Origin of the sequence: Pedobacter cryoconitis (assembly GCF_014200605.1) — a bacterium.
GTDB lineage: Bacteria > Bacteroidota > Bacteroidia > Sphingobacteriales > Sphingobacteriaceae > Pedobacter > Pedobacter cryoconitis_B.
Map to the genome: position 1 here is coordinate 257290 of NZ_JACHCE010000004.1, position 115343 is coordinate 372632.

Sequence of the window (115343 nt, forward strand, 5' to 3'; positions counted from 1 at the left end):
GCCTTTAACAAGTCGTCATTAGTCGTTGAAACCAGAACATGGCTTAAACAGCGCCTTATAGCTTTAGTCTTAACCTTTGTATTAGCGTTGTCATTGATATTTACTATTGGTGCGATGACCATGGGAGAAATTGCTTTAAACTACATCAATAAAGGATTGCATATCAAAGGTCACTTTATTGCTTACATCATTGATGTTTCCCGTTGGGCGTTGTTAGGCGTACTTTACTTTGTTACTATATCCATTCTTTACCGCTACGGACCTGCCAATACTAAGAAATGGCAATTCTTTAGTCCGGGATCATGGCTGGCAACCATCCTTGCCTTTTTAACCATATGGGGATTCTCTTTTTACATCAATCACTTCGGCTCTTACAATAAAGTATATGGTTCTATAGGTACATTAATTGTAATTATGATCTGGTTATACCTGAATTCTCTCATACTTTTGATCGGTTTTGAGCTAAATGCGAGTATGGATGTGACTAAACGCAGTGTCAAAATCATCAAGCAGCCCTTTAATTTGTTCAAAAAAGGGTCTTAAAAGGCCATTTAAATCAATTAGAATAATTTTTTCTAGCTCTGTTTTAACTAGTTATAAATTTCCTGTTAAAAAATTAACATCATTGTTTGCAGAATCAAGAGGTATTTGTACTTTTGTCGCGGAGAGTTGGCAGAGTGGTCGATTGCGGCAGTCTTGAAAACTGTTGACTTGTCAAAGGGTCCGCGGGTTCGAATCCCCCACTCTCCGCAACTATGGTATCAAAACCAAGAAAAAGCCTGCAAATCGTAAGATAGCAGGCTTTTTCATTTTAGTAGTAACCCAAAACTCTCATTAATTCCCATAAAATTGGTGAGTGATTCGGTGAGTAAATTTTGAACAGGTAAAAACTCACCAGAACATCAATATCAATTTGATATTGAACAGGTTACAAGACTAAACATCTTGATTTCTAATTACTGCAAGGCTAAATTTGTTTACTTTTTAATGTTTAACATTATGAAAACCAATTTCAGCTTGCTCTTCTACATGAAGAAGCCAAAAAATTATCAAAAAGGCGTTGCCCCTATCTATCTTCGCATTACAGTGAATGGTAACAGATCAGAAGTTACCACTGGACGTAGCTGTGAGCCCTCCCGCTGGAATACTGGCGTAGGCAGGGCAAATGGTAGTAAAGAAGAAATAAAGGCGCTAAACACCTTCTTGGACCACCTCCAAATCAAAGTTTATGAAGCCCACAGTCAACTAATGGAAGCAGACGAAGTAATTACTGCTGAAAGTTTACGTAATAAATTCCAGGGCAAAACAGAAAAACGCATTACCTTAATTGACGTTTTTAAAGATCATAACCAAAAATTGGAATCACTGGTAGGTAGTGAATTTAAGAAAGGAACAGCAGAACGTTACCGTACTTCATTAAAGCACACCATAGGTTTCTTAGCATGGAAATATGACCTCGTAGATATTGAAATCAAAAAGATAGATTACACTTTCATTTCAGAGTATGATTATTATTTGCGTTCTGTTCGTAAATGCGCTAACAATTCCGCTGTAAAATATTTAAAGAACTTTGGCAAGATCATTCGTATTTGCCTTTCTAATGGATGGTTAAATATAGATCCATTCTTAAATTACAAACCTAAGATCAAAAAAGTAGATCGGGTTTATCTCAATACTGAAGAGATTCAATTAATGACCAATAAAAAGATGGCAACTGAAAGACTTACCCACGTAAGGGATATCTTTTTGTTTTGTTGTTATACAGGACTGGCATATATAGATGTTAAAAATTTGAGAAGGAGAGACATTGTAAATGGCATAGATGGCGAAAAATGGATTTCCATAAAAAGGCAAAAGACTAACACTCCTTCCCGAATTCCGCTATTACCAACAGCCTCTGCCCTACTGAATCAATATCAGAATAATCGGATCTGCTTAAATACCGGAATGCTGTTTCCTGTCTTAAGTAATCAGAAGATGAATAGCTACCTAAAAGAAATAGCCGACTTCTGTGGCATAAATAAACCAATAACCTTTCACATTGCCCGGCATACATTTGCAACCACGGTAACCTTGTTAAATGGTATTCCTATAGAAAGTGTTTCAAAAATGCTAGGGCACACCAACATTCAGACTACACAGCATTATGCAAAAATCTTAGATGTTAAAGTTGGTACTGATATGGCGCTCTTGAAAAAGAAATATGCGGTAATTTAATTACCTATACAATATTTAGCCATGTTTAACGTCTTTGTATATGAGAGCGTTAATTTAGATTAAGCGGGAATGGTCGGAGATCATTCCCGCTTTCCTATTTAATATACTCTATTTTTTATTCGTCAATTGGCTTAGGCATATCATCATAAGGATACTCATAACCATTTTCGTCTTCAAACTCGTTTTTTACTATATCGCCATAAATTACTTGACGAACTTCATAGTCTTTGGTATCCATTGTTCCAACAAAAATTCTTTGATGCTCAGGAACGGATTCATATGCTTCTTTTAGCTCCAACCTTATTTTTTGAGTTGGTTGAAGCTTATACTCTTCAAAAATCCTTGAACATTTTGCAATGCTATTTTCTTCACCATTTAGTTCATTGTATTTGTCTATAATTTCATTATGCTTATGGGTTATATCAACTCCTTCTCCTGACTTAACAACAAATGAACCTAATCCTAAAATTGTAATAGCCTCGCCAAGTTTCAAGTTCGTAGTAATTTGTCCGTCAGATATTAAGCCTTTCAAATCATCAACTTTGAACGTTCTCTTTTTGGGAATATTCGTTATATCAATACGTCCATTTTTATAAATTGAAAGTTCTGCCAAATATGTCCTATTATCATCATTTCTAAAGAAAACATGAAACTTCTCTCCATTTATCTTTTTGGGTAAGAAAGAGTTCGGATCTTCATAATGGTATGGCTTGGGACTAGGGATAAAATGCTTAGCGACATTGGCCTTCCCAATCATCTTCGAGTTGTTACCATTATAATTATGAAGGTTTTCAGTAGTAGGATTAAGTCTTTTTATCAAGGAATAAACGTAGTCATATAAGGTTTCCTTTGTATGTATCCAATCACCTTTGTCAATATACCAACGTCCTAAACTGAAAATTGAAATTGCTTGTCCATCTGGCACAGAGGTCGTAATCCAATTCTTGTTCAATTTATCTTTGAACATTTGGAGGTCAACCATATCCCAACAAGAAATAAGTCCGTCACTATACACCTGAACATCAGTATAGTAATAATGCATATTTAATATGATCCCTGGAATTGAAAAACCTTCAATAATTTCTGTTCGTGTAATTGTTGTTAGGTCTACTGGTTCGGTAATTTTACTGGTTTTAAATATTTTGTCAAATAGTCTCATTACCTATAAGTTCTTTAATCATATGGAGTATCCAAGCTGTTATTTGTTTACATTGTCATAGTCTTCATTAAAAAACTCACTTAGACTTACACCAAAACAGTTCAAAATATTAATTAATGTGCCTATGGTGATATTGGCACTCCCTGCTTCATATTTACCATATTGCGAACGGTTTAGATTGTTATCATATGAAAACTTATCTGGACTGGTATATCCCGCGGACTTCCGGAGACTTTTAAGCCTTAAGCCTATTTTCTTTAGCTCTTTTTCACTTGTTAAAAGATTCCTATTTGCCATAAAATAAAGTAAAGCAAATACTCCATTTTTACACACTCCATAAAAAGAGTATTTTTATTTGGAGTATTCCAATTATCTGATTATCTTAGGGTATTAAATAATCGAATATGTAAGAACAAACAAGTAATAAAATATTAATGGTCTTGCGGTTGCATTTCTGAAGCCGTAACGCAAGACAGCAGAATGCCCAGCCTATTTTCTAATATGCTATATTTGCATATTCCTAAAATAGGTGCGGGACTGCTGTACACTCGTGTTACGTAAGGCTTCAGAAACTTCTATGCAACCACGAGATGCAGTTCCGCACCTATTTCTGCATCTCCAAGACTCATTTAAAATATAAATTAAATGAGATCAATATATGGAAATGCAACCTTTATCAGCACTCAAAGAACAATCAAAATCTTTTAATAGATTAATCCGGCTATTAATCTGGAAGTTTGAGCCTTTGCAACTCTTCTGCTTCGCTCAAAGTGGTGTCTATAAAGAAAGCAGTAGCTGTTTTACAGCTAAGAAGGAAAATGTCGGTTGTCATTATTGCTTGTTAATGGTGACAGCATCAGATGTACCAACAGCACATATAGTACAAAAGTTCATCAACGTACGCTTTAAAACTGGTGGGATCACTGTCCTTTGCCATAACCAAAAAACGGTTTCTAATGCAATCAAGGCTAAGAACATGTTCTTTGTAACCATATATAGCCATGCACAATTATTATATAGCCATGATGAATTGGTGCAGTCTGAATACATCAGAAACTTCAGCCCCCTAAATGCTTTAAAAAAGGCTGAAAAGAAATTCTCACATTATATCGCGTTAACGGATGCGTTCTTTGCCGGAGCAACGCACTGTTTAAAAAATGGGGAGCATACAGTATGTGCAATGATGCTCAACCATACCGTGGAACAATGCATAGCGTTGCTGGTAAGTCTACATCTATCTTACCGGGTAGAAACACACTCCCTGCACGATTTACTAGGACTATGCCGTAGTTTTTCAGATCAGCCACAACAGTTATTATTAGCGACAACAGAAGATAAACGACTATTTGAGATTCTGATCAAAGGCTGTTCAGATGTGAATTGTGGTATTCCTTCCCCGGTAGCGGAGAACGATGCAAAGCAATTATTGATTCGTGTATCCACCTTTATAAAATTGACCAGACTGATGTGTAAAGACAAAATTGAGCGTCTACAGGTGGAAACATTGTCCTATGAGCAACCTAATCAGCATGATATCAATTAATGAATCAACATACACTTAAATCAAATGTTATGAAAAACAACACTAAGAAGTATAAAATCGAGGATTACCTGCTCGGTCTTAATGTAAAAGAGTATCGAAAAGCGTTAAAGAAGCTCCCACAGCTTTTAGGAATTTCGGTAAATACCTTTCACAATTACAGAAGAATCCAGTCTGATGATGTTCAGGATATTCCTTATGGTAAAGTGGTTATGATGGAAAAAATCTTTGACCTAAGGCCGGGAACATTAATGAACTATGATCCCGAAGTCAAAAGGCTTAAAGATATCCTTTAAAACAATCAATTATTATGTCATTAATCCATTTGTTATGGAAGAAATATTTAAAAAGCTGAATTATCAGCCCTCCAGCTTATCCGATATTGAGCTGAACAACCCCGAAGAAGTTATAAAGACCTTCTTTGAGAATTACCCGATTCACCAAACAAGAGTAGTTTTGTGGGATTTGTATAAAGGATGGACGTATCACGCCTCTGAATATGCTGATCTGGAACAAATCAGCACCATGATGTCTTTTTATACCCAAATGGTTGATTTTTATAATGCCTCCTTTATTTGTGCCGAAAAAAGAAAAAAGGGATTGTAGTGTACCGGGCTATGGAAAAGAAACATTTTTTTACATCCGGATTTACGTGACTGGTTTTTTCCGTAAACACCAAAGCAAAAACTGCATAAGCCATGTGTGCAAGGGTTTTTGCAGGCCGCAAATGCGGGCGGGGCAACTGCCTTTGTGGAACGCACTGTCCTCACCGACTATGCCCCTGACTTTGCCCCTTCCGTTTTTTTCTTTTTCTTTTTTGCGCCTCCTCAATTGGATTTATTTCTGATCCGGGAATGTAAACGGGTTTCATCAGCACTTCAAGAAACCCTGCGACGGTTTCCCCAACACTTTGCAACATACCACTGGTGGAATGAAAAAGACCTTCTGCAACATCTTTTGCCAATTCGTTAGCGAAAGATTTTGAATGGTAGTTTTGTTCTGCACCAAGTTCTAATGTATTTAACTGCTCTCTTTGTGTTAAACTGCCGTTTTTCTGAATGTTGGCATAAACCAAGGTATCTTTTAGTTTCCGGTCAAATTCAAAGAGATTATCAAAAAGCGTTTCACCGGATTGTTTAAATGCTACCCGGTTAAACTGTCCCAGTTTCTTAGAATGCATCTCATTCTTCCCTTTGGAATTGTTCATGGGGCTAAGTTTAACTTTGTTGCTTATGTCCTTACGGCTTACAATGATCTGAATGTGCATCTGCTCTCCCTCTTTACGTTCCCCTCGCTTTTTAATACCATTTAAGACTTCTTTATCTTTATGGGTATAGTAACGGTAATTCTCCAATTTACCGAACCACATCAAATCTTTAGCACTGTCAATTCCGTTACGCTTAAAATTCTTAGCGTATTCATCCATTACTTTCTCCGCATAGATCTTCAATTGATCCTTGGCACTCTCCGTTCCAAACTGCTCTTTAAGATACCGAAGCTCCTTTTGGCTTGGACTGATATTGATCAGAAAGAACTTAGCGTCAGTTTTACTGAGTTTCGCAATATTATTATCAATGGATCGCCTGACCTCGTATGGTTCTATGTGCTTTCCTCTATGATTAAACCAATATTCAGGATCTTGTTTTTTGTACAACCTGTTTTCTTTTTCCAAATAGTTGGTCAATCCTCCACTGCTCCCTTTATTGTTTGCTGTGGCGCTGTCGGTAATATTGATGTACATCTTATAAAATATTTACTTGTTCTCGTGTACTGGTTGCCAATTCCTCTTTTTCTTTTGATGAGGTCATCAGCCCAAAAGATTCCCTGGTTTTGATATAAGTGTTTAGAATATACATAAACCGGCTTTTCAGTTTTTCCTTGGTGGCCATTTTACCATTAATGCTTTTAACGACTTCATTTAGTGTGGAAATTTCCAATGTTTGTGCTTGTTGGTTCTTAAGAACCTCATTATTCTGCCTTAAAACCTGAGCGTTAAAGCATTCCACAATATTTTTTTGGGATTCAATTGTTCTTGCTACATCCCGTTTAATAGGGATAAGCAATTCGTTTTCCTGGGTTTTAATGAAACCGATGTATTCCTTTTGACCTTTTAAGATGGTGTTTTTCAAAAGATCGTCACTCAGGTCTGTAGGATCTTTCTTGCTCCGGTAGAAATAATCAATCATTTGGGAGAAGACTAGCCGTTTAGGTCTCCCTAGCTTCAAAGCAATACTTTCAAACTTTCCGGCATCTTGTACGGAGTATTTTACTGTTCTTAAAGTTTCCTGCATATCAGTATATCTATATGGCTATATTATTATATAGCTGTGTAACCTGTTACTTTGCACCCTCGTTAGGGTTCTTTTTTCCTTTACGAGTGTCCTTCCTGCACCCCAAAGAACCCCTGGAGGGTTCTTAAAACACCGTTTGCAACGCATACGGCAAGCAAGTAGGGCTACTGCCCAACTTCCGCTTGCTCCTTTTCCCGAAAAAGGAAAAGGACATGACCTGCATGGAGTTTACCCCTCATGGCTTTCATCGTCATTTAACAAAGTGATCTGACTGGCCAAGTGCGGATGATATGACGGCTGATATTCGACATATCCATATATCACCAAATCCTTCATGCATTTATGGTAAGTAGCAAAAGAGTGTATTGCCGAATGTTTCATCAGCTCACGTCTGGATACCCGGAAAGGATTATTGCAATAACTTTTGTTATAGCACATCAGTATGGCGGAATAAAGACTAACATGTGATTGATGAATGTGCTTATTCATACTGGCCAACTGTAAAAAATTGGTCAACTGTTTTCCTGTCTCCATCATAAGTTCCCGATTTCACCTAACAATTGAACAATATCTGCATAGGCATAGTAAAAAATACCACCTATTTTTTCATAAGGCAGGATGCCTTTAATCCGTAAGTTTTGAAGTGTGCCTGATGAAATCTTTAATAGCTTCCTGACCTCTGAGCTTCTAAGCCATTCTTTGGGTTGTACCTCATCTGATTTGATGACAGCTTTGATCTCCTGAATGAGTTCTGATTTGAACTTTAACAGTTCCTCTTTTGTGAGAATTTCAATTAACATAATGCCTCCGTATTTTAAGTTTACAAGGCAAATGTGACGGGTAAAAACGGCCAAACCATGACCATCCGTTCGGCTTGGTCATGTGCAGGTTATGAACCCGTTCTTATTTTTTAGCTTCTTTTACAGGAATGATTTTAAAAATTCGTTGTTCTTGCTTAATGGGAGTTCCTTTTGACGGAATATCGCCTTTCTTTTCAACAAAGTAATTACGGGATGTTTCAATAGGTATGTCTTTCCCGCCGTGCGAGAAATATTTACTGATCATTTTGGAGTAAGGACTTTTGTGGTCGCTTCTTAAAAACTTCCTGCCTGATGGCAATTCCAGTTCACGTATTTGCTGAACCAAATCAATTAAGGTTGGCAGATAATCATCCTCAATCCTGATCTTTTGGGCTACCTCATATTCGTTAAGTTCTGCAAGGCGGGCTTGAAGCTTTTCTATTTCGGCCTTTTGGTTTTGAATGATTTCTTCTTTTTCAGCAATAACGATCTGTGACGGGCGGGCGTTCCATTCATCGATGCTGTTTAAATACTTCTGGAACTGCTGTAGTTTGTGAATATTTTGTAAATGTAATGCGTGACTGCTTGAAAAAGGGTCTTGCTTTTCATAATGCTTTATTCTGTTCTTAACGATTTGCCATACATGACGAAAGAAATCTTCTGCACTGCCAATATTGTTTTCTAGGGTATAAGCCAAATGGTAGTGATAATAATCTGGGTATAGCTTCTCATCAAATTTGTATATTTTCAACAAAAAATGGTTATCGTCCCGATCATGCCAAAAACCAATCGGATTACCAATATCATAAGGATGAGGTGAAAAATCAAGAACCTTGCGGGGTTTAAAATAACTAGACTTCATAATGAATAAGTAGATTTTCTAAAATAATCATTATAGACTTAAAATTCTTTATTCACTAATTTTAAAAACAGCATTAAAAAACCTTAGGAGTGACTGAATCCGGTTTTATTTCGGGTTCGATAATCTTAAGAACAATGGGCATAGGGAAATCTACACCAGTTAGCATCGCCTCCCCTGAGCTTAGGATTGGAAGAAATGCCAATGCAGATTTGTTTGCCTCAGAACAAGCATATTCTATAGCTTCACGATCTTGTTGATTAATCAACCTGTGTACAATAAAAGTACCCATTTGACTCAAAACCCCTTTCGGAATATCTCTAGGCATCTGAGTAGAAAGAACCAAAAATAACCCGTATTTCCTGCATTCCTTTGCAATCCTATCGAAAGCATCAAGTTCCACTTCTATTGAGTATTCATCCTTTATTTTCTTATCAAGGAATAAGTGTGCCTCGTCTAAAAATAGCAATAAACTCTTCTTTTGATCTTTGGTATTAATACTTTTGAAATCTCCTTTGAGTGCCTTTTCCAATAGAAATCTCCCAATAGTGTTCACTAAAATTTCTCTAAGCTTATTTTCAGACGGTATGTTAGCTACTGATATTATTAGTACATCCTTTTCACTTTCTGGCTTTAAAAATTCTTCGACCTTGGAAGTAAATTCATTATCAGCCTTAGATTCTTCAGTAAACCCAAAAGTACTTTTAAAAGATTCGCTACCCAGAGTAACCAATATTCTAGAAATCATTGATTGGCAAAATCCCGCTGCATTCTGATCTGCGCCACCATATTTCCCATCACCATTACCAAAGTCTTTTACACATTCATTAAATATTTGAAAAGGGAGAGCGTTTATATCAAAATCGCAAGAGACGTTAAAAACGGAGATGTTTTCTTTGTAAGCTGTGATAATTCTCTTCCTTTCATTATTAACCTTTAAAAGTAAAGCATACTCCCTAGTCTCATGAGCTGACCAAAATCCGTTAGCAACTGCTTCAATGTGTTTGTCGTTTTCAGTTTTTTCGCCCTTTGATTTGATAATATCGATTAACCGAAGGCTTCTCATGGCCTCTTGGAGTTTAGGGATTTGTGCCTGTCCCGTTGGCCTAAATAGTGCATATATATCAGTTTCTCTAAGATTTCGATAATTAAAATATACTCCATCCGCCTTTACCGCCGAGTTAAACTCTAAAAAATCGACTTTTGAATGTCCCTTATATGATTTATATTCCCCAGTAGCGTCAATTAAAATAGCTTTTCCCTTATTTAATAATACCTCTTGAATCAACTTAGCAACTGTCCAACTTTTACCGCCCCCTGTCGTCCCTACTACAGCGCAATGCCTACCAAACAAAGCCTGTGCAGATACATTAACAACATGGTTCTCATCCTGGGGAAGGTGTGCAAATTGTATTAATTTATTTTTTTTATCGCCTACTTCCTTAGTATTTCCAAATTCGGTTAGTAATGACCCTAAAAAGTCATTTGAACACATATAGACTTTTGCTCCTACTGGCGGTAATTGATCAAGTCCCTTCCTTGCCGCAAGTTCAAAATTATCAAAGCATAATAAAATTTCAACTTTTCCTGTGGGATGAAATGAGTCCCTTTCATAGTTAGAGTCAGTTAAATTTAATCTTTCGTTTTCAGGCAATGCTATTTCCGCAATTTTACCCAGAAACCCATTACCGCTACCTTCAATTATTACATACTTTCCTGTTAATGCATGAAAACCCTCATCAGATCTATAAAACTTTTTAAGTAAGAGTGATGAAGGAAAATGTACATTAGTAATACTAGGTGAAACTAAAGTTACATATCCAATAAATTTAGTATCAGAATAAGGACTACTTTTCTTTATCATGATTTTTGGATATGTGTTTTAGCTGAGTATTTAATTCTTCCAAAATATCGATTCTTCTGTGAGCGATATTTTCAGGAAAATCAGATGTAAAGTCCTTAAACGTTTCTGCTATCATTGTTACCCGACTCTGTAGTTCTGTAATCCTATGCAATTCTTGTTGATATATTTTTTCCTCTCCAACTACTTCAGGAAATGTTAAAACAATTAGATGTAAAGACGGATTTTGTTTCAGTGTTTCAAGAATAACGGATGAGATATGCTTATCAAGAAAGCTAAAGCCTATTGTAATTAACAATGTATTTTCAATCCGCAATGATTGTTGGAATCTAGCCATCATTTCAAAATATGGCTGTTCGTAAGAATGCTCATATTTACTATCTTGCGGAAATATCATCACTCTATCTTCAACATCTATTTCAGCATCACTTTGTTCGATTTCTAATAGATTCCTTTTCCAATTCAATGAACCGTGCATTTTAAACAGATAAAACAGCTTACTGATCGTACTATCTTTTTTATCCTGTCGATTGTGACGGGTTTCGATTATATCATAGTCAAAATACTTTCCATTGAAAGTTCTTGGACTAGAGAATGTAAATCCATCAATAACGGTAAATTTTTCCTTTGCAGCAGCTTGTTCGAATAGAGTATCGTAATTCAGTGTAAATATTTTCACCCTAGAGAATTTCTGGGGTCTTAAAACCACTCTGTTTAAAAAGGTCGAATGAGGGGCATCATCTGGTAAAATCAAATTACAATATTGTGCTATTATTTTTCTGGCTGTAATGATGTCTGTATTTAGTTGAACATTCTCTTCTACAGCATTCTTCATCCCTGCCTTGGTCAACAATGCTTCTAAATCTTTATTTAAAGAAGTATAATCGATTTCATCTTTATCATTTACAGCGGCATATTTTGTTTCTTTAATAAGTCTTTCTAGGCACGGCTTATCAACTTCATCCATTTTATCCCATAAACCAGCCATCGTTAGACCTAAATTATCTTTACCGATGCCAACTGAAGAACCTGCACCAGACAAAACAACTAAATTTTCAATCTCATTATATTTATTCTGGATTAATCCTTTATAAAAACTTCTTTTTAGCTTTTCTAAATAATAAAACAAAAGAATTTTTGGCTCTACGGGATCTGCTTCCTTTGTGTTCTTTGCAAAACCATGTTCATCCGCTTCAAATTCGTCGTATGACCCACTTTCATATATAACTTTGAAAGATTTTAATTCTATTTTCCCCTTATCAACTTCGTCTTGTTGCAAGGTTACGGTAATTGTTTTACTTTGATTTTTGAGAATAGTAGAAACTTGAATCATTAATTTAAATTTACGAGTGTTTACTATAAGTAAATCTAAACAATTAAAGAGACACTAATAAATGGTTATGATAAATTAAAATTATTATAGAAACGAAGATGATTATTAATTCATAACTTATAATAAGATTTATAGCTGTTCTTAGCCATTACTAGACAAGTTTTATGTGTAAAATAACTCTTTGCATGGTATAAAGGGCTTTTGTGTTACGTATACAAATGAAAATCCTGTGATTACTTATACACGTTCAATATATAAACACGATTTGAAACGTATTAATTCGGCCTATTACCTATGCTCTTTTGAGCACCTGTTTGTTTCCTTTAAGATGAGTACGGAATATTTCCCCTGAACCCGCCTACAAAATGATTCCTTTAAGAGAATATATTCTAACTAAATCTAGAGAAGAGTAATAAAGTTCATTTATTTTACTAAAATTGTTAGCTTTGATTTAAAGTTTTTATCTATGGAAATGTCTGTTAAAAGCAAGGTCGATGAAATTAATTTAAGACCTCATGAGTTTTTACTACCGCTATTCGAAGCTGTTGTAAACTCAATCCTAAGTGTTACTGAAAAGTATCCTGACGGTGGAGGTTTGATAGAGATTAAGATAGAAAGAGATGGTCAGAATGAATTATTTGCGCCTAATGATATACAGGACAAACAGGGTAGAATCTTACCAGTTCCTATTAAAAATATCACTATAATAGACAACGGTATAGGTTTTAACGATGAAAATTTTAAATCTTTTAATACTGCATATTCTGAAAAAAATCGGGATCGCGGTTGTAAAGGGGTTGGTAGATTTACGGTTTTGGCCTGTTTTGATAGCATGCATATTAATAGCGTATATAAAGAAAAGAATGAGCAATATAGTAGAGAATTCCACTTCGATGTAAGCAACGAGGTCGTTCCTAAAGATGGTAATCCTAATAAGATAACTAGTGTAGAGAACAACAATACCATAATAAGCTTAAATAGTTGTAAGCCCAAATTCAAGGAAAAGTCTGCTTTGGCTTCACAACAGATAGCAAAAGATATTATCGAACATTGTTTGCCATTTTTCATCAATGACAGTATTCCCACAATCGTCATGTACGACAATCTAGATGACAATAAGATTATTTTGAACGACATCATTAAAACGGTCATCAATTTTGAAGGCAAACCAGTAGTGTTTTATCCAATAAAGGAAACAGAAGAATTCAAATTATTGTTGGTAAGAAGAACAGATGCTAAAACGCATAGATTACGACTTTGCGCTAACAATCGTGTCGTTGGAAGGTCTGAAAATCTTGGTAATCTGATTCCAGGCTTTGAAAGTAGTTTTAAAAACGAACTGGATGAGGACTTCTGTCTTGATGCCTATGTATTATCTTCGTTCTTAGACAGCAGGGTGAACACGGTAAGAAATTCATTTAATATCCCTTCTCAGCCTGAAGATAATATGATCGTCGACGAGGTGACAATTTCTAGCATTCAAAATTCAATTAAGGCAATTTTAGAAAATAAATATTCTTCCACGCTTGAAAAAATACAAGCTATTAATTATGATAGAATTAAGCGCTATATACTTAACCCAAAAAAATTAAGAGTTGGTTATAGATCACTGCTTGCTAGAAAAGACTTACTTCAAAAAATACCAACAAATCTTTCAGATGACAAACTAGAAGAGTTTTTGCATCGGATTAAATTTGTTCTGGAAAAAGATTTAAACATTGCTCTAAAAAAAGCTACAAAAAACGGAAAAATTGAAAATTATGAGGAATATTCATCAACTGTCAAGAAGCTAATCGATCAAGAAGCTCAATTTGCAAAAGATAAATTAGCCGATTTGCTCATCCAACGCAAAGCTATTTTAATGCTACTAAAAAAAATGCTTAAAATTTCGAAAGATGGAGAATATAAACTAGAGGAAGATTTGCATAATTTGATTTTTCCAATGGGACAATCAAATGATACAGTACCATTCGAATATCATAATTTGTGGCTCTTGGATGAAAGGTTAGCCTTTCATTCCTATATTAATTCTGACAAACAAATAAGAAAAAATCCATTGTTGATTTCCAAGAGTCAAAAAGAACCAGATATAGCAATATTTGATTTTCCTTGGGCTTTTTCGGAAAGGCAAAATCAAATGAATTCGATGGTAATATTTGAGTTTAAACGTCCTGGAAGAAATATGGACACAACATTAGACAAAAATTTAGATAGCCAAATTATGAAGTATTTTCAGGATTTGATGGAGAGCAAAGCAAGAGACTATGATGGTGAACTTGTAAACTTAGAGAAAACGACACCTAAATTTGGTTACGTTGTTTGTGATTTACATAAAGATTTAATAGAACATAATGTAAATTTTAACGGGTTTAGATCAACTCCATATAAAACGCTTTATAAATTAAATGATGTAATAAATCTACATATTGAAGTAATGTCCTACCAACAACTCATAGAGATGAGTGAGAAAAAGCATTTAGCCTTTTTTAAGGAATTAGGATTAGATAATTAAATTAAGCTTAAAGGAATATAGACAGTAAATTAACAAAAAAATGGATTGGAAAAAGCTACTCTCAAGTGAAAGACTCAGGAAATCAGGCACAACAGATATTAGAAATGAATTTGAAAGTGACTACGGTAGAATTATCTATAGTCCTGCATTAAGAAGAATGCATGATAAAACGCAAGTATTCCCTTTAACAACTGATGATAATATACACTCTCGTCTTACTCACTCGAATGAAGTAATGTCTCTTGGCTATACTTTTGGTTTAAAACTTAGTAAATCCGAGTTGATACAAAAAAGAACAAATAAAAGCGAATTAGAGCTATTAAGGATTTTGCCTGTATTACTGCAAAACGTATGCCTAGTTCACGATATAGGTAACGCCCCTTTTGGACATTTCGGAGAAACAATAGTTTCAGACTACTTTAAAAACCTCGATAAAGAAAAGCACATACAATTCCATGCATTGGATGCCCATCAAAAACGCGATTTTATCAATTATGATGGTAATGCTCAAGGATTGAGGGTGCTTACGAAACTTCAATATCTAGATAACCCATTTGGCCTCAATCTTACATACGCGACATTAGCTTCATATTTGAAATACCCAAATTTTGAAAAGATTAATTCGGATGAAGCAGCAGAATTAAAAAGCCAAGGAAGAACGCTAGATAAAAAATATATTGAAAAGTCAAAGCATGGAGTCTTCGTGTCTGAAAAAGACTATTTTGAACTTATCATGAGTGAATGTGGTTTAAAAGTTGGAGATAGATTTTTAAGACACCCATTATGTTACCTTATGGAGGCAGCAGATTCAATTGCTTATATATGCATGGATATGGAAGACGGATTCAATAAAAGTCTTTTCGATATCGAATATGTAAAAAACCTATTCGAGGGCAACAATTCATTAACTGCCGTAGCAATTAAAAAGATTTGTGATGACGATCTGTTAAATTCAAACACCAAAATTGTTAATATTAGAATTAAATTAATTGGGTATTTCGTTGATCTTGCCTACAAAAATTTCGAGGAAAATCTGGATAAAATTGAAAATGGTGAATTTAATGAGGAATTAGTCAAATTGGACAAAGATAAAATATATCAAATCATTGAGAAAATCAGTATTAACAAGATATTTAAATCTAGAGAAATAAACTACCTTGAATCAACAGGATACGCTGTTTTTACAGGATTACTAGATTTTTATATAGAGTTCATATTCCATAGCAATCAAAAATATTGTGATAGGGCAAAAAGTCTGATTAGTAAGTCAATCATCGACTGCACAATTGAAGAAAATCTCATAATTTTGTGTAAAAACAAGCTTAATGAGACATTAACTAAATTAAATGATGAGCTTGACTTATTTAAACTTAATCAGCAACAGAGTGAAATTATAAATAAAAAACTGACAGAGTTACAGGGGAAAATAGACGATTTCAACGGACATAAGGATGATTATGACCATCTATTTAAAAAGCAGTTTACAACAATATTGGATTCCGAGGAAAAAAGAAAATTGTCTTCAATTAAACAGGGAATAATGAATACCGTAGAACCATGCTTTGATGATCTGGACAACTATTTTAAATTCAGGATAATTCTTGACTTTATTTCTGGAATGACTGATCAGTATGCATTAAATCATTATCAAAAAATAAGTGGACAAAAAATTAACTAATAAATTCGAAGAGAGGTTTAATCCAGATATTTTTTTAGAATATTTAAATAATAGACTAGGCGAAAAAATTCTCGGATTTCTTACCGAATTATCTCAGTTTTCTGGGGTCTTAGTTTTCAGTGGGGTTATTAGGAATTTTTTTATCAATTATTATGGAGCTGTTCGTGATTTCGATATTGTTATTGACGGAGATGAAGTATTAATCGAGAACTTTTTAAAAAAACACATTTCTACCAGAAATAGTTTTGGAGGATACAAAATCGAAGTTGATTCAGTTAAGATAGATATTTGGCATATTGATAAAACTTGGGCATACTCTAACTCAAAAGTTGAGTTAGAGTTATTTAAAGAATATAATCTGCCTAATACGGCTTTTTTTAATTTCTCCTCTATTGTGTTCGATTTCAATCATTTAAAATTTATTGTTAGTCCGAGTTTCAAGAATTTTTTAGATACAAAAGAAATTGACCTTGTCTTAGAGGACAACCCAATGCCACAATTATGTATTATAAATACTATTTATTATATGCATAAGTTCCATCTAAATGTTTCGCATAAACTAAAAAATTATTGCTTGAAACATTTCGATGAATTTAAGGAGCAAGATTACTACAATATTCAGATTAAACACTTTAGCAAGGTAAAATACGATTATCCATTCCTTAAAACATATATGCAAATATTTCAAAAAGATCTACTAGAAAAATAACTATCATAAAAATTGATGCTAAGAAAAAATAGAATGCAGCCATAACTGGATGTGGCGAAAGATTTTTTAAGATAACTCTAAATAATCGTTATCTTTAGGTCTAGCATTTGCAGCTACAAAAGAAAACAAGACTGGTGAGTGATTCGGTGAGTCGCCAATCACAAACCTCTTCGACACCATATTAAAGCGGGATTTTAAACCGGGGTACAATTCCCCCACTCTCCGCCAAACAAAAATGCTACCCTTTTCGGGTGGCATTTTTTGTTTTAAAGCAAGCTCTGCACTTCTTAGCGCAAGGCTTGATTAAAAACAAAAATTGCCAGGAGCGCAGCGACAAGCATTTTTGGTTGAAGCCTCCCCCATCAGGGGATCAGCGAGAGCAACGAGCTAATCCACATTGGAGGGTATATCTAAGGAGAATGAAAACGGATCAAGTGGCTGTTGCACAACATTGAGTTAATGAATGGTTCTTTTTTATGAGAAGTATAGATTTTGGTTAGCTGAATTCCAGTTTTAGTGATAAATTTTTATACACCCTCGATGTATTGGATATATAGTTTGAATGAGTGATAACAATGTGATCCAGCACTTTTCAAATTCTTTTCAAGCACTTGTACCTGATTTAAGATTTTGCGAGATCGATATTTTAACATTTTTTTGAGGTTATAAGCTGCTGCGGCTACCGCCAGACATTTCTTTACTCCGGCCACCCCCTTACATCCGACCTTTTTTATCCCCATATAAATCACTAATGTTCCGATTACTGGTTCAACCATACTTTGGCGCTTTTTCATCAATATCTTTGCCTTTCGCGTCTGCATCCGCTCGTGCATCCGATCATAATAATATTTACCCACGACCTCATTAATAACTCCTCCATTGACGGTCATGACCGGACATTCGTTCTTCATACTGTGCATTCTCTGCACACCAGCTTGCTTAGTTTATACACATATTTATGTCCTGTTGCAGTAGGATGAGTTCTTCTGTAAGTCAATGATCCGCCTCTGGGGCAGAGATAAAGATTTTCATTGGTTTGATAGATAAAACCCTCTCGCTGATAGGTGAACTTATGGTTATTGGGGATATGGCCAGTCAATCCCTGATCTTCGATCGCCTTTAAAGCTGGCAGACTACTATATCCCGCATCGGCTACGACCTCCTGCACCTGTAATCCGTTTCTCTTTAGAGTTCTACCAGTTTTGGGAGTAGCTCTGGAAGGCACTGCTGATCCCATTTGTCTGCCCTGAAGACTTCTACATGGGTGATTACGTGACTTTCCATGTCCACACCAACCTGCCCCAAATAGTTCATCGCAGCTGCTTTACCAGGTTTGACGGACATCCGAGCATGCAGATCAGAGGTACTATAATGTGTTTTATTACCAGGATTCTTTTTTGGTTTCAACTCATCATAGTCCCCTGGCCGTTCTAGCTTGACCTCATGAGTACAGTCCTCTTCCTGTTGAGATAGCTCTGCGCTGTAAGCCACAGCATCTGATAGAATTTCCCTCTCCACCATACTATCCAGTGAGGCGTTGGCCTTGATGTAAACGCTGTAAACAGCCTGACCCCGACCACTGACCATCCCTTTACCGATACATTGCTTAAGCACTCGTTTGAACAGTTCCCAGACTGCTGCTTTAAAAATGAAATCACCCAGGATTCCCTTTGAAAATTTACCCGTTAAACTTCCCATAATAAATAAATGCCTTTCTACCAATGTAAGCTATTCGCGTTAAAGATTATCCTGATGAGTAAAAAATGTCCGCAATTGTCCGCAGCTGTCTGCAATTGTCCGCTTTGTCCATGTTCGGGCAAAGGATAATTATAATTTCATCAGTCTTCAACGAGTTATACTTTGTTTGTGCCTGAGTGGTGGTCGGTGTAAGAACAGGTTGTAAACAGCCTTTAAGCATAGGAACTCTAAGTCATTTCAACTAGTTGTTTTTACTTGGACTTGCCATGCTCTCACGTTACTTTAACACTGCTCTTACCCTAACGAGTACCCGAACAGTACTCAGGCAGTACCCGGCCGATATAGATTGATTATTTAGCTATTTTGAATTTATTTACTAACAGCACGGCCTTGTTTCGGCTGAGTCATTCACATGCAAATTGAAAGCTTTCAGAGCAACTTCCAGAGCCGTAAGAGCATCCCTGACATCAAAGACTTTCTGTTTAGCGTATCAAAAGTTTATGACTTAATCCGATATCAGTATTGCTGCCTTTGAAAATGGCACAACTTCTACCACCCTTTACAGAAGGATAAAATTTATTCAAAAAACAGGAGGTGAAAAATGGTGATAAAATCTGATAAAAATAGAAATTTCAAATCTACACTAAAATAAAAGATTTCATTCCTTTTAATCTCCCATATACACAGTGATATTGCAAATATATATACTAAATATCATTTTTTTATGAGATTAATTAAGTGTTGATAAAAACAATTTTTAAATTAATAGAACAAAAATAATATAAAATTTTAATCTAAAATTAAAAATTACGAAAATTTTGTTCCTTTCAGGAATCGGAAAGTGAGACAACTTTAATTCCAACAACCATCATCATGCATAATAGAAACTTGGATTAAATAATACATAGACCTGTAATAACTATATCTGTTTATTCAAAATTTTCAAAACCTAAACACTTTCATAAATTACTGAATTTAGTTCTTTTCTATATTGTGAAGCATTTTTACCAGTAAATTCTTTAAATAACTTGTTGAAATGACTAAAATTATTAAACCCACTTTCATAACAAATATTTGCGATGCTACTTGGCTTTTCTGCTAAAAGTTTTGAAGCATGTACAACACGGTACTCATTAACAAAAGCAGTAAACGTTTTTTTGGTCATTTTTTTAAAATATCTGCAGAAAGAAGGTACCGTCATACTTGCCATCGCAGCTACATTTTCTAAACTTATTTGTGTCTTGAAATTATCTTTAACATAATTGAGAACCATATTAATTCTATCGTTATCCTGAACCTGTGTTTCGAGTGAAAACCCGGAAGCATTTAAAATTCTATAATCGGAAGAGTTTTGAAGTTCTTTTAAAATGGCTAATAGTGCTAACAGTCTTTCAAAAGGTAATAAACCCTCCATTTTCTCTATCTGTTTGCCAACAACTTTTTTGATTTCATTTCCAAAAGCAATTCCTCCCCTGGCCTTATCAAAAAGTTCTTGTATACATTTTGTTTCTTGCAAACCTAGAAATCCTGCACCAAGAAAATCTGGTTTCATCTGGATGACCGTTTCATTCTTATTCCCTGTATTGTGATCAGTAAAGCCACAATGTGGGAGATTGCTTCCAATTAATATTAAGTCTCCATCGGTATAGTAAGATATATGGCTCCCAATTTGTCTTTTTCCAGCTCCGCCATTTACAAAAACCATTTCGATTTCTTCGTGGTAATGCCATACATGAGCTTTGTTATTGGAATTCATTGAATATTTAGAATAATAGAAAGAGCTTCCAAATGAAGACTCAACTACCTCGTATCCAGGCTTTATTGCTTTCATGTTTTTTCAATTTACCGAATCAAAAATATACTTTATTGTGTGTTTTAACAAAAAAAACACGTATTGATGTTAATATAGCATAACTATTGGAAAATATGCAGTCAATTATAGTAACTCATTGTCAATAACTTAGACCCATCAAATAATTACTAACTCTTCTAAAATTAATGATATGAAAAATCTACTCAAAATTAGCCTGATAGCTACCATCCTTTTTACCAGTGTAAATACATATGCAAATAATGATGACCTTTCATTAAAAGTCAACAATGCAGAAAGAAAAACCATTAGTCTTTCTATAAATCAGACGCAGGATATGAAAGTAACCTTCTATGGCCTGAATGATGAAGTCTTATATGAGAAAAAAGGTCATGAATTAAGCGGGTCCAGCAAAACTTATGACTTAACTGATTTTCCTGATGGAACTTATATAATGAAATTAGAAACGGGTTTAAAATCAGTTGAATATCAAATTAACATTGAAAATAATAAAGCATCACTTTCTGAAGCCCCAAATAAAGAAGCCTTTAAACCAGTGTTGACAAAGAAAGATGGAGTGGTAACCCTTAATTTAGATTATACAAATAAGGCTCCGGTTGAAATTACAATCTTCGATGAATTCAACAATCAACTTTACACTAATATTTATAACGATTCATCAAAATTGGTTAGAAAATTTAATGTTGGAAAAGCCCTTTCTAACAAATTAACTTTTGTTTTAACATCTAAAGGTGAAGCGTTTAACAGCACGATAGATGTTAGATAAACCGACTGATTTTCTATTGGACTTGTCTGCTTGTAATATATAAACCATTTAATTTAAATCGTCTGCCAGTTCAACTGACGATTTAAATTAAATGGTTTGAAATATTTGTAACCCCTCCCTGAAAGTGCTTAGAATGAATCAAACTAACAGACAATATCAATTTTCAAATTAACAGACCTTAGGAAATAAAAAATAAATATTACCTTGGTTCGGGATTGAAAATAATGTTTGATCAGTTTAAAAATAAATTCCCTGTTAATGAGCAAAAATGGAATGACTATATCAGTTGTTTCAAACGGCTGGAAGTCCCTGCAAAGACAACGCTTTTACAAGAAGGCGAAATTTCAAAAAAACTATTTCTGATTGAAAAAGGATGTATCCGTGTATGGTTTAACAACAACGGAAAAGATGTGACTTTTCAATTCTTTTTTGAAAACAGTACGGTAGCATCTATTGAAAGTTTCAGAAAAGAATTCCCTAGTCCCGTAAGTATCGAAACCATTGAGCCATCTGTGCTGTGGTGGATTCACAAAAAGGACATAGACAGGATAATTGAGGAAATAAAAGATGTCCCCCTACTTCGGGATAAGCTAATCAATGCCCTTTTTGACCGTACCTTTGATTATATGAAGCATTTCTTTTCATTCATAAAGAATACTCCAACTGAGCGTTATCTCAATTTGTTACAAGAAAAACCACAGATCGTTCAACGTATTCCCCAACATTATATCGCTTCTTATTTAGGTGTTTCAACTGTTCACCTTAGCAGGATAAAAAGTAAAATATCCAAACAAAAACAATAGGCTGTATTTGATAACAAATGTTATCGTCCCACACAGTACTATGCTGCTAGTTTTGCATTGTATTTAAAAAATATTCAACAATGAAAGCAGCAGTAATTTACCAAAGAGGGGAACTTCCTCAGTACACAGATTTTCCAGATCCAGTTGTAAAAAATGACGGGGAACTTTTAATTACGATGAAAGCAGCGGCAATTAAACATTTCGACAAAGGTACAGCTAGCGGCAGACATTATTCTGCCGGAAAGGAACAACAAAATGGAACCGTAATCGGTGGCGATGGGGTGGGTTTACTTGATGATGGTACAAAAGTTTTTGCTTTAGGCATTAGTGGAATGATCGCTGAAAAAGCAGTAATAGACAAAAGAAGAATGGTAAGATTACCCGAAGGAATTGACGATATCGCAGCCTGTGCACTGCCAAATGCCGTTGCAGGTTCAGCAATGGCACTTCGTTTCAGGGCGAATATAAAATCAGGTGAAACAGTTTTAATAAACGGAGCCACCGGCTTTACAGGAAAAATTGCTGTTCAGATGGCAAAGTATTATGGGGCTAAAAAAATAATAGTTACAGGCAGGAATGAAGAAACGCTGAAATCTCTTTTGACATTAGGTGCAGACCAAACAATTTCCGTTATGCAAACGAATGAACAATTCATTGAACAGCTGAAGATAATCCACAATGATACACCAATAGATATTATCGTAGATTATTTGTGGGGACATACGGCAGAACTTATCCTTTCATGCCTAAAGGGACATGGTTCATTTACACATAAAACAAGATTTGTTTCTATAGGTTCTATAACAGGCGATACAATTCAATTATCATCGGAGGTTCTAAGAAGTGTAGACCTGCAACTTTCGGGCTCCGGCCTGGGCAGTTGGACAAAAGGTGAAATGGAACAGCTCATTTCTGAAATACTTCCTGAAATGTTTCAACTTCTGGCACATGACAAGCTCAAAGTAGATACAATAAGCGTTAACCTAAAGGACATTGAAAAATTATGGGAAATGGAGGTCTCTGATGGAAAACGTTTGGTAGTTACTATGTAATAAGGCTATTCCGTTCAGTATAGATTATTCCAAACCATCCTTTTTTAAACTATTTAAATAAACGAAATAGTTATCATTAAAATAAGAAATCCCATACTATTAATAATGGTATGGGATTTATAAATGATTAAGTTGGCAAAACTTATCTCAAGAGTGTATAATTAGTTTGGCAATCCTTTACCAGGACTCACCAGGTAGAAGTAATCATTTTCATAGCGGGTGACTACCGATACTTTCTGAAGTTCAGATTTCAGTTCACTAATTGCCTTTTCTAATGATTCCATAGTACAAGTAGATTTCCCTTGTAATAAATCGATTCTTTTATTAAGCGACTCAAAGTTGTCATCTACTTTTTCTCCCAGTAACTGTACTGTTCCACTCAGTTGATCCACTGTTACACTTAACACTCCCACTTTTTCGTCGAGTTGATCCACTGTAACACTTAACACCCCAAATTTTTCGTCGAGTTGATCCACTGCCCCACTTAACAACCCAACTTTTTCGTCGAGTTGATCCACTGCCCCGCTTAACATCCCAACTTTTTCGTCGAGTTGATCCACTGCCCCACTTAACAACCCAACTTTTTCGTCGAGTTGATCCACTGCCCCACTTAACACCACCACTTTTTCTTCAAGTCCTTCTACCTTTCCAGTAAGTACTCCCATCTCCCTGTTGAGAAGCAGAAAGTTCTCATCACTCTTTCGAAAACCAATTGCCATGGTTTCTGCTAACAATGCCATTTTATCTGATGATAATGCCATTTTATCTGATGACAATGCCATGTTCAGAGCTAATAATGCGACCGAATCCTGAAGTTTGTTAATTGCTTGTTCCATAAATATTGAGTTGAAATTTTGGTACATACAAACGTAATCAATATCCTTACATATCTGTTAGTGATAATATTTAATTTATTAATCAATATTTATTTCAATAACGCAAAATTATGCATTAATTAATCTCAACTTCTGGAATAAATAAAAATCTGTCAAGACCTCGTCTGGAGTTTAGTCCATCTGCAATACGCCAATACAACCATAAGTAAATCAGGTATTACCTTGTAATTACTTCTACCCTTCCGCCATTCTTAAACAGGTCATGAGACACAAAATATCCTTCATTTACCTTACCATTAACTTTTATACCAGTAATACCTCTTCCTTCTCCCGGTTTACTTACAGTCAATGTATGGCCAGTACTTGTTGTCCATTTCACTTCATCAAATAAAGGCGCGGTAACCAGATATTCAGGATCAGTGGCAGAAAAAGTATACAGTCCTATTGAGCTTAATACATACCATGCAGACATTTCACCGGCATCATCCATGCCTGCCAATGCCAGCCCCTTATCGCCTATGCCATAGAGGTTATTCATAATATTGTCAAGCACCTTTTGTGTTTTCTCCGGTTTTCCGATAAAAGTATATGCAAATGGCGCCTCGTGGTCGGGCTGATTACCATGACAATACTGACCTATAAAAGTTTCTACATTTCGGGCAATATGTTTAGGGTTCCAGGGTAAAGTGAACAAAGAATCAAGTTTAGATTCAAAACCTGCAGGGCCACCATACAATTCAATCAATCCTTTCATGTCATGCGGTGCAAAGAACGAAACCTGCCAGGCATTGGCTTCCCTGTACATATATTCATAATAAGGATACTGTGGATCGAAGGGTTTGATCCATTCTCCATTTTTTAACCTTCCCCGCATAAACCTTGTAGAGGGATCAAACATGTTTTTGTAATTCTTAGACCTTGCCATCAGGATCTTGTAGTTGCTGGTATCACCGAGTTTCTTAGCCATCCGGGCAAGTGAATAATCATCATATGAATACTCCAGCGTTTTTGAAACACCCGCATTTGCTTTCGTTTCTACTTCAGGGTGCGCAATGTCCGGATCTGAAATATATCCCTTTTCAATATACTCCACAAGGTGTGGCCGCGCGCCTGGCGAAACATTCGCATTCCTGAGTAAAATAGCGTAGGTACCTTTGACATCAAAGTTATCAATCCCCCGTAGATACGCGCCTGCAATAGATGAAGCACCATGATCACCATGAAAAAAGGTAGGTATAAATCCGGTTTTATCGCCCACATCTTTCATAGATTTGATCACATCAAGTGTTACATTTGGTGAGATAAGGCCTAAAAGCACATCTTTATTCCTATAAGTATCCCAGAGAGAGGGTTCGGTATAATAATTAAAATCTGAAGATTGCGAACGCTGCATTTTTACATCTGTATATTCACCGTTCACATCGCTGCGCAAAGCTGGCCAGAGTAATGACCGGTAAAGACAGGAATATAAGAGTTGCTTTTGTTTCTCTGTACCACCTTTAACCCTGATCTTTGAAAGTATCTGCTCCCAGGTTTGTGTAGCCTGCTGATGGATCTCCTCAAAGCTTTTAGTTCCAATCTCTTTCTCCAGGTTCTCTTGAGCATTTGCTGTACTGACAAAAGATAAACCTATTTTAACTTCTACCGGCCCTTTATCGCCATCTGATAACCTGATGCGTGCATAACCTCCGGATTTTGCAGCATTGTTTCTATCAAGCGAAGCTATTTCAGTGTTTAACACCGCATAAAAATAAATACGTTCACCTGTTTGCTGGCTTCCCTGTAATACATTTTTATCCACCTGTGTGATCTCCCAGTCAGATATATTATTATTGGCCCTGCCCAGGTCAAAGATGATCTGTCTGCCGGTAGTACCAGAAAAATCATACCGGTGAAATCCGCAGCGTAAAGTAGAAGTCAGGCTCACATTCACTTTGTAATTTTCCAGATATACCTGGTAGAAACCTGGTGAGGCCTTTTCTTTATCATGAGAAAACAAGGAACCGAAATCTGCCGGATTGCGCCCCTTACCCTCTATTGTATTGTGCGAAGCAGCAATTGCTGCCTTAGCACTACTTATCCCTTTTTCCCAAACAGGCATCAGGGGAATATTGCAAAGATTCCAGTGGCCTTTATTGGTATGGGTAAACCCATAAATAATATTGTCTTCATATTCATAGCCTGCACCCGAACCATACTCTGTCATTGGGCTCAGCTGTACCATGGCATTGGGCATTGAACTGCCCGGAAACGTGAGCCCTGCCCATGAACGCCAGTTTTCAGGTAATTTATATCCCAGTATTTTAGGATTCGTCAGCGGGTAACTGCCTATAAAAGTATTAACGTATTTACCCAAAGTACCTGCCTGCTGCGCCTGGACAAAATAAGAGCTGTTAAAAATTAATGTGATTACCAGCAACAACGTTTTGAGTATGTTTTTCATGGATCAGATTTAATAGATGGTCAGGTAAATATAAAGAATACCCCGGTTCTTATTGATCTTGTATTATAAATCACATTATTTACTCATTATGTTAGCGCAAAAAAACAGACAAACAAATCAACACTAATTTAGTTCTCGTTTAAACTATCTACAAAACACTTAATTTTAATGAGTAATTTGAAATCAAAATGGCACAATTGATGCTTATTGGAGTAAAAAGCTAATGTTTCAATCTATAAATATATGTTAGAAATCAAGATAATGAATAAGTTCCTCCTACTCATTGCAATGCTGGTATTTTCATCGACATTATCGGCGCAATCTCTAATGAATAATTATCAATACGAAATCAACTTAATTAACGAAAAAAACAACAAAATACAGGTTTCCTTTGTCCCACCTAAAAACAATCTGAAAGAGGGGAAATTTGTTATGCCAAAGCTAATTCCCGGCTATTATGACGCACTGAATTTTGGCCGGTATATTTCAGAATTCAAGGCTTTTAACAAGAAGGGAGAGAATATTGCAGTTAAAAGATTAGATACAAATACCTGGATCATACCTAACTTAAAGAATGTAGCTAAGATAACCTATGAGGTATCTGGCGGCTGGGAGCATCTGATGCAAAAGATTTCAAGTGCAAAATCTCCCGAAAGTATGTTTAAAAAAGACAGTGTCTTTGTAATTAACTATAATTCTCTGGCAGGTTATTTCGAGGAGATTAAAAACAGAGGCTATACTGTTACGGTAAAAAAGAACAGAGGATTCTATGCCTCGTCAGCTTTGGATTATATCAGTAAAAATGATACAACAGATATTGTTTCAGCGAAAGATTATCGTCGCCTGGTTGATGCGCCTGTATTGTATTGCGTACCTGATACCACCTGGATAAAAATTGGGAATACAAATGTCCTTGTTTCTTTTTATTCAAAGGAGGATCAATCCTATTCAAAAACCCTGTCTGCCAAAATAGAGAAAATTTTAATTAATCAGCAGGCCTATCTTGGAGGCAAATTACCAGTTAATAAATATGCATTTCTGATCTATCACGAAAAAATCCCCAAAGGGATGATGGGTGATGGTCTTGAGCACAACAATTCGACTGTATGCTTGTATGGCTCGGAAACTTTAGATAAACTTCCTGAAGCCCTGATGGGAATTGCCTCACACGAATTTTTTCACATTTTGACCCCACTCAATGTTCATTCTGAAGAAGTACAGAATTTCAATTTTCTTAATCCTATACTATCCAGACATCTTTGGCTTTATGAAGGTATGACCGAATATGCGACCATACATATGCCCATAAAGCAACATATGATTACCATGCAGCAATTTCTTAAAAATATTGAAGGAAAAATTAAAGGTATGGACGGATTTAATAACAGACTGTCTATGACTGAGATAAGTACTAATGCCATTAAAATGCAGGACCAGTATATGAATTTTTACCAAAAAGGGGCTTTGCTGGGTTTATGTCTTGATATTCGTTTAAGAGAACTTTCCAATGGAAAGACTGGGACACAAGAATTAATGCAGATGCTGATTAAAAAATATGGTCCTGAAAAACCTTTTAGAGATGAAGACTTGTTTAATGTAATTACAGCACTGACATTCCCTGAGATTCGTCAGTTTTTTAAAGATTATGTTGAAACAGGGCTACCAATTCCTTTGAAAGAGAGTTTACAAAAGGCCGGACTTGATTACAGGGAATCAACGAAGACTGTTATTGAAATTAATAACCCTTCGACAGCTCAGCTTTCATTGAGAAAAGCATGGATAAACCAGTAAAAGCTCACCTCCAGGTTGGCTGCTCATTTACCTGCCTACCATTAAACATTCAATATAAAAATGATTAGAGTTCTGTCCAAGAACTTTAATCAGGGACTTACTTGTTCGTATATTCTCAGGAAGTTTAATTCTCACTGTTTCAAACAATAAGGCTCCTGTCAGAAAAGAAAGATCAGGTCCCGTCAGTCTTTTTACATCAAAGAGCCCCATTGATGAAACGAAATGTAAGAATAAAATAGAATGAACCCGGTTAAGATCTAGTCAATAGCCAGCGCATTAATTAGTTCATTGGCCGTTAATATTGCATGGGCGTATGTCGGGCCATTGAGTACATGGGCGGCATGCATCATTTATTGACTAAAAGCCGCTGTAGCATCCTTGATAAGAGTAACATGATACCCCAGCTCCATGGCAAAACGAGCTGAACTTTCAACGCAGGTATTCGCTAACAATCCGATAGCAATGACATGAGTAATTTCCTTTTGTTTGAGTAACATGTCCAGATCAGTATTCGCAAATCCACTTTGAGCCCAATGCTCCTTAACAATGATATCTCCTTCTTGTGGGGCAAAATCAGGGTGCCATTCCCCTCCCCATGTACCTTTAGCAAAGGTATGACGTTCCATGATACCAAGTTGTGTGGGATTAGGATGCTTCCAATATTTATAGTCTGTTGCTTCCCATCGTTTATGCGGAACAATAAATACCTGAATCCCGATTTTTCTTACTGCACTTACAATTGCCCGTAGATTATCTAATAAATGATTAGCCTCTGCAACTTCCTTTACCCGCGGCCATATTTTTCCTCCCTCTGACAGAAAGTCGTTGTAGGGATCGATAAAAAGTAACGCTGTTTTTTCGCGCTGATAAGATTGTACTTTCATTTTCTCAGTCTTATTGATTTCAAATTCCGTTTATTTTTTTCCTAAGGCATGACGCTCGATGCTTTTTGCAAACAAAGGTGTTTCAGTCTGATTGTGATAGATAGAGGCCGGCTGACGCTGAGCTTTGAACTGCTCAAAAGGAATCCCCTGTTCATCAATAAACTTTGTAAAGGCTTCCGTTGCCCGTGATTGAACCCTGTTGGTAAATTCGCTGGTATTATCATCAATTTTTTTGACACTAAGTTCCCAGTGAACATGTATAGCGCTACGACCAGCTGGGGTAAATACATCTGAAACTGATTCCAGGATCAGATTTGCAGGTTCACCCAGATGCTCTATGTAGTGCTGAACCATTAGGCTTCCACCAATTACCTCCACATTGATAGACATGCGTTTGCCTTCTGGCGAAGTGGTAAACCCTGCTGTGATATGGGCTGGCGAGCAGGATTGGTACTCTTGCTCCGAAAGTGTAAAACACCATTCTGGAATATTAATTTTTTCAATTGGGGCGTTGATTATAGCTGAAAAGCTGGAATCAACAATAATTTTTTCATTTTCCATGATACTTATATTTTAGTGTGATACCGGGTTGAGTTGGTCAATGACCTTAAACACGGTTAAATTATTTTAAGATTTTAGATGGTCAAAGTATACAGTCGTTTCTTCCAGGATTGATCTCATCAGCTCAGCCGCTTTAGTATGCTTCAGGATAGGTGCAATATGACCACCCCAAAACAATATCATATCTAATTTCTCCTGTTCAATAGCTGCTTTCCTTAGATATGACATAAATTGAGTCTGCAGTGGGAAAGGAAGAAATCCATTTTCCTGATGGATCAAATCCTGTGCAATACGACTGCTGATTCCCCTGCCGGACCGACCGGTAAATACCCTTGACAGTGTTGTATATTTCGCTGCATCCGAGAATAACATTTGTTTATGAATGGCCGTAGCATTAGATTCTCCGGTTGCCAGAAAAGCAGTTCCAATTTGCGCGGCATCTGCCCCCAGGGCAAGTGCTGCGGCAACACCTTTGCCATTAGCGATTCCACCTGCAGCAATAACAGGCGTCTTTACTTTCTCTTTAATCAATTGCAATAATACAAATGTTCCTATTGTAGAGTTTTCTGCCGAAGCAAGAAAAGATGGGCGATGCCCTCCGGCTTCAAACCCCGAGGCGATGATAATATCTACACCTGCGGATTCCAAAACAATTGCCTCATCCAACGTAGTCGCGGTGCCAATAGTCACTATTCCAAGTCTATGGCACTGTTCCAGAATATCGCCTTTTGGAACGCCAAACATAAAACTGAACACGGGCGGCCGCTGATGCAAAATTACTTCGACCTGGTTTTCGAACCTGCTTTTGAATGGTGCAGGTTTTTCTGGAAGTGCTATACCCAATTCTTCGAAATAAGGCTTAAATAACTGCTGAGCCAGCTTAAACTGCTCATCTGAAACCGAACCATCCACCGCATCGGTATCTGAAACCCATAAGTTGATATTGTAAGGCTTATTTGTAGCCAACTTAATCTGCTTATCCACTGCGATAAGTTCTTCTGGATTCAAATTATAACCACCATAGCCACCAAGCCCCCCTAGATTTGACACTGTTGCTACCAATTCAACAGATGATAAGTTACCACCAAACGGACCTTGAAGAATAGGATACTGAATATTCAATATTTTGGCTGCTTTTGTTTGATACCACATAATTTTTCAATTTATTTGACTACATAGCTGACCATTTTATTAACAATCACCCATTGTTTTTTGATTTTGTCCTATGACAGAAATTCATCTTAGTTTAAATCATACATCTTAATATGATGACTCAGCTTTAGCGGTTATACTTATATTTAACTCAAAATCATTATAGATCAGGGTATCTCCCAGATTTAAGAAAAAGTTTCCAGATCTGAACTTCATACCGTATTTAGTGCGATCTACCAAAAGTTTAGCCGTAGCTGAAACCGTATTATCCTTCAATTGCAGTTCAGCATCAAAATTTATTGGATGTGTTATGCCCTTAATGGTAAGGTCAGCGTCAATACGATTTCCGGTAACGGTGTTGATCACCAAATTTGCTTCCTGAAACTGTTCTGCACCAAAGAAATCGTCAGAGATCAGGTGTCCCAGGAATTGAGCATTTGTATCCGGGTCAGTAATGTCAAGTATATTAATAGAGGTAGTGTCTATGATAAAATCACCGCCTATAATTTTATCATCATTAAAAATGATGTTACCCGCTTTAATGGCTATCGTTCCGTTATGTGCTCCGGTTACCTTTTTACCTACCCAATCAATATTGCTCTGTGCAGTATCGATGATGAATTTTTGATTTTCCATGTGATTTGTTTTTTTTAATTGCAGGACAAAGTACGGGAGGAAAAACGAGCAGTTCAGGTGACCTGGATCACATTCGAAAAAGGTTTATTATTAAGTGACCTACATCACACCTTAGGTATGATAAAGTCTGCTTAATGTTTCCCGGGATACGCCAAGGTAAGCCGCGATCAGGTTTTTGGGTACCAAATTTGAAATTCTGAAGCTCAAAATGAGAAAAAAAATCATCAAACTGCTCCTCAGTAAGTGCAGCATTTTTTGAAACATACTCCTTAAAAACTTCTTTAGCTTTCATCTTGATGAGCATTATCTTTCAATGGTAACCCTTTTCAGGAATTGCTGCATTAACCTTAAAATTTCAGGTTCGGCTTCATCTAATGCAAAGTGCCCTCCATCCACTATATGTACTTCCGCTTTGGGAACATCATCCTTATATTTCCAAGCTCCGGCGACAGTAAATGAGGGATCATATTTACCCCAAATAACAAGCATCTCAGGCTGATGTTTTTTTAACCATTCCTGCCATTTAGGATATGATTTAACATTACTCTGGTAGTCGTAAAAAAGATTTAACTGAATATCTGCCATTCCCGGTTTATTTAGGAATAAATATTCGTCTATATATGTATCAGGGTTAATTCTTTCAGGTGCTGGCGTGCTGCCTATGTGTCTTTGTCTGGTCGCTTCTAAGCTTATGAAATTCTTTTTTACGGCTTCATAATATTTTTCTTTATCAGCCCAAAACGCCTTTCTTGTTTCCCACAAAGGCGAAAGGCCTTCTTTATGGCTAACAGCATTCTGAATAATTATTGCCTGTACTTTTTCAGGATATTTTTCGGCAATCCGCATTCCAATGGGCCCACCATAATCCTGTTGTACCAATATGAATTTCTCCAGCGATAATTGAGTAATAAACTTACCTATGTATTCTGCTAAATTATCAAAAGTATAAGTAAAGCTTTCCGGGCCTGGCTGGCTGCTATGTCCAAATCCGATATAATCCGGCGCTATTACATGATAATCCATAGCTAATTTTTCTAATAAGGGTTGCCACATGCGTGATGATGATGGAAATCCATGTAGAAAAAGGATTACTGGTTTGTCCAGGCGCCCAGCTTCTCTATAAAAGATAACCTGCCCCTTTATTTCAATCGTCTTGTAAAAAATTGAAGGGTTATCTTGTTTTTCAATTAAAGTTTCAGTTTTGCTCTGTGCCATAACTTGATTTTTTGATGTAGCAATCATTAAGATAGTACTTAGTATTTTAACGTATATTAATTTTCTCATAACATGATTATTATATTTCTTCTACTGCAAACAGCCGTTTTTTCCTGAACCATTCCATGAAATCGGTTTCAATTTCAGGATTCACTTCTATTACTATATTATAAAGAACCATTTCTGACCGTTATATTTCAACAGATTTTGAACTCAGATAATCGGTTAAACTTCCAATAATCAATGATATTGCGCCGATGGTAAAAAGCATATAGTAAGATCCATAAACAGAGAAAAGATAAGTGAGTATATAAGCTGTAAAAGCATGTGCAATGGAATAAGTTACTGTCATATAACCCCATACTTTTTTCTGAAGATTAGGTGAAACCAATTCAGCCGTTCTACCTGCCGCAAGTGAACTTATTCCTAATGCCAGACTACCAACAAAAATACTGGATATAGCAAGGCTCCAAATGGATGTGGAAATTAATGGTAAAACAACGCCAATTGCTTTAATCAGCAAACTTATCCTGATGCTTTTTGCAAAACCTATCTTATCAGCAATAAAACCTGTTAACAGCGGGCCGATTGCAGCAGACAATCCTAAAAGTACCCACAACTGCGTTCCTGTCCCAATCCCTAAATTTAGTCCCCTACTGACAAAATCTACCCAAAAAACCGTATGTGGCACGAACCCAATGGCATTGGATGCATAAGAAACCACAAGCAAGACAACAGTTTTATTCCAAAACCTGACACCAGAACCCTGAGTTATGGGAGTAATATTATGCCTTTCATTACTTCCCTTAGGCCAACCGTTCCACGCAACTAATATCAAAACAATGGCTGTTACAGCATAAGCGAACCAAGTTAATGACAAACCCTTATTGACCAGTAAAGGAATAATTGTTCCTGACAAGGCTATACCAATTCCAACGCCAGAAAAAATAAATCCTCCAATTAATCCTTTTTTTTCTTTTGATGTGTATTTAAATAGCGTGGGTGCTGTAAGAACCATTAAAACACCACCAGTAATACCTGCGAGAACCCTTAATGTAAAGTATAACGGAAACGAAAGATTAAAGGCACAACCAAGAAATGTTAATGCTGTAAGAATTAGCATCATTCTTATCAATGTTACGGATTTCACATACTTATTTAATAAAGTTGCAATGACAGATCCTATTATATAACCTGTTAAGTTAGCAGCTCCCAGATAATCTGCCTGCTCAACTGTGAACCATTTTTGATTCACGATTGCAGGTATAAGTGGTGGATAACCAAACCTTCCAATACCAATACCAACTAATAGCGTAACTAATCCTGTAAAAGCATAAGCAAGGGAATTGGGCCTTTTCAATTTTTCATCCATAGTGATTCATTATTAACAGTACAAATTTATTTGTATTTTTACATCATTAAAAACAATAAATTGTGATATATATTCATCATTAAAAACGATTAATATCTTCTGCAAAATGAACATTAATGATTTAAACATATTTATAGGTGTTGCCGAATATGAGAGCATCACAAAGTCAGCTGCCATTAACAACACTGTTCAATCCAATGTCTCAGCGAGGATAAAATATTTGGAAGAGCAATTGGGTGTGAAACTTCTAACCAGGACAACGCGGAAACTTGAATTAACCGGTGAAGGAACTCAATTTCTTAAAGTCGCTAAAGAGATTGTTAATACGCTAAATGATTTTAAGAATACGGTGAACAAAAACGGGTCTCTTACAGGGCAACTAAAAATCGGTTCTTTACCATCAGTTGCTTCACTTAGGGCACCAGACATCCTGCAAAGATTTGTATCCGAATATCCAGATATGGAGTTTGTTCTTAAAACAGGTACAACCGGTGAGCTGATAAAAAATGTACTTTCATTTAAACTTGACGGGGCATTTGTGGCAGGAAAGGTAACGCACCCCGATTTGATTGTAAAGCCTGTTATTATAGAAAAACTCTGTCTTGTATCGTCATCTCTATATTCCAGTATCGAGCATTTAAACAAAAGCACAAAACCTATCAAATTAATTGTTTTCAGTAAAGGATGTTCATATCGTAACATTCTGGAAGAATTGCTTTCAGAAACAGAACTTAAAAAGCTAAAGTTTGTAGAAATGGATTCGCTTGACAGCATTATTCAGTCGGTAGAAAATGGCTTGGGAATTACCTTACTTCCCGAAGAATTAATCAAAAAACATTATACATACAGGAGTTTGACTACAATAAAGATTCCGGAAAAATATGCCCGGTGCCCTACTGTTTTTATTAGAATGAAGAATTCACCATCTCACAAGGCCTTGCAATTGTTTGAGGATTCGATTGCGAATAATTAGCTAAACTCCTGCAATCATTAATTTAAATTTTATTACTGAAAGCTCTTTGTATTACCAATGAGAGTAAAGAAATAAATTATCAACTTCATAAATGTGATGTAGGTCACGCTATAGATTAAGATACACTGCCGTACTTTGTCCTTCCATCCTTGCAGGAGGTAAATTTCCAACTGATTAATTTAACCGTCCGAGAAGCTAGAAAAGGTATGAGAAAATTAATATTTAAATTATTATGAAAAAGACAAATTATTTCAGATTTCTATTTTGTAGTCTGCTATCTCTAGGAGTTCAGTATACTAACGCGCAGAGTTTACCGAATAACAAACTGGGTGATATTTATGCAGAAGACATCAAATGGTCAGCATTTCCTGCATTTCCCCCAGAAGCCCGCCTTGCTGTTTTAATAGGCGACCCGAAGACGGAAGGCCCTTACGTAGTGCGGGTAAGACTTCCTTCCAATGTGGTACTAATGCCTCATAAACATCCAGAAACCAGGGTATATACGGTAATTAGTGGTGTATTTTATATAGGCATTGGAGAAAAATACGATCCTGCAAAATTAAAAGCATATCCTCCAGGAAGCGTGGTTGTACTCCCTGCTAATACACCTCATTTTCATTGGGCTAAATCTGGAGGTTATGAAACACAAGTTAGCGCCTATGGCCCACTGGGAATTAGTTACATAAATCCTTCAGATGACCCCCGCAATGCGAAAACAAAATAGTTATATAAAATGGGATATAATCCCATTTTAAAAACAATAAAGTAATGAAACAAGTAGAAAAAACAATCGAACAACTAGTAGGAACACCAGTTATAATGGTGGGTATTGGAAGGTGAGTATAGATTCACCACCGTTAAATCTATTCGATCCCGAATTACTTAATGGCCTGGAAGAGGTTGTACGCCGTATGAAAGCTTCGCCTAACCTTCGCGTGATAGTATTTGATAGCGCTGTAAGGGATTTTTTCCTGCCCGGATAATCACCATAGCCGGGGTTAAAGATTACCCACCATTAATGCTAAAACCTTCTTACATGAACTTATCCAAATTCTATCTATCAACTACAATAAGCTTTTGTATTTTGACAGTGATCTCCTGTAAAAAATCCGAAGCACAATCTCCTCCCGCCGATTTAATCACATCAACAGTTCCATCGCTTTCCACTGTTGCATTAGTCCCGGCCAAAGGGGCTTTGCTAGGCCATTATTACGGCACAGGTACAATCAGTGAAACGGACGCAATTATAGGGAGTCGTCCTCAAATTCACCTTTCTTATTTTGGCTGGTCAGACCATTGGGCCAAAGACGGATCAACAAAACAGGATCTTCTTGAAGGACGTATACCATTGATCAATTGGGAGCCATTTGATGTTAAATTCACAGCTATAGTAAATGGTAAATATGATGGCCAGATCAGTTTACAGGCAGATGAGGCCAGGGAATTGGGTAAACTTTTTTTCCTTGATTTTGCAGCTGAAATGAATGAAGAAGAAGGTTGGGGAGGTCACAATCCAGAACTTTACATTAAAGCTTACCGGCATATTCATGACATCTTTGTGCGGCAAGGTGCTACAAATGTCGTTTGGGTGTGGTGCCCGAATAATGTCGATTCTCCCGGTGGGCCTACAGCTATGCAATATTATCCAGGGGATGTGTATGTAGACTGGGTAGGTGTCGATGGTTATAATTGGGGAACCTCAAATTCAGACCATGAATGGGAAACTTTTTATCAGGTTTTTAAAGAAATATACGCAAAGATTGCCGCGACCGGCAAACCTGTGATCATCGGTGAAATGGCTTCGGACGAAGTTGGTGGTGATAAAGCAAAATGGATTTCTGAAATCATACCAACTTTAAAAAGCCAATTCCCTGCAATTAAAGCGGTAGTATGGTTCGATGTCGACAAAGAGCGGCACTGGCAAATCAATAGTAAACAAAACTCATTAGATGCTTATCGGCTGATGGCAAAAGATCCATATTTCAATACACATTAATTCAATCACGATTTCAAATCTTTAACCAAATAAAGATTATTTGAAGTTTATAATTTGCGGTGATATCTTCATTTAAATGGCCTGTATAAGATCAATCGATTCTATATAGGCAAACTTTTGAGCCAAATTGCCAAATGATTGGGCTAATCTGCAAACCTATCCTGACTTCAATGCTGCAATTTTGTCCTATCAATTAAAGACATTTAAATTTTAAGAAATGGGACTATCAAATTTAGGCATTTTCCATACGGCTATTGGAATTATTGCTATTGTTGCTGCGGCAGTAGATTTTATAAGAAACGGTAAAATTGACTTGAGTCAGGTTACAGGGAAAATCTATTTTTATCTTACGTTAATTACCTCATTAACCGCCTTAGGGTTATCTAAACATGGCGGGTTTAATCCAGGGCATGTTTTTGCCCTTTTTATTGTGATCTTAATACTGGTGGCTTACTTCCTTCATAGCAAACAGCAAGGAAATAACAAAGCCCGTTTTTTTGAGAACATTCTTCTTTCTTTTAGCTTTTTCTTATCACTGGTTCCTACTGTTAACGAAACTTTTACCCGTATTCCCATTGGACATCCTTTAGCTAAAGCACCTACAGATCCGATTATTGGACAAACCCTTCTCTTGCTTTTCATTTTGTTTGTTATAGGTTCTGTTTTTCAATTCAGGGGGCAAAAAAAATTGATAAATCAGTATAATATTGTTGAACCGGATGATAAATAATATTTAACTGATTTATAGCTTAGCATTTTGCCTATATTAGGCTTAATGCTGGGTGATCATTATACAAACTGATTAAGTCACTGCTATTAATACACTAATAATCAGATATTAATTACAGAAAAAAAACAAGAATCGGCTATAATCAAAAATATTTTAAAATGGTTACAAACTATAAAAAAATTGATTTGTTTGGGAAAACATTCATTCAAAAAGTGAATTTAAAATCACCTTTTCAATTTGCTTTTCCTGTTGCAGAACAAGCTTGCTTTTTGTATATGCTGAAGGGCGAAACGCAATTTCAATTTAACGATAACCATATTAATATTCCTGCCAATCATGCACTATTACTGAATTGCATCAATCCGGGTAAACAGTTAAACACTTTAAATAATAGCAATGGAGAAATAGTAATCGTTACTTTCCATCCAGATATACTAAAGAAAATTTATGCAAGAGAACTTCCGCTGATATTTCAGAAAAATGACAACATCACTAATCAGTCAGGCAAAAAAGTCAACAATGATTTTTTAATTCAAAAATATATTGAAGGTCTGCTTTTTTATTTTGAAAACCCATCTTTAGTGAATGATGAAATTTTGATTTTGAAACTAAAGGAAATTATCCTTTTGTTATCGCAAGCACAAGATGCTGAAACCATACGCGTAATACTGTCACAACTTTTTTCACCAACAACATATACTTTTAAACAAATTATAGAATCCAATCTATTCTCGCAGGTGAATATCGAAGAATTGGCAAATAAAGTCAACTTGAGCATTTCTTCATTCAAAAGGGACTTCAAAAAACTATATAATGACTCGCCTGCCAGCTATATTAAAAACAAAAGGTTGGAGAGAGCTGCAGAATTGCTTTTAGCTTCTGATGAACGTATTACAGACATAGCCTTTGACTGTGGTTTCAATGACCTGGCAAATTTTACAAAAAGTTTTCATGATAAGTACGATACTACACCTACAAATTATCGTTTGAAACCAGATAATAAGTAATAGGCATTGATAAACAACTTACTATTACAGTATTTATAACTTGCTAGTCTATGATATAAACCGGCATACGAAATATAAAGCTCGTTCCAGTAGTGTTTGAAGTTACTGCTAGATTTCCACCATGCGCATTTGCAATTTGAGCGGCGATATACAATCCTAAACCCAGTCCTTGCTGACTTGGACTACTAGCTTCTCTGGTGAAAGGTTCAAATAATGTTTCGAGTGCATCTTCAGGAATCGGCTTACCTCCATTTGAAACAATAAGCTCGAAATAATTTAGCGCTATTCTGGCAATGACTTTTACAGGTTCATTCGGTGATCCATGGGTAAGCGCATTGGCTACCAGGTTTGATAATAATTGTGAAATGCGGTCTGCATCACAATTAATAGTTTTTTTAACTTCAAAATCTACGGTTACTATTCTTTCAGGAAAAGTTATACGCAACTCCTCTATAACATGCAAAATAATTGGTTCGATGAATACATCTTTTAAATCCAGGGATAGGCCCCCTCCCAAACGCACCCTGGCAAAATCCATAACATTAGCTATCAGCTCTTCCATACGAAGGCTGCTTTTTTTAATCATGCCTACAATTGATTTATCGCGGTCAGATGAAGCAGAACGGGTTAAAAGTGACGCACCTGATTTTATTGCGCCTAAAGGATTTCTTAAATCATGGCCTAAAACAGCAATAAATTGCTCTCTTAATGTCGCCATTTCACGTTCTTTTAATAAAGTCTTTTCTGCGTCAATAACCGCATGCCGTAAATTTTCTTCATAAACTTTTCTCTCAGTAGCCTTATAAACATTTAAACGTATAAATAATGGTTTGTTGTTCTCATCGTTTCTAATATATCCATTTAGAAGAATATGAAGCTTGCTGCCATCTTTTAATAATAATTCGGCAGCGACCTCTTCAAAAGATCCATGTAATTTTAATAATGGAGATAAATGGGTTTCATAAAAAATTCTGCTGCCCATAGCCAGCAAACCGGTCATACGTTTACCAATCAGATCTTCTTTATTATAACCCAGCCATTCCAGTAATTTGGAGTTTATTCTGATAATTTCGCCACGTGGATTTGTAGAGATATAACCAGATAATGAATGTTCAAGAAAGTCCTCAAAGTTATTCTCAAGGCCTGAATTGTTAGGTTCTTTTGGATCTGACGACATATTATAAATAAGCTTTTATAGCTGATATTGTTTCCTCAGGGGCACTCAAATGAGGACAATGACCAGTTGCTTCTAAAATTACCAGCTTACTCTGATCCATTTTTTCATGAATGTACTCACCAACTTCTATAGGCGCAATAATGTCATCCGAACATTGAAGTATCAATGCGGGTATAGTACAAGTACTCAATACACTCCGGCTGTCAGTGAGAAAAGTTACACGTGCAAATTGCTGAGCGATAGCAGGATCAGTACGGCAAAAACTATCCGTTAATTCTTCCCCCAACTCACTCCTGCCAGGATTGGCCATTATTAATGGGGCCATTGTCATTGACCATCCCATATGATTTGTATTTAACGACTCTAAAAGTTCATCAATCTCACTCTTGCTAAATCCTCCCGTATAATCTCCGTCATTGATATAAGAAGCAGATGGAGATACTAAAATTAATGTTTTAAATAAGTGAGGTGCCTTTTCTGCTGAAAGTATCCCCATCATGGCGCTAACGGAGTGCCCAATAAAAATAATATCTTCTAAGTTCAGCTTCTCTGCAATCTCAATTATATCCTGAGTGTAACCATCCAGGTCTTTATATTTTGCCGGGTGATATGCTTTCAGGTCAGATTTCCCCGCTCCAACATGATCAAATAAAATGATTTGATAAGAATCCTCAAAGGCAGGTGTAATAAAGCGCCACATATTTTGATCGCAACCAAAACCATGTGCAAACATCATAGGTGATGTACCACTCCCCTTTATTACGACATTGTTCCTGCTAATTACATCCATTGAATTCTTTATTATAATCCGGATAAATAGTCAATTACTATAAAGGCATTTTGTGAAATCGAATTTTCAAACGATTTGTTCAAAAATACAAATATTTCTTTAAACAAATGAATGTACCAGATCATCTGGCAATTGAAATACTGCTCTATACACAGAAACTATGCTCCTGCCTTTCTCTTCCTCCAGAATTCAGCATCAGGCCATCTCTTTTCTTCCTTGTAATACTGAGATTTAGTACTGATATAATCGTCGTATATTCTTTTCAAACCTTCATTATAATTATTGATACTATTCGCATCCTCATCCTGACTTATAATAGCCAGTGCCCCATTACAAGCTGAACTCATTGCAAAGCCGATTCCCATAGAAGAAATAGGATCAAATGAACAGGCAGCATCACCAATTGCAATAAAATTTTTAATTTTTGTGCTATCCGTAAAGTGAGAATATGCATTTTTTACCCAGGGCTTTTCAAAAGCCACTGTTCCTGAAACCTTATGTTTCACATGAACCGTATCTAATAATAATGCTGTCCAGTTTTCAATTTTATTAATCTGCTTCTTTTTTGCATTACCAGCATCCGTAAATAATGATAAAACTATCTTTTTTTCAGGTAAAACGGCATAATACCACCAGCCATCCTCAACTGTTTCCAGGAAAAAATCCTGCGCTAAATCTTGCTCTTCCTGAAATTCAAGAAAAGCCCCAACGGCTACTAATTCATCATCTTTTGTAATATTTGCTTCCAGGTGCCTTGCTAAATGTGACTGTCTGCCTGTAGCATCAATTAAATATCTGGCATTAACAATAAATCTGCCTTCTGTTTCGTGATTGATATTTACCTGCCATCCTTCGCCCTGAGCCTGATACTCCGTACAACGGGTGTCGGCCATAATAACAGCGCCCATATCACTGGCTTTAGCTAACAAAGTCAAATCAAAAGTAGAACGGTTAAGCTGGTAACTATCAATATGTGTACTGCTTATTGAATGACGCTCAGTGATTTGTGAACTACCCCAGGCTGCATTACTACTATAGCCGGGCAGAAAGCAATCATCTCCGAAATCAGACTTATCTAACCCCAAATAATCAAGAAGATCAAAAATACTTGAACTCACCTGCTCTCCTATTCTTTGAATATTCAAATCACTCTGCTCTACAACTGTAACATTTAAATCTGAAAATTTTAAAATACTTAAAGCGGCAGAGGCCCCTGCAGGGCCTCCACCAACTATAAGTACATCTGTATCAAATGCATTTATCATAAGCGCTATCTTCTAAATTTAAATCTCACTTTTGATAATTCTTCACTGATTTTTATTTTTTTGAAAGGATGATAGGTAATGGCATTGATACGACCAACACCTGAAGCCAGTAACGATACATTTTCTGTAGTTGCGAATTGTTCCTTTCTTCTACGCCTGGCTTTAGCTACATCAAGATAAAATATGGGCGTTTCAATTTCTATAGCCTGACCATCCACATTCAGACCATTATTATCATATTTCAATTTCACCATGATTTCACTTATAAGTGGCTTCTGGCTGGTATAGAACTCGTGACCACGCTCAGTCTCTAACAAATAAGGAAAACCGGCATTATTAGCATTCATATCTTTAACAAACCCTAATGTATCCCAAAATTCAACCATTTGAACATAACTATTGAGGCCTCTTTGATAATTCATTTGACGTCCGGATTCCCATTTGCCATTTGCATGAAATCCTTCTTTAGTTAATTCACCAATTAATACATCCCATGGACTTTGCGGAGGCCACCAATAACTGTAATAAACAGGCGGCGTTGGAATTCTGTCGATAATTTTTCCGGTATTATCTACGATATAATCTTTAACCTGAGTTGGATTGGTAAAGTTTATGTTTTGTACTGTACAATTGAAGAAATCAGCCTGCCATGGACAAGCCATTCTTTTGGTCAAATCACCTGGCTCACATCCGCCGCCTAAACATTCGTCCCTGGTCACAGTTAAAAATCCCGTTTCCTTCCCTACATTGAAAACTTTGTCATATTTAACAAGGCTGTTTTTTACTTTTAGGGTAAATGGTATGTTTAAATTGTAAATAATCTGATTATGAACATTCCAGGTCACTTCAATTCCGGGAGACATGGGTAAGCCAATGCAATTTCCTACACTAATCGTATCTGAAGCTGGTACTACACCTTCCCAATGCTGATCTGGCGTCAAATTAAATTTGCCGTCTGCCCATTGTTTGAGTAAAAACAACTGCGTTTCAGTAAGCGCTAAAAACTTTAAAGGATTCTCATTTCTTACCGAATTAGTGCCTGAATTTAACGGCATTAAGGGAAATAAATCTCCTTCTTTAACAATTTCTTTTCCGCCTTCAACCGTCAGGTATTTGTTTTGATCTTTAAATAAATACTCCTGAGGATATTTATCCTGAGGGTATTTAGCTCTATATTTTTCTTCTTTCAGGATAATTTTATTCTGATCCAGATGATCAAATTCCTTTTGAGTATAGGTTAAAGGATTTGGATTTTCAATAGGCGTTCTCGTATAGGGATCAATACCTCTAAAGTAATTGAACACCTTTTGGCGCGTTGCATTGGCAGTGCTGTTATTTTTATTGATTTCATAAAAATCCAGACTAGCTAAATTAGCCATTGGCTGAACATTCGCTACCCATTGATAACCTTTCATTCTATCAAAAATAGGCTTAATGTCTCTCTGGAAATTTGCTTCAAATTCTGGCTTAAACTTACCTTTATCAAATAATTTTGGAGTAAATCCAGGACTATTTCTAACATAAACATCAAAAATACTGTCGCTTAGCGTACTTATATTAACTACTTCAGGAGCAAAGTCCGGAGATCCGACAATACACCATGCATCTACCGATTCTACCTTATTATCAGTATAGGTCACTTTGCAGTACACAGGGCCATCAGAGATATCATCATGCCATTGATCACCACCTCCAAAACCAGTTAAATCGGTATTACCACCTGTTCTTCCAAAACCACCAAATACAATTAACCGGCCTTCGGCATCTGTAATGATACCTCCCAGTGAGTCAACCGGCTGGCCATATTTTACTTTAGCCGGGGGGAACTGCGCTTCAGTATAGTTTGCCGGAACCGATTTTTTATCAAATTTAAAGTTAGAATCAATAGGTTTTGTTCCTTTTAAAACGGTAATTCTTCTGGGACCATAATCAATGAATAATGATTGCCTGTTTTTGATAATATCACTATTTCTTAACGGAACTTTCCATGATGCATAATTATTCTTATCGCCAAATAATAAATTCCCTTTAAGTTCGTCAAATTCATACCACTCAGCTTTCTTATTTGCCAGGTGCACAGTCCATTCTATGGATTTAACATCCTTCCTGTTGATGGTTATTTCACCAGTTTGGTCATAGACTCTGAAAGGTTGCCCTTGTTTTTTAATAAGCCCCTTGCTATCCTTAAACTTCTGGATTTTTTTAGTGGTGATTTTTCCGCCTTCAAATTCTAAAGGTATACCTCCGATTTTGTCAGGAACAATACAAAACTCGTTTGGACTATTTCCTAAACGGGCAACTCCAATTGTTGGATGAATTTTAATACTCATGAGCGTTAGTTAAGATGATTTCCTACTCATCTGGCTTTTCGGAATGCGCCCCGTTTTTGAAATGGCATCTGGACTCCATTCGCTATAAGAAACTTATAGACAGCACAATATAAGTCAATTATCAACACACAAAAACACCCATATGCTAAATATGTAAGAATTTTCGTTATTGAACAAATTGAATAAATCGCTATGGCTAAAAAGGGTAAACTATGCACAAAAGGAACAAAGAATTGAATGCGTTGGCCGTTCAAAATTATCTTATGCTCAAATCCTTTCTTTTGCTTTTGATACCGGTACTCTTGTTTTCCTGCAATTACCCGGGCGAAGGAAGTTTAGGAGGTTTGGCTTCAATTACTATTCCTGTTCAGCAATAAAAGCACTACATCATATGACTTATTTATCTCTGTATAGAAATATTAAATAGCAATGATAAAATGAACAGCTATATTCCAGAAAAACACTATGTAGCAATAAAAAGCGTAGGTTTTGCAAACTAAAATTCTAATTTTGAAGGCTATTGTAGCTTAAATTCCTTCATGCCAAAATTCGACTTCAGTACTCTTAATTATCATTATTCACAAAAAAAAGCTTTCTGGGTTGAACTAATAGGGAGTCCATCAATGTTCTCTTTAGAAAGCAGAATATTTCATTCTATCTGTATTGGCATGATCGTTTTGGCCAGTTTATATGTGCCATATGATATATCTGCAGGTCTTTATATTGCAGCAATATCCACTTTTCTAATTGGTTTGTTCTTTTTACACCAGTACTATTATTCCAGATTTCGTGGCAAAACACATAGCTGTACATTATTCGGTTTGATAGGTCTTTTACTTTTAAGCGTTAATTACTTTGCTAATTCAGGAATCGTTGGATCTACTGACCTGATATGGCCGGCTTATCTCTTATTGGTATTTACAATTTCTCCCTATCAACAGCATCTCAAGTGGCTAGTTATCTATTTATTATGCTTTCTTGTATTGCATTTTCTTGAATATTATTACCCTTTTTTGGTGAAATATCCATTCACTGCTGGTCGGGGACAGTTTATTGACCGGATTACTGCATTTCCTATACCTGTAATCATCATTTACATCGTTATTAAATTCATGAGGCGGAGTTATGATAAAGAGCGAAAAGCTACGGAAGAAAAGACAATTGCAGTCCAGACACTGATGTCTATCATTTCACACGACATGAGGACTCCACTAATGAACATACAAGGCTATCTGGAGTTATTAAATACAAGTGAAATAGATCAGCAAGACCGGCTGGTATTAGAAAAAGCATTGCTTAAATCTACTAACAATACGGTGGAAATGCTTTCTAATTTGTTACAGTGGTCTAAGTCGCAGATGGAAGGCCCAAATGTAAACCTGGTTGTTGTAAATTTGATGACAACATTACAGGCTACCATAGAGATGGAAAGTATGCATGCCCTGAAGAAAAATATATCCCTGAATTATCATATCCCTCCTGCAATGGAAGTGGTTGCTGATATTAATATGCTTCAGCTGGTAGTACGCAACCTAATCAGCAATGCGTTAAAATTTACTCCTGGTGGAGGACAGATTTCAATCAAAGCTGAGGTGATATCCGATAAATGTAAAATAAGTATTAGCGATAATGGAAGAGGGATTCCGCTGGATAAACAGAAAAATATTTTTTCAATTAAGTCCGAATCAGAATTTGGTACGGATAACGAAAAAGGAATTGGCTTAGGCCTGGTACTTTGCAAGGAGTTTATAGAAAGGCAAGGCGGGAAGATAGGATTTGAGAGTGTTCCGGGAATTGGTTCCGACTTTTTTATTGTTATAAAACTGACACCCAAAACACACTGATCAGATCAGGCAAAACACCTTTAAATAAATAAGTTTTAGTTGAACCCGATAAATGGAGTGAAAATTGTAAGTACTTAATTTTTTAAGAAAAATGGTAACCGAATATGAAAAACAAAGCTAGCTATTGGATAGATCGCCTGGATCTTCAACCACATCCTGAAGGTGGTTATTATAGAGAAATTTTCAGATCTCATGCCGTAGTTCGTCGTCATAACGAAAGTGAATTAAGAAATGCCTGCACATCCATTTATTACTTGCTGGAAGGTCAGGATTTCTCCGGCTTTCATCGCTTAAAGTCTGATGAGCTTTGGTACTTCCACAGTGGCCAGCCAATAAACATTCACGTTTTAGATAAGGATGGGGGTTATAAGTGTATAGAACTTAGTGATTCAGAAACTGGTAATCTACAAGTTTTCATCGAATCCAATTGTTGGTTCGCTGCAGAGATTTCATCAAAACTGGGCTTTGCACTGGTAAGCTGCGCAGTTGCACCTGGTTTCGATTTCTCAGAGTTCGAGATGGCAACTAAAAGTTCGTTGAGCAGCGTTTACCCATCTCAGAAAAGTCTGATCGATAGGTTATGCAGATGATCATGTGGGTGAGTGTTACCGTTATTGAAATTCATTTCCACAATCATAACAATGGAAACACTTATTCACTTTGAATGGGTAAACTAAGAGCATAATTGAAATTACCGTTACCCACCAGCTGAATCTGCCTTTTGTAGCCTGCCCGAATGCTACATTTTCTGAACCGCATTTTTCGCATTTTTTTTTAACATCGTTTACAGGTTTATCAGTAAAAAACTGATCTTCATTATCTACTAAATCATTGTTTTCAGCTAACAATGAATCAATTTTTAATGTATCTTTCTCAAACACCATTAACTTCACTCCTCCTACAGCCTGGTTATAAAGTGGCTGGATGGTCGAAATATTCTCATCCACCAAGAAACACGGGATTCCACTATCTTCCAATCTGGCCCGAATTATATTAGCCTCAATTGGATTATAAAAGCTCTTGTATAAAATGATTTTATCAGTCATGATTATTATAAAATAAGTTCAGCCACAAATAACGCCATATAGTATTCAGCATGATAAAAAGATAGCTTATAACGGAGCACAATATACTAAATAAATTGCCCCCCCTGGGCTTCGGCATTCTCAGTGCAATCATTTTGGAGCGGCAGACAAATAAACTTTTATTTTAACTAATTGCTATAGAAGCATTCCAAACTGGTTATTTTTAATGGGTAATTTGCATCTGTGTCCAGGTTATTATTATTAATTTTAACCGGATAAGCTTATCAAAATGACTACAGAAATAAAAAATAAACAGCTCGTCCAATCCGTAACATGAGGAAAACAACTGCACTATTGTTATTTTTTTTGATTACACATACGCTGTCTGCACAGCATAAGAATGGTATAAAAGTCATTAATTCCTTAAAAGTCTATCAGAATTCCTTTGCTCAGAATCCAAACCAGGAACTGATAGAACTAAAAAAAATGATCCCCGACCTTGTTCTGGATATCCGGTATGCCACGACAAACAATTTCATGAAACAAATTATGTACCCCCAGGCACGGGCTTTTGCCAGAAAACCAGTTGCGGAACAGCTGAAAAAAATCCAGGCAGAGCTCCGCAAAAAAGGATATGGGTTAAAAATTTATGATGCTTACCGTCCTTACGCCATCACAGTTTCCTTTTATAAAAAAGCTTCTGATCAAAGTTTCGTAGCCAACCCGGCAAAGGGCTCCAAACACAATCGTGGCTGTGCGGTCGATCTTACGCTGATCGATTTCAAAACAAAAAAAGAGATCCCAATGCCTACCCCTTACGATAGTTTTGCTCCGGAGGCTGCTGCAAATTACCAAAAATTACCATATGCCGTGCTCCGCAACCGGGATTTCCTGATCCGCACGATGCAGGCACATGGTTTCAGGGTAATCAAAAACGAATGGTGGCACTATGATTTTATAGGGTGGCAGAATTATGCCCTGATGGATATTCCATTCAAAAGTCTTTAAGCCCAGTACATTGATAATATTTCATAAGGACAGTACAATTTTACCAAATAAAGGTCTGTCCCGTTTCGCATCTTCTATTCTTTGATGGGCATTTTTAACGTCTTCAATTGGATAAATACTATCTATAACCGGTTTTACCTGTCCGGATTCTATTAACCTGGTAACGTGATGGAGTTCATCTCTGCTCTGCCGGGTAAAAACGAAATGATACGTAGCATTTTTTTCCCAGGCGTATATCAGGTTTTGCGGCTTTGCAATATCGACCAGTGTTACAATTGTACCATAGTTAGCTAAGGCACGCGGGCTATCTGAGAGCGTGCTTCCCCCTATAGTATCAATGATTACATCCACTCCTTTTCCATTCGTATGAGCCTGTATCTCTTCAATGTAGTTTTGATGATGATGATCAATGACTACATCTGCTCCAAGGTGCTGAAGTTTTTCATGCAAAATACGCTGCCCGGTTGTGTACACAAAAGCACCCAGCGATTTAGCTATCTGTATAGCGAATGTTCCCACTCCACCCGCGCCCCCAAGGATCAGAATCGTATCCCCCTTTTTTAGTTTAGCCCGTACCACAAGCATTTCCCATACCGTACCTCCGGCAAGGGGAACAGCAGCAGCTTCCTCATAACTAAGATTCTCCGGCATCCTGGACAAAGTGGACTCGTCTGTAAGGTGATATGCTGCATAACTGCCGGGACCGCCAAAACGAGGGGAATAATATACTTTATCACCAGGCATCCAATTTTTCACGGCTTTACCTACTGCAATAACTTCGCCCGAAATATCGTGACCAGTTATAATTGGTAAATCAAACAGTGACAGGTAATCCCCTCGCCTTACCTGGTAATCAAGCGGATTGATAGCGGTAGCTCTGACCTTCACCAGCACCTGGGAATCATTTGTTATGGAAGGCGTAGCCACTTCCGCTAACTGGAGGACTTCTGGTCCTCCATAATTTTTAATTACAATTGCTTTCATAATTAGAAGTTTCGCTTATTTTCGAAATGTTTGTCCTAAAAAAAAATCATACTGATTTTTATCATAATGATTTTTGAATTAATTTGCTCAGTGTATCAATCGCCCTTTCATTACGTCTGTAGTACGTCCATTGACCGGAGCGGGTAGCTTCGATAAGTCCGCATTTTTGTAATATACTCAGGTAGTCTGATGTTGTAGAAGGAGATAAACCGGCCTTTTTGGTAATATCACTTACACAAACACCAAGATTTGCATCATAGTCTTCCAGTTCTTCAGCAGGAAAGTGTTGACGAGGCTCCTTAAGCCAGATAAGTATGTTTATTCTAGTTTCATTACTAAGCGCCTTAAAGACCATAATTAATTCCATCGCACAAACGTATCGATATTTTCAGAAATCCAGAAATTAAAATAAAGGAGAGTTAGAACTAAAATTAGAACTAACTCCGGTTTAGTGCAATACCAGTAATTCCTGTACAATTTTACTCTTAAAATCAGAAAAAACATCAATTTGACTAATCGCTCAACAGGATCAGCTTCTCTTCCAGGTCACTTAAGGACATTTTACCAAAGGCAAAATCAATTTCTAACAATGTACGCTGCTCATTTTTTGTTAAAGGCCTCTCCTCAATGATCCCAATTAACTCATTCTCGCCAGGAATCGGTGCCAGAATATTTTTCTTTTCGAGTAAGGATTCGAAATACCGGATTCCAAATCTGCGCTGCGATACTGCGTCAAAATGAAGTCCATCCGCATTAGCGGTTAATTCATTTGCCGTTACAAAATAACAGTTCGGCTTTGTTTCAGCAAGTTTCTGAAGGGCATCATTAACCTGGTTATATTCAGTAAAATATTTACCGTACCTGCCACCGCTTAAAAAATCGCCAAGGCCGCCTGCAATAAAAGGAATATCTGGTGCATCAAGCTCAAGACGAAATGCGTCAACAATAACACTCAGTTTATCATAATAAAGGGCGGAAAGACCGCCAAAACTATCATTTTCTCCCTGATGCCATAAGATCCCACTCAACTTGCTGATCTTTTGAGCAAGCTTTGCCTGGAACACCGCATTTTCAAAGAGTGTGCCACCAACAGCCCAATCATCCAGACTGGTACCCCCATCAGCACAAGGTATTAAACCGATTTCTTTCTGGTCATTTTTTAATCTCCAGGCACCCGCAAATGATGCAGCAAGTCCTATACCGGATGTCGGTCTATCAAAATTAATTGGTTCTATCATCGTTTGCCAGCGGCCATTCACCAGCATTTTGATCTTTTCATCATAGATCTGTTTAACATCATTCAAATATCCCCGTCCCGCCATATTTGACTGGCCTATCATTAAAAAGGAATTTATCATATTTTTATACTATTTGTTATTAACGGTTATTTTTTCAAAGCCTTCAGTGCAAGCTTAAACGTGGTCCAGATCAACTCTTCACTAATCTGAAACGAAGCACCTGTTATACCGCGCCCTTGTTGGTGAAAGCGCATTAAAGTATATAATGGACCAAATGCAACAGACCAGTAAACATCAATAGGCAAGTCATCGATTTCTCCCCGTATTACAGTATTACTAATGAAACGCCCCAGATTTTCTTTGAACTTACTTAAGAAAGCACCTGTACTGCTTGTGAACATTTCAAGGAATTGCTGATGATAGGATGAACTGCTGATCTGATCGAAGAACTGCCCCAGCAAAGGATTTTCCACCATATAGTCGAACCGGTTGCGCCACTGGATCCGCAAGCCGTCTTCCAATGAAGCCTCCGGATCGAAATTTTTATTTATCGCATCTTCCATTCTTGCCCCCTCTTCCAATACGATCTTTAGAATAAGATCGTCCTTATCTTTGTAATAAACGTAAGGTGTACCTACCGAAACCCCACAGGCTTTAGCAAGTTTATTAATCGTAAAACCTTCCAAACCGTGTTTTACAATGGTTTCTATAGCTTTTTCTTTGACTAATTGTTCTTTATTAATATCTCTGGTCCGCATAATCTAATTATCGCACAAAACTAAATGATTATTCATTTAATTAGAAATTATTTTGATTTTATTTGAACATTGAACGAATTGTCAACTAATACTTCAATCCTAATTCAGGAGAATAACCTTTTCAATTGCTCTTTTGTAAAATATAAACACACAAAAACCTATACAAATAATGAAATAAATGCAAGAATAAAATAATTTATAAATAACTTGTAGTAAATATTTTAAACCTAAAAACAACCAAACATGAAAACACATTTCTATTTTTGCCTTATAGTACTGGCAGGACTATTAACAAGTGCAACTCCGAAAAGAGAAAAAATTCACAATTTTTCAAAAATGCCCGTTCAAGGTCAAACAAGGGTAAGTATATACACTACACTTACAAGAAAACTCGCATCTTCAGGAAGAGTTGTACCAGTTAACAGGGCAACGATTAAAAATTTGACAACGGGACAAAGTACTGTTACGAATGATGGCGGTCAGTCAGCATTAGATTTTAGTATTGGCGATCAGGTAAGAATTACGCTTCCTAAAAATGCTGCATTAGATCTTGGAGGACAAAGTAGTGTGTTAATAACCTGGACAGTTGGACAACCCCTTAACAAAACAATTGAAACTTATCTTACAGATATCGAAAGTACTCAGGCATGGTCTGGCACAGTCCTTTTAAATTAATCAAAAAAACTGCCGTCCTAATTATAATTAATCTCTGTCAAATAAAAATGCTACCTATAGGTGGCATTTTTAGCTTCCCCCTGTTTCCTTACCTAATCAATTGTCTGGTAAATCTATTCGCTTTTCAATAAATTCCAGGATATGAATTTCCCTGCAAATACGGATGATCAGGCACACCTTTAAGATAGCTGACCTTATCCCTCAACGATTAAAAATTGCATTTTTTTCAGCAAAAAAAGATATCAGCTATACTCAAATAAGATACTTCAATGTGATACCTGACAATTTTATTTATTTTTTTTAAAATCTGTAAGGTTTTCTATTTCTCTACGACCAAGCCTCAAACAAAACACAATCATCAAACATGAACAACACAAAAAACCAAAACACAAAACGTGAAGGTGAAATTGACCTGTTAAAGGGCAGAACGAAAGGAATACGAAAAGCTATTTCCTACAAATTAGCTCAGGCAACGGCTAAAGTCACCGCAACCTGTTGTCTTTTTGCCAGCCTGCTATTTGGAGTATCAAGTGCCCACGCCGATGTTCCAATAAATCGCATTGTCTACATTGACTTTAACATGAATTCACCAGGTGATCACTCTGGGTCAAGTATGCAATCCCGGTATGCACAAATGATCAATGAAATAAGGAATGCTACTGGTCATACCTTCCGCCAAACAGTACTTGCCACGCAAGGCAATAGCAATCCGGGCATAATCCGTATAAGATTTATCAGTGGTGCAACACAAACATTGCTTTGGATATCACCACAGGATCTTTACGTACGGGGTTTTACAAATGTCCACGGACAAACGTTTCAGTTTAATGATCCTGAATATGACTTAGCAAATCAGCTAAGAGATTTAGAGTATCAGGCAGGGACAATCAGAACACTATCTTACGGAAGCAATTATAACGAACTGTCGGGTAGAGATGCTGCGAACCGGGGAAGGGGTGCTACTCCGCTAAACTACAATTCATTCTGGAATACCTTTTTCAACCTGGCATTTATGACTGACCCGACAGGGCCCCGCACCAGGGAATCTGCTCAATCGTTGATGACAATGATTCAAATCACTTCCGAAGCAGTACGTTTTCCTGACGTATATAATGTGATATATAATGCTATGGGTGCCGGGACTTATACAGGACTACCAGCCTATCAGCAAGTGCTGGAGAACAGATGGGGCGCTATATCGGAATGGGCTTTTACGCTGAACAACAATCCAGGAGTAGGGCCGCTTGTGGTTAGGGGAGCCAATCCTAATAATGGAGACAGCCCGACATCAGCGCCTAACGATTTGACCTTGCGTTCATGGGCAGATGTTCAGCGTTATCTAAGAGTGTTGCTGAATGCACCAAATGGTTTGGGTAATGGTGGCAGTGCCGGTAATTGGGGCCGCACAGAGCTATAACAAGCAGCTATTTGTCATCAGCACATATTTTTCTATAAAACATTAAAAAAGAAACAATTAAAATCGGTGATGAAGCTATCATTATAGCTTCATCAATAAACATATACAGATGAAAATTAACTTCCTAAAATCAAGTATTATCCTTGGCCTTGCATTCGTAACCGGTCTTGCATCCTGTTCAAAAGATAACAAGAACTTGTCTTCCAATTTACAGCCTCAGAATTTGAAATCAGATATAACCGTACAGTTAGCTAACCATGCAAAGTTTGGAAACATTTTAACCGACAAGGCAGGACGTACTCTATACAGCTCTGCTGCAGATTCCACTACCGCTGCCCAGTCCAATTGTTATGGTGACTGCGCAGTAAAATGGCCTCCTTTTTATGACGCGAATCCATCCATAGGAACAGGACTTGATAGTGCAGACTTTGGTACCATTACCCGCACAGATAATACCAAACAAACTACTTATAAAGGATGGCCCCTACATTACTATTCTGGTGATAACCAACCAGGCGACACCAATGGCGATGGTATACTTAAAACATGGTTTGTAGCCACACCAGTTTATAACTTAACGTTTGCGATGTAACGATCAATAAACGTTTTGTGGCTTATAATAATAACCCCGTAAAAAAAACGCGCTGATCAGCGCGTTTTTTTTGTATCTCATCAGAAAAAAACAAATTGCTGTTAACCCTGACTAATCTTTTCTTTTACTGTAAAAAATCAGAACCTTTTTCCGATACCAAAACTAAATAACCACGGATCTATTTTTGTATTCGCCATTACAGTTGCACCACCAGCAACTTCCGGTATAGTAGTTATTGTTGCCTCTGTTCTTAGCCAGATTTTCTTCACATCTAGATTCAGGAATAAGTTCTTACCAATATCAAAATCACTACCAATCTGTGCAGCAAAGGCAAACTTATTTTTATAATCAGTACTCGCTATAGCAGGGCCATTTTTAGCGCCATAAAAAACCGTATAGTTTACACCCGCACCTAAATAAGGTAAAATACCTTTTGCAACTGGTAAATGGTATAAAAATGTTAATGTGGGTGGCAATAACCATACTTTACCCACATTTATATTTCCCAAAGCAGTTTCTGTTGCTGTTATTTTATGACGTGTTGTACCCAGGATTAAATTTGCTGAGAAGTTTTTAGTTAAAAAATAAGTAAAATCCAGTTCAGGGATTACTGTTGTACTTATATCTGCCGATCCGCCTATTGTACTGATCGTTGCACTCGCATCAGGAGCAACTACTGTTCCACGTAATCTTACGCGCCACTCCCCTTTTTGTTGCGCTAAACCTGTCAGTGTCACGCTTACTAAAAGCGCTAGTATCCATACCTTTTTCATAATGAATCATTTAAAATTATGTATCAAAAGTATTCATGACTACACGACCTTCACATGAGTTTAAACAGTTTTCTCCATGATCTTAATCATAAAAAACATTGGTTATATACAGTTTTAGCTGTCATTTTAAGAATATTTCTACAGTGTGATTCCATCAAATTAAATGTAACTTTTATATTACAATAACTAAAACGAATTTCCGTTTATCATGTTGAAACTTTATAAAACACACAATGAATTATCAAAAGCCAATTTTATTATTATTTGCATCTATAGCCCTATCTGTGGCATGCAAAAAAGACAACAGTGCTGATGCACAGCCGATTGACACTTCACAACCTTCCGGAAACAAAACCTCCTGGTGGAAACCCGCTGCAGGTGTTAGTTTTGACTGGCAGCTTGATGATATTAACAGTGCAACAAATTTTTCGGCTGATGTAGTCGATGTAGATGCCTTCACGACCACTGCAGAAACAGTTGCAGCTTTACATGCCAAAGGAAAAAAAGTAATTGCCTATCTCTCCGTTGGAACTATTGAAAATGATCGCGATGATGCTTCCTTAATCCCTGCTGAGCTTATTGGAAAACAGTACCCTGAATGGCCAAAAGAAAAATGGCTGGATATCCGGCAGATAGACAAGCTTAAACCATGGCTAAATTCCAGATTAAATATGATATTAAAAAAAGGATTTGACGGTATTGAACCAGACAATATGGACTCTTATGATAATGACCCTGGTTTTAACATTCAGTTAGCTGATACAAAAAAGTATGCAGACTACCTTATTAACCTGGCGCATAGCAACGGCTTATCTATAGGACAAAAAAATGTCAAAGAATTAACAGCGGACTATGCCTCCAAATTTGACTGGGCCTTAACAGAAGATGCTTTCGCTCAAGGCTGGCAAGCTCAGGTGTCTGGCTACATCCAATTAAACAAACCTGTTTTTGCCGTTGAATATACCGACAAAATGTCCCAATCCAACTTTCAGACCAATGTCTGCCCTTCAGCTAAACAACTGAAGTACACCGCAATATTAAAAAAACGGGATTTATCGCAATGGGTAGACCGCTGCAATTAATTGTTTAAAATAAAGCTTATTCATCAATACCAGGCAGGACAGGTAAACATTTTGCTTATTACCTGTCCCCTCACTACTTTGAGATTTTTTAACAAAAAAATAGCTGTTATTTTAAACTCCCTGTTTAATTATATCTTCGTTTTCCTCTAACTCCTTCCACACTCTTTCTTTTGGAAATGCTGTCGAACCGCCTAAAAAGTAAATAAATAATAACTCTTTAAATTGTCCGGTTCGCCAAAGTAACTCAAATTCCCTGTCACCTTCTTTTATAGCAATTTCAATTCTGTCATCATACAATAAACCTCCATTTAATCTCCGGTCTCTTGCATTCAGACTAATCTTCTTTTTCAATTGATCATTCCCAAATTCAACTGTTGAATTTATGGTATGAATGATATTTTTTATGATTTCTTCATTGCTTTGTTTATCAGAATTCCATAAAATCCAGCACTTTAAAAATAATGCCGATTCGATCCAGGTCCATAAGTTATAATTGCCAGTAAAGTTTTCTTCTTCTAAAATTTCACATACTTCCAAAGACTCTTTCTGATAGTTTTTAAAATACAAATCAAAAGCAAACCGGCTTGCTCTTTCCAATTCTTTGGCAGCTGTCGGCTTGTATTTTGTGTATAAGGAAATTGCAGTTCTTCGTAATTTTTTGTCGGTTATGGATTCAGCTACAGCTTGAAATTTCTGGTTCATATATTATTTTTAAATCATTAAGATTAACTATTTAAATTTTTCTGGAATTATTTAGATTGCAATATCTAAACAATTAATACCAGAAATAAAGTTTAATTTTTTTTATTTATGTCATTAACCCCTCAACCTATCCCTACGGATTACGAACGCCTGGTTTTATCAGGCAAAGACTATTTCCCCCTACCCGCCCCATCTCCAAAAGAAAGCTGGGAATCCAAAGTCAGAACAGTTACACTTGCGCTGGCATCCAAAGCCCCTTATATCGGGAGTGCCATCAGTTTCATCATTAAAAGCTTTTGGAAGGAAGCAAAAGCTGATATCTGGGCACAAATCAGCGACAATGTTTCGAACGTGATTAAACTGGCATTTCTGGAATTTGAAATGAACCGTGATGGAAGCGAACTGATGGCGATCAAAAGCGACATGATCTCTTATGTAATGGCAAAGAACAAAACAGAGCAAGCCATGAAGCTGAGTATCCTAATCAGCAAGTGTACAGAAATGTACTTTAAACTCACAAAATCCAAACAAAAAATTGAGCTCATCCCCTTTACCGTCACCTTTTCCATTATTCACCTGGGTATTCTTAAAGAGAGAATTAACTCAGGCAAATCGTTATTTGGTGAATTTGATGAGGCCTGGGTATTTGACCTGCAGCAACAAATAGATAGCTATCAGACTTTTTTCAGAGAACAGATACCAGAATTAATCAATTGGCGCTCACAGCAAATTATTTACGAAAGCGTTACTACAGGCCTGTTTATTAAAGATACAGATATTCTTTTAAAGGATAAATTTACAGATAACAACAACTTTAAACAAAACTACAGGTTTGTTGATGGCAAGGATTATAGAAGAGAAGAAGTACTTAAGATTAAGGAAGGCTGGATGTCATTCTGGAACGCTGATTTTGCACAATCTTATGCTTCCTTCTTTTATACTAACCGCCTGATGCCAGGCGCAGAAAATGCGCCTCCTAATATTGACCCTCATTTTAATATAATTACGATAGGACCATTCTCACCTGGTAACGAAAATACTTTTCATGCGATGCGCCCCGCAAATGAGAATCAAAAGGGTGGTAAGATCAAAGAAATCATCTTTAATTATGGAAATAATATGGATAGTTTTCAGGTAAATTTCGAAGACCATGACGGACTAAGACCTACAAAAATTGGCGGCGATAAAATGAAAGTTGTAAAGGCCGATCCGGATAAAGAAATTGTTGCTTTAAGATTTTATCACTCAGGCTCACGTTACGAATCTGCCCTCAGATCAATAAATTTTGTTTACGAAGATGGAACTGAGAGTGAAACCGTAATGGTCAAAGAAAAACAGACACTTGATTTCAAAGAAATTAGAATACCAAAGAATTATAAGATCACTAATTTACGTTCTGCAAGAGATACAAGATCTTCAACCGGGAACTTTTACTATTGGTTTTGGTTGGAATTAACATTTAATCCCATTTATTTATAACCTGTTTATGATAACTTCTCCCAGGCTGATCAGGCAGGGAGAAGTTACTTTCTTTATTTTGCGTATTTGAATTAGTAGACCTCCAGTTTATCACTCTTTTTAACCCGATGTAACTCCAGTCCATAACTTTTCAAGTTACCTTCCTTATCTCTCGCATATAAAGGAGTTGATCCGTCATCAGTTATTAATCCAGCCAATTTCCCATTAGGATGAATAAATAATTTATAACCTGTTAATGGTTGCATCTCTCCCTTAGAATGATTTACGCTTTGAACAAATGAATGCAGATATTCATTTTGTTTTGCCACATCGTAATACATCGAAACCATTTCCCGCTCCCGCGATTTTTTGTACAACCGAAGATATTCAGCAGAGTTTCCCAGATTAATTATCTCATGTACATTTTTATAATAAGCCAGAATTTCATTGAGCAGCTTAGCAGGATCTTCTTTTGTTAAATCCTGAGAATTCTCTAAACCTTCCAGTTTATAAGATACAACTGCATCAAATGTCCATGTATGGACTAAAGAATCTACGGGATGATCAATCTCCGGAAAACTACATCTGTTCACCTTGTTTACAGGTGCTGGCTCTCCATTTTCTGTGTAGATGATATCAATAAAATAGTCCTTCGCTTGTTGCGGTGTTATTTTATTCCGGGGATTCAAAGGTTTTACAATCAGTGTTACATACTGGATTCCTTTTTTTGATATAAACGGGTTCAGATAGTCAGCCCCGCTAATTACACCGTCTCTTCTATTTCTGCGAATTTTGATTCCATTTAAAATCAAATCAAAACTACCTCCAAAATCGTAATTGGCAAAATAAATATGCTTCATGGTATCCGCATATTTATAGTGATTTAACCGATTTTCTTGTTTAGCCTGAGTGCAACTACAGTTGATTAGTAACAGCCAGACCAGCTGGATATATATTAATAGTCTCATTAAAACTGAACTAAATATTTAAAATAAATTTCTATCTTTTCTGGGTTTTAAAGCTTGTTTTTTGATCTGAGAAAAGCCGTATCAGGTTTATCGGTTACAAAAGTAAAACTCAATTTCTCACCATGTTGTGTCCAGGCCGTGGGGATTGTATCTGGCGGATGTTGTGCATCAGAAAAAATCAAATCTGAAAAATACTGCGTATTATTTTCTATTTTAAAATAGCCATTGGTAGCTGTCCGTGTAAATTTGGGATTTCCACGTATATTTTCTTTAACCAGTACATTTGACACTGGTTTTCTAGTTATTTCATCATAAACATATCCATGATAGTATGGCTGCCGCGTTCCGGAACAGCTGAGTAAAAAAACTGAAATCAGTAAAATCATTTTGTATAACCTCATTTTATCCTATATTTTTTAATCCTTTTATATTTTTGCAGTAAATAAGCCCGTTTAAAACAATAAGGATAATAAGCCAAACTTAATAAATATCGAAAATAAGAAAGCTGTACAATCTTTACCAGGTTGGGAAGGCATTAGCATTTACAGTAATAATGCTTCAAAATTATCCTGCGTTTTAAATGAAGATGAGCCACGGGGTAATTATCAGAAAGCAGTAGAAAACCTGATAAGTGAGAGCAGAATTACAGGAGTCAGACAGGCGGTTATCCAATGTGGGTTCAGCGATAAGCATTAAAAAATAAATAATGAAAATAGAATTCGTCCCTGAAATAAATTATCCCGGAATTTATTTCAGACAGCTTGAAAAAGAAGATTTACAGAGCTGGTATAGCTATTTGTCTATCAAAGAAGTATATCAGGATACAAGCTGGGACCTCAGTTCTGTTAAAGATCTGGATGTCTTATATCAGGAATATATCTCTGCTGATAAAGATTCTGCTGTACGTTTAGCTGTAATTGATAAGGCAGCTAATAAGTTAATAGGAACTATAGGTTTTCATACGATCTCTACTTTAAACAAAAGTGCAGAAATTGCTTACGATTTATCACCTGATTACTGGGGGAAAGGTATAGCACCTGCAATATGCAAAGCAATAACCAGCTGGGGCTTTTCCAGACTTGGTTTAGTAAGGATACAGGCTACTGTTCTTGAAACAAATTCACGTTCTGAAAAGGTGCTGGTTAAATGCGGCTATACTTACGAAGGATTGTTAAAATCATACCGTACGGTCAGAGGGACACCAGGTAATTTCAAGATGTATGCAAAGCTGGTTGAAACCTCTGTAAAACTTATGGATTAGCTATTCATAACTCTGAATTCTATGGGAGTTTTTCCTGTTTTTTGCTTAAAAAGTTTATTAAAGTACTGAGGATAATCAAATCCTAAAGCGTACGCTATTTCACTAACAGATTTGTTTGTACTTAACAGTGTATTTTTAGCTTCCTCAATTAAATAAAAATGGATGTGGTCCAGGGTGTTTTTCCCTGTTTCCTTTTTGAGTAGATCGCTCAAATACCCAGGAGACAGATTCACCCGGTCTGCCAGATATTTTACTGTCGGCAATCCATTTTCATTTATAGCAGTATTCTTAAAATATGCTGTCAGAATTTTCTCAATTTGAACTATTACTGAATTGTTAGAACTCTTTCTTGTAATAAATTGCCGCCCGTAAAAACGTGTACAATAACTTAACAGCAATTCAAGTGTAGAAACAATAATAGCCTGACTATGCATATCGATGTTCTCCTTAAGCTCAGTTTCGAGCTTCAATACACAGTCGTATAAGAGCTGCTTTTCCTTTTCTGACAAATGCAATGCTTCGGATGTTTCGTAAGAAAAAAAACTATATTCCCTCATTTTATCATTTAATGAAGTCGTCCTGATCAGATCAGGATGGAAAAATAAGCCCCAACCCATTGCGTTTTCCTGAGCTTGTACTTCATTATCTATTTCAATGACCTGATTGGGGGCCATACAGATTAAACTGCCATCCTGAAAATCAATAGTTTTGCGCCCGTATTTTATTTTGTTGCTTGGGTAACTTTTAAACATCATTGAATAAAAATCTGAGGAAATTTTCAGCCCGTCTTCTATTGGCTCACCTATCTTACTAAAATCTATGATAGCTATCAAAGGATGCTGAATATGATTACCCAAACCAAATAGCTTCAGTAAATCTGAGATCATTTGCAAATGGATAAATTCATTTCTCATATCAATCATGTTTTTCTGTAAATATCATTATTATCAGAGTCATCACCACTGCGATGACTCCAATAATCCAATTTAAAGAGATTAAATCCCGAATTGTTTTTTTATACCTTCCATGAAAGATTCATCGTCATATTGTCTGCGGTTGTCGACCATAACCTGCGCATCATTACCAGCGGTATATCTGAGTTGATCTTTACCATCGGTAGCCGCTTCATAAATAACATTAGCGATTACACTTGCAGATGAAGCATTCTGAAATAACTCACCCATTGCTGAAATAATTTTTCCAACCAGCGGCTGGTATTCAGCAAGAGTTTCATCGTTACTAATATCAAGCGAACGACCTGTAAAATCAGTTGCAATAGCCCCCGGTTCCACAATCTTTACCTGACCACCAAACTGTTCAAGCTCATATTTTAAAGATTCAGAAATACCTTCTATAGCAAATTTGGTTCCATGATACAAAGTACCTAATGGAAACGTCATTTTACCACCGATAGAGGAAATATTAATAATCATACCACTTCTATTCACCCGAAAATGAGGTAACAATGATTTAGTTACATCGATCAGGCCAATCACATTCGTATTAAACTGACGTATAATATTTTCTCTTGGAAAAGATTCCAAAGGTCCATAGGCGCCATAACCAGCGTTATTAAGCAGTACATCAATTTTCCCGAATCTTTGAATCCCCATCTTTACTGTATTCTCAATGGAACTTAAATCCAAAACGTCGAGCTTGGTTACCAGAACATCTTCTAATGCTGCGAGTTCTATACCGTTTACCGTGTTACGCATACTAGCGATAACATTCCAGCCTTTACGTTGAAATAATCCAGCTGTTTCTTTTCCTAAACCACTGCTTGCACCTGTTATTAAAATTGTCTTTCTCATTTTTGTAATTTTAAATTATAATGTAAAATTGCTATCAATAGATGAGCTGCAGATAATACAAATTCCTGTGATTTGTATTCTTTTTACTGATTTTCAGGCTGAGCTATTCATTCAACAGCTTATCTTTGTTTTAAATAAATGACCAGCGGTGGAAGAAACTACAGGATTACTGGACAAGATCAGGCATCACGATAAACTCGCGATCGCCCTGAATGAGAATTGCAAAATAACTTTGCCTGAGGACGTCATACGTATATTGCGCAAACCCCACCGGCTTTCCTTCTATTATTTCCAGTACCTGGAAAAGGATTCAGCAACATTTAAGACTGATTTAAAAGAATTCATCATTAATGATGGTGAACTGGCTTTCGGATTGCCCAACCAGATCTTTACCAAGTTGCCCTATGATAAAACGATGCCTCAATATGCGCTTTCTTTTGATGAGCATACACTAACACTGCTGCCCGGCACTTATCAATTTCTTGTTAATCCATTCAACACCAATGCGATTACCTTTGATCCGGCTGCGCAACAAAGAATCAAAAATCTGCTGTCAGGGCTGTTTCAACTCCTTCACGCCCCCGGAAAGCAAAGAAAAGCAGAAGTCATCCTGGCCCATCTCCATACCTTGCTGACCGAGTTCAATACCGCCTATTTTGAGCAATACCAAAACCACAAAGGTATTACCGGTTCCAGACTGGAAAAATATATCGCTTTTAAACTGGCAGTGGAAATCCAGCTGACCGAGCACCATGATGTACAAAGTATTGCAGATAGCCTGGCACTGACCTCCAATACCTTATATGCTATTGTAAAAGAATTTGGAGGAGTTTCTCCAAAAGAATGGATCACGAACCGGCTCATGCTCGAAGCACAGCGGAAATTGCAATATTCCAATATTTCAGTTAAGGAGCTGGCTTATGAACTAGGCTTTAACGATCCAGGCTATTTTTCACGTCTTTTCAAAAAAAGTATCGGTAAGAGCATTAGCAGCTATCTGGCTGAATTGAAGGATTTGTCCCACAATTAAGAGGATTTGTCCCTGTCTCCCATTTTTTCGCCGTCTACCTTTGTTCAACAACAAAAGGAACAAAAATGAAATCAGCATTAGTAACAGGCGCAAACAAAGGCATTGGCTTTGAAGTAGCAAAAATACTTGCCCAAAAAGGATTCTTAGTATATTTAGGTTGCCGAAAACTGGAAAATGGCCTGTCAGCAGTTGAAAAGCTTAAATCTTTAGGGCTTACAAACGTAGAAGCGATAGAACTGGACGTAACCGATCAGGACTCTGTCCATGCCGCATCTACAACAATTGGTGAAAAATCGGAAATTTTGGATGTCCTGGTTAATAACGCAGGCATAGCGGGAGAAATACCACAATCAGCAATCCATTCCACTATCGATCAATTTAAAACAGTTTATGAGACAAACGTCTTTGGTGTCGTACGCGTTACCCAGACTTTTATTGAATTGTTAAAAAAATCAGCAGAACCACGTATTGTGAATGTCAGTTCCGCAATGGGTTCATTAGCGCTGGCAGCCAACAAATCCTCAGCCGCTTATGACAATAAAATTGCCATATACCAGTCCAGTAAAACAGCACTTAACATGTACACCGTTCAGCTTGCTTACGAGCTTCGTGACACTGCATTCAAAGTTAATGCTGTTTGTCCGGGATGGACTAAAACTGACTTTACCAATCAGCAAGGTACCAGTACTGTTGAAGAAGCAGGGCAGCGTATTGCCAAATATGCATTAATTGGTCACAACGGGCCTACCGGGGAATATTTCAGTGAAGAATATTTTCCCGGGTCAAACTGTCCCTGGTAAAACCTAAATTTCACATCAGGGGTTATTACTCAATATAACCCCTTTAATTTTATTTTGCCTTTTTACGATAACCCGCAGGTGAAACTCCCATTAACCTTGTAAACATCCTCGAAAAATAATAAGGGTCCTGAATACCAAGCGTAACAGAAACGCTTTTCACAGACATATCTGTAAATGATAAATACTGACAGGCATGCTGTATTTTCAGATGGTTATAATATTCTATCGGAGAATACCCCGTTTTAGCTTTAAAAACAGAAGAAAAATGGGAAACAGAAAGACTCGCAAAATCGGCCAGCTCTTTTAGCGTCACATCAGTCTGGATTTTTCGCTGCATCAATCCGATAGTGAGTTCTATTACATTTTTCTGTGGTTGCTGATCCGGACTGCTGAATTTCTTCTGATAAATCAACGAAGACAAAAAGTGCGAGAAAGTCATGCTGACATAACGCAGTGCATCACTGCCGTATCCCATTTCCAAAGTATGATAAATATCATCAAACAACCTGATTCGCTGTTCATTATAAGACAGATTAGGCTGGAAATTTTCCGTATTCTTTAAAATCAGTTCCACAATATAACTTGACAATTCTCCTTTAAAATGTATCCAGTAAATTGTCCATGGTTTATTTTCACTTGCACCATATTTATGCGGAACATTTTTAGGGATGACGATAAACTCAGAAGGCCCTATTTCTATCCTTTTCTTATTAATTTCTACCCAGCCAAAACCTTCAATGCAGTAAATGATAATGTGCTGACCAATACCTGCATTACGTTCCGCATAATGAAAGCCCGCCTTAGGATAATAACCAATATCAGTAATATGTATCTGCTTAGTAATTGCATCCTTGATTAAAAAATCATTGATTACCTTTTTAGGAAGAACTATTAGTTTCTGCCCATAAAAACCTTCCCTTTTGCGGAGTTCATTTGCTTTCATAACACAAACTTATCATAATCATAAGAAAGTCCATCATGTCCGTAAGAATAACTATTTTTCTTCCATCAGATTTCAGATAGGTTTACAATAACCAAATATTATAAATCTATTTTTTGATTTTGAATTTCCGTATGAAACAATCTATTTTTCCAGATCGTGTAACAGCTTCTGTTTCCGGTTCATTCCAGTTCCTGCATCAAAATTTCAAATCCACAGCTTCTTATATTAAAACAGCAATAAGGTAAACCTATTTATTGCTCTTATCCCCTTTTAGCTTAAAAACATCAGGCAATACCAGCCTGCATTGCAACCAGAAATATCAAATAACCAAATATAACATGAAAAGAAAATTACTGATTCTTATGCTTTTTATTGGCTGTGTACTCAGTGCAGCAGCCCAGGAAAAGCATATCAAAGGAGTGGTCAGGGATGCTAAAACCCAGCAGAAGCTTCCCCTATCCACCATTACAATTAAAATGAAGGGAGCTGATCCTACTAAAATGATCACGGATGATAAAGGTAATTTTAGTCTGAACATTGTAAAAGGAGCCGTTGTAGAAGCAAGCTATATTGGGTTTATTCCAAAACAAATTACGGTAAGTGATACCACCACTGTTCTCTCCTTTTTACTGGAGGATGCGAATAATCTTTCTGAAGTGGTTGTGATTGGTTACGGAAAAGAAAAGCGTACCGATCTGACCAGTTCCGTTTCAAGTATCTCGGCGCAGGAAATCTCAGAATTACCAGTAACTAACCTGGCAAGTGCGCTGGCTTCAAGAACCCCGGGACTGGAAATCAGGGGAACGGGCTACCGGCCAGGTGCAGGTACTTCTGTCAATGTAAGAGGGATTAACTCCATTACGCAAAGCGAAGGCCCGCTCTTTATTGTTGATGGTGTTGCTTTAGTTGGCGATATCAGGAACATTAACCCCAATGACATCCAGTCTGTAGAGATTCTGAAAGATGCCGCTGCTGCAGGTATTTATGGCTCCAGAGCTGCAGCTGGTGTAATCATTGTGACCACTAAAAAGGGGAAAGCAGGTGTATCTACTGTTGATTTTGATGTTTATTATGGCATACAAAAACCTGTCACTACCTATAAAATGCTTAACGGAGAGCAATATGCCAATTTAAGACGTGTTGCTATGTTTGATGCCGATCCTGTGACTTTTCCAATAGGCACATCGGATGCCAAATTGTTTAACAAATATGAGTTGGAAAGCATTGCTAACGGCTATAAAACCTACGACTGGCAAAAAGCAATTACCCGCCAGAACGCACCTATGCAGAACTATTCCATTTCAGTATCTAACGGAACAGCAAAAAACAAAGTCTATTTTAGTGCAAACTACCTGAACCAGGATGGTATACTGATCAATACTGGTTACAAAAAATACGGCACATTCTTTAGCCTGGAATCTACCCTATCAGATAAATTGAAATTAGGTGGTTCCATGAATTTAACACATGACGAAACCAGAAATGGTACTGACAATCAATTCAGACAATCCTTAACTCAAAGTCCGTTAATGCCTATTTATGGTGAAGACGGCCAACCTCTGGTGATTACAGACAATAGTACAGGTACACTGACTATCCGTAATCCTTTAACTTCTGCACTTTACAGTGTAAATAACAGTAATACCAACCGCAGCAATGGCAACTTATACATGGAATTTACCCCTATTAAATCTTTGCTGCTGCGTTCCAGTCTTGGTGTGGACATTTATGAAGGAGAAACTGGAAAATATTATCCCCGCAATACGGGAGAAGGTTTTAGTACAAATGGTTTTGGAGAGATTTACAAATATAAATCAACGGATGTCTTATGGGAAAACACAGCTACTTATAGCTTTACGGCTAAAAATCACGAATTAAACGTGTTGGGTGGTTTTACTTTTGAGCGGCACCAGAATACTGCCACAGACATGCAGGGTACACAATTCCCTACTGACCTGTTATCTTATAAAAATATTGGCAGTGCCGGAATCAAACTCCAGGACAATTCAAATTATGACGGATGGTCTGTCAGATCGCTGCTGGCCAGGGCTATTTATAAATACAAGGGCCGTTATATAGTGAACGTTACTGCCCGTCAGGATGGATCGTCCCGTTTCGGGCAAAACAATAAGTTTGGCTTTTTCCCCTCAGCAAGTTTAGCCTGGAGAATTATCGATGAGCCATTTATCGGCTATAAATTTCATACAATATTCAGTGATCTGAAATTAAGATTAAGTTATGGTTTAATTGGCAATCAGAACCTGCCTTATGACGCTATCTATACCCGTTATAATCAATCTCAATACCCTTTTAACGGTTCATCGGCAACAAGTGGGTACCAGATTGGCGGTAATGCAGGAAACGAATCTTTAGAATGGGAACGCCAGCACCAGTTTAACATCGGTACTGACATTGCTTTATTCAATAACAAAGTGCAGTTCAGTGCTGATGTCTATAATAAGAAAATCAGCAGTTTACTACTTCCTTTTACCCTTGCACCTTCTTCTGGATTTTATAATGAACAGATCAATGTGGCAGCAATGAACACAAAAGGTATTGATCTTGCGTTGAAAGTTACCCCGGTTCAAACGAAAAACTTTACCTGGCAGGCTTCACTGAACTGGTCAAAGTATGAAAGTAAAGTGACTAAATTATTTCCGGGACGCGATTCTATCAACCTGGCTTTAAGGGTCGGGCTCCCTCCTTCAGGAACTTTTGTGAATTATGTTTATGATGGTTTATATCAGCAGGGAGATGATTTTAAATTGAATCCTAATGGTAAACCAGGAGATATCAAGATTAAAGATGTAAATGGGGACGGTAAAATTACACCACTCGACCAGGTCGTGGTTGGCTCCAGTATTCCTAAAGGATGGGGCGGTTTCTGGAATTATTTCAAATACAAAAACCTGTCTGTGACCATATTTACAACTTACCAATATGGTCATCAATTAAATAACCTGACTTATACCAACCTCACTTATTATAATGCAGCCGACGGCAATACCAGTAATGTAACTGTAGAAGGTGCAAATTACTGGACACCACAAAACACCAATACGAATATCCCCCGTCCAAATGCTTTTGGCAGTTCTTTAAAGACTTTACCCGCTGGCCCCGGTGGTCCGGGAAATTCTGAGGGCGGCTCCAGTTATTCGATACAGAATGCAAATTATATACGCATCAAGAACATTTCATTAGGCTATGATATCCCTTCCAAATTCTTACAGAAACTCAAAGTAAGGCACCTGAACATTTATGCACAGGCTATTGAGCCATTCCTGTTTACCAAATACAAAGGATTAGACCCTGATATAGCAGGTAGTTCAGGAACAAATGAGAACTATCCAAGATACCGGACTTTCTTGCTGGGTGCAAAATTAGGCTTATAACATTTAAAGACAGTCACATGAAATTTTTCAATAACAGATTAAATACAGTTTTGATTATACTGATTACCAGCACACTGGTAATGGTTATGGGGAGTTGCCGGAAAGCACTGGATTATACGCCCGAAGTTTTTCTGGGCGCAGAACAGGTTTATAAAGACCAGCCTGGCGCTATCGCTGGTATAACAGGTATATACAAACAACTACAGAGCTTAAAATCTTCGGATTATGCGCTGATCGGAATTATTGGTACTGATGAAGCCCGCTGCACCTACCAAAGTCAGGGATATGGAGCTTATTGGGCAGGGGTTACTGGTCTGGATGTTTATGACATTCAGTTCAGCAGTCAGAATAACGGGGTCACCGGCTACTGGAGAACATCTTACCAGGGGATTGCCAATGCTAATTATGCAATTCAGTACATCCCTAAGATCAAGAATTTTGCCGATGTATCTTTACAGAACCGCTTATTGGGAGAAGCTTATTTTATGCGTGCCTTGTTTTATTTTCAACTGGTACAGCTCTATGGCGATATTCCCCTGCGACTTGAAAACATGTCTTTTTCGGAAGGTGTCAAAAGATCGCCCGTGACAGATGTTTATGCCCAAATCATCTCTGATTTAAAGTTTGCGGGCTCAAACTGCTGGACCAGAAATAAAAACCCTGAACCTGGCAGGGCAAGTGTAGAAGCAGCCAAAACATTACTTGGAAAAGTATACCTGACACTGCATGATTATCAGCAAGCCAAAACAACATTTGAAGAAGTGCTTCCGGGACTGACCTTGTTGCCAGAATATGCTGATCTTTTTGATGGCAAACATGAGAACAACGCAGAGTCAATTTTCGAGATTCAGTATTCTACAGAATCGGGTAATACCCAGAGCCTGCAAAATCTGTTTGGTTCTTACGCCGGCCCGACCATACCTTTTACAACTTTTAACAACCATACCCCTGGTAACGGTGGCTCAATCGTAACCTCTACCCATTTTTATGCTGACCTTGTTTTTGATAAAGCAAAGGATAAAAGATATCCCGTTTCTATCAATTATGACCGCTATGACGGCAATGGCCAAAAGATGAGCTGGTGGATAGACCCAGGTTTACCGACGCTGAAAAAATATGATATTACCAGTGCAGATATTGATATCAGCAATTCGGGCAAAAACTTGTATTACCTGCGGGCAGCAGATGTTTTTTTAATGTATGCAGAGGTACTGAATGAGCTTTCACAGACTACACCTGCCCTAGTCCCATTAAACAAAGTACGCAGCCGTGCAGGGTTATCTGAACTGCAAACAGCATTGGGTCATATCCCCTCTCAAACCGAATTACGTGCCGAATTGCTGGATGAACGCAGCCGTGAACTGGGTGGTGAAGGCTGGCGCTGGTTTGATTTGAAAAGAACAGGGACATTAGTCCAGAAAGTAATGGCTTATAACAATCCAAAGGCTTATTATATGGCTTTAAACAATACTACAACAGATCCTCATCCTGCGCAAAATGTATCTGACAAGAACAATCTATACCCAATCCCATTGGCAGAATTACAAAACAACCAGGCCTTAAACCTGAATAGTCAGAATCCCGGATATTAAAAAAAAAAGCAAATGAACAGCAAGATCTATTTATTTTCCCTATTGCTTTTATCCTTGTCTTTTCAAGGTTATACCCAGCAGCTCAGCAGAACAAATGACAGCCTGGTGGTACATAACCAAACTGCTAAGGTAACAGCCAATTTTAAAACCGGAAGCGTATCTTATTATTTTGACGGTGGTGTTGTTTTAAGCAATACCACCGCCGAAATCAATGAGATCCAGACAGGGTTACTTTCTACAGGCTCCTGCAAATTACATCAGGCAACTACCGAAACTTTCACAGACCGTATAGGAAAGGGTATAAAACTTATCCTGACGCACAGTGGCAATGACCAGGGGATTACTTTAATCCAGCAAATCACCCTGTACCAGGATCAGCCTTATCTATTTACGGACTTAAAAGCAGTAGCTACCAGACAGGAACAGGTTTTAGAAACCAGGGATATCAGCCCGCTGGTGGTTACCCCTACTCAAAAGGGCCGCTTATTTCAACCCGGAAAACAGCCGCGTCTGCTTGATGTCCCTTTTGATAATGACAACTGGGTAAATATACTGGAACGCCAATGGGGAAACACAGACCATACTGTATTTAATGGAATCAGTTACGAGTATGCAGCCGTTTACGACAACCAGACTTTGGCTGGACTGGTTATGGGAAGTTTAACACACGACTTCTGGAAAACAGGCATCGTTTACCGCGCAGCAAAACAGACTGGCCTGACAGATTCGTTAAAGATTTATGGCGGAGCAGCAACTGAAGATAATTCTTCTTTGAAACCCGCCTATGGAGGACTTGATGGTACACATGACCATACCAGTCATGGTACAATGACCGGGAAAATGGTGAGTTCGCCGGTGATTTATCTCTGCGGCTTAAAAGATGTGAGAAAAGCCTTTCTGGCTTATGGGGAAGCTAATGTGAGTCGGAATGGCAAACTGGAATGGAAAGGCAGCGCACCTGTTTACTGGAATAGCTTTGGCGTAGAAGGTGTTTTAGGCAATTCGGGGGTAATGATGCCTAAAGATCTTGGCAAGATCACTGACTTTTTGCAAACGCTGTCTAATTTCAATGCGTATTCAAAACCTGTATTGAGTATTGATTCATATGACCAGTCTATTTATACGACTGATCTGCTCAGTTCATTCGGGAAATATGCGAAAAAGAAAAATCAGCAGATGGGTTTCTATTTTATCCCCTTTGCGATGTGGAACTGGAAAAACTCATTCGACAATAAAATTCCAGGCTCTGAATACACTTTAAGAGATGTGGTACTGCGGGATAAAAACGGAGAGCCCATTGCCTATAAGGATGGAGAATGGGGTGCTTATGCAATGGACCCAACCCATCCGGCCATCCGGTTGTTTATTATCAATCAATTGGAAAAAGCTAAAGCTATTGGTGCCAGGTTTCTGAAAATAGACTTTCTGACTGCAGGTGCATTAGAATCTACCAAAAGATATGATCCTAAAGTACGTACAGGCATGCAGGCCTATAACCAGGGAATGAAAATGCTTAAATCACTGACAGATTCTATCCTTGGGCCCGACATTTTTATTACACAGGCAATTTCTCCGGTGTTTCCGCATCAGTATGCACATACCCGGTTTATTTCTACCGATGTCTATTCTCATCTGCGTGACGATCAGAAAGGTTTTCCGCATTACGGAAGTACACAGGCCTCTATGGCTGCCGGCTCACATTTATGGTGGGTACAAGGTACGCTCTGGCCTTATACGAACCTGGATGTAAGTATAATGAAGAACTTTCAGAAAAACCCTGATCTGACCGAAAAGGAAGTTAAAGTACGGCTTTATGCAATGATGACGATGGGAAGTATTTTAGGTGACGGATCTGATTTCAGAAATAAACTGGCTGCTGAAAGGGCAAAGATTTATCTGGATAATAAGGACTTAAATTTATTTTTTAGCGCCCCCAGGGCATTTACGCCAATGAATTTTGCTGATGGAGAGAGTTTTGACCAGCAATTGTCTTTTTATCTGAAAGCAGCCACTCCATTAATTTCGATGTTCAATTTTGACCTCCAAAAGATCTATAACAGGAAATGGTTACGTGCAGAGATCGGCCTTTTGGATAAAGAATATCTTCTAAAGGACTTTATGACGGATGCAGTACTGGGTAAAATAGAAAAAGGACAGGATTCATTTGTCCTGACTGCAAAGACAGGTGATGCCTTATTGATCAAACTGGTTCCGGTAAATTGAGATAACAGATGCACTATAAACAAGTAGAGAACAATCCCAAAGTTTCTTACCAGCACTGGGCAACTTACCAGGGACAGAAAATTTTCCGTTTCAGAATACAGAATAATAAGGGCTCATTTGTCGAGCTGATCAATTACGGGGCTACTTTAGCGGCAATCGTAGTACCGGATCGTTTGGGGAACCCTGGAAATGTAATTTTAGGCTTTGACAGTTTTGAAGGTTATTTACAAGACCACTGTTATATCGGTTCTACTGTTGGCCGCTTTGCTAACCGGATTTCTGATGCCAGTTTTAAACTTAACGATGAAACATTTAAACTAGAGAAAAATGATGGGGCAAACACCAATCATGGCGGCTTTAGTGGATTCAACACTCAAATCTTTGATTTTAATATACTGGACGATGAAATTCACTTCATGCTAAACAGTAAGGATGGTGAGGGCGGCTATCCGGGGAATTTAAATTTTATAGTCAGTTATAGTTTCAGTAACGAAGATGAGCTGCGCATTCAATATTCAGCACAAACAGACCGGAAAACGGTAGTTAATTTCACTAATCATGCCTATTTTAACCTGAGTAGTGAATCTTCCGGAATAATGGCGCACGAGTTACAAATTGAGTCAGCGCATGTTTTAGAAGCTGATGCAGCTTACCTCCCTACTGGAAAGATCATTCCGGCAGGCACACTCACTTTTAAAGGGCAGAAGATTGAAACCTGTTTAGCAGGGGCTGATCTTAAAGGATTGAATACTTTTTATATTTTCAATCCGCTTAATTCCTGCAGAAAAGCAGCGGTTTTATCACATCCTGCTACCGGACGTAGCTTAACAATCAGGACTTCTTACCCCGGGTTAATGTTATATACAGGAGATTATTTAACCAGCACTTTACCAGGATACCATGGAGTTCCTTACCAACCTTTTGACGGCTTATGTATTGAATGCCAGGATTATCCGGACAGCCCAAACCATGCAAATTTCCCATCAGCTGTACTGGAACCGGGCATGCACTATCAACAGTATATCCATTTGAAATTCAGTACTGGCAACAGCTGTCCAGAATCATAATATTGTCCATCTATTAAAGATAATCTGCTATTTTTTATCCGGCTAAAACAAAGATATTTATAAAACCAAATACGAATCATTTATGCGCGAAGAAACCATTACATTTAATAGCCGTTACATTATTGGCATTTCCTTTATCTCTGCTCTTGGCGGATATTTATTTGGATTTGACTTTGCTGTTATCTCAGGCGCCCTGCCCTTTTTACGAACCGAATTTATGCTGAACTCCTGGTGGGAAGGTTTTTTAACTGGCTCTCTCGCTCTTGGCTGTATTGTGGGCTGTTTAATTGCAGGCAAAATGGCTGATAAATACGGCAGAAGACCAGGTTTAATGCTTGCAGCACTCATATTCGCAATCTCCTCAGTTGGAATTGCGTTGTCAACTGGTTTAACATTTTTTGTAATCATGCGTTTCGGAGCGGGAATAGGTGTTGGTATGGCCTCCATGTTATGTCCTATGTATATTGCCGAAGTTTCCCCGGCAAAAGTACGTGGCAGAAATGTGGCTATTAATCAATTAACTGTGGTTATCGGTATACTCGTAACCAATATGGTTAATTATTTCCTGGCAGATATTGGACCGGATGCCTGGCGCTGGATGTTTGGTCTGGGAACTATCCCTTCAGTCATTTTTCTGATTGGGGTAATCTGGCTGCCTGAAAGCCCAAGATGGCTGCTTAAAGATGGTCAGCAGGAAAAAGCAATACAGGTCCTGAATAAAATCGGCTCTGCTTCATTTGTACAAACCACTTTAACAGCGATCAACAAATCGCTGGACGGCTCTCCGAAAAAACAATCTTATAAAAATGTATTTGAAAAAAGTGTACGTCCGGCAGTTATGGTTGGAATTACCCTGGCCATTTTTCAACAATTCTGTGGAATAAATGTTGTATTCAACTATACCTCAACCATTTTCGAATCAGTTGGTGCTAATTTAGACCGCCAGCTTTTTGAAACGATTGCAATTGGCATGGTCAACCTGGTATTTACACTGCTGGCTATGTGGCAGGTAGATAAATTGGGGCGCAGACCCTTAATGCTTTTTGGCTCCCTGGGTCTGTCTGTGGTTTATATCATCCTGGCTTTCCTGCTTCAGCATCAATATCCGGCAGGTATGGTCTCTATTTTTGTTTTAATAGCGATCAGTTTATATGCGATTTCGCTGGCACCTGTCACCTGGGTATTGATTTCTGAGATCTTTCCTAATAAAATACGCGGAGTGGCTTCATCAGTAGCTATTGTATCGCTTTGGGGCGCTTATTTTATCCTCGTATTTACCTTTCCTATACTAGCCGAAAAACTGGGTACTTATGGCCCATTTTATTTATATGCTGCTATCTGTTTTGCAGGATTTCTATTCATCAGAAAAAAGGTAAAAGAAACTAAAGGGCAGACGCTCGAAGAACTGGAAGATAATCTAATCAGGCACTAACCCGATAAAGATCAATTCATCAGGTTAAAAAACATTTCCAGAGGCAATATCAGGCAATAAAAACAGGACAACTGTCTTTTTGATTGCCTTACTATGGGATAATTTATATCAAATAAAAAATAATCGAATGGAACAATTGTATGTAAACGTTTGGGAAGAACAGGTGATCATACCTACTTATGGGATTGGAAAACCAGAGAAAAACCCTATGTTTTTTGAGAAACGGATTTACCAGGGAAGCAGCGGTGTTGTTTATCCGAATGCGGTTGTAGAGAAAATCTATGACGAAAAGGTAGACAAAGAATATACAGGCTTGTTTTTAGAAAACAGGTACCTGAAAATTATGATTTTGCCAGAGCTTGGCGGAAGGATACAGATGGCCTTTGATAAAATCAAACAAAGACATTTTATTTATTATAACCAGGTCATTAAACCTGCACTGGTCGGATTAACCGGCCCCTGGATTTCAGGAGGTATAGAGTTTAACTGGCCGCAGCATCACCGTCCAAGTACATTTGATGCCATAGACTATAAAATTGAAGAAAATACGGATGGCAGTAAAACGGTCTGGGTAAATGAACTGGAGCAGATGTTTCATACCAAAGGGATGGCTGGTTTTACTTTATATCCGGATAAAGCCTATATAGAAATCAAAGCAAAATTATTGAACCGCTCGGCATTGCCTCAGACCTTTCTCTGGTGGGCAAACCCTGCTGTTAAAGTAAATGACTATTATCAGTCTGTTTTCCCGCCCGATGTAAACGCTGTTTTTGATCATGGAAAAAGAGATGTATCGGCCTTCCCTATTGCTACCGGAACTTATTACAAAGTAGATTACGCACCTGGTACTGATATTTCTATGTACAAAAATATACCAGTTCCAACTTCGTATATGGCCATCAATTCTGCTTATGATTTTGTTGGAGGTTATGAACATGATACTGCTGCAGGCTTACTCCATGTGGCCAATCATCATGTTTCGCCCGGTAAAAAACAATGGACCTGGGGACATAGTGATTTTGGGCAGGCATGGGATAGAAATCTAACGGATGAGGACGGACCATATATTGAACTCATGACCGGAATGTTTACAGACAATCAGCCTGATTTTAGCTGGTTAATGCCTAATGAACAAAAAGAGTTTACACAGTACTTCATGCCATACAGGGAGCTGGGGGTGGTTAAAAATGCAAATAAAGATATCCTGCTGGCTATTGATAAACATGGGGACAAAGCAGACTTAAAAATATATGTCACCTCAGTACAGGAAAACATCAATATTACGCTTTCTTATCAGGATGAAAACTTATTTCATGCGCAGCAGACCATCATTCCTGAGGAAGTTTTCCAGCAGCAGATCAAAGTTAAGGAATCAATGGATGCAGATAGGTTATTACTAATTATCACCTCTGCACAAGGGAAAGAATTACTTCGGTATGAGCCGGCAAAAAACAGGAAAAATGAAATACCTGAGCCGGCAAAACCAGCACTTGAACCTGCTGAAATAGAAAGTAACGAACAGTTGTTTTTAACTGGTCAGCATTTAGAACAGTACCGCCATGCCACCTACAGCCCTGTTCCTTATTATGAAAAGGCGATTGAGAAAGACCCTAAAGATATCAGAAGCAATAATGCACTGGGTCTATGGTATTTAAGGAGAGGGATGTTTACTAAAAGTGAAGCTTATTTCAGAACTGCAATCGCCACCATTACACAGAGAAATCCTAATCCTTATGACAGTGAACCCTATTACAATCTTGCACTTTGCTTAAGCTATCAGGATCAGCAGGAAGAGGCTTACCAGCATTTCTATAAAGCTACCTGGAGTAAGACATGGAAAGATACCGGCTTTTTTGCTGTAGCACAGATAGATATGTCAAGAGGTGATCTGGAACTTGTTTTAGAACATATTCAGCTGGCCTTAGACAGCAATGCAAATCATAGTAAAGCTTATGTTTTAAAAGCAGCAGCCTATCGTCAGCAGGGGAATTTCGAAAAGGCTTTCTTTGTCTGCGAACAGGCCCTGGAAAGAGATCCTTTTAACCTGGGTGCCTGGTACGAAAAAGTATTAACGCATCAGCAGTTTCAACAAAATGACCAGGCAAAAACAGCCTTAGCAGAACTCTTCAAACTTTCAAGAGGGGCAGCACAAAATTTCATTGCCTATGCGATAGATTATGCAGCTGCCGGATTATATACAGAAGCAGCGAATTTTTTAAGTCATGCTATTCACGAAACAGGTACCAGCCCGCTGGTTTATTATTATCTTGGCTGGTTTGCGAACGAACTTCAGCAGCAGCAGGAAGCTAAACAATGGTTTTTGAAGGCAGCAGCAGCAGATTCTTATCTTTGTTTCCCAAACAGGTTAGAAGATATCAGGGTATTGTTACTGGCTATAGAACTGAATCCTGCCGATCCTAAAGCACCTTATTACCTGGGTAATCTCTTTTATGATAAAAGACAATATATGCAGGCCATATCCTACTGGGAACAGTCTGTTAAATTGGATGACACCTTCCCTACTGTGCTGCGAAATCTTGGAATTGCCTATTTCAATAAGCTGAATAAAGCGCACAAAGCCTTACAGTTTTTTGAAAAAGCATTTTCGCTTGACCCATCTGATGCACGTATACTGATGGAACTTGATCAGCTGAACAAAAGGTTAAATGATTCTGCCGGACAACGTCTTCAATTTTTAGCCCGGCACGGTGATGTTGCAGATCTAAGGGATGATCTCTATCTGGAGCGCATTACTTTACTGAATCTGACTGGTCAGTATCAGCAAGCCCTGGATCAGATCCTTAGCAGACAGTTTCATCCCTGGGAAGGTGGTGAAGGAAAAGTATCAGGCCAGTATATTTACAGCCTGGTACAACTGGCCAAAGAATTGATTACTGATGCGCAATATGAAAAGGCCATTGAATTGCTGGAGCAGGTACAGTATTATCCGCATAACCTTGGCGAAGGGAAATTATTCGGTGCACAGGAAAATGATATCTTTTACTGGCTGGGATGTGCTTTTGAAGGATTGAAACAGGAAGAAAATGCGGCGGTATATTTCCGCAAAGCAACTGTAGGCCTGGACCAGCCGTCAGCAGCGATGTTTTATAATGATCAGCAACCTGATCAGATCTTTTACCAGGGATTGGCCTGGAAAAAACTTGGTGACCATAACAAAGCCACTGATATATTCAATAAACTGGTTGTCTATGGAAACAAGCACCTGAATGACCGGGTTAAGATTGATTACTTTGCTGTTTCACTACCCGATCTGCTAATCTTTGAGGCCGATTTAGCGCTTAGAAACCGGACACATTGTTATTTTATCAAAGGTTTAGGTCATTTAGGATTAGAAGAAACAGCAGAAGCCAAAACAGCATTAGCAAAGGTACTGGAACTGGATGCATCACATCAGGGTGCAAAAACACAACTGGACCTGCTAAAAGAAGCCAATGCTTTTTAAGCAGTAACCGCTTTAGTCAAATTAACCGCTTTGTAAATTTAAATGACAAAAATGCAGCTTAATCAACTATGTCTGGGCCTGTTGTTACTTACGGGTACACAACTCAAAGCACAGCAAATAAATATTCCGATAGAGACCTTTAACAATGCGCTGGTGTTACAAACTGACTCCAGCAGACATCTGAATACAATTTACTTTGGAAAGAAATTGCTTCAGCAGAAGGAATATGACCGGATACCAGGTTTGTATAAACAAAGTCCTGATTATACAGGCGAACTGGCTTCTGTTTACACGACATCGGGTTCAAGAAACCTGCTGGAACCTGCAATTACCGTAACCCATGCGGATGGTAATAACTCACTGGATCTGCGTTATGTAAGTCATGAGCAAACAAGAATAAGCGCTGATGTCACGCTGTTACGCATTTTACTTAAAGATCCGGCTTATAATTTTCAGGTGACTTTATTTTATAAAACCTATTTCAGGGATGATGTAATAGAACAGTGGAGTGTAATTACCCATCAGGAGAAAGGTAATGTTATCCTTTCTAAATATGCTTCTGCAAATCTATATTTAAGAGCCGGCAAATACTGGCTGAACCAGTATCATGGAGACTGGGCTAAAGAAATGCAGCCCGAACAGACCAGGATTACACATGGCATTAAAACATTAGACAGTAAACTCGGGACACGTACTAATTTATTCCAGCCTTCTGTTTTTATGGTTTCTTTAGACAAGCCAGCGACCGAAAATGAGGGAACTGTACTGTTTGGCTCTTTAGCCTATAGCGGAAATTTCAGAACTGATTTTGAACTGGATAATCAGGATAACTTAAAGATTATTTCCGGTATTAATAATTACGCCTCTCCTTATACTTTAAAACCTGCAGAAGAATTTACTACGCCAGCATTCATTTATACCTTGTCTGCTCATGGTAAAGGTGAAGCCAGCAGAAAATTGCACCGCTGGGCAAGGGATTACAAATTATTGGACGGGAACGGTGAAAGGCTCACTTTACTGAATAACTGGGAATCTACTTATTTTGATTTCAATGAAAACAAACTGAAAGAACTGTTAAAGGATACTAAGAAATTAGGCGTGGACCTGTTCTTACTGGATGATGGATGGTTTGCCAATAAATATCCGCGGAATGATGACCATACAGGTTTGGGAGACTGGCAGGAGAACAAAACGAAACTTCCAAATGGTATAGCTTCTATTGTTAAGACAGCCGGGCTTAACCAGGTGAAGTTTGGGATCTGGATTGAACCGGAAATGGTAAGCCCGAAAAGCGAATTGTATGAAAAACATCCGGATTGGGTTGTGAAACAAAATAAAAGGGAAGAGTATTATTTCAGGAATCAACTGGTACTTGATCTGAGTAATCCTAAGGTACAGGATTTTGTTTATGGGGTAGTGGATGATCTTTTCACCAAAAACCCGGAACTTGCTTATATCAAATGGGATTGTAACGCGGTCATTTACAATGCTTATTCTGCTACATTAAAAAACCAGTCTCATTTTTATATAGCGTATATGCGTGGTTTAAATAAAGTATTGGAAAGAATCCGGGTTAAATATCCAAAGGTTCCGATGATGCTGTGTTCTGGCGGAGGCGGAAGAGTAGATTATAATGCCCTTCAATATTTTACAGAATACTGGCCAAGTGATAATACCGATCCGCTGGAACGTATTTTTATGCAATGGGAATATTCTTATTTCTACCCATCTATCAGCAGTGCCAATCATGTGACAGACTGGGGCAAACAGCCGCTTAAGTTCCGTACTGATGTAGCTATGATGGGGAAGCTGGGTTTTGACATTGTAATTAGCCATTTAAGTGCGAATGATCTTGAGTTTGGTAAAACGGCTATTGTGAATTACAATGCGGTTAAAGATGTGATCTGGCATGGAGATCAGTACAGACTGGCAGATCCGCGTGAAGGCAATACGGCTTCAGTACTTTATATGGATACACAGAAAACATCAGGGGTTATCTTTAATTACCTGGTGAATAACAGGTATGATGAGGGCAGCAAACTTCCCATTCTTTTAAATGGTTTGGATGCGGCTAAAAAATATACGATTAAAGAGATTAATCTGTATCCGGGTGTGCGTTCCCCAATTGATGCCAATCAGGTTTATACGGGTGATTTTCTGATGAAAGTTGGTTTTAATCCTGAGCTGAGAAGCAGTAGAACCAGTGTGGTTTTAAAGATTGATGCGGTAAACTAAAACAGGTTGCAAAGATCTGTTTATTAAATTTTTCAAAGATGGCTTAGCCATCTTTGATTTTTTACAACGCAGGGATGTGATATTTCCCGGTTGGATTTTAAATTATTTCTGCCGCTGGTTCCTGCTCTGGTTTAAGCGAAGATTTCATAAAAGATAGTTGTTCATTCAATAATGTATTATTGTTTGCCAGGAGTTGATTAGTCATTTCCTGATTTTTAACAATTATATCAATTTTCCAGTACCATAACATTACCTGTCTTAAGACCAGAAATAATAAAACACAGAACCCTATTACGATTATCACAGTGATTAAATTTTCCATTATTAAGTTTTATATAGTTTAATTAATACTTGATAACAAAAATATACATATCCGCTATATTTCACTTACGGGAAACCGTAAGCAGATATTTTAACCTTCATTCACCAAACAATCACATATCAGAAATAACAAATACGCGCTCAAGCTATATTTACGCCAATTTTAATATAAACAAACATTAAGTTAATATAAAAAATAATATTTAAATTTTATATTAGCTAAAACTATAATAAAAAATCATTTACATCATTAAAAGAGATCTAACATATAGAAAAACAGAATAACTAAGATTAACTAATAACCTACCTTAAAACACTCTTAAAAAATGAAAATTTCAACCAAATCATTAATTATTGCCCTTTTTGCACTCTCTTCCTGTCACAAGGACGCTCTCAATCCAGGCACAAATTCTAATTCAGAACCCGAACTCTTCAAAGACGTGCAGGTAATATCTGAGCGTTCCGGCACTGGCAAAATTATCCTGAGTTCTAAAGAATTAAATCCCGGCAAATCAGCATTAACTATCCCCCTTGCACTTCCAGAACCTTTACAGCCAGAATATTACCTGGGCAGATCTTATCGTGGTGACGGCAGCATTATCGTAACCCCCGAAAATGTAAGTTTCAAAGTCATAGATATTGAACGGTTGTTACAGGAACATCCGGATTATTATACCCCATTGAACGTCGATATCGTTACGGCAACAAGTTCATCCTTTGCTTCATTTGATCGCTATGAGCAAAAAAACAATTCCAATAAGACTATATCAGGTGGTTTCAGTGTTAATCTGGGGCTTTTTAGTTTTGGGGCAAAAAACAAATGGACAACTATATTCTCATCATCAGTAGTGAATGAAAGCAATAAAGTTTTTGGAGAATTGAATGTTGAAGTAAAAGGCTCATCTTATTCCCTATTATCTTCAGAAAATGTACGCAGAAATATCCTGGAGAATTATCTGAGCCCAACTTTCTTTAGCGAAGTTAATAATAGCTCAAGAGGTGAATTCCTACGTAATTACGGAGCGTTTGTACTGGCAAGATATTATACAGGCGGGAAAGCAACTGCAATGTATATTGGAACGGATAATAGAACGACAACAAGCGAAAGCAAAGAAAAAGCAATGGATGGATCTATCAACGCCTCTTTTGGATTTAAAATTAAAAAGGATGGTGATGGAAAGATTGGAGGTGACTTTGGCTTTGCAAATGGAAGTGGAGAATCCTCGGCTGAGGCACATAATATTACGCAATTGAATTTATCAATCCAGACAATCGGTGGAAATAAAGGATTAGGAGCATTTACAGTCCCTAAAAAAATTGAAGATATTAATATCAATTTGGGAGAATGGGTGAGCTCCCTAAATGACCGCTCCAAGTATAATCTGATTGGAATAAATGAAGGTGGCCTGAATCCTATCAGTGACTTTGTACTGGAAGAAAATTTCAAGAAATCAATTCAGCAATACCTAAAGAACCCTGAAACTATACTGAGCCGAAAAGAATTAGTAAAGCCTGTGATATGGATCAGACCTACCTATCCTCCGGGAGATCGCGGAGGAGTGAATACGGTGTTCTCCATGTTTTTATTTACCCGGTTTGGTGAATTTATCAATATTACGCCAACCGACATGCTGCAACCCAGAAAAGATTTCCCAGCTGAGCTTCATAAAGCATATGTGGCACGGAAAAAACCCTTTTTTGATGTAACTTATCTAGCTGGCGGGGACTATTTTGTTCCTGAAACCAGTAGTGTACCGGTGGTTTCTCTCGCTGGAATAGACGAGAATACGATGCGTAAATTTTATCATGACAAGACAAAAACAACTTATCTTTTATATTCGGGAGGTGGAAAGAAATATGCACTTTCTATCCATGATGATTATGTACTGGATACCTATGGCATGCGCAACTGGGTTAACAGTATGCCTGCAACAAGCATTTCATTTGCAGAACTTCTGAATTATACCATAGTAGGTTTATAAGCCAATCCAGGTTGGTGAAACCAGGGTTAAGGTATCATTACTTAACCCTGGCTTTTATATATCTTCAACTGATCAATTCATAAATTTAACGCTTTTGTTTTCCTACCAGCGCATTCCCCACTGGTGCAGATCATCGATAACTTTAAGCAGTTCTTCCCCTTTTTTTGTAGTGGTATAAACTATCTGCTGAGGTACAGTACCTTCAACTGCTGCTTTATCTACTAATCCATCTATCACCAGCTCAGACAATCTTTTACCCAGTATCTGATCAGAAAGAGACGGAAAAGCTTCTTTTAACAGGCTGAATTGACGTATTCCATGTTTTATACTGTGCAAAACCTGCATCTTCCATCTTGGACTAATGTTTCTTAATATTTCATTTACCTCACAGGAGCCATAAAGGACGCCAATATTACATGCGTTTGTAGTGCCATTTTTCAATTTACTTGCCATAATTATAGTATCAGATCAGCTCACTTTGGGGTGAGTTATTGTGATTTTTATCCGCATCAGCTACGTTTGCACAAAAATAATCAATATGAAAACAAGTATAATTAGATCAATCTCATTTTATCTTATCGTATTACTTCTGATAAGTAATACCTTCAATTCTAATGCGCAAAATAAGTCCGGGCAACCTGTTTTTGTACTGGTTCATGGTGCCTGGCATGGTGGCTGGTGCTGGCAGAAAGTAAGTAAAAAACTTCGTGCTGAAGGTGGCCTTGTTTATACACCTACCCTGAGCGGACTGGGAGAAAATAAAAACATGCTGAATAACCAGATCGATCTGAATACCCATATCGAAGATATTGTAAACCTGATTGTAAAGAACAACCTTCATCATGTCATCCTGGTTGGGCATAGCTATGGTGGAGTGGTGATTGCCGGAGTAGCAGACAGAATTCCGGAGCGATTAGAGAAACTGGTATATCTTGATGCCGTACTGACAGAGAACGGAGAAAGTACATTTTCTGTTAACCCCAAACAAAGTCAGGATGACTTTACAAAAAAAGCTATGGATTTTGATAAAGGATTGAGCATCCCTCCCCCTTCAAGCACATGGTTTGGCTTAAAAGACAGTATTACAGTGAAATTGACAGATGATAGTTTAACAAGTCAACCCTATAAAACATTTACTCAGCCATTAGTCTTAAAACATCCTTATGGCAATCACCTGCCTCTCATATATATTGCCTGTACAGATCCGGAGCTACCAGTTCTTAAACAGTTTGCAAGGAGAACCAAAAAGAACAAAATGTGGAAATATTATGAACTTAAAACTGGCCATGATGCAATGATCAGCATGCCAAATGAACTTACAGCACTGTTATCATCGTTCAAATAATTTCCGCAAGCATTAACCAGCATCTGCTTACTAATGGCAGGAATATTACGCTGCAAAGAACTAAAACGGTTACAATTACGGCTAATAGCATAAATAATCAATACTTTCCATTTACCACCAACCTTATTTAAAAAGTGCGTAACACCACATTACAGTTTAAGGCTTAATATTAATTAACTTTTCACAAGAAGCTTAGATGAAAAGAACAGTTCTTTTCATCTAACCATGATCGTCCAGTAAAGATGAAGGAGATTGACCAAACTCTTTTATAAATGAGGCAGAAAAATGGGAGAAATTGTTAAAACCAACTTCCAGATAAATTTCTGAAGGCTTAGCATGCTTAAGAGATATTAAATCATATGCTTCTTTTAATCTTTGTTTCATTACCCATCGACTAGGAGTTTCATTAAACAGACTCTTAAAATCTCTTTTAAAAGTGGTTAAGCTTCGGCCCGTATAGTTTGCAAATTCATTCAGCGAAAGATTTGATTTAAAATATTTGAGCATAAAACTTTCCAGATCAATTTTCCAGGGATCTTCAAAATCAAACAGCATGTCACCAAATTCAGGCCTGACCTTCAGTAATGCTAAAACAGCCTCATTAAGTTTATTGATCATCAACTTTTCAGTTGGGTGCGTATTACTATCGAAATACTGCTCCAAAGACAGAAATAAACCATTAAGGAATGGGTGTTTAGGCAGAATCTCATGTGTCAGATTTCTATTCTTTTCTATATGACCGGCTAATGAAATTCTATTTTGTGCGACAAAAGATTTTAAAAATGCAGGTCTTAGTTCTAGAAAAATCCCTTTAAAAAGACCATCTTTTTTAGCTAGTCGTTTAGTTACTCTGGGTAAGTGGTTTCTGCGCAGTAGAAATGCATCCCCCTTTTTAAAGATAATCCGTTTATCTTTTATATCCATCACCAGTTCCCCATCAATAAGATAAACTAAAGTATGATTTGGAATTTTTTCTTCACATATATTGCTATTCCGGATGATACATCCATAAAAAACATCCATAAAATTATAGACCAGAATATCAATCTTCGATTCCATAGGTTAAGCTCTATTTGACTTTAACATTTTTCTCATATTCCTGGTCTATTAAACCAGAATTACCTTCTTGAAAAGTTGGCTCCATTTTTAACCTTGTCATTACCCAGCCATTTCCTTTTCTACGAAAACTATGTTCGTATCTGATATAGATTGACCATTTTTCTCCAGTTTCTTTTTGTTCATGTAAAGCCCTGCCATAACAAACTGAGTTAGCAATATCCCCTTTTACATTCACAATAAAGTTGAAAAACATATGTTGATCTTTAATATTTTTATAGGCAACCTTTGCCCAGTTAACAAGATCTGTAGCCTTCATTACCTGCGGAGGCTTTACTTCTCCAAAATCTACAGTGATTTCATCATCCCATAACTTTAATTGTTCATCAAACATTCCGAAATCACTATACATTCCTGTCAATGTGATTACACGCTCTATCATCATGATATCGGCGACATCTTCATTTCTCACAATATTACCGTTGACTAACTCAATATTTCTATTTTCCATTTTGTCTTGTCCTTTAACGTTTAAACTGGTTATTAATACTGTTAAACTAATATAAAATATTCTTTTCATTTTTTTTTTAAGTGAACAGGTCCTCCTCAGAACTATAAGTTTAGAAAGTAAATGTTTCACATAACAAAATTACTGCGGTTTACCGCTTTTTGTTTTTCTAAAAAGTCTTATTTTATTGTTCTGAAAAGGCCACTTCAGATTCAAATCTGATTCACTCAGCAGAAAACATTCATCACAAGCTGATTCAAAAGATTGAGCGTTAAACCAGATCATGTAAATCTGTTTAAGGTCTTCAAATTCATTAGATTGCAGTGAAATGTATAAGAGAAGCGAAGAAATAATCAAATATATATTTTCAATAAGCCGGAATTTTGAGCTATGAAAATTATAACCACAATCCGCGCTTCTTCCATACCTGGTAAAGAAGCTGCCAGACTTTTTCAGTTCCAGAAATGGGACCAGATCGCCAGCATGTGTAATTCTGCAAAGCGAGATAGACTAATTCATCTGGAAAGCATTTTTCAGAAAACAATCAGAACAAATGAAAGGGAGCTTTTACGATGAAAGTTCTTGTATTTGGAGCAAATGGAAAAACAGGCAGGTTAGTTGTAGACCGTGCTATTGCCAGTGGACATGAAGTAACAGTACTGGTCCGGCATGCCAGTTTATCCTTTCCTGCCAGCGTCAGGGTGATAGTCGGTGACGCATTGAAAATCATGGATGTACGCCGTGCTATGAATTGCCAGGAAGCCGTGATAGAATGTATCGGCGGAAATGCCCCCTGGATGGCACAAACCCTTGAGCGTAATATTATGCACAACATTGTGACTTTGATGGAAGAGTCAGGAGCCCGGCTCCTGCTGGTCGTATCTGCGATGGGTGTAGCAGAGAGTAAAAGTCATTCATCATGGTGGTACAGACTACTGGTATTACCAACTTTTCTCCGCGGGGTTATAGCAGACAAGACGGCCATGGAGACAATTGTCCGGCAGAGTCAAATGGACTGGGTGATTGCAAGGCCGCCGATCCTAACAGATGGAACCGCGACAGCAAAAGTTCGTGTACTAGGAAAAACGCAAACCGGACATGTGATTACAAGGGCTGATCTGGCGGTGTGGCTGGTGGAGCAATTGGAAACTAAAACCTATATAAGACAGGCGCTCACGATAGTGAACAGTTAAATGACAAATCACCATTTATAAAATCTGATTATCAATATTAAAAAGAAAGGATTTGTATCATAAGGTCTATGATACAAATCCATTTGCAGTTAAATATATACTTAATTTAAATTCCGGAATGCTTTTGGAGTTTGTCCGATCTTTGATTTGAAAAGCTTCGTAAAATGCGACGGATGCTCAAACCCTAATTCGTATGCAATCTCACTAATAGACATTTCAGAACCCCACAAAAGTGATTTTGCCTTATCTACAAGCTTCAAATGAATATGCTCCTGCGTTGTCTTACCTGTATATTTATTCAGCAAATCAGAAAGATAGTTAGCCGAAAGATTAAGTTTAGCAGCAAAGTATTTTACATCAGGAAGACCTGCTTTAATTAAAGTATCCTGAGCGAAATATTCTTTTAACGATTTCTCGAAACGCTGAACGATGTCATTGCTTATCTTTGCCCTGGTAAAAAACTGTCTATCGTAAAACCTGTTACAATAATTTAATAACAATTCTATATTACTCAGAATAAGTTGCAGCGTATGCTTATCAATATTTTGAGAATATTCTCTTTTTATATTTTCTACGCAGACTCTGATCAGCTCCTTTTCTTCATCCGAAATATGTAACGCTTCGTTTGAATCATATTGAAAGAATGAATATTCTGAAATCCTGCTTCCAAGCTCCTTTCTATTTAGAATATCAGGATGAAAAAATAGCCCCCAACCCTCTTCAAGACTCAGGTCTACATGAGGTGATATCACCTGATAAGGTGCTGTAAACATTAATGAACCTTCATCAAAGTCATAGTTAGACTTACCATATTTCAGAATACCTTTTACAGTTTTGAAAAAGATGGAATAGAAACCCAGACGGTAAAGCATACCATCTTTAGGCCTGTTATTCATATCTATTTGTGTAAGATCAATTAATGTGATGAGCGGATGCTTTGGTTTAGCATAAGCATAGAAATTATGCAGGTCGCTTATTGATTCTATATCTACATATTTGTTTGACATATCAGAATTATCTAAAAAATTAAGGCAACCAGTTTCTCTATATAACGCTAAATTAGCAATATAACTTATGGAAACCTTTGTTAATGTAAGCCACCGGATGCTGTAATCCTTTCGCCTGTAATCCACAATGCGTCATCAGAAGCTAAAAAAGCAGCCACTTTTCCTATATCAGCAGGCTGTCCCATCCTGCCCAAAGGGGTCATTCTTTCTATTTGTTTATGAAAATCACTTTTAAACCAACCTCTTGTATGCGTACCTTCCGTTTCTACAGCTCCAGGGGCCAATGCGTTAACCCTGATATTTTTAGCGGCTAATTCTTTGGCATAAGCCATGGTAAGCACCTCAATAGCCCCTTTAGTTGAAGCATAAACTGCCATTTCAGGTATTGGGTTTTTACTTTGCACGGAGGTTAAGTTTATAATGCTTCCACCAAGAGCAGAGAAATATTTCAAGGATTCCTTAGTACAAAGTATGTTTCCTAAAATATTTGTATTTATTGTTCGGTAAAAATCAATTTCCGAAAAACTTCCAAGTGAATTAGGAGGAAAAACCCCGGCATTGTTTACTAAAATATCTAAACGGCCAAAGACATTCTGGGTTTCCAAAAAAAGCCTTTCAACTTCATCTGCCTTTGAAATATCCCCTTGTAAAGCAATAGCCTCCCCTCCATGATTTTCTATTTCCTTTACTGTTTCATTTGCACCAATAGAATCCTGGTTATAATTTAGGACAACCCTAACTCCTTGCAGGGCAAATTCCTTTGCTATACCTGCACCAATACCTTTCGAGGCGCCGGTGATAAGCGCCACTTTATTTTTTAGCTTTTCCATGAAATTTTGCTTTGAATACTATTTTTAGAAATCATTAAAGCCAGCCCCACGTAAACCAGGGGTTTTCAGGGCTGGCTTTAATAAATAGTTGATTTTAATAGTTATATTATAAGTGATTAATCAATGAAATAGTCTCTCATTTGTTTTACAAATTCTTCATCACTATTTTTCATCCTCGCATCAATATAAAATTGGGCGTCATCGCCAACTACATACCGTAGTTTTTTTGTTTGATCTGTAGCTGCCTGGTAGATAGTAGCCGCTACATCTTCGGCTGTTGCTTTAGCCAAATGTGCTGTAGCTGTAGCATAACGGCTAAAGAAGGTGGCCAATATAGGGCCATAATCAGGAATTTCATTCTTTATCATTTCTATGCCATTACGGAAATTAGTAGATACGCCACCCGGTTCTATAATTTTAACTGCAATATTTAATGATGAAAGTTCGTGGGACAGGCTCTCTGAAAAACCCTCCACAGCAAATTTTGAGCTGTTATAAAGGCTTCCAAAAGGTAAAGCTGTGATCCCTCCAAATGTTGAAACATTAATAATTGTTCCCTGGCCATTTTCCCTCAGAAAAGGTAAAACAGCTTGTGTGACATTCATTAATCCAAAAACATTTACCGCATATTGGTTTTGAATCTGCTCTTTTGTAGCAGATTCAAAAACTCCCATCAAACCATAACCAGCATTATTTAATAAAGCATCAATTCTGCCAAACCGGGTAATACCTTCTTTAATGGCATGATTAATCGATTCAGAATCCTGAACATCTAATTTTGTAACCAGAATATTTTCCAGCTCATTTAAGTCTTGTTCTTTTTCAGGTGAACGCATAGTTGCAATTACATTCCATCCTTTCTGTTGAAATAATTTTGCTGTTTCTTTACCGAAACCAGATGAGGCACCAGTAATTAAGATTGTCTTAGCCATTGTCTCTCCTTTATTTGATGTATTTTCCATCTTTTTATAATTTTTTGATAGTCAAATTTGACTATACAAATGTGGGAGTAACGACAATAGCTTAATTATACTTTTTATGGAACTACTTATACTTATTACTGATTTACAATTTAATTCATATTCCTATATTCATTCGGCGTGTATCCAACACGTTTTTTGAATATATTCCTGAGCTGTTTTCCCAATTTACTGTTTAATCAGATCACCAAAATAGTTAGCCGATAAACAGAAAACCTGTTAGTGGCAAACTAACAGGTTTTCTGTTTATTCTCATTTATCTATAAATCCAGTGTATAATAAATCACATCTTCTGTAGTCCCATCCTGCCAGTTACACGTTTCGCGGCGGCTGTAGCGAAAACCGAAACGCTGGTTCGCAGCTTTCGAGGCGATATTGCTTTCCCTATGGCTGACACTTAACCGTGTTAACTGAAGCTCAGCAGCCCTGGCCATCCTGACCTGATAAAGAAGAGCAGATAGCCCCTTGCCCCGATACGGTTCCCGTATATAAGATTGCCCCAAATAACCTTCATGCTCATTCAATAACAAAATACTGGTAAGGCCAATCAGCTCATCATTTGCAAAAAGACCAAAAACCGATCTCGGATCTTTTACCCGTTCTACCCACTCTGCATCGGTGAGATCAGTTTCTGCTGGCGTAGTACACCTAAACATAGCTGGTTCCATTTGGATTGCTTCCAAACGCATAAATTTATAAAGATTGGCTTCATCTTCCCGAAGCCTTCGGATACTGTAAATACCAGTTTTAATCCCGAGTGGCTGAACATCCATATGTTATATTAATTTTGAAATAAAATTATTAAAATTCTATATTTCAATACTTATATCAACTGATTTTTTGCATAAAAATTACGATCCGAAATTATCAACCAATGGCAATAATTCAATAAGATCATCGATTATCTGGTCTGGATTGGCTTTCTGAAGCTGTACACTTGTATGTGCACCAGTTGTAATCCCGATATTAAGTCCGCAACCTGCATTCTGTCCCTCCTGGATATCTATAGTTGAATCACCAACTTTAACTACACTACTACTGTCTGTAAGACCAAATCTTTTCATAGCAAATTCAATCATATCCGGATCAGGTCTGTTGCCCGGAACATCAGAAGCTGTTACCAGCGCATCAAAATCTATCCCTTCTTTCCAGCCAAGTTTTTCAATAATTGAATTTGCTGTAAAGCTATCGTATCCGGTATTAAGAACAACCAGAATATTCCTGTCCTTCAATGCCGAAAAAAGTGCTTTAGCATTGGATTGAGGAAATATATCTTCCCGGCTGTAAGCCGCTGTAAGCGTAATTATAAATTCATCATATATTCTTGAAATTAATGCCTCCTCACTGTTATTGGCATAGATAGCAAGTACAGAGCGGATAGCCTGCCTTTTTTCCTTACCCGCAGCCTGGGCAAGCACTTGCTCCAGACTAAAGTCAAAGCCGGAAAGGTTAATTGTATTTTTGAGGATCTTATAAACAAGATTATCTTCATTTACTGTAGTTCCCGCCATATCGAAAACTACCATTGCTATTTTGTTTTTTTTCATATCAAATCAGGTTGAAGTACAATGTTCCTTTAAGCTGATGCAATAATAATAAACATTGTTTAGCAAAACTAAACAATGTTTATATTTAAAAACAATTTGCTATATTAAGTTTATATTAAATCGTCCATTATCCACTCTTTATACCAAAGCACATAGCTGTATTTGTTAAAAAAACTATTCAACATATGCAATATTTGTAATTACTGAGATACTATTATATCTCAAATGATCATATTTAATCTATTAAAAAACAGTACTAAGTCAATTCATCAGGAAGCTGATTAAACATATCCAGTAAATATTGAAGGCTGTTTTCAGCATGTAACGCTTCTGTTTGCATTAAGGTGTCTTCAGTTACCCCTGCATTCCTGCTGCACATCTTCTTTTCAAAAGAAGCAACTGCTTCCTGTATTGTATTGAAATTATCCAGACACAATGCTTCATATAATTCCAGCGCATCCTGCATAGCCTGATTCACGCCTTCGCCCGCAAAAGGCGGCATTCGATGAGCTGCATCGCCAATCATAGTTAAATCCGGAAGCGTTTGCCACGATTGATTTAAAGGGAAATGATATTGTGGACGGGCTACGAAATAAGATTCATCAGTCAGAAATATTTCATTCCAATCTGCACTCCAATCCGAAAATCGATGTTTAAACCAGCTGAATACCTCTTCTTTGTTTTCAAAGTCAATACCAGATGTTTCAACCCAGTCTTCTGTCTCTTTAGTCCCTGTATAAAAGGAAAGCGAACCTTCCCCCTTTGCACTCAGAACAATTGTCTTGTAACTGCCTAATGCAAAAACCTTTCCTCCGTTAGTTAATTTCCACAAATGCGGTGCATTGACCGCAGCGTTATAAATATTACCTTCAACAATGGTAATACCCGAATAAACTGGCTTAATATCAGTCAGATATTTTCTGATTTTTGAATTTGCCCCGTCAGCTGCAATTACCAAATCAGCAGAGGCAGTTGTTCCGTTTTCAAATAACAAACTCCAACTGTTTCCATCCTTTTTCAGCTCAGAGAATTTTGCATTCCAAACTATAGTCCCCCCTTGCAATGATGCGATCAATAGATCACGAAGCGGGCCCCGGTCTATTTCAGGACGTGCATATTCACTATTCAGATCCATTATCCCTTCTTCCTCCGATTCAGACAAATGCACTATCGCATACTGATCAGTAATAGTTAACCGATCAGCACCTGGCCGGTAGTTTTTCTCAAATTCTGCTATCAGTCCACCTTCCCGCAATGCTTTTAATCCTGATTCATAATGCAAATCAAGCGTAGCACCCTGCTGACGGACAGAGGCATCATTGTCCCTTTCATAAACCTTTACATCAACCCCCTTAAGCTGGAGTAACCGTGCCAGGGTCACCCCACCAGGACCACCACCAACAATGGCAACTTTTTTATTTTCTAAAAACATCATCTGAGCTATTTTTTTATAATTCTCTTTGATTTTTTACAGCTGATATCTTTAAAATGCGATTATCATAAAAGCTTTCTTAATATTCAGCTATATAAAACTGCAATTATTTTTAAGAATAAAATAGTCGGTCTGAGTTTTAAAATAGTCTTAAATCAATAGGATCATCTCTCCTATGGATCAGCGCAAACCCAGGCTTTTCTAAAAAGATTATAAAACAACCAGTTCTTCATCCTTGTCAATATCAATTTTCACTTTTTTTATACGCTCCCGGATCATTCCTTCATATTTGGACCTGATCTCATCTGCTGTGAGCTCCGTTGTACTTATTTTATCCAGGATCGCATTTTCCAATAGGGACATATAATAACCTGAATATATTTCGACCGTATAGGTTACTGGTCCATAGATGACTTTTCCATCTTTTACGGCCTTAATCCTTACGTTGTTGACACTATCCAGTTCCTTTAAGAAATCTTCATAACCGATTTTTTCAATTAACCCCAGCTCTCTCGCCATCATCTTTTTAACGGTGCTGACTATGATCGCATCTTTTGCACGCTTTTTTAAAACATTAGCAGGAATATCGCCACCAAAATTCATAGTCCAGAATCCGGGACCAAACCTGGTCTTATATTTAACTTCAAAATCCCTGATGACCATCAATTTTTCTTTCTCCAGCTGCTGTTCGTACTGGGCTAAACTGATCGGCTCGTCATTCACCGTAAAAGCCACTCCATCAGAAACCATCGAACAGGAAAAACAAATTATAGAGAATATAATAAACGGGGCATACCAAAACCATCCCCTATTCATTTTTATGTTATAAACCTGTTCCATTATATGCGCCACGGTTAGGTACAGTTGCAGATGAAACTATATTTCCATAGTAATCCTTACCACCATTATCCGGAATCAGCACCCCAGAGCTCAGCGCCGGAGAACCCATAGACAAGCGGTATCCACTGACAGTATTGATTCCATTAAGACCACTTCCCGGACTCACAAATAAAGGATCTGTAGTGAGCTTATTCGTATCAGCAGGCTCTGCAGAAGGATGGTTGCCATAAAAGGTATTGTGATCAAATACCCCAAGCACTCCCGGAATATTATAGCTTCCACTGCCCAGGTTGTAAATGATGTTATTTTTAAAAGAATAGGCCTGATTTAAATCACCTTTTCCCCCTCCATCATCCCAGTCATGATCGATAATGTTCGTATTCAAACCAGATTTGATATAAATTGTATTGTTATATATACTGGTCCCAGGGGTGATACCGCCTGCAATATTAAAAATGGTTCGCCGGTCATTCTGACTGATATTATACCTCACTATACTATTTACAGAATTAGAAGCATCCAGGATGAGCATAAAACCACCTGCATTGTCATGGCTATAGTTATACTGCATAATGAAATTATAAGAATCGATATCCAGATCAAAACCCTGTCCATCACCATTGCCATCCAGAGCCTGTGTATTAAAAGCTTCATTAAATTGAGTTATACAATTGCGCCCGCGTGTAGGCCAGATAGCTGCGGCTCCATTAAATTGCCCGTCTTCACGATACCTGCCACAGTTATTAGCAACATTATGGTCAATCAGGGCACCTTCACATCCAAACACAAGGATACCGTCACTGTCAATATCCTTAACTGAATTATTCTGTACTTTCACATTCGTAGAAGCGTGGCCGCTGGCTTCCCATACATTGTCCCAGACCACAATTCCTGTACGGCCTGCATCTTCAACTATATTACCTTCAATGGTTATGTTATCAAAGCGATCTGTACCCACAGTTCCTGTAGTCACTACAGCGATCCCGCCAAAAGCATGAGGGTCAAAACCTGCATACCTGAAACTACCCGAAACAGCATGGACATAATTATTGCGGATAGTGATATTACTGGTCACCCCGCCACCAGTATTCTGAATAAAAATACCCTGGCGGAATACATCGCCGCGGGTTGCACTATAATTTGAAACCTCCAGATTTTCAATAATCCAATTGGATTGATTAAACAAATAGACCGGGGCACCAATAGTTCCGCTTAGAAAAATCTTAGGTTTTGTACCGCTACCGTAAGAGCTGATCCTGATAGGACTGGCGGCACTGCCCGCCCCTTTAGGATACAGCTGTGCATTCCAGATCCCCCCTGATTTCAGTAAAATACTATTCCCGGGCTGAAAGGTTGTAGCATTTACTTTAGCTATTGTTTTCCAGGCCGTACTTTCAGAAGTACCATTGTTCGTATCATTGCCGTTATCCGAATCCACATAATATGTAGTCGTACCTTCGGCTTTGATTTGTTTTGTACCTGCCACATCCAATTGCTCAATTTTACTGCAGGATAAAAGCACAGCAAGACAATAAAATATAAGATATCTTTTCATAAAGACAATGGTTAATAAGCTAATCCATTGCCAGAAATCCTGCGCCGGACCTTTAAACTAAATTAAGCTTAATTAATTCTGTTTTACCATTCATCTTGTTCATGATCACCTGCTAAAATATTTTTTGATACACTCAAAAACCCTGTGCTGCGCTTGTCTTATTGTAAAAAACTAATCCATCAAAACTTTCCAATACCGGCAAAGGATTAAAGCTATCCGCCCCATCTCCCAAAAATCTGGTTCCTATAGTTCTCATACGGTTAGTCCTCCTGAAAACCTTTTTCATTTGACCGGGCATCAAGAATCCTAACCCGGCCCGCATTAAAAGCAAAAGCGAGCGTATAATAATTTCTTTCAGTTCTTGTTTTAAATAGTATCCCATAGGCATATTAAACTCAAAAAACACGATAGAAAAATAGGTAACCAGTTTGTAGAAGACATTTTAAAGATCGATGAAGTAGTAGAATGTTATAATATTTCGGGGGATTTTGACTTCATATTAAAGGTCTATGCCAGGGATATGAAACATTACCAGGATTTTGTTTTTAATACGCTGGGTAACAGTTACAATTTACTATAGAATAACCCGGTTTTAAAACCGGGTTATTCATAAGTTCACTTACTCATTTCAAATCATTAAATCACCAGTAAATCCATAAATTCATCTACAGGTGTACTGGCTAGCCTGCTATAATCCAACGCAGCATGCAAAACAGCTTGTTGTTGTTTTTCAGGAAATTTCCTCGCCAGATTGATCTTGAATTTCTTCACCAGTTCAGGAATACCTTCTTCTCTTCTGCGCTGATGTCCGATAGGATATTCAACTACAACTTCTTCTAAAACAGTTCCGTCATTTAACTCAACGGTCATTGCATTGGCAATCGAACGTTTTGCAGGGTCATGGTAATCTTTAGTAAACTGTATATCTTCGACACATTCCATCTTATCGCGTAAGACATCAATTCTGGTATCAGCAGCAATATTATCTTCATAATCAGCAGCAGTTAGCCTGCCATAAATCAAGGGTACTGCAACCATATACTGTATACAATGATCCCTGTCTGCAGGATTATTCAACGGCCCTTTTTTATCAATGATACGAATAGCCGCTTCATGTGTACGAATCGTAATCTTTTTGATATCATCTGTTGTTTTGCCCGAAGCTGTTAATTTCCCTTGTAATGTCATTGCTGCTTCCACTGCAGTCTGCGAGTGAAATTCAGCAGGGAAAGAAATCTTGAATAGTACATTTTCCATGACATAAGAACCGTATTCACGCTGAAACTTAAATTCATTTCCTTTGAACGATACGTCATAAAACCCCCAGGTCTTGGCAGTCAGCACAGATGGATAACCCATTTCTCCTGTTTTGGCAATTAATGCAAGACGCACCGCACGCGAAGTAGCATCACCTGCAGCCCACGATTTACGGCTTCCTGTATTTGGAGAATGACGGTAAGTCCTTAAAGATTGTCCATCTACAAAAGCCAGTGAAACTGCATTGACCAGTTCATCACGGGTTAATCCGATTAATTTCCCTACAACAGCTGTAGAAGCTACTTTAACTAATATAACATGGTCTAATCCTACTTTATTAAAAGAGTTCTCCAATGCCAGTACACCTTGAATTTCATGCGCTTTGATCATGGCTTCCAATACATCTTTCATGGTCAGTGCTGGTTTTCCATTCGCAACTGAAGTTCTGGATAACCAGTCTGCAGTAGCAAGGATACCACCCAGATTATCTGAAGGATGACCCCATTCCGCAGCCAGCCAGGTATCATTAAAATCCAGCCAGCGGATAATTGTACCTATGTTAAACGCTGCAAGAACCGGATCTAACTGAAATTGTGTGCCCGGAACTTTTGCACCATGGGGAACGATTGTTCCCTGTACAACAGGGCCTAATAATTTGGTACAGGCCGGATAAGTTAAGGCTTCCAGTCCGCAGCCCAGGGTATCTAATAAACAATAATGTGCCGTTTTCCAGGCCAGTTCATTTTTTATTTCATAGTTCAATACATAATCCACAATATCTGTGAGTACTTTATCTGTTTGCGGTCTTTCGTTTGAGATGTGTGATGACATTTTTAGCTGAATAATTTTACGATTAACAATTTCTTTACTGGTGTCTTTTGACGTTCTATTTTAAATTTTCTCTGATGGTACTTTTAACGGTTTTCAACCGAAACAAACTCCCTGTTTTCAGGCCCTGTATAATTGGCACTTGGCCGAATGATTTTTCCGTCCTGTCTTTGTTCAATGATATGTGCACTCCAGCCTGTCACTCTTGAAATGACAAAAAGCGGAGTAAACATTAAAGTCGGCACCCCCATCAGGTGATAAGAAACCGCCGAGAACCAGTCCAGGTTCGGGAACATCTTCTTTTCGCTCCACATCAGCGTTTCCAAACGTTCAGCAACATTATACAGGAGCATATCTCCAGCCTCTTCCGAAAGCTCTTTTGCCACCTTTTTAATCACAACATTTCTCGGGTCTGAAATGGTATAAACCGGGTGGCCAAATCCAATAATAACTTCCTTATTTTCTACTCGTTTACGAATATCTTCTTCTGCTTCCTCAGGTGAATTATAACGGCTCTGTATATCAAAAGCCACTTCATTTGCTCCCCCGTGTTTAGGTCCGCGCAATGCACCAATTGCTCCGGTTATAGCCGAATAGATATCAGAACCTGTTCCTGCAATCACCCTGCTGGTAAAAGTAGAAGCATTGAATTCATGCTCCGCATACAGGTTAAGTGATATTTGCATCGCCTTTACCCATGACTCTGAAGGTTTACGGCCGTGTAAAAGATGTAGAAAATGTCCGCCAATTGACTCATCGTCAGTTTCAACCTCTATAATTTTTCCATTATGCGCATAATGATACCAGTATAACAAGGCAGAACTAAAACAGGCCAGCAATTTGTCTGCAATATCTCTTGTACCCGCAATATTATGATCATCCTTTTCAGGTTGTATACTTCCAATAGCCGAAACTGTAGAACGCATAACATCCATCGGATGTGCAGCCGCAGGAATCTGCTGTAAGATATTTTTAACGGAGTTTGGCAAACCCCGGAGTGATTTTAATTTAGTTTTATAGTTTGTCAGCTGCGGCTTAGTAGGTAAAGACCCGTATATAAGCAGGTAAGCTACTTCTTCAAATTCAGCTTTTTCTGCTAAGTCCAGGATATTATAACCTCTGTAATGTAAGTCATTACCGTTTTTACCCACGCTGCATAAAGCAGTATTACCCGCAACAACGCCCGAAAGTGCTACGCTTTTCTTAGGTTTGAATGCTGGTGTTTCTTTGTTATCAACCATTTTTATTTGCTTTAAAAAGATTATCTAATTTTTGCTCGTAGTCGTGATATCCGATACTCTTGTAGAGTTCTTCTCTGGTTTGCATGGTGTCTAATACATTTTTTTGCGTACCATCTTTACGGATGTGCTGATAGACATTTTCGGCAGCTTTATTCGCAGCACGAAAAGCAGACAATGGATATAGGATCAATCCTACACCGGCACTGCTCAGCTGATCGACAGTATACATCTCAATCATTCCAAACTCAGTGATATTGGCCAGCACAGGAATTCCTGTAGCATCCACAAATTTCTGATAATAAGAAAGGTCAGGTACGGCTTCCGCAAAAATGAAGTCAGCCCCAGCTTCTTTGTAGGCAACGGCTCTTTCTAATGTTTTTTCCAATCCTTCAACAGCAAAAGCATCTGTCCTTGCACCAATCACAAAATGTTCATCTGTCCTGGCATCTGCAGCAGCTTTTAAACGATCTACCATTTCTTGTTTACTCACTACCTCTTTACCAGGACGATGACCACAGCGTTTTGCACCTACCTGATCTTCAATATGCAGCGCCGCAGCACCTGCTTTGATTAATGATTTCACAGTACGGGCAACATTAAATGCTGAAGGGCCAAAACCAGTATCTACATCTACCAGAAGCGGCAGGTCGCATACATTTGTGATGCGCTGAATGTCGATAAGTACATCTTCCAGAGTAGTAATCCCTAGATCCGGAATCCCTAATGATCCGGCAGCTACACCACCACCTGAAAGATAAATTGCATTGAATCCCGCTTGCTGAGCCAATAAAGCATGATTGGCATTAATTGCTCCTACAATTTGAAGGGGACTTTCTTTTTTTAAAGCCTCCCGGAATTTCTGACCGGGGGATTTAAGGTTTGTTGTTTGCATCGTCAGTTTTTTTAGAAAAATTAGCTTCGGTTAAAAATGTTCTTCTTTTTTAATACAATGCTGCTGACAGAAAGATTTTAAAGAAACAAATATGAATAGCGATACATGGCAATTCCTGAGCCCGAATATCAGGAACAGATTTCACCAGGTAAAGAATAAACATCTGTTAGAATAAAAGCTTCAGATCACGAAAGCATTGTCCATTCGGAATAGGCAGGTTTGCTGGCTTGTAGTTGCAAACAGCTCATGATTTTAGACATGAACCCCTATTAATCTAAGATTAATATCACCATTTCCGTTTGATGTGGTATGCAAAGAACTTTTTGCAATGTAAAAAATAAAACCAAATAAAATTAGCTTTAAAATGTAAAATTGTTCGCTTTAATTTTACTTACAATATCAAAAACAACTATTTTGAGATTTCCAGTTAGTTTACAAATTAATGCAAACCATTTCGTTGTCCACATAAATAACGCCCTTACTCTGGTCATTATTGTCTGTTAAAAAATATAGTCAGTAAACGTCGTTTTGGCACTTGATACCTTATATTTTTGACGCTGCAACCTCTAAAAAAAACTCTGATGACAGCTCAAACCGCATTTAGTACGATAGAAAAAAAAACAGGTAACTATGTAATCTCTTTTCAGGAAACCGACAGCACAAAATCTGCAATTACCGGAGGCAAAGGAACTAACCTGGGTGAACTGTCCCGAATCAAAGAAATCAGCGTACCAGAAGGTTTTTGCATCACCACACAGGCTTATAAGAAAGTAACCGGAAATAATCAGGAACTGAATAGGCTGCTGGAACAATTAATGCATCTTGAGGCAGAAGACAGAGAAAATATCAATAAAATCAGTGCTAAAATCCGCAGCACAATTGAAAGCACACCTATCGCTAAAGATATAATAGAAGAAATTGAGGATTATCTCGCCAGGTTTGATGAAAAAGAAGCTTTTGCTGTGCGTTCCAGTGCTACCGCAGAAGACCTGCCAAAAGCATCCTTTGCAGGGCAGCAGGATACATATCTGAACATTATTGGAAAAGAGGAAATCCTGAAACATATCAGTAAATGCTGGGCTTCTCTGTTTACAGCCAGGGCAATAATTTACCGGATTCAAAATGGGTTCGGCCACCAGAACGTCTACTTGTCTGTGATTATTCAAAAAATGGTTTTCCCACAGGCAGCAGGAATTTTATTTACTGCCGATCCCGTTACTTCTAACAGGAAAGTAGTATCCATTGATGCCAGCTTCGGACTTGGCGAAGCCATGGTTTCCGGTCTGGTCAATACTGACCTTTACCAGGTTTGTAACGGTTCCATTATCCAGAAAAAGATATCCACTAAGAAACTGGCAGTTTCTGCTATAGAAGGTGGTGGTACGCAAGAAACGGAAGTTGAGCCAGCATATCAGAACAGGCAAGCATTGACGGATGATCAGATTCTACAGCTTGAACGCACAGGCAGAGCAATCGAACAACATTTCGGGCGCCCTCAGGACATTGAATGGTGTTTGTCAAATGATACCATTTATATTGTTCAGAGCAGACCAATCACTACGCTATACCCTATTCCTGAAGCAAATGATCAGGAGAACCACGTTTATGTATCTGTTGGCCATCAGCAAATGATGACCGATGCAATGAAACCGCTGGGACTGTCCTTTTTCCTTTTAACAACTCCTGCTCCCATGCGTAAAGCTGGTGGAAGATTGTTTGTAGACATCACCAGCTTTCTGACTACTGCTGCTGGCAGAAAAAGGATAATAGATGTCCTGGGTAAATCAGATCCGCTGATCAAAGACGCATTACTGACTATTCTGGGGCGGGAAGATTTTATAAAATGCACTGCAGATGAACAACAAATACCTGCCGCAGGTAAAAACAGTAAAGAGATATTATCTGCTGATTTTCAAACACCCATTGAAAATGGCCACGCTATAGTTTCTGAATTGATTCAGCAAAATCAGCTATCAACCGAAGCGTTAAAACAAAACATCCGAACAAAATCAGGAACAGATTTATTTGATTTTATTCTGGAAGATATTCAATACCTGACAAAGTTTTTATCTGCTCCCGGAAGCATAGAAGTAATCATGGCTGCCATGAATGCCGCAGCATGGATTAACGAAAAAATGAACGAATGGTTAGGCGAAAGAAACGCAGCAGATACACTTTCTCAATCTGTACCCAATAATATTACTTCCGAAATGGGCCTGGCGCTTTTGGATGTAGCAGATGTGATTCGTCCTTTTAAAGCAATAATTGATTATCTGAAATATACAAAAGAGGATAATTTTTTAGATGAACTGCTCAGGTTTGATGGCGGACAGCAAACCCAGAATGCCATCGCAGCTTATCTGAACAAATATGGGATGCGGTGCAGCGGAGAAATCGATATCTCTAAAAACCGCTGGAGTGAAAAACCGCTGACCATAGTGCCCATGATCCTGGGTAATATCAAAAACCTAAAACCCGGTGCCAGCCGCCGGAAATTTGAGCTGGGACGCCAGGATGCTTTAGAAAAAGAACAAGAACTGCTGCATCGGCTAATGCAATTGCCTGATGGTAAACAAAAAGCTGAACAAACGAAACGGGCGATTAGCCTGATCCGGGACTTAACCGGCTATCGTGAATATCCAAAATATGGAATGGTTAATCGTTATTTTATTTATAAACAAGCTTTACTGAAAGAAATTGCCCCCCTTATCCAAGCGGGCATTATTCATGAAAAAGAGGATATGTATTACCTGACTTTTGAAGAACTTCGCCAGGTTATAAGTACAAATCAGATAGATTATCAACTCATCAGTGAAAGAAAAGAAGAATACAAATCAAATGAGAAACTAAACCCGCCACGTGTGATCACATCTGATGGTGAAATCATTTCAGGTGCGTACAAAAAGGAGAACCTCCCGGCACAGGCTATTGCAGGTCTTGCTGTTTCTTCCGGAATTATAGAAGGCCGGGCACGTGTGATCTTAAATATGGAAGATGTTGACTTGGAAGATGGAGATATACTGGTCACTTCATTTACTGATCCCAGCTGGACACCGTTATTTGTTTCTATTAAAGGCCTGGTCACCGAAGTTGGCGGACTGATGACTCATGGAGCAGTTATTGCACGTGAATATGGCTTACCAGCAGTTGTTGGGGTAGAGCACGCGACCAGACTGATTAAAGATGGACAACAAATCAGGGTGAATGGAACTGACGGGTATGTTCTGCTGCTGGATGAAATAGAAATGTAGATAATAACCAAAAATTTATGATGGACGATCTAGTTTTTCAGAAAGGAAGTATAAATGACCTTGAAACTTGTTTAAAGTTCGACAAACATATTAACCCGAAATTCTTAACATGGAAATTACTTAATGAGGAGATATTTTTAGCGCTGAATAAAAAGGAAATTATAGGATACCTGAGACTTGAATATATCTGGACAACTCATCCATTTATCGGACTTATCATACTGAAACAAGAATTCAGAGGAAAACAGATTGGGAAAAATATGCTTGAATTTCTGGAAGAACAACTCAGATTAAAAGGGCAAAAAAAACTATACAGTTCAAGTCAGGCCAACGAAACTGCGCCACAGCAATGGCATATAAAAATGGGATTTAATGCTTGCGGAATTATAAATGGCATGAATGAAAATGAAATCGGAGAGGTTTTTTTCTGCAAGATTCTGCAGGTTCATGAAATAAAGCTATAATCTTTGTGATTCATTTTGCAATCCCGATTCACGGTCGTCTTTTGTTTTGATCTTGTTATTACCAAACCGATATGTAAAATTTAACCGTATCTGACGGCTCTCACCTGCATAAGTTGTATGTAGAACTAAATTATTCAGCTGTGTATCTGTATTAATTTTGTTTGTCCTTAACAAATCAGTAACTGCCAGCTTAAGGGTTGCTTTGTCATTCATCAGGTTCTTTTGTAAACCCAGGTCTATTTGTGAATTACCTTTTACATAAGTATTTAAGCCGCTTATATTTTTTGAGTTAACCACACCTGCAATTTCCACGGTAATATGGCCAGGAATTTTAAAGTTTTGCTGAATATTAATCGTACCCGCCAATCGGCTACGGCTATAATCTCCATATGCTGCAGTCCCAACTTTGTTTTCTAACCAGTATCCTATCCCTGTCAGGCTCATATTCCACCATTTAACCAGATCAATCTGCTGTGTAACAGTCAGGTTAATATTATTCTGGAACCCAATATTCCTGGGCACCATAATAATTCTGTTTCCTTCCAGAACTTCCGTAATCTGACTGCTCAGATCGCTGGTATGCGTATAACCAGCTGATACTGTTGTATTTTTATAACTGTACTGAAGCGCTAAAGTATTTGCATACTGCGGCTGCAGAAATGGATTCCCTTTCCAATAGGAAAGCTCATCGACAGGATATGAAAATGGATTCAGATCATTATAGGCCGGACGATCAACACGGCGGGCAAAACTCAGATTATAAGCACCCGACTCCTTTGTTTTATAAGTGATACTAGCCGTTGGAAAGACATTTAAATAATTTCTGGTCACCAAATCTGCTGACTGGGTACTCCCCTCATGCGGCTTCAAATCTCCTGTAGAATGTGTATTTTCTAATCTCACTCCTATATCCATCTGGAGTGCATCATTCAAAGATGTCTCGTATTTCAAGTATCCTGCAGTTATTTGTTCCTGATATTTAAAGGTGTTGGACAAGTTGATGTCGATCACATTTACACCACTGTTTACATCATACTGATCAAATATATTGCGGGCACTGACATCAGAATATTTTGCCCCGGTTACCATTCTTCCTTTTCCTACAGGAAACCCATAATCAGCTTTAACTGCATACAATTTAATATCCCTGCTATTGGCTACCAGAAAATTATTAGCAGATTGAAACTCCCCTTCGGGCGAGTAAAAAGTATTAGTACTCAGGTTCTTCGTCGCTGCATCAAAAATCCCATAGTCTGCATCTATATCCAGCGTATTATTTTTATTGCCTTTGTACCGGTAATTTAAGTTCACGTTGTACCGGTTGGCCTTCTGGCTTGGATAAGAACTCTGGCTTCTTAGTGTTTGCAATAGCTGACCTGTTGACTGATCAAAGATATTTGTGATTGGGGTAATTAAACCACCACCGCCTGAAAAATTACCATTCATTACAATTCCAATTGTTTTGGCTGTATCTATAGCATAGTCAGCACCCACAGTTGATCCTATATTATGTTTTTTATCCACATCATGACTGGAATTGAGATAAATCTTTCCATTGGTTGTCCTGTCATTATCGTAGTCCATTGCAAAGTGCCCGAAATTATGATTGTAACTTCCAAACAGATTAATTTTTCCTTTACGGAAGTTAAGGTTCAAACTGGTATTCTGTTTTACCGTAAGACCATAAGCAATCCCATTGTTAATACTACCATTGAACCCCTCGGCAATTGATTTTTGCAATACAAGATTAATAATACCACCAGTCCCAGAAGCATCATACTCAGCAGATGGATTTCTAATAATTTCAATAGATTTCAAGTCGGAGGAAGACATAGATTTCAGCAACTGTGCCAATTCCTCAGTCTGCAAATAAGTTTGCCTGCCGTTAATCATCAAAAGAGCACCACTTGCACCGTTCAGCGTAATAGAATTATCCTGATTCACGATAACACCCGGAGTTTTCTTTAATGCTTCTAAGACATTAGTTCCCTGCGCAGTTATACTTTTCTCAATGTTATAAATCATCTTTCTGCCTTCAATCCTGATCAAAGGTTTTTTACCGGAACTTTGTATAACGATTTCTTTTAAACTCCTGGCAGCTGTCTCAATTTTAATAATTCCTAAATCAGTGTGATCCGATAGTTTCAATACCTCACTCTGATAAGCAAGCACACCCAAATAGCTTACAACCAACACATAGCCTCCTTTAGCAACAGCAAAAGAAAAAGTTCCATCTGTATTGGTCAGTCCTTGTTTAACAACCTCCCCATCGGCACCATTCTTTAAAAACAAAGTTGCCCCATCAATAGCATCATTCTGTGTATTCTTAATGATACCTTTTATCGTGATACCCGAATTACTTTGTGCAAAACCTTTTGAAAAAATACACAGGAGAAAAATGAACAGATAAGTTAACTTCAGCTTAGAAATGATCATGGATAAGGATTAGGCTCTTTGGATAAGCTATAGTATAGCAGAATGCAAGTTAATTTAATTCTACAAATTAATTGATTATGTTATGAATAGGAAATTAAAAATAAAAATCGTGTTATATTTCTTTTGTTATGGTAACATCATATATGCAATACAGGTAATTTTTTAATACATTTAGTGAAGCATCAAGTTGCTGCGGGTAAGTTAAAAATCGTATATAAAAAACAAATGAGTAATTGCACTAAGTGTTCTAATGAGTTAACAGGAAAATATTGTTCGAATTGTGGCCATGCTATTGAAATACCAAGAATTGACGGCCATTATGTGGTGCATGAAATTGAACATGTTTTACATTTTGAGAAAGGTATCTTATTGACGATAAAAGAACTTTTAATCAGACCGGGACAAACCGTAAAAGAGTTCATTGCAAAAGACAGAAGTAAATTAGTAAAGCCAATCATATTTATAATTATTACTTCATTAGCGTATACTTTAATAAATCATTCCTTTCATATTGAAACAGAATACATTAGTTTTAATGGTGAAGAAAATTCTGTAATAAGTTCAATTTTTGATTGGATTCAAAATCATTATGGATATGCAAACATTATAATAGGCGTATTTATTGCTTTTTGGCTAAAACTGTTTTTCAAGAAGTATGAATACAATTTTTTTGAAATTTTAATCCTGTTATGTTTTATCATAGGCATAGAAATGCTGATATTCTCTGTTTTCAGTCTGCTGGAAGGATTAACAAAAATAAGTCTGCTAAAAATTTCAGGAATTCTGGGTATAAGTTATTGTTGCTGGGCTATAGGTCAGTTTTTTGACAAAAGAAAAGCAGCAAGCTATTTTAAAGGACTGGCTTCCTACATATTAGGGCTAATCACATTTTCTTTCACAGCACTACTTTTAGGGCTTTTAATTGGATTATTCTTCAAACACTAAATTAATGAATCAAACTCATCTTTATTCTCCTTCTGCAAGTGTAGGTAATAATCCTACAGCTCATAAAGTTGAGTACCTGCCTTCATTAACTGCTTTACGCGGTATAGCTGCATTGCTGGTTGCTGTATTTCATTTCGAGATGGCAGCAGCCAGGTTTGTTCCTGCTTCACAATCTATGTTTTTTGAAAAATGCTATCTGATGGTAGACCTGTTCTTTATCATGAGCGGCTTTATCATGATTCATGTATATAGCGGCCATTTTAAAGAAAAAATACGGGCAGGGTCATTGAAAAACTTCTTTGTGGCAAGATTTGCAAGGATCTATCCGCTACACCTGTTTTCACTACTTTTACTGGTGGTCATTGTTCGCTGGATTACTGACTGGGGCAATCCACCCATTATCCTGGAACAACCAGCCGATATTCTGCCGAATGTTTTTCTGCTACATTCTTTTGGTGTGACCAGGATCTATTCATGGAATATCCCTTCCTGGAGTATCAGTGCGGAGTGGGCAGCTTATTTGCTTTTTCCTCTGATCGCATTAGGTATCCACAAGAAAAAGACTGCTTCTGTTATTGTTTTACTTGTGCTTGTTGTAGTGGCATACTATTCTATTATGCATCTGCTGCCCAGAAAAAATCCAATAAACCCTGCGATACCGGTTCCTCACAATCTGAATACAACATTCGATTATGGATATATCAGGGGAATAGCTGGTTTTACAGCCGGGATTTTAGTATATCTGGTTTACGAATTACAGGGTATCAGGAGGGCTTTCGCTTCTGATACAATATCGTTTTTTATTATAGTTGCGATAACATTGTCACTTCACTTTGCATTAAATGATGGGATTACAGTTTTTCTTTTTGCAATGCTAGTACTCAGTTTTACAGCGAATAATGGCAGAATAGCGAAGTTCTGTAATCTTAAGATTTTACAATTCCTGGGGAATATTTCTTATTCCGTTTATCTGATGCAGATCTTTCTGCAGGAACCTTTCTCCCATGGGATATATCTGCCAGGTACAATCGGTATAGGCAGAGGTAAACAGAATATTGATTTTTCCAGTGGAGTCTTATATTGTATAACTTATTTAATTCTGCTTATTCTCATCTCTTATATCACTTATCAATGGATAGAACGTCCCAGCCGAAGATTCATCAACCGAATCTGGGGTTCGTCTGCTCAGCATTCTAATTAAACTGATTGATATAGTTCAGTCCTAAATAGTAATCTACATCATTTAAGCTTGAATTTACCGGTTTTGGTTTTGCTGGTAAATTTCTAATTATGAAAAAACTGTTGGAACCGATAAGGATTGGTGACCTGAACGTGAAGAATTGTATATGCATCATTACTCAATAACGACAGGACTCTTTTATTTAAGGCAATATTACCTGTTGTATATTTTTTTCGTAAAAAAGGTAAAAATTTCATTGAACTCATCATCAGTCAGAGTAATTATTTCATTAATATGGTGCTTTAGTCTTAATTCCATATCAGGTGATTAGATAGCTGGTAAAATTGATGATAATTTCTATTAGTTTTAATAAATTTATATGCCATTAGCAGATGATACAATAGTATATTGAAATTTGCGTTTACTTGATAAAGAGATCAGTCGGGCATGCGATTTTGAACCAGGATTTAATTTTAACGTGCCCTGGATTATCCCCATAATTTAATCAAACTATGCCTGGTGAAAATAGAGAATTGATAAGTTTAATTAAACAGGTCATCTTTACAACTTTTGTTATATCTATTTTCTTTGTTACATCATGCCCTGTAAAAACAACAATATGGTCTTTAATAACCCATGAGGATTCAGCTTCTTTAACAAAGGATGCCAATACTGTTGTTATAAATTCACAATCAGGTGATTGTAGTTCTGTTTTTTTTATAAAGGAACATAATTCTGAAAGTTCTTCTAATACTTTAAAAATCAGTTTTTTTTCGTTTCTGCTTTTTTATTCCTGGTCTGTAAACTTAAGGACATTACTGTTAAAGCACTTTCGTGCGGTTACAAAACATATTCACTTACAATTTAGATCTTCATTATTTATAAGGCTCTGCACGTTCCTCTTATGATCCTTATTCTTAGATAATAAATAGGTTCGCTTACTTGAATGTGAGCGCATATTTAACAATACGTTTTTGAAGAACATATTCTTCGACTAATGTTTTGTTTGAAAAATTATTAAATATTGAACTCTATATAGTAAATTTTATGCTTAAAATTATTTTTTCTCAGAATACAAAATATAATCTCAATGCCTATGCCGTTAGTAGAATACTGATTGGTGTGTTTTTCCTGATAACAGGTATCAATAAATTGTTTAATCCAGTTTTTCAGGCTTCAATGCTCAAAACAATTACTGGAATAGGCTTCCCATACCCGCAGTTTATTGCAAATTTTACCGCTGCAAATGAAGCAATCTTCGGGTTGCTTTTAGCAATAGGTCTTTTTACGAGGTTTAGTGCTATCGTTTTAAATATAATTCTATTTACAGCACTATTTACTTTCGATATACCAAATCACATACCTAAGGATCTGGATGTTTTTACCTGGTATAGTTATTTTTTGTATTTACCACAGGTATTATACGTTTTGTTTTTATTTAATGTCATTTTTATTGGAGGTGGCCCGATAAGTATTGATGATAGATGGTCTGGAAAACGTGTGAGTTGATTTGTGGTGAAAAATTATGTGTTAAATCTGCTCGCTGATCTCACTGATCCCCTGAGGTGGGGGCTTCAACCAAAAATGCTTGTCGCTGCGCTCCTGGCAATTTTTTGTTTTTAACGGATCAAGCCATAAACTTGTGGAGGATGTTCTTTTTAAGCATAAATTTTGACACGCTAAACAGAAAGTCTTTGCTATCAGGGATGCTCTTATACCTCTGGAAGTTGCGCAGAAAGCTTTCAATTTGCATGGGAATGACTCAGGCGAAACAAGGCCTGGCAGTTAGTAAATAAATTTAAAATAGCTAAATAATCAATCTGTATCGGCCGGGTACTGTCCGGGTACTGTCCGGGTACTCGTTAGGGTAAGAGCAATGTTAAAGTAAGGTAAGAGCATGGCAAGTCCAAGTAAAAACAACTAGTTGAAATGACTTAGAGTTCCTATGCTTAAAGGCTGTTTACAACGTGGTGTCACCCCGATCTCTATTCAGGCACAACCAAATCATAACCGGATGAAGATTAATGAAATTATAATTTCCCCTTTGACTAACCCATGGACAATTGCGGACAATTGCAGACAGCTGCGGACAATTGCAGACATTTTTTACTCATCAGGATAATCTTTAACGCGAATAGCTTACATTGGTAGAAAGGTATTTATTATGGGAAGTTTAACGGGTAAATTTTCAAAGGGAATCCTGGGTGATTTCATTTTTAAAGCAGCAGTCTGGAGTACAGGTTGTTTCAAAAGTTCTGTACCGGGCACAATGAAACAATCAATGGAAACCGAAAAAATCAGGATCTTTCCTCCTCCTAAGCATTCCGCTGAAGCGTTGACCGATCTCTGATCAAAGTAATCAGGGCATTTAATAATAATAAATTAAACTATAAAATCAGGAAGTAATTAGCTTATTAAAGAATCGTAACCCTTTGCTTTGAACTCAAAAAATATCAAACCCAAAACTTGAAATTTAATCCCTAATCCACAAGTTTATGACTTGATCCTTTTTAACCTGGCCTCTGAGCTGAAGGGCTCAGGCCGGTTTAAAACAAAAAATGCCACCCGAAGAGGGTAGCATTTTTGTTTAGCGGAGAATGGGGGATTCGAACCCGCGGACCCTGTAACAGGTCAACAGTTTTCAAGACTGCCGCAATCGACCACTCTGCCAACTCTCCGAGACAAAAGTACGAAAAAAGAGTGTTTCCACAAGCACTAATGTGTATTATCCCTTTAAATGCCTCATTATGAATTAAAAAAAATTATTCAGCACTCAAATTTGCCCTATACCTGCCTATTTCTGCTATAAAGCTCGATTTTCTCATATAATTCTTCAGGTTTAAAGGGTTTGCTGATATAATCAGTCATGCCTGCTTCGAATGCTTTATGCTGAATATCAAGCATCGCAGAAGCGGTTAAAGCTATGATTGGCAACAGCTTAAATTTATTTCCTTTGAGCGCCCGGATCGCAGCAGCAGCCTCATACCCGTCCATTTCCGGCATCTGTAAATCCATAAAAACGATATCATATTTTTTAAGCTGTACCTGTTCTAGCGCAAGAAGTCCATTTTCAACAAAATCACATTTGATATCCCACAGTTTCATAAACTGCCTGATGAGCATAACATTAATCTCATTATCTTCTGCAATGAGTATCTTTGTACCTTTTAAGCTCTTCATTCCTTTGAATGAAAGGGTATCTAATGATTTAATCAGGTGATTATTTCCATTTTTAAATGTTAAAGTAAATTTAAAGGAAGACCCCGCTCCTAATTTGCTAACAACACTGATGTTCCCACCCTGAAGCTCTATGAGTTTTTTTGTAATGGTCAACCCCAGCCCTGTCCCTCCATACTTCCTGTTGGTATCAGAATTTGCCTGGGTAAACCGTTCAAATATATACTGAATTTTATCCCCGGCTATACCAATACCAGTGTCTGTAATCTTAAAATCAATTGTAGCACTCCCCTGATCATCTCTGATTAATTCAACAGCTACAGTAACGCTGCCGCTATCAGTAAATTTAATTGCATTATTGATCAGATTGGTTAAAATCTGGCCTAAACGCACAGGATCGCCAATGACGGCATCCGATAAATTTTTGCTCATAGATAACTCTAAGACTAACCCCTTTTCAGCCGCCTTATCTGAAAGTGTATAGCAGATACTTTTCAGCAGATCTTCGATATTAAAATGAATCATCTCGAAAACAATCTTACCTTCTTCCATCTTGCTGAAATCCAGAATATCGTTAATCAGTACCAGTAAATTATCACCGGAGAATTTAAGGACCTTAAGATATTCTAATTGCTCTGGGGTGAGTGGCGTTTGCAAAAGCAAATTTGTAAAACCTATCACTGCATTCATTGGTGTTCTGATTTCATGACTCATGGTAGAAAGAAATTGTGATTTTGCAGTAACTGCCAGCTCAGCCAGCTCTTTTGCAGAGATTAACTCCTGCTCGGCGTTTTTTTGTGCAGTAATATCTACAATCGCACCATATAACCTGACAACCTCGTCTTTCTCATTGATATAGGGCTTACCAATAGCATGAATGTGTTTGACCTGCTGATCAGGTAAAACTATACGTAAATCAAATTCCGAAACTTTACGATTTATAATGGTATCCTGAACTACTTGCTTATAATGCTCTTTGTCATCAGGATGAATCATTTTTCCGAAACTTAACGTCTCAGGCCCTTCTTTCTCAGGAAGGAGACCAAAAATGCGAAATGCTTCATCAGACCAGTAATTCTTGCCAGTTAACAAATCTGCCTCCCAGCTCCCGCTGTGTGTAAGTTCCTGGGTTTCGGAAAGCATGGCTTCGTTACGAACCATCAGCTCTTCGGCACGTTTCTGCTCTGTAATATCATGCCATACCACTAATAAGACAGGCTTTTTATTGATCTTAACAGGATTTAAAGTTACTATGACTGGAAAAACCTCACCATCCAGACGCTTATGAAGCCATTCAAATTGATTATAGCCGTTTAGATAGGCCAGCTTATCCATTTCTACAGATTTCTCAACCGAAAGACTGCCATCGGGCTGATATTCCGGCGAAAATTGTGCCGGATGGTGCGCAAGAAGGTCTTCTTTATTTCTACATTTTAAAATTTTTACGGCGGCATCATTACAATCTATTATTCCTTCTGCCCCAAACAATAAATGTGCATCTGTTGAATACTCAAATATCACGCGAAGAATTTCGTCTGACAACTGCTTTTCTGTAATATCCTGAAAAACACCGTAAAGCTTTGTCACCTTACCATTTTCGGTTATCGCTTTGCCTGTTGTTCTTACCCATTTATCATTTCCGTTAGCAGTAACAAATGGAAGGTCAAGATCCCAGGGAATTCCATTTTGGATCGTTTTATTAATGGCATAGGATATAATACGCTGTTCTTCGGCAGAATAAAAGCCCATTGCACTTTCTAAATCGGGTTTTATTGCCGGGTCAAGTTCGTGAATCCGGTAAACCTCATCAGACCAGAAGAGTGAATCTTCTTCCAGATTTATCTCCCAGGCACCTGTTTTAGTCAGTTTACCGGCTTCATTAAACATTTCAACCATATGTTTGTCAGTGGAGATGTCTTTGAAGTAACCACTGAACACGCCCTGATGACCGTCAACTGGCTTTGCAATACCTTGCATCCATTTCTTCTTACCAGATTGCAAATTAAAACATCCCTCCCATTTCCATTCCATCAGGTTAACTACGGCATATTCCAGAGAGCTGAAAAATGAATGCTGGTCATGTTCAGACAAAAGATTGATAAACAAATTCATATCGCTAATCACAGCTGCAGCTTTTACTGCAAGCTCGTCATCAATTACCTTATTCAAATATGAAAATGAAAAGCCGCCTTCATTTTTGGAAATTCTAAAGACGATACAGGGCAGTTCATCAGCAAAGACTGATTGATCAAAGTTATTATCGGTTAATATCATAGGTAAGAAATAAGCAAATTATAACTAAAACTAATTTACTCATTATTTAGGTTAAAATACCTAAACCTCTATACCATAAATCCTTGATTCTTCTTCCCAGGGATGATAGCCCTGTCCGACATAGCTAAATCCATATTTCTCATAGTACCCGATATGATCTGTGCAAAGGTATAGTTGATTAAAGCCTGCCTTTTTAGTATCCTGTTTTGCTTTTTCAAGTAATAAAGCGCCATAAGCATGGCCTCTGTAGCGTTCATCTACAAATACGGCACAAACCCAGGGATATAAATCCATTCTGCTGATAAAGTCATTTGGCACCAGTCCCGCACAGCCCGCTATTTCTCCATCATTTTCCAGCAGATACCATTGTGGTAAATTACTTTTTGAACCAATGCAATGATAGACACAGTCTTCATAGACTATAGGAGGTACTTCTTCCCAAACCTGCTGCAAATATGCTATTGCTCTGTCTTTATACTCCGGGTTTTCTCTTACTGATATGACTTTCATCTTATATATATTGTAAAACTTAAACTACTTAGTTTTTGACCCATAAAGTTTACTTATAGTATTTGGCTTAAGATAAAAATCAATTCTACTAATTTACAGCAATTTTAATTGTAAAAAATAGGTTATCAAGCCACTCCAATACTAATTTGTTTTAGTTTTAGATAAATTAACTCTTGAACCTATTATGAAGAAAACTTTACTTGCCATTGCGCTGGTATTTTCTGCAACAACTCTGTTTGCACAGCAAACCACCTACCCTGTTAACGGCTCTTTTGATACCAGACCAGGTATGTTTGCCTTTACAAATGCAACAATTGTAGTAAATTCCAGTCAAACCCTACCCAATGCGACTTTATTAGTCAAAGGACAGTTCATACAAGCTGTCGGTTCAGGGTTATCCGTACCTAAAGGTTATGTGATTATCGACCTGAAAGGAAAGTTCATCTATCCTTCATTAATTGACGCTTTTTCAAGTTATGGCTTACCGGAAACTACAGTTCAGCCACGTGGCAGCCGTCAATCTGTTTTTATATCCACCAAAAAAGGCGCATATGGCTGGAATGAAGCAATCCGACCTGAAACCTATGTGAAAAACATTTTCTCTGCAGACAGCAAAAAAGCAGATGAACTGCGAAAAGCTGGTTTTGGAAGTGTAAACGTTATCAGCCGTGATGGCATTGCCCGCGGAATTTCTGCCGCAGTAACGTTGAATGAAAGTACTGATAATAACCTTTTTCTGAAAGACCAGACCGCAGCAAATTACTCCTTTAACAAAGGTACTTCGGCTAATGACTATCCCACCTCATTGATGGGTTCTATTGCTTTATTGCGCCAGACTTATTATGATTCACAATGGTACGGCAGGCAAAAAGATGAATACAATATCTCTTTGGAAGAATTCGCTAAACAGCAAACTATTCCCCAATTTTTTGAAGCGGATGGATGGGCTAATATTCTTCGTGCTGATAAAATCGGTAAAGAATTTGGCAAACAATATATCATCAAGTCTAATGGTGAGGAATATCAGCGTATTAACGAAGTTAAAGCTACGGGCGCAAGTCTGATCATTCCTTTAACTTTCCCTAAAGCATATGATGTAGAAGATCCTGCTGAAGCAAGAAACATTACCCTGGCACAGATGAAAGCATGGGAAATGGCCCCTGCAAATGCTGCTGCTTTAGAAAAAGCAGGAATAAGATTTGCATTGACCGCTTTTGGTTTAGAACATAGCCGTGATTTCTGGACAAATATCCGCCTGGCCATTGAAAATGGACTGACTGAAAAACAGGCTTTACAATCAGTAACTGAAATTCCAGCCGCCATATTGGGTATTAGCGATAAAGTCGGCTCACTGGAAAAAGGAAAAATTGCAAACTTTCTTATTTCATCCGACAACCTGTTTAAAAATGGAAATATCATCTTCGAGAACTGGGTGCAGGGCAAACGTTTTATCGTTAATAAAATAGATGTTGCTGATCTGCGTGGTATTTATAATTTAAATATCGACGGTATAAACCCCTTAACTTTAAAGATTACAGGGGCATCAGGAGGTTCGGTTGCTGCAATTGAAAGAACGGGTATTGACAGTGTTAAAACGACTGCTGCTTTTACAAGAAATGGAGATTGGGTAAGCATCAGTTTCAATTTAAAGAAAAGCCCTGAGGGAAATATCCGTTTAAGCGGATACTTAACAACTTCCAGTCCATTATTAATCAAAGGAGAAGCAGCAATGCCAGATGGCCTGTCAGGAAAATTCAGCGCCACGTATAAAGAAGCTGCTAAAGAAACACCGAAAAAAGAAGAGCCTAAAACCAGTTTGGCAATGGGTCCTTTAATTTATCCCTTTGGTGCTTTTGGAAATGCAGCAATACCAAAACAGGAAAATGTGCTGATCAAAAATGCAACCGTCTGGACTAATGAAAAAGAAGGCATACTGGAAAATGCAGATGTCTGGTTAGAAAATGGAAAAATCAAAGCCGTAGGTAAAAACCTTGCTGCCGGAAATGCCAGGATAATTGATGCAACAGGCAAACATGTAACAGCAGGTATTATTGATGAACATTCTCATATAGCGGGTTCTGGAGGCATTAATGAAGGTGCGCAGTCCGTTTCTGCAGAAGTTCGTATTGCTGATATTATCAATTCGGAAGATGTCAATATTTATCGCCAGCTGGCCGGTGGTGTAACCACTTCTCATATTTTACATGGTTCGGCAAACCCAATTGGCGGTCAGTCTCAGCTGATCAAATTAC

Annotated in this window: 101 protein-coding genes, 2 tRNA genes and 1 pseudogene (2 of these 104 only partly in view); 47 read left to right on the top strand and 57 right to left on the bottom strand. The window is 37.5% G+C overall.

Annotated features, from left to right (window positions below; genetic code table 11):
* From HDE68_RS14390 to HDE68_RS14400, 3 genes are all read left to right on the top strand, one after another.
* Positions 1-543, top strand: partial view of a YihY/virulence factor BrkB family protein gene (locus HDE68_RS14390; protein ID WP_183882916.1) — the 3' portion only. Its footprint begins 423 nt before the window's first position; 543 of the gene's 966 nt are visible here — the last part of the coding sequence; its start codon lies off the left edge, out of view; it ends in the stop codon at positions 541-543.
* A gap of 120 nt (positions 544-663) precedes the next feature.
* A tRNA-Ser gene (locus tag HDE68_RS14395) sits at positions 664-750 on the top strand.
* 249 nt (positions 751-999) lie between these two features.
* Positions 1000-2217: a site-specific integrase gene (locus HDE68_RS14400; RefSeq protein ID WP_183882917.1), complete on the top strand. Its 1218-nt coding sequence runs from the start codon at positions 1000-1002 to the stop codon at positions 2215-2217.
* Between the two features lie 115 nt (positions 2218-2332).
* Here the strand turns inward: HDE68_RS14400 and HDE68_RS14405 are convergent, their stop codons facing one another.
* A complete protein-coding gene (locus tag HDE68_RS14405) occupies positions 2333-3376 on the bottom strand; it encodes a hypothetical protein (RefSeq protein WP_183882918.1) in 1044 nt (347 codons plus the stop codon).
* A 39-nt stretch (positions 3377-3415) separates the two neighbouring features.
* A complete protein-coding gene (locus tag HDE68_RS14410) occupies positions 3416-3673 on the bottom strand; it encodes a helix-turn-helix domain-containing protein (protein WP_183882919.1) in 258 nt (85 codons plus the stop codon).
* 361 nt (positions 3674-4034) lie between these two features.
* Here HDE68_RS14410 and HDE68_RS14415 point away from each other — a divergent pair, with 361 nt between their 5' ends.
* The 3 genes from HDE68_RS14415 to HDE68_RS14425 are packed head-to-tail and all read left to right on the top strand — an operon-like array spanning position 4035 to position 5522.
* The gene (locus HDE68_RS14415) at positions 4035-4919 is read left to right on the top strand and encodes a hypothetical protein (RefSeq protein ID WP_183882920.1); all 885 of its coding nucleotides are present in this window, start codon (positions 4035-4037) and stop codon (positions 4917-4919) included.
* Positions 4920-4948: 29 nt separating this feature from the next.
* Entirely contained in the window at positions 4949-5212 is a 264-nt protein-coding gene (locus HDE68_RS14420; protein ID WP_183882921.1) for a hypothetical protein, read from the top strand.
* A gap of 34 nt (positions 5213-5246) precedes the next feature.
* Positions 5247-5522, top strand: coding sequence for a hypothetical protein (locus HDE68_RS14425; protein ID WP_183882922.1), 276 nt, complete (start codon positions 5247-5249; stop codon positions 5520-5522).
* 160 nt (positions 5523-5682) lie between these two features.
* On the opposite strand, the gene HDE68_RS14430 is transcribed toward HDE68_RS14425, so the two are convergent.
* From HDE68_RS14430 to HDE68_RS14455, 6 genes are all read right to left on the bottom strand, one after another.
* Positions 5683-6657 carry a DUF5712 family protein gene (locus HDE68_RS14430; protein WP_183882923.1) on the bottom strand — a complete coding sequence of 325 codons (975 nt, stop codon included), beginning with the start codon at positions 6655-6657 and terminating at the stop codon, positions 5683-5685.
* Between the two features lies 1 nt (position 6658).
* On the bottom strand, positions 6659-7207 hold the full coding sequence (locus tag HDE68_RS14435) for a BfmA/BtgA family mobilization protein (protein WP_183882924.1): 549 nt from the start codon (positions 7205-7207) through the stop codon (positions 6659-6661).
* 533 nt (positions 7208-7740) lie between these two features.
* The gene (locus HDE68_RS14440) at positions 7741-8007 is read right to left on the bottom strand and encodes a helix-turn-helix domain-containing protein (RefSeq protein ID WP_183882925.1); all 267 of its coding nucleotides are present in this window, start codon (positions 8005-8007) and stop codon (positions 7741-7743) included.
* Positions 8008-8110: 103 nt separating this feature from the next.
* On the bottom strand, positions 8111-8869 hold the full coding sequence (locus HDE68_RS14445; RefSeq protein WP_183882926.1) for a hypothetical protein: 759 nt from the start codon (positions 8867-8869) through the stop codon (positions 8111-8113).
* Positions 8870-8942: 73 nt separating this feature from the next.
* Complete coding sequence (locus HDE68_RS14450; RefSeq protein ID WP_183882927.1) at positions 8943-10730, bottom strand: ATP-binding protein; 1788 nt, start codon at positions 10728-10730, stop codon at positions 8943-8945.
* Positions 10714-12060: an SIR2 family protein gene (locus HDE68_RS14455; RefSeq protein ID WP_183882928.1), complete on the bottom strand. Its 1347-nt coding sequence runs from the start codon at positions 12058-12060 to the stop codon at positions 10714-10716. Before HDE68_RS14455 ends, HDE68_RS14450 begins: the two co-directional genes overlap by 17 nt.
* A 466-nt stretch (positions 12061-12526) precedes the next feature.
* Here HDE68_RS14455 and HDE68_RS14460 point away from each other — a divergent pair, with 466 nt between their 5' ends.
* Genes HDE68_RS14460 through HDE68_RS14470 form a run of 3 tightly spaced genes read left to right on the top strand, consistent with a single transcriptional unit; the run spans position 12527 to position 16959 of the window.
* Positions 12527-14572: an ATP-binding protein gene (locus HDE68_RS14460; protein ID WP_183882929.1), complete on the top strand. Its 2046-nt coding sequence runs from the start codon at positions 12527-12529 to the stop codon at positions 14570-14572.
* A 40-nt stretch (positions 14573-14612) separates the two neighbouring features.
* Positions 14613-16250, top strand: coding sequence for a dGTP triphosphohydrolase (dgt, locus tag HDE68_RS14465; RefSeq protein ID WP_183882930.1), 1638 nt, complete (start codon positions 14613-14615; stop codon positions 16248-16250).
* On the top strand, positions 16231-16959 hold the full coding sequence (locus HDE68_RS14470; RefSeq protein ID WP_183882931.1) for a hypothetical protein: 729 nt from the start codon (positions 16231-16233) through the stop codon (positions 16957-16959). Before dgt ends, HDE68_RS14470 begins: the two co-directional genes overlap by 20 nt.
* Positions 16960-17486: 527 nt before the next feature.
* Here HDE68_RS14470 and HDE68_RS14475 read toward each other — a convergent pair.
* The 4 genes from HDE68_RS14475 to HDE68_RS14490 all read right to left on the bottom strand — a co-directional run bounded on the left by HDE68_RS14475 (position 17487) and on the right by HDE68_RS14490 (position 20488).
* Entirely contained in the window at positions 17487-17870 is a 384-nt protein-coding gene (locus HDE68_RS14475; RefSeq protein ID WP_183882932.1) for a transposase, read from the bottom strand.
* The gene (locus HDE68_RS14480) at positions 17867-18196 is read right to left on the bottom strand and encodes a hypothetical protein (protein WP_183882933.1); all 330 of its coding nucleotides are present in this window, start codon (positions 18194-18196) and stop codon (positions 17867-17869) included. The genes HDE68_RS14475 and HDE68_RS14480 overlap by 4 nt, the downstream gene beginning before the upstream one ends.
* A complete protein-coding gene (locus HDE68_RS14485; protein ID WP_183882934.1) occupies positions 18145-18657 on the bottom strand; it encodes a hypothetical protein in 513 nt (170 codons plus the stop codon). The genes HDE68_RS14480 and HDE68_RS14485 overlap by 52 nt, the downstream gene beginning before the upstream one ends.
* Positions 18658-19606: 949 nt before the next feature.
* Positions 19607-20488: an AraC family transcriptional regulator gene (locus HDE68_RS14490; protein WP_183882935.1), complete on the bottom strand. Its 882-nt coding sequence runs from the start codon at positions 20486-20488 to the stop codon at positions 19607-19609.
* Between the two features lie 172 nt (positions 20489-20660).
* On the opposite strand from HDE68_RS14490, the gene HDE68_RS14495 reads away from it, so the two are divergent.
* From HDE68_RS14495 to HDE68_RS14505, 3 genes are all read left to right on the top strand, one after another.
* Positions 20661-21254 carry a hypothetical protein gene (locus HDE68_RS14495; protein ID WP_183882936.1) on the top strand — a complete coding sequence of 198 codons (594 nt, stop codon included), beginning with the start codon at positions 20661-20663 and terminating at the stop codon, positions 21252-21254.
* Positions 21255-21478: 224 nt separating this feature from the next.
* Positions 21479-22057 carry a Crp/Fnr family transcriptional regulator gene (locus HDE68_RS14500; RefSeq protein WP_183882937.1) on the top strand — a complete coding sequence of 193 codons (579 nt, stop codon included), beginning with the start codon at positions 21479-21481 and terminating at the stop codon, positions 22055-22057.
* Positions 22058-22137: 80 nt separating this feature from the next.
* Positions 22138-23109 carry a zinc-binding alcohol dehydrogenase family protein gene (locus HDE68_RS14505; protein WP_183882938.1) on the top strand — a complete coding sequence of 324 codons (972 nt, stop codon included), beginning with the start codon at positions 22138-22140 and terminating at the stop codon, positions 23107-23109.
* A gap of 161 nt (positions 23110-23270) precedes the next feature.
* Here HDE68_RS14505 and HDE68_RS14510 read toward each other — a convergent pair whose 3' ends face one another.
* Positions 23271-23945, bottom strand: coding sequence for a hypothetical protein (locus HDE68_RS14510; RefSeq protein ID WP_183882939.1), 675 nt, complete (start codon positions 23943-23945; stop codon positions 23271-23273).
* A 217-nt stretch (positions 23946-24162) separates the two neighbouring features.
* Positions 24163-26388, bottom strand: coding sequence for a GH92 family glycosyl hydrolase (locus HDE68_RS14515; RefSeq protein WP_183882940.1), 2226 nt, complete (start codon positions 26386-26388; stop codon positions 24163-24165).
* A 261-nt stretch (positions 26389-26649) separates the two neighbouring features.
* Between HDE68_RS14515 and HDE68_RS14520 the strand changes: the two genes are divergently transcribed.
* Positions 26650-28179: a peptidase M61 gene (locus HDE68_RS14520; RefSeq protein WP_183882941.1), complete on the top strand. Its 1530-nt coding sequence runs from the start codon at positions 26650-26652 to the stop codon at positions 28177-28179.
* A 350-nt stretch (positions 28180-28529) separates the two neighbouring features.
* On the opposite strand, the gene HDE68_RS14525 is transcribed toward HDE68_RS14520, so the two are convergent.
* From HDE68_RS14525 to HDE68_RS14555, 7 genes are all read right to left on the bottom strand, one after another.
* Positions 28530-29063: a cysteine hydrolase family protein gene (locus HDE68_RS14525; RefSeq protein WP_221300738.1), complete on the bottom strand. Its 534-nt coding sequence runs from the start codon at positions 29061-29063 to the stop codon at positions 28530-28532.
* Positions 29064-29093: 30 nt separating this feature from the next.
* Positions 29094-29624: a hypothetical protein gene (locus HDE68_RS14530; RefSeq protein WP_221300739.1), complete on the bottom strand. Its 531-nt coding sequence runs from the start codon at positions 29622-29624 to the stop codon at positions 29094-29096.
* Positions 29625-29690: 66 nt separating this feature from the next.
* Positions 29691-30776, bottom strand: a complete 1086-nt coding sequence (locus tag HDE68_RS14535; protein WP_183882942.1) for an NAD(P)H-dependent flavin oxidoreductase — start codon at positions 30774-30776, stop codon at positions 29691-29693.
* A gap of 108 nt (positions 30777-30884) precedes the next feature.
* Positions 30885-31412, bottom strand: a complete 528-nt coding sequence (locus HDE68_RS14540; RefSeq protein ID WP_183882943.1) for a YceI family protein — start codon at positions 31410-31412, stop codon at positions 30885-30887.
* Positions 31413-31479: 67 nt separating this feature from the next.
* Positions 31480-31704, bottom strand: coding sequence for a hypothetical protein (locus HDE68_RS14545; protein ID WP_183882944.1), 225 nt, complete (start codon positions 31702-31704; stop codon positions 31480-31482).
* Between the two features lie 11 nt (positions 31705-31715).
* Positions 31716-32696 (bottom strand): alpha/beta fold hydrolase, encoded by a 981-nt coding sequence (locus HDE68_RS14550; protein ID WP_221300740.1) that lies wholly within the window; start codon positions 32694-32696, stop codon positions 31716-31718.
* 121 nt (positions 32697-32817) lie between these two features.
* On the bottom strand, positions 32818-33999 hold the full coding sequence (locus HDE68_RS14555; RefSeq protein WP_183882945.1) for a YbfB/YjiJ family MFS transporter: 1182 nt from the start codon (positions 33997-33999) through the stop codon (positions 32818-32820).
* A 106-nt stretch (positions 34000-34105) separates the two neighbouring features.
* Here HDE68_RS14555 and HDE68_RS14560 point away from each other — a divergent pair, with 106 nt between their 5' ends.
* The 5 genes from HDE68_RS14560 to HDE68_RS14580 all read left to right on the top strand — a co-directional run bounded on the left by HDE68_RS14560 (position 34106) and on the right by HDE68_RS14580 (position 38705).
* Positions 34106-34972 carry a LysR family transcriptional regulator gene (locus tag HDE68_RS14560; protein WP_183882946.1) on the top strand — a complete coding sequence of 289 codons (867 nt, stop codon included), beginning with the start codon at positions 34106-34108 and terminating at the stop codon, positions 34970-34972.
* A 232-nt stretch (positions 34973-35204) separates the two neighbouring features.
* The gene (locus tag HDE68_RS14565; RefSeq protein ID WP_221300741.1) at positions 35205-35696 is read left to right on the top strand and encodes a cupin domain-containing protein; all 492 of its coding nucleotides are present in this window, start codon (positions 35205-35207) and stop codon (positions 35694-35696) included.
* Between the two features lie 312 nt (positions 35697-36008).
* Positions 36009-36968, top strand: a complete 960-nt coding sequence (locus HDE68_RS14570; protein ID WP_183882947.1) for a glycoside hydrolase family 26 protein — start codon at positions 36009-36011, stop codon at positions 36966-36968.
* Positions 36969-37185: 217 nt separating this feature from the next.
* Entirely contained in the window at positions 37186-37698 is a 513-nt protein-coding gene (locus tag HDE68_RS14575; protein ID WP_183882948.1) for a hypothetical protein, read from the top strand.
* A gap of 158 nt (positions 37699-37856) precedes the next feature.
* Positions 37857-38705 carry a helix-turn-helix domain-containing protein gene (locus HDE68_RS14580; protein ID WP_183882949.1) on the top strand — a complete coding sequence of 283 codons (849 nt, stop codon included), beginning with the start codon at positions 37857-37859 and terminating at the stop codon, positions 38703-38705.
* Positions 38706-38748: 43 nt separating this feature from the next.
* On the opposite strand, the gene HDE68_RS14585 is transcribed toward HDE68_RS14580, so the two are convergent.
* The 4 genes from HDE68_RS14585 to HDE68_RS14600 all read right to left on the bottom strand — a co-directional run bounded on the left by HDE68_RS14585 (position 38749) and on the right by HDE68_RS14600 (position 44267).
* The gene (locus HDE68_RS14585; RefSeq protein WP_183882950.1) at positions 38749-39882 is read right to left on the bottom strand and encodes a PAS domain-containing sensor histidine kinase; all 1134 of its coding nucleotides are present in this window, start codon (positions 39880-39882) and stop codon (positions 38749-38751) included.
* 1 nt (position 39883) lies between these two features.
* Positions 39884-40672: an alpha/beta fold hydrolase gene (locus HDE68_RS14590; RefSeq protein ID WP_183882951.1), complete on the bottom strand. Its 789-nt coding sequence runs from the start codon at positions 40670-40672 to the stop codon at positions 39884-39886.
* 158 nt (positions 40673-40830) lie between these two features.
* Entirely contained in the window at positions 40831-41937 is a 1107-nt protein-coding gene (gene lodB / locus HDE68_RS14595) for a lysine-epsilon-oxidase maturase LodB (RefSeq protein ID WP_183882952.1), read from the bottom strand.
* A gap of 5 nt (positions 41938-41942) precedes the next feature.
* Positions 41943-44267, bottom strand: coding sequence for a LodA/GoxA family CTQ-dependent oxidase (locus tag HDE68_RS14600; protein WP_183882953.1), 2325 nt, complete (start codon positions 44265-44267; stop codon positions 41943-41945).
* A gap of 212 nt (positions 44268-44479) precedes the next feature.
* Between HDE68_RS14600 and HDE68_RS14605 the strand changes: the two genes are divergently transcribed.
* The 3 genes from HDE68_RS14605 to HDE68_RS14615 all read left to right on the top strand — a co-directional run bounded on the left by HDE68_RS14605 (position 44480) and on the right by HDE68_RS14615 (position 46701).
* Positions 44480-44644, top strand: coding sequence for a hypothetical protein (locus HDE68_RS14605; protein WP_183882954.1), 165 nt, complete (start codon positions 44480-44482; stop codon positions 44642-44644).
* Between the two features lie 162 nt (positions 44645-44806).
* Entirely contained in the window at positions 44807-46111 is a 1305-nt protein-coding gene (locus HDE68_RS14610) for a sensor histidine kinase (RefSeq protein ID WP_183882955.1), read from the top strand.
* A 104-nt stretch (positions 46112-46215) separates the two neighbouring features.
* Entirely contained in the window at positions 46216-46701 is a 486-nt protein-coding gene (locus tag HDE68_RS14615) for a cupin domain-containing protein (RefSeq protein ID WP_183882956.1), read from the top strand.
* A 21-nt stretch (positions 46702-46722) separates the two neighbouring features.
* Here HDE68_RS14615 and HDE68_RS14620 read toward each other — a convergent pair whose 3' ends face one another.
* Positions 46723-47157 carry a DUF2007 domain-containing protein gene (locus HDE68_RS14620; protein ID WP_183882957.1) on the bottom strand — a complete coding sequence of 145 codons (435 nt, stop codon included), beginning with the start codon at positions 47155-47157 and terminating at the stop codon, positions 46723-46725.
* A gap of 312 nt (positions 47158-47469) precedes the next feature.
* Here HDE68_RS14620 and HDE68_RS14625 point away from each other — a divergent pair, with 312 nt between their 5' ends.
* Positions 47470-48144 (top strand): M15 family metallopeptidase, encoded by a 675-nt coding sequence (locus HDE68_RS14625; RefSeq protein ID WP_183882958.1) that lies wholly within the window; start codon positions 47470-47472, stop codon positions 48142-48144.
* A 21-nt stretch (positions 48145-48165) separates the two neighbouring features.
* Here the strand turns inward: HDE68_RS14625 and HDE68_RS14630 are convergent, their stop codons facing one another.
* The 4 genes from HDE68_RS14630 to HDE68_RS14645 form a co-directional block, all read right to left on the bottom strand.
* Entirely contained in the window at positions 48166-49128 is a 963-nt protein-coding gene (locus HDE68_RS14630) for a zinc-binding dehydrogenase (RefSeq protein ID WP_183882959.1), read from the bottom strand.
* Between the two features lie 61 nt (positions 49129-49189).
* Positions 49190-49495, bottom strand: a complete 306-nt coding sequence (locus tag HDE68_RS14635; RefSeq protein ID WP_183882960.1) for an ArsR/SmtB family transcription factor — start codon at positions 49493-49495, stop codon at positions 49190-49192.
* 145 nt (positions 49496-49640) lie between these two features.
* A complete protein-coding gene (locus HDE68_RS14640) occupies positions 49641-50486 on the bottom strand; it encodes a sialate O-acetylesterase (protein ID WP_183882961.1) in 846 nt (281 codons plus the stop codon).
* A 26-nt stretch (positions 50487-50512) separates the two neighbouring features.
* Positions 50513-51124, bottom strand: a complete 612-nt coding sequence (locus HDE68_RS14645) for a TetR/AcrR family transcriptional regulator (protein ID WP_183882962.1) — start codon at positions 51122-51124, stop codon at positions 50513-50515.
* A 243-nt stretch (positions 51125-51367) separates the two neighbouring features.
* On the opposite strand from HDE68_RS14645, the gene HDE68_RS14650 reads away from it, so the two are divergent.
* The 3 genes from HDE68_RS14650 to HDE68_RS14660 all read left to right on the top strand — a co-directional run bounded on the left by HDE68_RS14650 (position 51368) and on the right by HDE68_RS14660 (position 53808).
* Positions 51368-51799: a hypothetical protein gene (locus HDE68_RS14650; RefSeq protein WP_183882963.1), complete on the top strand. Its 432-nt coding sequence runs from the start codon at positions 51368-51370 to the stop codon at positions 51797-51799.
* 364 nt (positions 51800-52163) lie between these two features.
* Positions 52164-53216 (top strand): ribosome-inactivating family protein, encoded by a 1053-nt coding sequence (locus tag HDE68_RS14655; protein WP_183882964.1) that lies wholly within the window; start codon positions 52164-52166, stop codon positions 53214-53216.
* A gap of 109 nt (positions 53217-53325) precedes the next feature.
* Positions 53326-53808, top strand: a complete 483-nt coding sequence (locus tag HDE68_RS14660; RefSeq protein WP_183882965.1) for a hypothetical protein — start codon at positions 53326-53328, stop codon at positions 53806-53808.
* Positions 53809-53945: 137 nt separating this feature from the next.
* Here the strand turns inward: HDE68_RS14660 and HDE68_RS14665 are convergent, their stop codons facing one another.
* The gene (locus HDE68_RS14665; RefSeq protein ID WP_183882966.1) at positions 53946-54581 is read right to left on the bottom strand and encodes an OmpW/AlkL family protein; all 636 of its coding nucleotides are present in this window, start codon (positions 54579-54581) and stop codon (positions 53946-53948) included.
* 233 nt (positions 54582-54814) lie between these two features.
* Between HDE68_RS14665 and HDE68_RS14670 the strand changes: the two genes are divergently transcribed.
* Positions 54815-55663 carry an endo alpha-1,4 polygalactosaminidase gene (locus HDE68_RS14670; RefSeq protein WP_183882967.1) on the top strand — a complete coding sequence of 283 codons (849 nt, stop codon included), beginning with the start codon at positions 54815-54817 and terminating at the stop codon, positions 55661-55663.
* Between the two features lie 111 nt (positions 55664-55774).
* Here HDE68_RS14670 and HDE68_RS14675 read toward each other — a convergent pair whose 3' ends face one another.
* The gene (locus HDE68_RS14675; RefSeq protein ID WP_183882968.1) at positions 55775-56365 is read right to left on the bottom strand and encodes a DUF6707 family protein; all 591 of its coding nucleotides are present in this window, start codon (positions 56363-56365) and stop codon (positions 55775-55777) included.
* 108 nt (positions 56366-56473) lie between these two features.
* Here HDE68_RS14675 and HDE68_RS14680 point away from each other — a divergent pair, with 108 nt between their 5' ends.
* Positions 56474-57844 (top strand): hypothetical protein, encoded by a 1371-nt coding sequence (locus HDE68_RS14680; RefSeq protein WP_183882969.1) that lies wholly within the window; start codon positions 56474-56476, stop codon positions 57842-57844.
* Positions 57845-57915: 71 nt separating this feature from the next.
* Here the strand turns inward: HDE68_RS14680 and HDE68_RS14685 are convergent, their stop codons facing one another.
* Positions 57916-58683: a hypothetical protein gene (locus HDE68_RS14685; protein WP_183882970.1), complete on the bottom strand. Its 768-nt coding sequence runs from the start codon at positions 58681-58683 to the stop codon at positions 57916-57918.
* A gap of 155 nt (positions 58684-58838) precedes the next feature.
* The gene (locus HDE68_RS14690; protein ID WP_183882971.1) at positions 58839-59192 is read right to left on the bottom strand and encodes a hypothetical protein; all 354 of its coding nucleotides are present in this window, start codon (positions 59190-59192) and stop codon (positions 58839-58841) included.
* A 305-nt stretch (positions 59193-59497) separates the two neighbouring features.
* Here HDE68_RS14690 and HDE68_RS14695 point away from each other — a divergent pair, with 305 nt between their 5' ends.
* Positions 59498-60052, top strand: coding sequence for a GNAT family N-acetyltransferase (locus HDE68_RS14695; protein WP_183882972.1), 555 nt, complete (start codon positions 59498-59500; stop codon positions 60050-60052).
* Here HDE68_RS14695 and HDE68_RS14700 read toward each other — a convergent pair.
* Together HDE68_RS14700 and HDE68_RS14705 are read right to left on the bottom strand one after the other, a co-directional pair.
* On the bottom strand, positions 60049-60966 hold the full coding sequence (locus HDE68_RS14700) for a helix-turn-helix domain-containing protein (protein WP_183882973.1): 918 nt from the start codon (positions 60964-60966) through the stop codon (positions 60049-60051). The two genes, HDE68_RS14695 and HDE68_RS14700, sit on opposite strands and share 4 nt — an antisense overlap.
* An 81-nt stretch (positions 60967-61047) precedes the next feature.
* Positions 61048-61863, bottom strand: a complete 816-nt coding sequence (locus HDE68_RS14705; RefSeq protein WP_183882974.1) for an SDR family oxidoreductase — start codon at positions 61861-61863, stop codon at positions 61048-61050.
* A gap of 148 nt (positions 61864-62011) precedes the next feature.
* Between HDE68_RS14705 and HDE68_RS14710 the strand changes: the two genes are divergently transcribed.
* Together HDE68_RS14710 and HDE68_RS14715 are read left to right on the top strand one after the other, a co-directional pair.
* Positions 62012-62893 carry a helix-turn-helix domain-containing protein gene (locus HDE68_RS14710; RefSeq protein WP_183882975.1) on the top strand — a complete coding sequence of 294 codons (882 nt, stop codon included), beginning with the start codon at positions 62012-62014 and terminating at the stop codon, positions 62891-62893.
* Positions 62894-62958: 65 nt separating this feature from the next.
* Positions 62959-63693, top strand: coding sequence for an SDR family oxidoreductase (locus HDE68_RS14715; protein ID WP_183882976.1), 735 nt, complete (start codon positions 62959-62961; stop codon positions 63691-63693).
* Positions 63694-63742: 49 nt separating this feature from the next.
* Here the strand turns inward: HDE68_RS14715 and HDE68_RS14720 are convergent, their stop codons facing one another.
* Positions 63743-64636 carry an AraC family transcriptional regulator gene (locus HDE68_RS14720; RefSeq protein ID WP_183882977.1) on the bottom strand — a complete coding sequence of 298 codons (894 nt, stop codon included), beginning with the start codon at positions 64634-64636 and terminating at the stop codon, positions 63743-63745.
* A 338-nt stretch (positions 64637-64974) separates the two neighbouring features.
* Between HDE68_RS14720 and HDE68_RS14725 the strand changes: the two genes are divergently transcribed.
* The 8 genes from HDE68_RS14725 to HDE68_RS14760 all read left to right on the top strand — a co-directional run bounded on the left by HDE68_RS14725 (position 64975) and on the right by HDE68_RS14760 (position 82343).
* Positions 64975-68028: a SusC/RagA family TonB-linked outer membrane protein gene (locus tag HDE68_RS14725; protein WP_183882978.1), complete on the top strand. Its 3054-nt coding sequence runs from the start codon at positions 64975-64977 to the stop codon at positions 68026-68028.
* A 17-nt stretch (positions 68029-68045) separates the two neighbouring features.
* Positions 68046-69620, top strand: a complete 1575-nt coding sequence (locus HDE68_RS14730; protein WP_183882979.1) for a RagB/SusD family nutrient uptake outer membrane protein — start codon at positions 68046-68048, stop codon at positions 69618-69620.
* A gap of 12 nt (positions 69621-69632) precedes the next feature.
* The gene (locus HDE68_RS14735; RefSeq protein ID WP_183882980.1) at positions 69633-71843 is read left to right on the top strand and encodes a hypothetical protein; all 2211 of its coding nucleotides are present in this window, start codon (positions 69633-69635) and stop codon (positions 71841-71843) included.
* 8 nt (positions 71844-71851) lie between these two features.
* Complete coding sequence (locus tag HDE68_RS14740) at positions 71852-72910, top strand: aldose epimerase family protein (protein WP_183882981.1); 1059 nt, start codon at positions 71852-71854, stop codon at positions 72908-72910.
* Between the two features lie 82 nt (positions 72911-72992).
* A complete protein-coding gene (locus HDE68_RS14745; RefSeq protein WP_183882982.1) occupies positions 72993-74342 on the top strand; it encodes a sugar porter family MFS transporter in 1350 nt (449 codons plus the stop codon).
* A gap of 127 nt (positions 74343-74469) precedes the next feature.
* Complete coding sequence (locus HDE68_RS14750; protein ID WP_183882983.1) at positions 74470-77805, top strand: DUF5107 domain-containing protein; 3336 nt, start codon at positions 74470-74472, stop codon at positions 77803-77805.
* A 51-nt stretch (positions 77806-77856) separates the two neighbouring features.
* On the top strand, positions 77857-80040 hold the full coding sequence (locus tag HDE68_RS14755; protein ID WP_221300742.1) for an alpha-galactosidase: 2184 nt from the start codon (positions 77857-77859) through the stop codon (positions 80038-80040).
* A gap of 647 nt (positions 80041-80687) precedes the next feature.
* A complete protein-coding gene (locus HDE68_RS14760) occupies positions 80688-82343 on the top strand; it encodes an MAC/perforin domain-containing protein (RefSeq protein WP_183882985.1) in 1656 nt (551 codons plus the stop codon).
* A 102-nt stretch (positions 82344-82445) separates the two neighbouring features.
* Here HDE68_RS14760 and HDE68_RS14765 read toward each other — a convergent pair whose 3' ends face one another.
* The gene (locus HDE68_RS14765; protein WP_183882986.1) at positions 82446-82796 is read right to left on the bottom strand and encodes a winged helix-turn-helix transcriptional regulator; all 351 of its coding nucleotides are present in this window, start codon (positions 82794-82796) and stop codon (positions 82446-82448) included.
* A gap of 85 nt (positions 82797-82881) precedes the next feature.
* Here HDE68_RS14765 and HDE68_RS14770 point away from each other — a divergent pair, with 85 nt between their 5' ends.
* Complete coding sequence (locus HDE68_RS14770; RefSeq protein ID WP_183882987.1) at positions 82882-83688, top strand: alpha/beta hydrolase; 807 nt, start codon at positions 82882-82884, stop codon at positions 83686-83688.
* On the opposite strand, the pseudogene HDE68_RS26710 reads toward HDE68_RS14770, so the two are convergent.
* The 3 genes and pseudogenes from HDE68_RS26710 to HDE68_RS14785 all read right to left on the bottom strand — a co-directional run.
* A pseudogene (locus HDE68_RS26710) lies at positions 83610-83798 on the bottom strand (winged helix-turn-helix transcriptional regulator); the annotation flags it as partial. The gene HDE68_RS14770 and the pseudogene HDE68_RS26710 sit on opposite strands and share 79 nt — an antisense overlap.
* A gap of 109 nt (positions 83799-83907) precedes the next feature.
* Positions 83908-84747, bottom strand: a complete 840-nt coding sequence (locus HDE68_RS14780) for an AraC family transcriptional regulator (protein WP_183882988.1) — start codon at positions 84745-84747, stop codon at positions 83908-83910.
* Positions 84748-84757: 10 nt separating this feature from the next.
* A complete protein-coding gene (locus HDE68_RS14785) occupies positions 84758-85324 on the bottom strand; it encodes a nuclear transport factor 2 family protein (RefSeq protein WP_183882989.1) in 567 nt (188 codons plus the stop codon).
* Between the two features lie 500 nt (positions 85325-85824).
* Here HDE68_RS14785 and HDE68_RS14790 point away from each other — a divergent pair, with 500 nt between their 5' ends.
* Entirely contained in the window at positions 85825-86445 is a 621-nt protein-coding gene (locus HDE68_RS14790) for an NAD(P)-dependent oxidoreductase (protein WP_183882990.1), read from the top strand.
* A gap of 101 nt (positions 86446-86546) precedes the next feature.
* On the opposite strand, the gene HDE68_RS14795 is transcribed toward HDE68_RS14790, so the two are convergent.
* The 9 genes from HDE68_RS14795 to HDE68_RS26540 form a co-directional block, all read right to left on the bottom strand.
* On the bottom strand, positions 86547-87452 hold the full coding sequence (locus HDE68_RS14795) for a helix-turn-helix domain-containing protein (RefSeq protein WP_183882991.1): 906 nt from the start codon (positions 87450-87452) through the stop codon (positions 86547-86549).
* Positions 87453-87532: 80 nt separating this feature from the next.
* Entirely contained in the window at positions 87533-88282 is a 750-nt protein-coding gene (locus tag HDE68_RS14800; RefSeq protein ID WP_183882992.1) for an SDR family NAD(P)-dependent oxidoreductase, read from the bottom strand.
* Between the two features lie 116 nt (positions 88283-88398).
* Positions 88399-89244, bottom strand: a complete 846-nt coding sequence (locus HDE68_RS14805; protein WP_260171770.1) for an SDR family oxidoreductase — start codon at positions 89242-89244, stop codon at positions 88399-88401.
* 278 nt (positions 89245-89522) lie between these two features.
* On the bottom strand, positions 89523-90035 hold the full coding sequence (locus HDE68_RS14810; RefSeq protein WP_183882993.1) for a GNAT family N-acetyltransferase: 513 nt from the start codon (positions 90033-90035) through the stop codon (positions 89523-89525).
* A 78-nt stretch (positions 90036-90113) separates the two neighbouring features.
* Complete coding sequence (locus HDE68_RS14815) at positions 90114-90809, bottom strand: HAD-IA family hydrolase (RefSeq protein ID WP_221300744.1); 696 nt, start codon at positions 90807-90809, stop codon at positions 90114-90116.
* A gap of 256 nt (positions 90810-91065) precedes the next feature.
* Entirely contained in the window at positions 91066-92244 is a 1179-nt protein-coding gene (locus tag HDE68_RS14820) for an FAD-dependent oxidoreductase (RefSeq protein WP_260171771.1), read from the bottom strand.
* 207 nt (positions 92245-92451) lie between these two features.
* Positions 92452-93057: a hypothetical protein gene (locus HDE68_RS14825; protein ID WP_183882994.1), complete on the bottom strand. Its 606-nt coding sequence runs from the start codon at positions 93055-93057 to the stop codon at positions 92452-92454.
* A 7-nt stretch (positions 93058-93064) separates the two neighbouring features.
* Entirely contained in the window at positions 93065-94636 is a 1572-nt protein-coding gene (locus HDE68_RS14830; protein WP_183882995.1) for a right-handed parallel beta-helix repeat-containing protein, read from the bottom strand.
* A gap of 133 nt (positions 94637-94769) precedes the next feature.
* Positions 94770-94892, bottom strand: a complete 123-nt coding sequence (locus tag HDE68_RS26540) for a hypothetical protein (protein WP_260171772.1) — start codon at positions 94890-94892, stop codon at positions 94770-94772.
* 132 nt (positions 94893-95024) lie between these two features.
* On the opposite strand from HDE68_RS26540, the gene HDE68_RS14835 reads away from it, so the two are divergent.
* Entirely contained in the window at positions 95025-95216 is a 192-nt protein-coding gene (locus HDE68_RS14835; protein ID WP_317617703.1) for an Lrp/AsnC ligand binding domain-containing protein, read from the top strand.
* A 56-nt stretch (positions 95217-95272) separates the two neighbouring features.
* Here the strand turns inward: HDE68_RS14835 and HDE68_RS14840 are convergent, their stop codons facing one another.
* The 3 genes from HDE68_RS14840 to prpB form a co-directional block, all read right to left on the bottom strand.
* Positions 95273-96724 (bottom strand): bifunctional 2-methylcitrate dehydratase/aconitate hydratase, encoded by a 1452-nt coding sequence (locus tag HDE68_RS14840; RefSeq protein WP_183882996.1) that lies wholly within the window; start codon positions 96722-96724, stop codon positions 95273-95275.
* An 83-nt stretch (positions 96725-96807) separates the two neighbouring features.
* Positions 96808-97962, bottom strand: a complete 1155-nt coding sequence (prpC, locus tag HDE68_RS14845) for a 2-methylcitrate synthase (protein ID WP_183882997.1) — start codon at positions 97960-97962, stop codon at positions 96808-96810.
* Positions 97955-98854, bottom strand: a complete 900-nt coding sequence (gene prpB / locus HDE68_RS14850) for a methylisocitrate lyase (RefSeq protein WP_183882998.1) — start codon at positions 98852-98854, stop codon at positions 97955-97957. The genes prpC and prpB overlap by 8 nt, the downstream gene beginning before the upstream one ends.
* A 581-nt stretch (positions 98855-99435) precedes the next feature.
* Here prpB and ppsA point away from each other — a divergent pair.
* Positions 99436-102105, top strand: coding sequence for a phosphoenolpyruvate synthase (gene ppsA, locus HDE68_RS14855; RefSeq protein WP_183882999.1), 2670 nt, complete (start codon positions 99436-99438; stop codon positions 102103-102105).
* Between the two features lie 17 nt (positions 102106-102122).
* On the top strand, positions 102123-102569 hold the full coding sequence (locus HDE68_RS14860; RefSeq protein ID WP_183883000.1) for a GNAT family N-acetyltransferase: 447 nt from the start codon (positions 102123-102125) through the stop codon (positions 102567-102569).
* On the opposite strand, the gene HDE68_RS14865 is transcribed toward HDE68_RS14860, so the two are convergent.
* A complete protein-coding gene (locus tag HDE68_RS14865) occupies positions 102564-105005 on the bottom strand; it encodes an outer membrane beta-barrel protein (protein WP_183883001.1) in 2442 nt (813 codons plus the stop codon). The genes HDE68_RS14860 and HDE68_RS14865 overlap by 6 nt on opposite strands.
* Before the next feature lie 174 nt (positions 105006-105179).
* On the opposite strand from HDE68_RS14865, the gene HDE68_RS14870 reads away from it, so the two are divergent.
* The 3 genes from HDE68_RS14870 to HDE68_RS14880 all read left to right on the top strand — a co-directional run bounded on the left by HDE68_RS14870 (position 105180) and on the right by HDE68_RS14880 (position 108639).
* Entirely contained in the window at positions 105180-105950 is a 771-nt protein-coding gene (locus HDE68_RS14870) for a DUF3667 domain-containing protein (protein WP_317617702.1), read from the top strand.
* Between the two features lie 4 nt (positions 105951-105954).
* Complete coding sequence (locus tag HDE68_RS14875) at positions 105955-107151, top strand: acyltransferase family protein (RefSeq protein ID WP_183883002.1); 1197 nt, start codon at positions 105955-105957, stop codon at positions 107149-107151.
* 1026 nt (positions 107152-108177) lie between these two features.
* Positions 108178-108639 carry a DoxX family protein gene (locus HDE68_RS14880; RefSeq protein ID WP_183883003.1) on the top strand — a complete coding sequence of 154 codons (462 nt, stop codon included), beginning with the start codon at positions 108178-108180 and terminating at the stop codon, positions 108637-108639.
* A 1082-nt stretch (positions 108640-109721) separates the two neighbouring features.
* Here the strand turns inward: HDE68_RS14880 and HDE68_RS14885 are convergent.
* From HDE68_RS14885 to HDE68_RS14895, 3 genes are all read right to left on the bottom strand, one after another.
* Positions 109722-109808: transfer RNA gene (locus HDE68_RS14885), tRNA-Ser, on the bottom strand.
* A 106-nt stretch (positions 109809-109914) separates the two neighbouring features.
* The gene (locus tag HDE68_RS14890) at positions 109915-112581 is read right to left on the bottom strand and encodes a response regulator (RefSeq protein WP_221300745.1); all 2667 of its coding nucleotides are present in this window, start codon (positions 112579-112581) and stop codon (positions 109915-109917) included.
* Positions 112582-112641: 60 nt separating this feature from the next.
* A complete protein-coding gene (locus HDE68_RS14895) occupies positions 112642-113091 on the bottom strand; it encodes a GNAT family N-acetyltransferase (protein ID WP_183883004.1) in 450 nt (149 codons plus the stop codon).
* 184 nt (positions 113092-113275) lie between these two features.
* Here HDE68_RS14895 and HDE68_RS14900 point away from each other — a divergent pair, with 184 nt between their 5' ends.
* Positions 113276-115343, top strand: partial view of an amidohydrolase family protein gene (locus HDE68_RS14900; protein ID WP_183883005.1) — the 5' portion only. Its footprint extends 944 nt past the window's final position; only the first 2068 of its 3012 coding nucleotides appear in the window; its start codon is at positions 113276-113278; its stop codon lies off the right edge, out of view.

Bases quoted from the DNA above. Each gene is read 5' to 3' on its own strand.
- HDE68_RS14400 (WP_183882917.1), top strand. From the start codon at position 1,000: ATGAAAACCAATTTCAGCTTGCTCTTCTACATGAAGAAGCCAAAAAAT.
- HDE68_RS14405 (WP_183882918.1), bottom strand. From the start codon at position 3,376: ATGAGACTATTTGACAAAATATTTAAAACCAGTAAAATTACCGAACCA.
- HDE68_RS14410 (WP_183882919.1), bottom strand. From the start codon at position 3,673: ATGGCAAATAGGAATCTTTTAACAAGTGAAAAAGAGCTAAAGAAAATA.
- HDE68_RS14415 (WP_183882920.1), top strand. From the start codon at position 4,035: ATGGAAATGCAACCTTTATCAGCACTCAAAGAACAATCAAAATCTTTT.
- HDE68_RS14420 (WP_183882921.1), top strand. From the start codon at position 4,949: ATGAAAAACAACACTAAGAAGTATAAAATCGAGGATTACCTGCTCGGT.
- HDE68_RS14425 (WP_183882922.1), top strand. From the start codon at position 5,247: ATGGAAGAAATATTTAAAAAGCTGAATTATCAGCCCTCCAGCTTATCC.
- HDE68_RS14430 (WP_183882923.1), bottom strand. From the start codon at position 6,657: ATGTACATCAATATTACCGACAGCGCCACAGCAAACAATAAAGGGAGC.
- HDE68_RS14435 (WP_183882924.1), bottom strand. From the start codon at position 7,207: ATGCAGGAAACTTTAAGAACAGTAAAATACTCCGTACAAGATGCCGGA.
- HDE68_RS14440 (WP_183882925.1), bottom strand. From the start codon at position 8,007: ATGTTAATTGAAATTCTCACAAAAGAGGAACTGTTAAAGTTCAAATCA.
- HDE68_RS14445 (WP_183882926.1), bottom strand. From the start codon at position 8,869: ATGAAGTCTAGTTATTTTAAACCCCGCAAGGTTCTTGATTTTTCACCT.
- HDE68_RS14450 (WP_183882927.1), bottom strand. From the start codon at position 10,730: ATGATAAAGAAAAGTAGTCCTTATTCTGATACTAAATTTATTGGATAT.
- HDE68_RS14455 (WP_183882928.1), bottom strand. From the start codon at position 12,060: ATGATTCAAGTTTCTACTATTCTCAAAAATCAAAGTAAAACAATTACC.
- HDE68_RS14460 (WP_183882929.1), top strand. From the start codon at position 12,527: ATGGAAATGTCTGTTAAAAGCAAGGTCGATGAAATTAATTTAAGACCT.
- dgt (WP_183882930.1), top strand. From the start codon at position 14,613: ATGGATTGGAAAAAGCTACTCTCAAGTGAAAGACTCAGGAAATCAGGC.
- HDE68_RS14475 (WP_183882932.1), bottom strand. From the start codon at position 17,870: ATGAAGAACGAATGTCCGGTCATGACCGTCAATGGAGGAGTTATTAAT.
- HDE68_RS14480 (WP_183882933.1), bottom strand. From the start codon at position 18,196: ATGGGATCAGCAGTGCCTTCCAGAGCTACTCCCAAAACTGGTAGAACT.
- HDE68_RS14485 (WP_183882934.1), bottom strand. From the start codon at position 18,657: ATGGGAAGTTTAACGGGTAAATTTTCAAAGGGAATCCTGGGTGATTTC.
- HDE68_RS14490 (WP_183882935.1), bottom strand. From the start codon at position 20,488: ATGAAAGCAATAAAGCCTGGATACGAGGTAGTTGAGTCTTCATTTGGA.
- HDE68_RS14495 (WP_183882936.1), top strand. From the start codon at position 20,661: ATGAAAAATCTACTCAAAATTAGCCTGATAGCTACCATCCTTTTTACC.
- HDE68_RS14500 (WP_183882937.1), top strand. From the start codon at position 21,479: ATGTTTGATCAGTTTAAAAATAAATTCCCTGTTAATGAGCAAAAATGG.
- HDE68_RS14505 (WP_183882938.1), top strand. From the start codon at position 22,138: ATGAAAGCAGCAGTAATTTACCAAAGAGGGGAACTTCCTCAGTACACA.
- HDE68_RS14510 (WP_183882939.1), bottom strand. From the start codon at position 23,945: ATGGAACAAGCAATTAACAAACTTCAGGATTCGGTCGCATTATTAGCT.
- HDE68_RS14515 (WP_183882940.1), bottom strand. From the start codon at position 26,388: ATGAAAAACATACTCAAAACGTTGTTGCTGGTAATCACATTAATTTTT.
- HDE68_RS14520 (WP_183882941.1), top strand. From the start codon at position 26,650: ATGAATAAGTTCCTCCTACTCATTGCAATGCTGGTATTTTCATCGACA.
- HDE68_RS14525 (WP_221300738.1), bottom strand. From the start codon at position 29,063: ATGAAAGTACAATCTTATCAGCGCGAAAAAACAGCGTTACTTTTTATC.
- HDE68_RS14530 (WP_221300739.1), bottom strand. From the start codon at position 29,624: ATGGAAAATGAAAAAATTATTGTTGATTCCAGCTTTTCAGCTATAATC.
- HDE68_RS14535 (WP_183882942.1), bottom strand. From the start codon at position 30,776: ATGTGGTATCAAACAAAAGCAGCCAAAATATTGAATATTCAGTATCCT.
- HDE68_RS14540 (WP_183882943.1), bottom strand. From the start codon at position 31,412: ATGGAAAATCAAAAATTCATCATCGATACTGCACAGAGCAATATTGAT.
- HDE68_RS14545 (WP_183882944.1), bottom strand. From the start codon at position 31,704: ATGAAAGCTAAAGAAGTTTTTAAGGAGTATGTTTCAAAAAATGCTGCA.
- HDE68_RS14550 (WP_221300740.1), bottom strand. From the start codon at position 32,696: ATGAGAAAATTAATATACGTTAAAATACTAAGTACTATCTTAATGATT.
- HDE68_RS14555 (WP_183882945.1), bottom strand. From the start codon at position 33,999: ATGGATGAAAAATTGAAAAGGCCCAATTCCCTTGCTTATGCTTTTACA.
- HDE68_RS14560 (WP_183882946.1), top strand. From the start codon at position 34,106: ATGAACATTAATGATTTAAACATATTTATAGGTGTTGCCGAATATGAG.
- HDE68_RS14565 (WP_221300741.1), top strand. From the start codon at position 35,205: ATGAAAAAGACAAATTATTTCAGATTTCTATTTTGTAGTCTGCTATCT.
- HDE68_RS14570 (WP_183882947.1), top strand. From the start codon at position 36,009: ATGAACTTATCCAAATTCTATCTATCAACTACAATAAGCTTTTGTATT.
- HDE68_RS14575 (WP_183882948.1), top strand. From the start codon at position 37,186: ATGGGACTATCAAATTTAGGCATTTTCCATACGGCTATTGGAATTATT.
- HDE68_RS14580 (WP_183882949.1), top strand. From the start codon at position 37,857: ATGGTTACAAACTATAAAAAAATTGATTTGTTTGGGAAAACATTCATT.
- HDE68_RS14585 (WP_183882950.1), bottom strand. From the start codon at position 39,882: ATGTCGTCAGATCCAAAAGAACCTAACAATTCAGGCCTTGAGAATAAC.
- HDE68_RS14590 (WP_183882951.1), bottom strand. From the start codon at position 40,672: ATGGATGTAATTAGCAGGAACAATGTCGTAATAAAGGGGAGTGGTACA.
- lodB (WP_183882952.1), bottom strand. From the start codon at position 41,937: ATGATAAATGCATTTGATACAGATGTACTTATAGTTGGTGGAGGCCCT.
- HDE68_RS14600 (WP_183882953.1), bottom strand. From the start codon at position 44,267: ATGAGTATTAAAATTCATCCAACAATTGGAGTTGCCCGTTTAGGAAAT.
- HDE68_RS14605 (WP_183882954.1), top strand. From the start codon at position 44,480: ATGCACAAAAGGAACAAAGAATTGAATGCGTTGGCCGTTCAAAATTAT.
- HDE68_RS14610 (WP_183882955.1), top strand. From the start codon at position 44,807: ATGCCAAAATTCGACTTCAGTACTCTTAATTATCATTATTCACAAAAA.
- HDE68_RS14615 (WP_183882956.1), top strand. From the start codon at position 46,216: ATGAAAAACAAAGCTAGCTATTGGATAGATCGCCTGGATCTTCAACCA.
- HDE68_RS14620 (WP_183882957.1), bottom strand. From the start codon at position 47,157: ATGACTGATAAAATCATTTTATACAAGAGCTTTTATAATCCAATTGAG.
- HDE68_RS14625 (WP_183882958.1), top strand. From the start codon at position 47,470: ATGAGGAAAACAACTGCACTATTGTTATTTTTTTTGATTACACATACG.
- HDE68_RS14630 (WP_183882959.1), bottom strand. From the start codon at position 49,128: ATGAAAGCAATTGTAATTAAAAATTATGGAGGACCAGAAGTCCTCCAG.
- HDE68_RS14635 (WP_183882960.1), bottom strand. From the start codon at position 49,495: ATGGAATTAATTATGGTCTTTAAGGCGCTTAGTAATGAAACTAGAATA.
- HDE68_RS14640 (WP_183882961.1), bottom strand. From the start codon at position 50,486: ATGATAAATTCCTTTTTAATGATAGGCCAGTCAAATATGGCGGGACGG.
- HDE68_RS14645 (WP_183882962.1), bottom strand. From the start codon at position 51,124: ATGCGGACCAGAGATATTAATAAAGAACAATTAGTCAAAGAAAAAGCT.
- HDE68_RS14650 (WP_183882963.1), top strand. From the start codon at position 51,368: ATGAAAACACATTTCTATTTTTGCCTTATAGTACTGGCAGGACTATTA.
- HDE68_RS14655 (WP_183882964.1), top strand. From the start codon at position 52,164: ATGAACAACACAAAAAACCAAAACACAAAACGTGAAGGTGAAATTGAC.
- HDE68_RS14660 (WP_183882965.1), top strand. From the start codon at position 53,326: ATGAAAATTAACTTCCTAAAATCAAGTATTATCCTTGGCCTTGCATTC.
- HDE68_RS14665 (WP_183882966.1), bottom strand. From the start codon at position 54,581: ATGAAAAAGGTATGGATACTAGCGCTTTTAGTAAGCGTGACACTGACA.
- HDE68_RS14670 (WP_183882967.1), top strand. From the start codon at position 54,815: ATGAATTATCAAAAGCCAATTTTATTATTATTTGCATCTATAGCCCTA.
- HDE68_RS14675 (WP_183882968.1), bottom strand. From the start codon at position 56,365: ATGAACCAGAAATTTCAAGCTGTAGCTGAATCCATAACCGACAAAAAA.
- HDE68_RS14680 (WP_183882969.1), top strand. From the start codon at position 56,474: ATGTCATTAACCCCTCAACCTATCCCTACGGATTACGAACGCCTGGTT.
- HDE68_RS14685 (WP_183882970.1), bottom strand. From the start codon at position 58,683: ATGAAGCATATTTATTTTGCCAATTACGATTTTGGAGGTAGTTTTGAT.
- HDE68_RS14690 (WP_183882971.1), bottom strand. From the start codon at position 59,192: ATGAGGTTATACAAAATGATTTTACTGATTTCAGTTTTTTTACTCAGC.
- HDE68_RS14695 (WP_183882972.1), top strand. From the start codon at position 59,498: ATGAAAATAGAATTCGTCCCTGAAATAAATTATCCCGGAATTTATTTC.
- HDE68_RS14700 (WP_183882973.1), bottom strand. From the start codon at position 60,966: ATGAGAAATGAATTTATCCATTTGCAAATGATCTCAGATTTACTGAAG.
- HDE68_RS14705 (WP_183882974.1), bottom strand. From the start codon at position 61,863: ATGAGAAAGACAATTTTAATAACAGGTGCAAGCAGTGGTTTAGGAAAA.
- HDE68_RS14715 (WP_183882976.1), top strand. From the start codon at position 62,959: ATGAAATCAGCATTAGTAACAGGCGCAAACAAAGGCATTGGCTTTGAA.
- HDE68_RS14720 (WP_183882977.1), bottom strand. From the start codon at position 64,636: ATGAAAGCAAATGAACTCCGCAAAAGGGAAGGTTTTTATGGGCAGAAA.
- HDE68_RS14725 (WP_183882978.1), top strand. From the start codon at position 64,975: ATGAAAAGAAAATTACTGATTCTTATGCTTTTTATTGGCTGTGTACTC.
- HDE68_RS14730 (WP_183882979.1), top strand. From the start codon at position 68,046: ATGAAATTTTTCAATAACAGATTAAATACAGTTTTGATTATACTGATT.
- HDE68_RS14735 (WP_183882980.1), top strand. From the start codon at position 69,633: ATGAACAGCAAGATCTATTTATTTTCCCTATTGCTTTTATCCTTGTCT.
- HDE68_RS14740 (WP_183882981.1), top strand. From the start codon at position 71,852: ATGCACTATAAACAAGTAGAGAACAATCCCAAAGTTTCTTACCAGCAC.
- HDE68_RS14745 (WP_183882982.1), top strand. From the start codon at position 72,993: ATGCGCGAAGAAACCATTACATTTAATAGCCGTTACATTATTGGCATT.
- HDE68_RS14750 (WP_183882983.1), top strand. From the start codon at position 74,470: ATGGAACAATTGTATGTAAACGTTTGGGAAGAACAGGTGATCATACCT.
- HDE68_RS14755 (WP_221300742.1), top strand. From the start codon at position 77,857: ATGCAGCTTAATCAACTATGTCTGGGCCTGTTGTTACTTACGGGTACA.
- HDE68_RS14760 (WP_183882985.1), top strand. From the start codon at position 80,688: ATGAAAATTTCAACCAAATCATTAATTATTGCCCTTTTTGCACTCTCT.
- HDE68_RS14765 (WP_183882986.1), bottom strand. From the start codon at position 82,796: ATGGCAAGTAAATTGAAAAATGGCACTACAAACGCATGTAATATTGGC.
- HDE68_RS14770 (WP_183882987.1), top strand. From the start codon at position 82,882: ATGAAAACAAGTATAATTAGATCAATCTCATTTTATCTTATCGTATTA.
- HDE68_RS14780 (WP_183882988.1), bottom strand. From the start codon at position 84,747: ATGGAATCGAAGATTGATATTCTGGTCTATAATTTTATGGATGTTTTT.
- HDE68_RS14785 (WP_183882989.1), bottom strand. From the start codon at position 85,324: ATGAAAAGAATATTTTATATTAGTTTAACAGTATTAATAACCAGTTTA.
- HDE68_RS14790 (WP_183882990.1), top strand. From the start codon at position 85,825: ATGAAAGTTCTTGTATTTGGAGCAAATGGAAAAACAGGCAGGTTAGTT.
- HDE68_RS14795 (WP_183882991.1), bottom strand. From the start codon at position 87,452: ATGTCAAACAAATATGTAGATATAGAATCAATAAGCGACCTGCATAAT.
- HDE68_RS14800 (WP_183882992.1), bottom strand. From the start codon at position 88,282: ATGGAAAAGCTAAAAAATAAAGTGGCGCTTATCACCGGCGCCTCGAAA.
- HDE68_RS14805 (WP_260171770.1), bottom strand. From the start codon at position 89,244: ATGGAAAATACATCAAATAAAGGAGAGACAATGGCTAAGACAATCTTA.
- HDE68_RS14810 (WP_183882993.1), bottom strand. From the start codon at position 90,035: ATGGATGTTCAGCCACTCGGGATTAAAACTGGTATTTACAGTATCCGA.
- HDE68_RS14815 (WP_221300744.1), bottom strand. From the start codon at position 90,809: ATGAAAAAAAACAAAATAGCAATGGTAGTTTTCGATATGGCGGGAACT.
- HDE68_RS14820 (WP_260171771.1), bottom strand. From the start codon at position 92,244: ATGATGTTTTTAGAAAATAAAAAAGTTGCCATTGTTGGTGGTGGTCCT.
- HDE68_RS14825 (WP_183882994.1), bottom strand. From the start codon at position 93,057: ATGAATAGGGGATGGTTTTGGTATGCCCCGTTTATTATATTCTCTATA.
- HDE68_RS14830 (WP_183882995.1), bottom strand. From the start codon at position 94,636: ATGAAAAGATATCTTATATTTTATTGTCTTGCTGTGCTTTTATCCTGC.
- HDE68_RS26540 (WP_260171772.1), bottom strand. From the start codon at position 94,892: ATGAGAACTATAGGAACCAGATTTTTGGGAGATGGGGCGGATAGCTTT.
- HDE68_RS14840 (WP_183882996.1), bottom strand. From the start codon at position 96,724: ATGTCATCACACATCTCAAACGAAAGACCGCAAACAGATAAAGTACTC.
- prpC (WP_183882997.1), bottom strand. From the start codon at position 97,962: ATGGTTGATAACAAAGAAACACCAGCATTCAAACCTAAGAAAAGCGTA.
- prpB (WP_183882998.1), bottom strand. From the start codon at position 98,854: ATGCAAACAACAAACCTTAAATCCCCCGGTCAGAAATTCCGGGAGGCT.
- ppsA (WP_183882999.1), top strand. From the start codon at position 99,436: ATGACAGCTCAAACCGCATTTAGTACGATAGAAAAAAAAACAGGTAAC.
- HDE68_RS14860 (WP_183883000.1), top strand. From the start codon at position 102,123: ATGATGGACGATCTAGTTTTTCAGAAAGGAAGTATAAATGACCTTGAA.
- HDE68_RS14865 (WP_183883001.1), bottom strand. From the start codon at position 105,005: ATGATCATTTCTAAGCTGAAGTTAACTTATCTGTTCATTTTTCTCCTG.
- HDE68_RS14875 (WP_183883002.1), top strand. From the start codon at position 105,955: ATGAATCAAACTCATCTTTATTCTCCTTCTGCAAGTGTAGGTAATAAT.
- HDE68_RS14880 (WP_183883003.1), top strand. From the start codon at position 108,178: ATGCTTAAAATTATTTTTTCTCAGAATACAAAATATAATCTCAATGCC.
- HDE68_RS14890 (WP_221300745.1), bottom strand. From the start codon at position 112,581: ATGATATTAACCGATAATAACTTTGATCAATCAGTCTTTGCTGATGAA.
- HDE68_RS14895 (WP_183883004.1), bottom strand. From the start codon at position 113,091: ATGAAAGTCATATCAGTAAGAGAAAACCCGGAGTATAAAGACAGAGCA.